The sequence below is a fragment of the Microcella putealis genome, assembly GCF_004216575.1.
GTDB classification, from domain to species: Bacteria; Actinomycetota; Actinomycetes; order Actinomycetales; family Microbacteriaceae; genus Microcella; species Microcella putealis.
On record NZ_SGWW01000002.1, the window covers coordinates 230,687 to 344,975 of the forward strand.

Here is a 114,289-nt window from a genome sequence, read left to right on the forward strand (position 1 = left end):
GAGACGGTTCCGATGACCTGGCCGCGGCGCTGCGGGGCCACCAGCGCGAACACCGTGGTGAAGAGCATGGGCATGACGATGGCGGTGCCGCTCGCCTGAATGACCCGGGCGACGATCAGCAGTTCGAACCACGGCGCGACGGCGCCGAGCAGGGTGCCTGCGGTGAACAGCGACATCGCCGTGACGAACAGCGCGCGCGTGCTGAAGCGTTGCAGCAGCCACCCGGTGATCGGAATCACGACCGCGAGCGTCAGCATGAACGCCGTCGTCAGCCACTGGGCGGCTGTGGCCGTGATGCCGAAAACCGCGATGAATCGCGGGATCGCGACGCCCATCAGGGTCTCGTTCAAGATGACGACGAACGCCGAGCCGATGAGCACGCCGAGAACGATGCGGCGCTGAGCGTCGGTCACGTTCGGGGCGCTGGGCGCGGAAGAACCAGTCTGTGGTGCGGTGGCCATGGCGGGCCTAACCTCTCTGCCCCGCCCACCATTCCCGGCGGCGGGGAGTTGTCGTGCTCTGCGTACTTATTCGCCGCTGGATGCGGCGGGCGCCGCGCCGGTCGCGGAGCCGCTGCCGCCGCGGCGACGGCGGCGACGCTTCCGCGGGGCGGCCGACGGCTCGCCCGATCCGGCGGTGGCGGTGGATGCGCGGTTCGCGTCGCTCGCGGAGCTCGCGCCCTCCGCGCGGTCGCCGCCCCGTGCATCCCGAGTGTTGTCGCTGGCGGAGCCGCCGCCCGAGCCGCCGCTGCGGCGACGGGTGCGCTCACGCGGCGGGCGCGACGCCTCCTTCTCGACCTTCGGAATCGGGGTCGCCTTCAGGCGGCCCTTCGAGCCCTCGGGGATGTTGAGGTCGGCGTACAGGTGCGGCGACGACGAGTACGTCTCGACCGGCTCGGGCTGACCCATGTCGAGCGCCCGGTTGATGAGCGCCCACTTATGCATGTCTGCCCAGTCGACGAACGTCACGGCGATGCCCGTCTTGCCCGCGCGTCCGGTGCGGCCGACGCGGTGCAGGTACGCGTCGTGGTCGTCCGGAACCGTGTGGTTGATCACGTGCGTCACGTCGTTCACGTCGATGCCGCGCGCGGCCACGTCGGTCGCGATCAGGATGTCTTTCTTGCCGGCCTTGAAGGCGGCCATCGAGCGCTCGCGGGCCTCCTGCGTCATATCGCCGTGCACGGCGCCGGCGCTGTAGCCGCGATCGTTCAGCTCTTCGACAAGCTTCGCGGCGGCGCGCTTCGTGCGCGTGAACACGACCGTCTTGCCGCGGCCCTCGGCCTGCAGAATGCGGCCGATGACCTCGTCTTTGTCGAGCGCGTGCGCCCGGTAGACGATGTGCTTGATGTTCGCCTGCGTCAGCCCCTCGTCGGGGTCGGTCGCGCGAATGTGAATCGGCCGATTCATGAATCGACGGGCGAGCGCGACGATCGGGCCCGGCATGGTCGCCGAGAACAGCATCGTGTGGCGGGTCGGCTTTGTCTGGGCGAACAGCTTCTCGATGTCGGAGAGGAACCCGAGGTCGAGCATCTTGTCGGCCTCGTCGAGCACCATGACCTCGACATCGGCGAGGTTCAGCAGGCGCTGACCGGCGAGGTCGAGGAGGCGCCCGGGGGTGCCCACGACGATCTGCGCGCCGGCCTTCAGCTGGTCGATCTGACCCTCGTAGGCCTTCCCGCCGTAGATCGACACGACCGTGGTCGGGCGGTTCGACGCGGCGAGCTCGATGTCTTCGGTCACCTGCACGCACAGCTCGCGCGTGGGCACGACGATGAGGGCCTTCACGCCCGGGCCGGGGGTAGCGCCGAGCTTCTGGATGAGCGGCAGGCCGAAGCCGAAGGTCTTGCCCGTTCCGGTTTTTGCCTGGCCGATGATGTCCTGGCCCGTGAGGGCGAGGGGGATGGTCTGCTGCTGGATGGGGAAGGGCTCGGTGATGCCCTTCGCTGCGAGGGCGTCGGCGATATCGGCTTCGACGCCCAGGTCGGTGAAAGTCACGTGTTTGTGTACCTTGTCTTGTCTTCGGAAGTTCTCACTTTAGCCGCCGGGGTCGGGCCGCCCTCGCCGATCGCCTACTCTGGTGCCGTGGCTTCGTGGTTCAAACGTCCTGGTACGCGCGCCACACCCGCGCCCACGGTGCGATCGCGCGACACCGCGGTCGCCGCGCTGAAGATCGATCTGCACGAGCTCACGCCGCCCGCCGATCACTTCTTCGGCCAGTGCGCGGCCCTGCACCTGACGTTCTTCGAGCAGCTCAGCCACGCGGCCTCGAACGCTCCCCAGGTCGCCGATAAAGACGCACTCGCACGCGTGTCGGGCGTCATGCTCGAGCGCTACGAGGCGCTCGTCGCCCGCATCGACCACCACAAGCTCGACCGCACGGCGACGATCCAGCCGCACCTTGCCGGCGCGGCCGAGTTCGAGCGTCGCACGATGGGGGCCGACTGGCACGAGCAGGTCGCCGCCGCCCACGTCACGATCGGCTTCCTCACCGACTTCTGGGTGAACCTCGCCGCGGGGCTCGACCGCGACGACCGAGCCGCCGTCGAGCAGGCGTTACGGGCCGAGAACATCGAGCCGACCCTGCACGCGATCGTCGAGCGCGTGATCGCCGCGAACCCGCGGCTGTCGTCACGGCTCGCAGTCTGGTGCCGCCGACTCGTGGGCGACACGCTGCTGCAGGCACGAAGCGCCCTCGTCATGCACGACGATAATGCTCACGACGAGGCGCAGATTGACCCGGTTATGACCGAGCTGATCGGCGAGCACACGCGCCGCATGGACCGCCTGGGCCTGACGGCCTGACGGCCCGACTGTCTCGCGCTAGCGAGCGGTGGCTGCGGTTGCGACCGGAGCGCCGGGCCGCATGAGCTCGGCGAGCAGTTCTGCGTCGGCCTGCTCACGCTTCGGCGGCAGGATGCGCGCAATCGCGATCGACACGATGGTCGCGATGCTGAACGCGATCAGCCAGATCCAGACGGCCTCGTGGGTGAGGCCCGCCCAGGCGCCGATCGCCCAGGTGACGCAGACCGCGGCACCGCCGGCGGCGGGCAGCACGAGCAAGCCGTACTGCGAGCGCCCAGGCAGCAGGTAGCGCAGGCCGAGCCCGATCAGCGCGCCGATCACGGCCGCGGGAATGAGCGCGAGGCCCATCGTTAGCCCACGAAGCCGACGCGACGCGTCTGGTCCGAGCCGATCTCGACGTAGCCGATGGCCGCGGTCGGCACGATGTAGCGCTTGCCCTTGTCGTCGGTGAAGGTGACGAGCGGCGCGCCCTTCTCGATGGCGGCGCTGACGAGCGTTTCGACCTCGTCGGCGCTCTGCGTCGACTCGAAGGCGACCTCACGCGGGCTGTTCAGAATTCCGATGCGAATGTCCACGATTCGAAGCGTAGTCGGCCCGGATGCGCGCCGCCTCGCTGTTCACCGTGAGCGGAGCATCCACCTCGCCGACGGCGCGTCAGCGCGCGTCGGTGGTCGCCGTTAGCGTGATCGGTATGCCCCGCCTCATCGCCCGCGATCCGGATGCGCGACTCGCGCCGGTCGCGCTCGATGACTCCCAGCGCGCCCCCCTCGCCGCCCTGTTCGACGGGGCGGGTGCCGGGGCCGCCGTGCTGGGCGCGCCGGGCACCGGCAAGACGACACTCATTGTCGATGCCGTGGTCGAGGCGGTGCAGGCGCGCGGAGTGGGTGTCGAGCGGGTGATGGTGCTGACCCCGTCGCGACGCTCGGCGACGGCGCTGCGCGATCAGCTCGCCGAACGCCTGGCCTCGGCGGTGCCGGGCATTGCCCTGCCGGGCCCCCTCGCGCGCAGTGTGGCGGCGTTCGCGCACGCCTTGCTCTCGGCTGCGGCGCGCGCGGCGGGTGACGACGAGCCACGGCTCATCAGCGGCTCCGACCAAGACTCCGACATCGCCGAACTGCTGGCCGGGCACGAGGCCGACGGTACGGGGCCGGCGTGGCCCGCCCATCTCGGCCCCGACGTTCGGCGCCTTGAGGCGTTTCGCACCGAGCTGCGCGACGCGATTGCCCGGTTGTCAGAACACGACTGGACACCCGAGCGCCTGCGTCGCGAGGGCGACGCTCATCAGCGACCCGAATGGCCCGCGGTCGCCGACTTCGTCGACGAGTACCGCGTCGTGCTCGGGGGCTCTCGTGCCGGGCAGCTTGACCCCGCCGAACTCGTTAGGGCGGCGGCTGCGCTGGTCGCGTCCGCGCCACCCGCGACCCTGCCGGCCGTGGTGCTCGTCGACGACGCCCACGATCTCACCCCGTCAGGGATCGCCCTCGTCACCGCGCTCGCGGCGGCGGGCACGCGCGTGCTCGTCGTCGGCGACCCCGACGTTGCCACCACGGGCTTCCGGGGTGCCGAGCCCGAGGCCCTCTCGCGCCTCGCCCGTGAGCTGGGCGGGCACGGCGCTATGCCGTTTGTGCTCGAGATCGCGTATCGGCAGTCGGCTCCGCTGCGGGAGGCAACGGCGCTGTTCGCGCAGCGCATCGGTGCGGCGGGCGCGGGCCGACAGCGGCGAGCAGTGGCGGGGCGCGACGATGACGCGGGCGCGCTGGGCGGCGCGCTCATGGCGCTCACGGCATCCAGCGCGTCGCGGGAACGGGCGCTCATCGCCGACGTGCTGCGCGAACGCCACCTGATCGACGGCGTGCCGTGGTCGCAGATGGCCGTGCTCGTGCGTAGCGGGGCGCTCGTGCCGCCGATCGTGCGCGCACTCGCGGCCGCCGAGATTCCGGTGCGGGCGACGACAGCGGGGCGGCCGCTGCGCGAGCATCCGGCCGCGCGCGCCCTCGTGCGCATGGTTGATGTGGGCGTGGGGCGCTCGCCGCTCGACGCGGCGGCGGCCACCGAACTCTTGCTCGGTCCGCTCGGTGGGCTCGACCGGGTCGCCCTGCGGCGCCTGCGACGCGCCCTGCGCGCCGAAGAGGTGGCGGGTGACGGCACTCGCACGGCCGACGAGCTGCTCGTCGAAGCGCTCGCGGCCCCCGACCGGCTTGTCACGATCGACCACCGCACCGCCCGCCGAGCAGCGCGCGTGGCGCGAACGCTCGCCACCATTCGCGAGCGAGCCGAGGCGGGTGCCACGGTCGATGAGCTGCTGTGGGTCGCCTGGAGCGATGCCCGGGTCGCTGACGAGTGGGCGGCCGAGGCGCGGGGCTCGGGCACGACGGCGGCAGAAGCCGACCGCGCGCTTGACGCCATCACGGCCGTCTTTGCGACCGCCGCGACGATCGTCGACACGGTGCCCGACGCCACCGTCGACGCGTTCCTGACCCGCATGCTCGACAGCGACGTCGCCGACGACTTGCTCGCCCCGACCCGCGAGACCGAGGCCGTGCTCGTCGCGAGCCCCGCGGCAGCCGCGGGTGTCGAGGTTGAGGTGGCCATCATTGCCGGCCTCACCGACGGTCTGTGGCCGAACCAGCGACTGCGCGGCTCGCTGCTGCACGCGCCGCACATCAGCCGGGTCGACCGGGGCATCGGTTCCGAAACGCTCGATGAGCGCCGGTTGGTGCTCGACGACGAACTGCGGCTCGCGACCCTGGCCGTGTCGCGCGCGCGGCGCCAGGTGATCGCCACCTCCGTCGCCGGCGACGACGACCGGCCCAGCGCCCTCTGGGATGCGCTTGCCGACCTCGCGTCCGCGACCCCCGGCGCTGCCGCGCCGTCGCGCCGCCCGCACGCCCGATCGCTGCGTCGGCTCGTCGGCGAACTGCGGCGCCGCCTGACCGACCCCGCCAGCGGCGAGACGATGCGCCGCGAGGCTGCAGCGGCTCTGCGTCGACTCGCCGACGAGGGCGTGCCCGGCGCCGCCCCCGATACGTGGTGGGGGCTCGGCGCCCCGAGCACGCTGGCGCCCCTCTTCGCCGAGCAGACTGTTCGCCTCTCGCCCTCGAAGATCGAAGCGATCGAAGCGTCGCCGCTCGACTGGTTCCTCGACCGCGTCGCGCCCGAAGAGGGCAACTCGGCGATGGGCATCGGCACGATCGTGCACGCCGCCGTCGAGACGCTCACCGACCCGACCGTCGACGATGTCTGGGCCGTGATTGAGGCGCGCTGGAAGGAGCTCGTGTTCGAGTCGCCCTGGCTCGACGTGCAGCAGAAGCGGCTGGCGCACCGCTACGCCGAAGGCGTCGCCGACTACTTGCGTGACGCCGCCCGCGACGGGCGCATCGTTGCCGCCGCCGAGCACGAATTCACCGTCGAACTTGACGTCGCCCTGCCGCACGTTGCCGGCGCCGTTGTTGCCGGCACCGTCGACCGCATCGAACGCGACACCGAGGGGCGCGTGCGCATCATCGACGTCAAGACCGGCCGGCCGGTGACCGACGCGGCCGCGCGCGACAACGCTCAGCTCGGTGCTTACCAACTGGCCTACGCCGACGGCGCATTCGCCTCCGTGCTTGATGTACTCGGGGCACACACCGCCGACGGTGCCCGCCTGCTCTTCGTCCGGGAGGGCACGGGCGGCGAGCGCTACCGCGAGGCGAGCCAGCCGGTGCTCGATGCCGAGGGGCTCGCAGCGTTCCGCGAGCGTCTTGCGCAGGCCGTCTCCGCCATCGCCGTCGCTAGACTCACCGGCGCGCGCGTGATCGACCCGTACGGGCCGCCCGGGCAGCGGCGGCACAGCCTGCACCGCGTCCCTCCCGTCACCGGAGATCGCTGATGACGACCGCCCCCGCCGCCGTGAGCGCGAACCAGATCGCCGACGCGCTTGGCCTGCATCGGCCGACCGACGAGCAGCGCGCCGTCATCGAAGCGCCCCTCGGGCCCGCCCTCGTCGTGGCCGGCGCCGGCTCGGGCAAGACCGAGACCATGTCGGCCCGCGTACTGTGGCTCGTCGCTAATGGTCATGTTGCGCCCGACGAGATGCTCGGCCTGACCTTCACCCGCAAGGCGGCGTCAGAACTCGCCCACCGCATCCGCGAACGCCTGGGCGCGCTCGGCCGGTCGTCGCTCGCGAGCGACGCCGCGCATCCCCTACCCGCCGTCGATGCGTTCACGCAGCCGACGGTGGCGACCTACAACGCCTTCGCCTCGAGCCTGTACCGCGACAACGCGGTGCTCATCGGGCGCGACCCCGACGGTACGGTGCTCGGCGCTGCGGCGGCGTGGCAGCTCGCGCGCGGCATCGTCGCTCGCGCCACCGACGAGCGGCTCGCCGACCACGACCTCAGCGTTGACCGGGTGACGACGGCCGTTCTCGACCTGGCGCACTCCCTCACCGAACACCTCGCTGACCCGGCAGATGTGCGGGCGCTCCTCGACGAGTTCGCGGGCGTCGTCGAGCTGCCCGCGGGCGGCCGCGGCACGTACCCCGACGTCGACAAGCTTGCCGAGGCGCTCGCTCCGACAACGCCGCTGCTCGACCTCGCGGCCGAGTTCGCCGCCCGCAAACACCGCGATGGGCTCATCGAGTTCTCTGACCAGGTCGCGCTCGCGCTGGATCTCGTCGAACGGCACCCCGAGGTCGGTGAGGCCCTGCGGTCGCGCTACCGCGTCGTGCTGCTCGACGAGTATCAAGACACGAACGTCGCCCAGACGCGGCTGCTTGCCGCGCTCTTCGCAGGCACCCCGGTCATGGCGGTCGGCGACCCGCACCAGTCGATCTACGGCTGGCGCGGGGCGAGCGCGACCAACCTTGACGACTTCGCCACGCGCTTCACCGTCGACGGGCGCTCGAGCGTCGACCGCTACGCCCTCAGTACTTCGTGGCGCAACGGCACGGCGATCCTCGACGTGGCGAACGCGTTGGTCGAGCCGCTGACGGCACGCGGCGGCGTCGCCGTCGGCCGGCTTGCTCCCTCGCCGAGCGCGAGCGAGCATCCGGTCGAATCGCGCCAGTGCGAGACGGTCGACGAGGAGGCCGAGCTCGTCGCCGAATGGTTCGCCGCGCAGCTCGGAATCGACGCGCGTGGCGCGCGCCGCATCGACGGCGACGACGCGGGCCCGGGGGCGTCAGCGCCATCGACGGCGGCGCTGCTGATGCGCAGCCGCGCGACGCAGCCGATCTTCCTCGACGCTCTTCGTCGTCGAGGCGTGCCGTTTCACGTGCTGGGCATCGGCGGGCTGCTCAGTCAGCCCGAGATCGCCGACCTCGTGTCGGCCCTGCATGTCATCGACGACCCGTCGGCCGGCACCGAACTGGTGCGGCTGCTCGCCGGCCCCCGCTGGTCGATCGGTCTCGCCGACCTGGATGCGCTCCGCCGCGTCGCACACTGGTTACGTGAGCGCGATCTCGCCCACCAGCGATTCAGCGAGGAGGTGCGCGAGCGGCTGCGCGCATCCGTCGCGGGTGGTGACAGCGCCTCGCTCGTCGACGCGCTCGACTTCGTCGCGCACGCCACCGCCGGCCACGGTCAGCTCGCCGAATTTAGCGAAGCGGGGCTCGAGCGGCTGCGTGAGGCGGGCGCGCTTTTTGCCAGCCTGCGGCGGCGCACCTCGCTCGACCTGGCCGACCTGGTCGCCGTGGTCGAACACGAGCTGCTGCTCGACATCGAGGTCGCGGCGAACCCCTACCGGGTGCTCGGTGAGGCCCCGCGCGACGCCTTCCTCGACGCCCTCGACGACTACCTCGGACTCGCCGACGAGGTGAGCCTCGGCGGGTTCCTGCGATGGCTGCGCGAAGCCGAGTGGCGCGACAACCTCTCGCCCCGCACCGAAGACGCCGAACCCGGCACCGTGCAGGTGCTCACGATTCACGGCTCGAAAGGTCTCGAGTGGGACGCGGTCGCCGTGCCGCGCTTCGTCGACGACGAGCTGCCGTCGAAGCCGCGCTCGACCCGCGGCTGGCTGAGCCTCGGCGTGCTGCCGTACGAGCTCCGCGGAGACTCTGCCGAGCTGCCGGTCTTCGCCTGGCGTGGAGCAGAGAGTCGCAAAGAGCTGCTCGACCGGCAGAAGCAGTTCCAGGCTGACGTCGCCGAGCACCTCGAACGCGAAGAGCGCCGCCTCGCCTACGTCGCCGTGACGCGTGCCCGCCACCGGCTGCTCGTGACCGGCTCCTTCTGGGCCTCGGCCACGAAGCCCCGAGCCTTCAGCCGGTTCTTGACCCCGCTCATCGAGCGCGGCCTGATCCCGCCTGTCGCCGACGCCTCCCGCCACGAACACAACCCCCGCGCGAGCGACGACGACGACGCGCCCTGGTGGCCCGCCGACCCGCTCGGCACCCGACGCGAGGCCTTGGAGGCGGCCGCGGCGCGCATCCGGGCAGCGGCCTCGGGCGGGCAGGCTGGCGACGACGACGTACCGGGCGATTCCGTGAGCGACGCTCTCGGCTGGCAGCGCGACATCGACCTGCTGCTCGCCGAACGCGCCGATCGTGAGCGCCGCGGGCACGAGATTGCCGTGCCGTACCGCGTGCCAGCCTCGGCGTTCCGGCAGTACGTCACCGAGCCCGAGGCGGTCGCCGAGCGCCTGCGCCGCCCGGTGCCGCAGCGCCCCTACCGGCAGACCCGCCTTGGCACGGTCTTCCATCGCTGGGTCGAGCAGCGCTACGGCCTCACGGCGGTGCCCGATCGCATCGACGATGCACTCAACGGCGCGCTCGACGCCGCCTTCACCCACGACGCCGGGGGAGAGGGCTTCGACCCCGCCGCCCTCGACGCGCTGCGCCAACGCTTCGCGGCCTCTGAGTGGGGCGACCGCGAACCGCGTGAGGTCGAGTGCGAGATTCACCTCCCGTTCGCCGGGCACCTCATCATCTGCAAGCTCGACGCCGTGTATCCGGCGCGGCTGCGCGGTGACGACGGCCGCGTCATCGACGGCGTCGAGGTCGTCGACTGGAAGACAGGGAAGGCGCCGAGCACCGACGAGGAGCGCGCCGAAAAGCTGCTGCAGCTCGCGCTCTACCGTCTGGCGTACGCGCGCCGCACTGGCCGGCCGCTCGACGAGATCAGCGTCGCCCTCTACTTCGTCGCCGACGACCTCGTGTTGCGACCCGAGCAGCTGCCGGGCGAGGCCGAGCTCGTCGAGCTCTGGCGCACCGCGGTCACGACTCGGGGGTGAGGCTCCACTCGCGGATGAACTCTTCGACCGTGAGTCGATCGAGATCGGCGCGCACCGCGGTGAGCAGCGCTTCCGCTTCCTCCCCGCGACCGGCCGCAGTCCGGTAGACGACCGCGCCCGACCCACGACGCGTGATCAGCAGGTCGCGCGGAACGACGTCGACATCCACGTACCCGACGGCCGCAATGACGATCGACCCGAGGTATGCCGCGGAGCGCTGAAGGACGCTACGGGTGCCGGGGATCAGCGCGGCGTCGAGGTGCTCGCTGGCGCGAGATCGCCCGGGGGAGTTTTCGCGATCCGCAGTCACCGTCGAGTCCTTTCGCGTCGTCCCGAGATCGTTATCGCGACTTTCGGGAGGAATCCTTGACGACTGAGGATATCGCGGATACGTTCCCGGGTAGAACGATGCGTACGGCATCGAGCTCAGTTTTTCTCCGTGCAACTCTCGTGCAACACACCCGGAATGAACCGGGGCCGCGGCGACGTGATGACCCGAAGAAGATCCGGACTCACGGACGCCGGCCATCGCTCTTCGCTCGCACACGCGAGCGATTCGCCGCACGATCTCGGTGTAACACGCCGAAGCACGGAGTAGAGATGACCACCCCCCGTACCCTCGCCGCGCTGAGCGCGTCGGCGCTCGTCCTCACCCTCGCCGCGTGTTCGCCCGGGGGCGATGGCCCGACCGAGGACGAGTTCTATTCGCCCCTCAACGAGTACCTGTCGGCAGCCTGGGGCGGTGACCTCTCTGAAGAAGACTGGATGGCACAGGCCGAAGAAGACCAGCGCATCCGCGAAGAGATCGTCGCCGAGTGCATGGCAGAGCAGGGCTTCGAGTACATCCCCGTTGTGGACATCGGGTGGGGGTCGAGTTCGGGCGACGAATGGAATCCTGACGACCGCGAATGGGTCGCGCAGTGGGGCTATGGGGCGGTGCGCTACCCGGGCATGAACGACGTGCCTGACCCTGATGAGCAGATGGTTGATCCGAACCAAGAGTACGTCGAGAGTCTCTCTGAGTCCGAGATGACGGCGTTCTACGAGGCGTTGTACGGCCCGCAGCCGACGGAGGAGGAACTCAACGAAGACGGCTCGTACGACTACAACTGGGAGACGGCGGGCTGCCAGGGCTTCGCCGAAAACGAGATTAGCGGTGAGAATCCGATCGATTCTGACGAGCACAAGCCCCTGATGGACGCCATCAACGAGCTCTACATGCAGATGGAGACCAACCCGGCCTTCGCGGAGGTCGACGCAGAGTGGGTAACCTGCATGGCCGACGCCGGCTTCTCTGGCTTCAGCACGCAGCCCGACGCGCAGAACTCGGTCTACGACGAACTCAACAGCTACTACGAGGGCATGACCGAGTTCATCGAGGACGACCCCGCACTCGATGAGATCGCCGACCGCGAGGTTGAACTGGCCCTCGCCGACCTCGACTGCCGCGAGTCGACTGACTACCGCGAGCGACGCCAGGCCGTCTCCGTCGAGCTCGAAGAGCAGTTCATCGCCGACAACAAGGCTGCCCTCGACGCACTCGTCGCCGACGCTGAGCAGGGTCAGGGGCAGTGACGACCCCCGCTGTCAGCGGTTGGAAGCGAGTACTCGGGGCAAATCGCGCGGTGTGGGTGACGGCGGCAATCGCCGTCGTCGCCCTCGTCGCGGGTGTGCTGGTCGGGCGCTTTGTCGTTTCACCCGCCGATGCCTCAGCATCGTCTGATGCGCCCGACCCCGGGCTCGTCACCGTTCCGGTCGAGTACGGCGTGCTCTCAAACGACCTCACCCTGCGGGGAGATGTCGGCTTCGCCGACTCCGTCGAGGTCACCATCGATGCGGCGTCGTTCGGCGGTGCCCCCGTCGTGACGGGAGCCGTGCCCGAGGTCGATTCGTCGCTCGAGCCGCTCTCGGTGGCGCTGGCCGTCACCGGCCGCCCGGTCATCGTGCTGCCAGGCGAGCTTCCGGCCTACCGCACCCTCGAATTCGGGATGCGCGGCCCCGACGTCGTTCAATTCAAAGAGGCGATGGCCGCCGTCGGCATCGCTGCGGGCGACCCGGCCTCCGACCTCTTCGACGCGACCGCGGCCAACGCCTTGACGGCGCTCTACGAGCGGGTCGGTTACGCCGCACCCGACGGTGCGGAGGGCGCCGAGGAGGCGCTGCGAGCCGCACAGGACGGGGTGCGGGGCGCGCAGCAGCAGCTCGACCAGGCGCGCGCGGAACTCGCGCGAGCATCCGGAGGGCCGTCGGCCGTCGATATTCGACAGGCCGACAACGCGGTGTCGAGCGCCCAACGGGCCGTGGAGGCGGCGATCGCGGCGAAGCCGCTGCCGCCGGAAGACACGGCCGCCGCCCTCGCTCAATGGAACGCGGGAGTCGGAGACGCCCGCGACAACCTCGCTCTGGCGCAGTTGCAACGTGAGCAGCTGGGCGCGGGCGTCAACACGAGCGCCGAACGCGCCGCCGTCGACTCAGCTCAGCAGTTCGTCACCGATGCGCAGCTCGAGCTGAGCCGCGCGCAGGAGGCGACCCTGCCGCAGTTGCCGTCGGGTGAGGTGCTGTACCTCACCGACCTGCCGCGCCGCGTCGACGCCGTCAACGTGGCGCGGGGGCAGGTGTTGCAGGGCGCGGCACTCATCGTGTCGGGTGCCGCGCTCACCATCGTGGGCGGCGTTGCGCCCGCTGATGCCGAGTTGCTGTCGGTCGGTGACCGCGCCCAGTTCGATCTGTTCGACGGCACCGCTCACGAAGCGACGATCACTGAGCTGACTCCTGGCGACAGCGCGACGGAGCGCTGGTCGGTCGTGCTTGAGCCCGATCCGCTGACCAGCGAGCAATCGATGCAGTTGCAGGGCTCGAACGTCAGAGTCCTCATCGCGGTCGGTGCGACGGCGGGCGAGGTCATGCACGTACCCGTCGCGGCGCTGACCGCCGGGTCGGGCGGCGAGGCCCGCATCGAGATTGTCGACGGTGACCCCCGCGACGGCGAGCGCGCCGAAACGCGGCTCGTCGAGGTCGAGACGGGGCTTGCCGCGGGCGGCCAGGTCGAGGTGACCCCCGTTGACGGCGAGTTCAGCGAGGGCGACCTCGTGGTGGTGGGGCGGTGACGCTGATCGAGCTGCGTGATCTGACGCGCTCGTTTCCGGGCCCGCCGGAAGTGCAAGCACTGAAGGCGGTCAACCTCACCATCGGCCGCGGTGACTACCTGTCGATCGTCGGGCCGAGCGGCTCGGGCAAGTCGACAATGCTCAACATCCTCGGCCTGCTCGACCGGCCCACGGTCGGCGAGTACCGAATCGATGGGGTGCTCACGGGGGGTCTCGATGAGGATGCGCGGGCGGGCGTCCGCGCGCAGCGCATCGGATTCGTATTCCAGTCGTTTCACCTCATGCCGCGCCGCACGGTGTTCGAGAACGTGCTCATGCCGATGGCCTACAGCGGGGTGCCGCGCGCCGAACGCATCGACCGCGCCCGCCAGACGCTCGAACGCGTCGGGCTGGGGCATCGACTCGACTTCTTGCCGACGACACTCTCGGGCGGCGAGCGGCAGCGCGTCGCGGTCGCCCGCGCCGTCGTCAGCCGGCCGTCGATCGTGCTTGCTGACGAGCCGACCGGCAATCTCGACCAGGCGACGAGCGGCGAGGTGATGTCGCTGTTCGACGATCTGCGCAATGACGGATTGACTCTCGTCGTCATCACGCACGATCCCGAGGTCGCGACGCGCGCCGACCGGGTGGTGCGCATCACCGACGGCCGCCTGGAAGAGCGACGATGACGCGGCGGATGCGCATCCGCCTGCCCTGGCGACGTCGCAACGCGGCTGCGGGCGCCGGGAGGACCGGCGGCCCGAGCCTCGACGGGGGCGCTGGCACAGAGACGGGGGCGCACGACAAGACAGCGGTATCGCTCGTCACCCCGGTGCCCCGCGTCGACCGCTTCACGACGCAAGACCTCGTGGTCGAGGCGATCGCCGACGTGGGGTCTCGGCCCGGCCGGCTCGTCATGACGCTCGCTGGCACTGTTCTGGGTGTGGGTGCCCTCGTCGCGACGCTCGGCTTCGCGCAGACCGCCGAGTATCAGATCGCCCGGCAGTTCGACGCGGTGCGCTCGACGCAGGTCGTCGTCAGCCCCGGCAGCGCGCAGACGCAGTCGGGCGGCTCGGTCGCCACAGCCCGACTGCCGTGGGATTCAGTCGAGCGCGTCGAACGCCTCGCCGGGGTCGAAGCGGCCGCGACGATCAGCGAGCTCTCGCTCGATGGCGAAGAGGTCACGACCGTGCCGGTCAACGACCCGTCGGCCGCGACCATCGCCGCGCCGCGGCTCATGGCCGCCGACCCCGATCTGCTCGACGTGATCGGCTCATCCATCGTCACGGGGCGGATGTTCGACTCCGGTCACGCCGACCGCGCCGACCGCGTCGTCGTCATCGGCGAGCGCGCGGCCGAACGACTGGGGCTCAACCGCATCGACCGGCAGCCCGCGGTGTTCATCGGCGACCGACCGTACGCCGTGATCGGCATCTACGGGGAGGCGCAGGCGCGCGGCGAACTGGCCGACGCGATCATCATGCCCACGGCGACGGCGCGCGATGAGCGGGCGCTCGCGGCGCCATCCGAGCTGCAGATTCGCATCGCCCCCGGCGCGGGCGAGCTGGTGGGCGAGCAGGCATCGCTGGCGCTCTTGCCGAACACGCCCGAGAACCTCGACGTGTCGGCGCCGAGCGCGAGCTCGAATCTGCGGCAAAACGTGCAGTCTGACGTGAACGTCGTCTTCCTGATCCTCGGCGGCATCGTGCTACTCGCCGGCGCTCTGGGAATCGCGAATGTCACGATGCTGAACGTCTCCGAGCGCATCCCCGAAATCGGCCTGCGGCGGGCACTCGGTGCCACCCGCCGCCAGATCGGCGCGCAGTTCGTGATCGAGTCGGCCGTGATCGGCCTGCTGGGCGGGCTCATGGGAGCGGCGCTCGCCGTCGTGTCTCTCGTCGGTCTGTCGCTCGCGCGCGGCTGGACTCCCATCATCGACCCGTGGGTGACGGTCGGCGGCGTGCTGCTCGGCTCGCTCGTGGGGCTCGCCGCGGGCTGGCTGCCGGCGCGACGCGCGTCGCGCATCGAGCCGGTGTCGGCGCTGCGCGGCGGCACCTAGAGGTCGCGGTCAGCGGGCGGCGACTGGCGGCGCGAAGCGCGAGCGGTGCCTGCGCGAAAAGGCGGGATCACTTTAAAGACTGACTATTCGCGCTGAGGCTTCCACAAATACGCAGGTGGGGGTCCTGAATCGCTCGCCGTGAGGCAAGCTTCTGCATTATGGCGCGCATGCGATTCGACGAGCTCACATTTCACTACGGCGAATCGCTCGCTCTCGATCGTTTGTCTGCGAGTTTTTCGTCGGATCGGATCGCGGTGCTCGGGCCCAATGGCGCGGGGAAGTCGACTCTCTTGTCGATCCTCGACACCAGTGCCGTCGCAAGCGCGGGGAGTTTCGACTTTGGTGGAATGACGATCACTCGCCGCACACGGCAGGTGCTTCGAGAAACATTAGGCGTCGTTCCACAATCGCTCGCGATGATGCCCTCGTACACCTGTCACGAGGTTCTGGCCTACGTCTGTTGGTTGCGAAGTATTCCGGCGAAGTGGGCACCTCGTCGTATCGCCGAGTCGCTCGCCGCGGTTGGTCTTTCCGACTTCGAGTGGACGCGCGTACGGGCGCTTTCCGGGGGAATGCGTCAGCGACTGGCTCTCGCTCAGGCTCTTGTTAACCGCCCCAAACTGCTGCTTTTGGACGAACCGACGGTCGGCCTCGACCCTTTCCAGCGTGCAGAGTTTCGCGGATACCTTGAGGCCCTTCCCGAAACGACCGTGCTCTTTGCGACGCATCTCGTGGATGACGTGGCACACATCGCGCGTGAGGTGCTGATCATCGACAAAGGGTCTGCCGTCTGGGCTGGCGCGATTGGATCCCTGGTTGGGCCTGGTCAAGTCAGTGGGCCTGCGATCGAACAGCGCTATATCGAGCTGACAACGTCCCGATGATGTGGGCGTGGTGGGCTGAATTTCACAGGGGTGTTCCCCCCGCAGCTGGCGCGGTGACGGGCGTGGTTGGCGTACTCATCGCTATGCAGGTAGATCCCGGCGAGTTGCTGGCGGGTTGCGCGGACGTTCTGAATATCGGTCTGGTCATCGCGGTGACGACCTCGCCTATCGCGCTCGGCGCTGCCGCGATCCACGTTGCGATGCTCTCTGCTAGCGGTCTCCTTCGAATCGCAAACACGTCCATCCGTGGGAAGGACGGTGCATTACGACGGGCATGGGGAGTCATCGCAACATGGGCGTGGCTGGGGTCAGCTCTGTCGCAGGTCGTGCTCGCGGCTCGCGCCGATCTTTCCGGCTATTGCTCCGCACCCATGCTGATTCTGCCGGCGACTGCGGTCGTGTTCCCCCTTGTGATGAGTGGGCTGGGAATTCTGCTTGGTGCCGCCTATCGGCACTGGGCGGCCGGTGTCATCGGTGCCGGTGCCGCCTTCATCGTTGTCCTTGGTGTGCAGCAGCTTGAGGGTAACGCCGGAAGGTTCGTGCCCACCTCGATTTACACGACGTATCAGCCGTTCTTCGAGCCGAACGTCCCGCTTGGCGTTGGTCGAATCTTGGTCTACGGGGCGTTGATTGCTCTCGTGTGGCTCGTGCTATCAGCGACACTCCGAGCGCGAGTTGTGAGCGCGGTCACGGTTGCCATGCTCGGTGCTACGGGCATCGGTATCGGATCCACCGCCAGTCCCGAACCCGTCGCGTACCGGACTCCACCGGAAGCCGTCTGCCAAATGTCGTCGAGGGCTGAATTTTGCGTGTGGCCGGAGAGCGTGCAAGCACTCGATCGCGGACTTGACGCGATCAATCTCATCGTTGGCATCGTCGATGACCGCTTCCCGACGCCAACTCGTTTCAGTCAAGAGGGCCTTACCCCCCTGACCGAGCCGGGCGTGATGCGGTTTGATTCGCGGAGTTTCGCGCGTGACGACCTTGAGCTCGCGGCGATCCGCTCTCTCGTACCTGAACCCAACTGCTCGGCAGGCTTAGATGCGTGGTTCGACATCATCGATTGGGTCTCCGCGGTTCGCTCGCCCGAATTCGCGACTCCAGAGGTTGCTCGCGTGCGAGCACAGGAGGACGCGGTCCAGCGCGAATGGCTTGACGAGCGTTATACGATCGCCACTGAGATATGCGACTAAGAAGATGACTCATCGTCGTGTGGCTGCTCTCATCCACGGGTGGAAACTTCTCCCGGGCCTTCTCGCCTTGGGGGTGTTCGCTCCGCTCGTCGCGTCGCGGTTCCAGATCCCACTTCCGCAGTTTTTCGCGGTGGACCGCGTGAATGTGTCGGCTAGTACGCTCGCGCTGGCGGGCTTGGTTGTCGCCTTTGTCGTCACCCTCGACGAGCCAGTGGGTCATGTGTGGCGCACCAGTAGTAGGCCCGTGCGGCGGATCGCAGTGATTCGATTTGTTTGCCTTGTTGGCATTGCGGCCTTGGTTGGAGTCTTCGCCCTTCCACCTTTGCAAGCGGGACTCAATTCGGCAATCCTCGTGGTGCTCTCGGTCGAGGTCGCCGCGGCCCGCCGGTTATTCGGCACTCAACTGGCGTGGATTATTCCGCTGACGCATGTTGCATTCTCCAGCGTGTTTGGTGTCGTGGGCGAAGTCCTTCAGCCGTGGGCTTGGCCGATTGCTGAGGACCTCACTGGTGAGCGGGCTGTGGCCATGATGCTCACCATGCTGGTGGGCAGTGTGATCCTCGTCGCACCAAAACGCCTGCTTTATGCTCGCGCTCAGCGGGCGGCGACCGGGGGAGTGAAACGCGAGCGGTAGCCCTGAACGGCGCCCCGCATCCCGATGCCGCAGACGCCGACGAGCTCGTCGCCGCGGAAGAACTCGACCACGCACTCGTCCTCGAGCGTGCCCGCCACGACCTCGCTGCGGTCGGCCAGGTACGTCATGCCGAAGGCGAGGAGGTGCATGTCGTACTGGTCGGACCAGAACGAGGGCAGCGGGGCGAACGGCGCCTCGATGATTGGCGCGCAGTCGTCGCCACGCAGGTGCGCCGCGAGCACCTGGCCCGCGCGCTTGCCAGTCTCGGTCGGCAGGTTCCAGTGCTCGACCCGGCGCGCAACCTCGTCGAACAGCGGGTTCGGGTAGCGGGCCACGTCGCCCACCGCATAGACGTTCTCGAGCACGGTGCCGTCGGCGCGCACGGCCTGTAGGCCACCGTTCACGAGCACGCCGTCGCTCGCGTCAAGCCCCGAGCCCTCGAGCCACTCGGTGTTCGCGTCCGAGCCGATCGCGACGACCAGCACGTCGCACTCGAGCATGACGCCGCTCGTGAGAATCACGCGCTCAACGCTCGGGTCGCCCACCAGGCCGAAGAGCCCGTTCTCGCAGAAGAAGCGCACTCCGTGTGCCTCGTGGCGGCGGCGCACCTCCGCGCCGAGCTGCGGCCCGATCGCGCGCTCGAGCGGGATGCGCGACTGCGACACGACCGACACGGTCGCCGCGCCCGCCTTCGCCGCCGTCGCCGCAATCTCGCAGCCGATGAACCCCGAGCCCAAAATCACGACGTTCGCGCCGGGGCGCAGCGCCTGACGCAGCGCCACCGCGTCGTCGAGCGTGCGCAGCACGTGGATGCCGGTGAGGCCGTGATCGTCGATGGGCAACGGCTTCGGGCGCAGCCCCGTCGCGATCACGAGCGCCCGATACGGATGCTCGGCGCCGGTTTCGTCGACCACCACCTGCCGCTCGGTGTCGAGCGACGCAGCAGCCCTGCCGAGCACCCACTCGACGTTCTCTTCGAGCGCCGAGCGGATCGGGAAGGCCACATCCTCGTGGCCCTGCCCCTCGGTCTGCAGCAGCTCTTTCGACAGCGGCGGGCGGTTGTAGGGCGCGTGGGGTTCGGCGCCGAGAAACGTGATCGGGCCGGCGTAGCCGGCGCGGCGCAGGTTCTCGGCCGTGCGCAAGCCGGCCATCGACGCGCCGACGATCAGTACGGGGCGGTCGTCAGCATCCGTCATGGGGTCAGTCATGATCGATCGTGACGAGCGCGATTACTCGCGCATGAGCGTGATCGCCTGCATGGGGCAGACGTCGGCGGCGGCTTCGAGGTCGCCGAGCATCTCGTCGGGCGCCTCGGCCTGGTACTCGAGCTTGTCGTCGGCGTTCAGCTGAAACACCTCGGGCGCCTCGAACACGCACTGGCCGTAGTGCTGGCACTTGTTCATGTCGACGTCGATCTTGATCATCGGTTCTGCTCCTCGGGGGTCGATTCCTCGATGCGGGACGGGTACAGGTCTTTCGACGGGGTGCGAATGCCGCGGAACTCCCAGTCGCCGCCGAGCGCGGTCGACACGACCTCTTCGCTCGAGGTCGGCTGGGCTCCCACGTCGCTGCGAATGGGCGTCGGGCCCTCGACGATGGTGTTGGTGAGGCGGCCGAGGCCCTCGACCTCGACCTCGACGACGTCGCCCGGGGAGACGGGGCGCGAGTTCGCGGGCGTGCCCGAGAAGATCATGTCGCCGGGCACGAGCGTGATCGTGCGGGCGAGGTCGGCGACCAGGTAGTGCATGTCCCACTCCATGTTCGCGGTCGAGTCTTCCTGCTTGACCTCGCCGTTGACGATCGTGCGAATCGTCTTGTTGCGGAAGTCCCAGTCGGTCACGAGGCCCGGCCCGACGGGGGCGAGCGTATCGCTGCCCTTCACGCGCAGCATCGAGCCGGCGTCGGTGTCGCGGAAGTCGTGCAGCCCGTAGTCGTTGCCCACCGTGTAGCCGGCGATGTAGTCACCGGCCTCGGCAGGCGACACGTTGCGGCAGGTCGTGCCGATCACGATGACGATTTCGCCCTCGTAGTTCAGCCACTGGCAGCCGACGGGGCGCACGATGTCGCCACCGTGGCTGTTGAGCGCCGTCACCGGCTTGTGGAAGTACGTCGGCGCCGTCGGCAGCTTCGTCATGAACTCGTCGGTGCGGCTCTGATAATTCAGGTGCACCGCGATGATTTTCTGGGGCTCCGTCGGGGGCAGGTGAACCGCATCCTTGATGGCGATTTCGCGGCCATCGGATGCGCGCAGCACGTCACCGTCGCGCGTCACATGAACGGGCGCGCCGCCCAGCAGGATGCGGCGGTACTCGGTCACGCGGCACCCGCCTCGGCGAGCGGCGCGTCGTTGGCGTCGTCGCGCGAGAGCGTGACGTCTTTCGGCGGCGGGAAGCCGCCCTCGGGCTCGGGGAAGTACACGTGTACCTGGCCCGTACCGATCGAGTTTTCGTACTCGGAGTACAGGACGCCCTTCGCCGTGTTCGCCTCTTCGCCCGTGGCGCCCGCCATCTGCAGCCAGTGGCTGAAGTTCGCCTCGGGCTTGAACTTCTTGAACTCGGGCATGGTCTCAAGGATGCGCTTGTGGTCGCCCTGCTTCATCCACTCGATGCGCTCGAGGTCGGCCTCGCGGGCGCCGTCGCTGAAGATGTGGCTCGGGTCGCTCGACTCGTGGCGGCGCAGGTCACGCAGCTTGTAGAAGGTGTGCGACAGGGCGCCCGAGGCGAGCAGCAGCACCTTGCGGTCGCTGTCGCGGATCGCCTCGCCGAGTGCGCGGCCGGCGCGCAGGAAGTCTTCCGTCGTCGCCGTCTGGCAGACCGAGAGGCTCACCCAACGCTTGTCGAGGCCGCGGCCCAGGTAGTGCCAGAGGTTCACGGTCGCGTAGAAGATCGGCAGGTGCGGGTCGGAGATCGGGGTGACCCAGGTGCCGTTCTTCTCGTCGTAGTTCGCGACGGCGTTCGCGAGCTCCGGGTCGCCTCGGAAGGCGTAGGGGATCTGCGACATGCCGCGCGGCAGCTCTTCGCTCGTAAAAAGGCCTGAGCGTTCGGCCTGGGCGCTGATGACGAACTCGACGGTCGTTGCCCAGTGCGAGTCGAGCACGACGACGGTGTCGTAGTCGAGGGTCTCCATGACCTCTTCGCGTAGGCGCTTCAGGCCCGGAACGAGGCTGATCTCTTTGCCGTCATTGAGGTCGTAGCGCACGTCCTGCGGCAACATGATTGTGGGCACGTGAGCGAGCAGTGCCGCTCCGACGACTTTTCCCATGATTAGTCCTTCCATCCGGTCGGTGCGTAAACGGTGTTCTTGACGTCGGCGTAGAAGTCGAACGACCACACGCCGCCCTCGCGGCCGATGCCCGACTTCTTCGACCCGCCAAACGGCGCTGCGAGGTCGCGCACGAAGAAGCAGTTGACCCAGATCGTGCCGGCGACCAGGTTCTTGGTCAGGCGTTCGGCGCGCTCGCGCTCGCCGCAGACGACGACGGCGGCGAGCCCGTACTCGGTGTTGTTCGCAAGCTCGACGGCCTCGTCGTCGCTCGCGAAGGTCTGCATCGCGAGCACCGGCCCGAAGACTTCGGCGGTGAGGATCTCGCTGCCGGGCTTCGCGCCCGTGATGAGGGTCGGGCGGTAGTACAGCCCGCCGAGTTCGTCGTTCGGGCCGCCGCCGAATGCCACCGCGGCGCCGTCGGCCTGGGCGCGTTCGACGAAGCCGGCGACGCGCTCGAGGTGCACGCGGTGAATCTGCGGGCCGATCTGCGTCGCCTCCTCACGCGGGTCGCCCTGCACGATCTGGGCCGCGCGCTCGGCGAAGCGTTCGGCGAAGGCGTCGGCGGTGTTCTCGTGCACGAGTAGGCGCGTGCCCGAGAGGCACACCTGACCCGCGTTGTCGTACTGCTCGAGCGCCAGCTCGACCGCGAGGTCGAGGTCGGCATCGTCGGTGACGATGAACGGGCTCTTGCCGCCGAGCTCGAAACTTACGGGCGTCAGGTTGTCAGCCGCCGAGCGCATGATCGCCTTCGCGGTCGGCACCGAGCCGGTGAACGCAATGCGGGCGACGGCCGGGTGGGCAACGAGCGCCGCCCCGGCCTCGGTGCCGTAGCCCTGCACGACGTTGAAGACGCCGGGCGGCATGCCGGCCTGCTCGCACAGGTCGGCGAAGACGCTCGCGGTGAGCGGAGTCCACTCGGCGGGCTTCAGCACCACGGTGTCGCCGGCGGCCAGCGCCGGGCCGATGCGCCAGGTGGCGAGCATGAGCGGCGCGTTCCAGGGCGTGATGATGACCGCGACGCCCGACGGATCCCAGGTCACCACGTTGTCGTGACCGCGGGTCTGCCACACCGGGTGCTCGAGCTTGTTCATCGCCCAGTCGGCGAAGAAACGAATGTTCATGGCTACGCGCGGCATGACGCCGCGGCGGTGGCTGCGCAAGAGCGATCCGTTGTCGAGCGTCTCGAGCTGCGCGAGTGGCTCGATGTTCTGTTCGATGAGGTCGGCGAGGCGGTGCAGGATGGCGCCGCGGCCCTCGGGGCCCAGATCCCGCCAGGCGGGGAAGGCGTTGCGTGCGGCCCAGACCGCGGCATCGGCCTCGCCCGCGCCGCCGCGCGAGACATGCGCGAGCACGGCGCCGTCGATCGGAGAGATCGACTCGAAGGTGTCGTCGCTCGCGAATCGCTGCCCACCGATGTAGTGGCGGGTATCGACGGTGAGGCCGGCGAGTGTCACCTGGTGCACGTGGCTGCTCCCTTGCAGTCGGGTTTCATTCGTATACGAACGATTGCCACGATAGTAGACCACCCGGTCGGGGGAGCGGTAGGGGTGGTGAGTGATCAGCGCTCGGTGAGGCGCGTGATCTGCCGCAGCATCTCGGCGAGCTCGCGCCGGCGCTCGGGGTCGAGGCTCGAGGTGGCCTGCTGTTCGTGCGCATTGAAGGTGGGGAACAGGGTGAGCATGAGCTCGCGACCGGCGTCGGTCATCGACACGATGACGAGGCGGCCATCGCTCGTGCTGCGCGCGCGGGTCACGTAGCCCTTCGCCTCGAGCGTGCCGAGTACACCCGTGAGGGTTGCCTTCGAGAAGCCGCCCTCTTCGGCGATCTGCCGGGTCTCGATGGGCTCCCAGATCCAGGTGACCCAGAGCACGACGAAGGCGGTCCAGCTGAGGTCGGTCGGTGCGAGCACGGTGCGCTCGAAGAAGTTGCGCGTCGCGTTCGCCGCGCGAAACAGGTTCGAGATGACCGCCATCGCCTCAAAGTCGATCGGCAGACCACCGAGGCGCTCGGCGACCTGCTGCTCGGTCTCGGCGAGCGTGTGGGCACTGGGCATGCTGACCCCTTCGTTGGTCGTCACCCGCCATTCAACGCCATTCGGCCGCGAATGAGCGGGAAATGCGGCGCGAACGCGGCGCGCGCATTTCGCCACTCGACGGATGCGCAGAGATTCGTTAGCATCCAAACAATCGTTCCCGGAGCAAAGGCGCTGCCATGACGCACACCCTCACCCAGCCGAACCTCGCCGACCTCGACCTGTTCGAGGACGGCGCCCCCTGGTCGACGTTCGACCAGCTGCGGGCGACGCCCGGGCTGCACTGGTCAGACGAAGACGCGCCGAACCACGGCTTCTGGTCGGTCACCCGCTACCACGACGTTGTTCGCGTGCTGCGCGACACCGACACCTTCACCTCGACGAAGTTCACGAACCTCGAAGAGGTCGCCCCCGAGCTGCAAGACAAGCGCCGCTCGCTGCTCGAAACTGACGGGCTACGCCACCGGGCGCTGCGCCGCATGCTGCAGGGGCAGTTCACCCCGCAGGCGGTCGCGAAGTACGAGACCTTCCTGCGTGGCATCACCGCGAAGACGCTCGATGCGGCCATCGCGAAGGGCTCGTTTGACTTCGTCGACGAAGTGAGCGCCGACTTCCCGATCCGCGTGCTGGCGCGCCTGCTGGATGTGCCCGACAGCGACACCGGCCAGCTGATCGAGTGGGGTAACCGCATGATCGGCAACACCGACCCCGAGCACGCCGACCTGCTGATCAGCTCGGCCGAGAGTGACGAGTACAAGCACGTGCCGTTCCGCTCGCCGGCCGCGATCGAGGTGTACGAGTACGGCAAGCACATGGCGGCCGAGCGTCGCGGGAAGGGCGGCACCGATCTCGTCACCCTGCTCGCCGACGGCGTGCCGTCGGATGGCCAGCCGCTCACCGAAGACGAGTTCAACACGAACTTCCTGCTGCTGGTCGTCGCCGGAAACGAGACGACCCGGCACACCATCACACACACGATGAACAACCTGCTCGCCAACCCCGAGCAGATGGACATCCTGCGCAACGACCCCACCCTCATCCCGTGGGCGGTCGAAGAGTTTCTGCGCTACGCCTCGCCGGTGTACCACTTCCGCCGCACGGCGACGCGCGACACCGAGTTCGCCGGCACCGAGGTTGCCGAGGGCGACAAGGTCGTCGTCTGGTTCGCCTCGGGCAACCGCGACGACGCCGTGTTCGACGAGCCGTACCGCTTCGACGTCACCCGCAACCCCAACGAGCACATGTCGTTCGGCCGCGGTGGCCCGCACATGTGCCTCGGCAACGCGCTCGCCCGCATCGAGCTGCGCATCATGTTCGAAGACCTGCTCAGCCGCGACGTGAGCTTCGAGCGCACCGGCAGCGTCGACTACCTGCGCTCGAACTTCGTGCACGGCATCAAGCGCATGCCCGTGCGGGTCGTGTAGTCCGGGGCGTTTGCGCGTTCTGGCCCCGGCCGGGGTGGCTCGTGAGCCCGCGCGCCCGTCCCGAGCGCCGCGCGCGGACGCGGGTGTGAGGCGTGCCCGCAGCGACGCATTGCAGGAAAACAGACCTGGTGACTGCCGATTTGCCGCGGTTTTGCGCCATGCGCTCGGCTGATTTCCTGCAATACGTCGCGGCACGGGGCGTCACGTCTGGCCGAGAACGTGTACGCCCGGCTCGACGCACCCGTCATGCTGAGGCCATGAAAGCCGTCGTCGCGCGCCGCTACGGCGGCCCCGAAGCCCTCGAGATCGTGGATGCCCCGGTGCCAGAACCCGCGGAGGGACAGGTTCGTGTGCGCGTCGCCGCGTCGTCGGTGAACCCGCTCGACTGGCACGAAATGCGCGGCACCCCGTACCTGCTGCGGCTCGCCCGCGGGCTGGTGCGGCCGACCAAGCCGGCGCTCGGCAGCGACCTCGCCGGCACGGTCGACGCGGTCGGCCCCGGCGTCTCGAGCTTCGCGGTCGGCGACGAGGTACTCGGCTACGGCAACGGCGCCTGGGCCGAGTACACGGTCGTCGGCGAGAAGGGCCTCGCCCATCGCCCTGCCGGTCTGGCCGTCGACGAGGCCGCCGGCCTGGGCATCGCCGCCGTCACCGCGCTGCAGGCGCTGCGCCGCGGCGGCCTCGACGCCCCGCGCACGTGGAACGGCACGGGCGTCGAACCCATGCCGCCGCGCGTGATGATCATCGGAGCCACCGGGGGAGTCGGCAGCATCGCCACCCAGCTCGCCGCGCACTTCGGGGCGCACGTCACCGCCGTCACCGGCGCGGGAAACCGCGAGCTCGCCCTGCGCCTCGGCGCCGAGGAGGTGCTCGACTATCGCACCGACCGGCTCGACGACGGGCTCGCCCGGTACGACCTCGTGGTCGAGACGAACGGCGCGCGTCGCACCCGCGAGCTCGCGCGGCTGCTCACCCCCAACGGGGTGCTCGCCGTCGTCGGGGCGCCGCCCGGCGACTGGGTCGCCCCCGTCACTGCGGTCGCGGGGCGGGCCGTCGCGAACCGGTTAACGACGAAGACGATCGCGAGCATCCTGGCCCGCCGCGACGCCGACGACCTGGCGGCGCTCGCCGACCTCGCCGGCGCGGGTGCCATTCGCACTGTCGTCGGCGAGGTCTACCCGCTCGAGCGCATCGCCGACGCGGTGCGGCACAGCGAGTCGGGGCACGTGCGCGGCAAGCTGATCGTCCGCGTCGCGCCGTAGCGCGACCATGCTCGCGGAACCTTATTTCCGACGGCTCGAGTGTAGAAACCGCACCATTGCAGTTTCGAGATCCTTTGCGTGTCCCCGAAGCATCGAGTCAAGCACCGCGCGTGCTTCTGGGTTCGACACTCGGAGAACCGATTCGTGGCTTAACCAGAGGTCAGGCAGTGGGGTGTCGCTCGCCCTGACTGCCACGATTAGATCCTGTGTGACCCGAAGTGGGCCCCAGTACTCCTTACTCGCGCCGCGTTCGGTCAACACCTTCAGGTGGGATCTGTGGCGTGAAGTCAAAGCTTGCAGAGTGGTCATCTGCCCACGCAGATCTTCCTCATTGCGCACTAGTGTGGGGGCTTCTTCGAACCCGAAAATAGCGGAGGCTGAGACTCCGAACTCCCGGCACAGTATTGGGAATTCCGCGAATAGCGAGTCAACGAGTCGTGCGCGAGCTATCGCATCCGCCTCCTCCTTTGCGATGGCGGCAAGTACACGATTGCGAAGACTCATTATGCCAACGTACCAAGATTAATGCCCTGGAAAGTGTTTCGCGGGATCAATACCATGCTTGGTTACAGGTCGATCGCCCACTAGGTTGAGCTCATAAGGAAGGCGATTAGCTTGGACGGGCCCGAAGCCGGAATGAAGCATCTCCGCGGTGATGAGTTGAAGCGCGCGCAGATACTAATGCGAAAGTCGCGCGTGGGGCTCGCTAAGTTGTCCAGGAAGGGGCGCCGTCGTCAAACCCTTGCCGGCTTCGCTCTTGGAGCGCCTGGTTCACTTCTGCTTCTGATCGGCACAACTGCTGTGATTCCATCGCGAGACGGAGGTCTAGTCACTGCTTCAGTGGGAGGCGTGATCCTTTTTCTAGGGGTGGTGGTATACGCGTCCTGGATTGCTCAGCATGTCGGAATTCAGCGCAAAGAAGATTTGCTACATCGCCAAGCGGCTGGACTCGAACTCCAAGAACTCTTGACAGGCGCTGCTGCGACATCGACCGAGCGGCGAAGCCGAGAAGTTGGGCGCCGGCAAAGTTGGTATGTCGTTGGATATGACCACAGTCGTCACTCGGGAAAGTTCACCTCAGCGGACCGACAGAAGATGAACGACTACGGGATGGACGCGGACACGTATCTGACTAACTTCTTGGAGCGAGAGTAACCTAGCGCCACTTTGTGACACCAAAGCAAAGAACGCAGTCCATGCCCAGGTACGTAAAGATCTGATCATCCGCGTTGCGCGGTTGGCCGCAGATAGCGCTCTGCGCGCGGCGCCCACGCCCGGGTTGGCAGCTCGGCCACCTGGGTGAGGAACGCGTCGACAAGCGCGAAGGTGCGCTCGCGCGCGGCATCCTGCTCGGCGACGGTCTGCGCCAGCATCACCGCAGGGTCTTGCCCGTCGGCGTCGACCTTCGCGGCCCCGCCCCAGTCGAGCCAGCCCTTAAGCCCCGCGGCGTCGAGCTCGGGGTGAAACTGCACGGCCAGCGAACGGCGAATCGTGAAGGCCTGCGAGGCGACCGGGTTGCGCGCGATCTCGACGGCGCCGGGCGGCACGACCCAGCGGTCGTAGTGAAACTGAAACCACGGGCCCTGGCCGACGAGCGACGGACGGTCGCTCCAGATCGCCGTCCAGCCGATCTCGCCCTTGGGCGCCGGCGCCACCGAGCCGCCCATCGCGCGGGCGATCAGCTGACCGCCGAAGCAGATGCCGAAAACGGGGATATCCCGCGTGACGGCGTCGCGCATCCACTCGATTTCGGGCACGAGCCAAGCGCCGATGCAGGCGTCGTCCCACGCGCCCCAGGGGGCGCCGAGCGGCACGATCACGTCGTAGTCACCCGCGTCGGGGAAGGCGAAGGGCACGTTGGGCGAGCCAAACTGCGCCTCGTCGACGACTTGAACCGTGTCGATGTCGAAGCCGTGGTGAGCGAATCGTTCGCCGACGGGGCCGAGCGGCGAAACATGGTCGTGCTGGATGAACAGGGCACGCATCGCGGGAACTCCTCGCTGAGATCGCGGTCGCCGAATGCGAGCAGCGGATGCGCGAATCGGCGTGGCGGCCCATCGACGCGCCGCCATCGCTACAGTATCGTTTGTTTACGAACGAATCAGTGACGATTCGCCAGGGCGCGCCCGCGACGACCCCACCCGTTGCCGCGGCACACCGCCCAGAAACGCCACGAGTGCCACAAGGGAGTCGCACCATGACGCACAGCCTCGCCAACCTGCAGAGCGAGCTCATCGCCGCCGAGATCGACGTTCTCCGCGTGATTTACGCCGACATCATTGGCACGATCCGCTCGAAGGATCTGCTCGTGAGCGAGCTCGACAAGATCCACCACGGCGGGCCGACCTTCTGCCAGGGCGTGTGGGTGACGACTACGCAAGGCGGCGTGCTTGACGGCGCCGACGTGCTGTCGAACGGCCTCGAAGACTTCGTCACGCAGATCGTGCCCGAAACGTGGCGCGCCCTGCCGTGGGAGCCCGGTGTCGCCTACGTCGTCGCCGGCGCCAACAACCCCGACATGACCCCGAACGAGCTCGCCCCGCGCACGCTGCTCGAGCGCATGGTGAACGAGTACAAGGCGATCGGCCTGGTGCCGGTGGCCGGCCCCGAGCTCGAGTTCTACATCGCCGACGTCAACGACGACGGCACCTACCGACGCGCCATCAACCCCACGGGCCGCGTCTACACCTCGGGCGCCACGGTCGACCCGAAGGGCACCTTCCTGCACCTGCTGCGCATGCTCGACCGCCTGCGCATCGGCGTGTTCGCGGGCAACCACGAGTTCAGCCCCAGCCAGTACGAGATCAACATTTGGCACAGCGAGGCGCTCGACGCCTGTGACCGCATTTGGATGCTGAAGGCCGGCGTCAAGGACGTCATCGCCCGTCTCGGCCAGGCCGCCACCTTCGCCGGCAAACCGTGGAGCGACGAGGGCGGCAGCGGATTCCACCTGCACCTGTCGGTGGAGAGCCCCACGGGTGAGAACCTGATGCACGACGCCTCGGCCCCCGACGGCCTGAGTGCGACCGCCCGCCACATGATCGCCGGCATCATGGAGCACGCTCCCGCGCTGGTCGCGATCTGCAACCCCACGGTGAACGCCTTCCGCCGCCTCGGACCCGACACGCTCGCGCCGTACCGCGCCAACTGGGGCCTCGACAACCGCAGTGCGATGGTGCGCATCCCGCCGGAGCGCGGCGGCGGCACCCGCCTCGAGATCCGCCTCGGCGACGGGGCGGCGAACGCCTACCTGATGACCGCCGCGCTGTTGGCGGCAGGCCTCGACGGCATCCGCCGCGAGCTCGAGCCGCCGGCCGCCGCCGTTGGCTACGCCTACGAAGACGAGTCGCGCCCCGTGCTGCCGATGACCCTCGGCGACGCCCTCGACGCCCTGCGTGCCGACGAGCGTCTCATCGAGCTCATGGGTGGCCCGCTCGTCGACGTCTTCGAGGTGATGAAGCGCGACGAGATCGAGCGCTTCACCGAGGTGGTCGGCGCAGAGCTCCCCGACGAGGTCACCGAGTGGGAGGTCAAGGAGTACTTCCTGGATCTCTGATCACCGGCACTGCCGAGAACGAAAGAACGGGGATGCACGCAGTGCGTGCATCCCCGTTTCGTCTGTTCTTGGGGCGGTCGCCTACACCGCCGGGTTCGACTGGTCGTGCACGAGCGTGCCGCCGTTGAACGTCACGCCCACCTCGCGGTAGTACGCGCCGATCTTCTCGTGCACGGGCAGGATCGAGGCGAGTTCGTCCCAGGGCGAGTCGAACAGCTCGAGGTCGAAGTCGCCGCGCCAGGTCGCGCCGATCTCGGCGTCGGTGGTGCTCATGGTGATGAGCTGGTCCATCGAGTTGCCGGCACCGGGGGTGATCGACGGCATCCAGCGCGAGTGCAGCATGGGGTGGCCATTGACGAAGCCGTTCGTCTCGCTCTCGGCTTCGAGCGTGACGACGAGCGAGGCGAGCCGGTGATCGTAGGCGGCGAGCGATGCCCCGATGCGAGCGCCCGGGGCGAGGCGTGGCGCCGCGCGGCCGACGTTCATGACGCGCGTCACGGCCATCGAGCCGAGCTTCTTCGGGTAGCCCTGGAACCAACCGCGCGCGATCGCAAAGTCTTTCGTGACCCAGATCGCGACGCAGCGCGTGTACGTCGTCTCCCCGCGCTTGACGCGCACGACAGCGAAGGTCTCGAGGTACTGCGAGCGCTGCGGGTCGAGCAACTCGGCGCCCGACGCCGAGCATGACTGCCAGTCGGCCCAGATGAGCGCGACAGCGCCCGGGTCGTCGTCGGCGAGCTCGAGGCCCTCGGGGAGGAGGGCTGCGACGTTGGCGGGGTCGGTGCGGTACTCGGCGGTGAGTAGCGTCCCGGAGTAGTACCACGGCATGTCGGGCACGATCGCGCTCTTGCCGGTGGGGGTTTTCGGGGCCATGAAGCCGGTGAGGTCAGCCATTCCCTCAGCCTAGCGATTCATTCGGAAACAAACGATAGGCAATTTTCGCGGATGCGCACCCGCGATTGGGCGCCACCCGACCGCCGGCGACTTGCCGTCGCGATGCGCCCATATCGATGCGTTCGGATGCTTGACGCGGCCCCGCGCATCCGTCACGCTAATCGCACATCGTTTCGACCCAAACGATTTTCCGCTCAATGAGGAGTCAGGGAAGTTCTATGTCCGATCAATCCACCCCCACACCCACCCCGACCGCCGCTTCCGGCGGATCTCACGCTCACGCTTCCGCCGGCAGCCAGCTGAGGCGCGGCCGCATCGGCATTGCCGGCATCGTGTTCTTTGTCGTGGCCTCGGCCGCGCCGCTCATCGGCATGACCGGTGCAGTGCCGGTCGCCATGGTGCTCGGCAACGGCGCCGCCGTGCCCGGTGCCTACCTCGCCGTCGGCCTCACGCTGCTGCTCTTCACGGTCGGCTACGCCGCCATGAGCCGCACCATGACAAACACCGGCGCGTTCTTTGCCTACGTCGGCAAGGGCCTCGGGGTGAATGCCGGCGTCGCCAGCGCGTTCGCCGCCGTCGTCGCCTACGTCACCATCCAGCTCGCGATCTACGGATTCTTCGGCGCCGTCATGGGCGGCACGATGGCGAGCATCGGCCTCGATCTGCCCTGGTACGTCTGGTCGTTCATCGGCTGGGCACTCGTCACGGGGCTCTCGCTCTTGAGCGTTGACGTCGGTGCGAAGTTGCTCGGCGTGCTGCTGACCCTCGAGGTGCTCGTGCTGCTCGTCGTCGGCATCGCGTCCCTCGCGAGCGGCGGGCCCGAGGGCAGCGATTTTGCCGCCTCCTTCAGCCCGGTCGCTGTCTTCGCGGGCGGATTCGCCGGAACCGCGGGCATCGCGCTCGCCTTTGCCTTCGCCAGCTTTATCGGATTCGAGGCGACGGCGATCTACGGCGAAGAGTCGACCGATCCGAAGCGCACCGTTCCCGTCGCGACCTACGTCGCGATCGCGGTGATCAGCATCCTGTTCGCCGTCGTGTCCTTCGGCATGGTGACGGGCATGGGCGCCGGCGGTGTCATCGACGAGGTGCTCGAGCGTTCCGACGGGCTCGCGACGCCGGAGGGCGTGCTGTTTAGCCTCGCCGAGCAGTACGTCGGCGGCTGGCTCATCGCGCCCATGGCGGTGCTCGTGTTGACGAGCCTCTTCGCGGGCCTGCTCGCCTTCCAGAACGCGGCGTCGCGCTACTTCTTCGCCCTCGGCCGCGGCGGCGTGCTGCCGAAGCGCCTCGCGGCGACGAACGCGCAGGGCGCCCCCGTCGGCGGCGTCATCGTGACCTCGGCGCTCGCCGCGCTCGTCATGGTGATCTTCGCGATCGCGCAGCTCGACCCGGTGGGCAACCTGTTCTTCTGGATGAGCTCCGTCACGGTCATCGCGATCGTCACGGTCGAAATTCTCGTCTCGATCGCGGTCATCCGGCACTTCGCTTCACGCGGCGAGGGCGGCGTCTGGCAAACCAAGATTGCCCCCGCGCTCAGTGCCGTGCTGCTTGCCCTTGGCCTGTACCTGCTCATGTCGCGGTTCAACCTGCTCGCCGGAACGGCCCCGGCCGACGTCGACCCGTCGCTGCCCGAGAGCGCCTGGGCGCTGAACGGTCTCGGCTGGTTCCTGGTGCTGTTGCCGTTCATCGCGCTCGCCGTCGGGTTCATCGTCTCGGCGGTGCGCCCGAAGAACGAGCAGCTCGTGAAGGACTTCGCGAGCTAATCTGCCCGCCTATTCGCCCGTCGATGAGGAGCCCATCATGACCACCGACGCATTCGACCTCGATGTCTCACCCGAGCATCCGGTCGATGAGGCGGCGTTTGCCGCGATCGAGCGCGAGCGACTGCTCGCCGCGATCGCCGCGCTGCCCGCCGACCTCCGTGCCGGCATGACGGGCATCCTCGTCGACGGGCGCTCCTACTCCGACGTCTCGCAAGACCTGGGGGTTCGGCAGTCAGAGTTGGTCCGCGCGGTCCAGCGCGGCAAGGCGATCATTCTGCGGTCGATCGCGCCGCAGGCCAGCTGAGCGGGCGCATCGATGACGGTACTGATTGGCCTGAGCTCCTACATGGAGCAGGCCGCGATGGGTCTCTGGGACCGCCCCGCCGCCGTCCTGCCGCGCGTCTACTCCGACTGCGTTCTCGGGGCGGGCGCCGCCTTCGTCGCCTTGCCCCCACAACCGGCGAGTGAGGATGCGGTTGCGCGCGTTCTCGACGCCGTCGACGCCCTCATCATCACGGGCGGCAAAGACGTGGATGCGCGCCTCTATGGCCAAGACCCGCATCCCGACAACGACGCCCCGCGCCCCGACCGCGACGCCTGGGAGATCGCGCTCGTGCGGGCCGCGATTGCCCGCGATCTGCCCTTCCTCGGCATCTGCCGCGGCCTGCAGATCCTCAATGTGGCGCTCGGCGGGACGCTCATTCAGCACCTGCCCGACGTGATCGGCTCGAACCGCTACAGCTACGGGGGCGCGGTGTTTGCCGACAACCCGGTGCTCGTCGAGCCGGGCAGCAGACTCGCCGGCATCGTGGGCGAGCAGCTGACCGTGAAGAGCTACCACCACCAGGCGCTCGACCGCGTGGCCGACGGCCTCACGGTGAGCGCGCGCGGCGATGACGGCGTCGTTCAGGCGGTCGACATCGACGGCATGAGTTTTGGGGTGGCCGTGCAGTGGCATCCCGAAGAGTCGCCCGACGACCTGCGGCTATTCGCGGCCCTCGTCGACGCCGTCGAGCAGCGACGAGCGCGCTGACGGGGCCCCGCCCGCATCACCGCGGGGCTTTGCCGCGTCGACCGAGCGCTCGGCGAGGTCGCCGTCGGCGAGGTCGATCGCCTCGGTGAGGCTGCCCGAGCGGCGCTCCGCTCCGTCGACCGAGCGGGCGAGCGGGTGCATGACGTCGCCGCCGACGCGGTCGAGCAGCGCGTGCAGCATTTCGACGGCATCGTCGACGATCTCGGTCGACCGCTGATCGGTGCCGTGCAGCAGCCAGCGCGCCACTTCGAGCTCGGCCGCGAATGTCGCACGCGCGACCACCTGGCGGTCGTTGACGCCGCGCGCCTGCGTGTACGCGTCGAAGGCTGCTTCGGGCACGGCCGGGTCGGCCGAGCCGAGGATCCAGAACAGGTCGCGCGCGGGGTCACCCACCTGCAGGCGCGACCAGCCGAGCACGCCCGTGATGGTCTCGCCAATGGCTAGCAGCGACGCGGCGCTGAGCGAGCCGTTGATGACAGTGGGGGTGAACTGCCAGAGACTCTGGTCTTCCGCGGCAGACTCCCAGCGGGTCAGCAGCGACGCCGGAACCAGCCCGGTCGCCGCCGCGCGGTCGAGGGTCGCGACGGCCTCGCGCACGACGTCGACGGGGCGCCACTGCGGAAGCCCGACGTCGCTGACCACGCTCGTCGGCAGCGCGTGCACGGCGGCGATCGCGCGCCCGATTGAGGCTGCCTGCCCGGGGGTGATTCGTTGCAAGTGCAGCGATGTTCCGTCGAGATAGTCGGTCACCACGCCCCGCACGCCGCCGAGCAGCGTCTGCCCGATGATGCGTGGCACGGCGAAGGGCAGGCGCGCGCGTACGCCGTCGCTGAGCGCCCGCAGGGCGACGAGGTCGGCCGACTGCTGCTGCTCGGCGGCCGGCGTGCGCGGCATGCGCATCACGAGCGTGCGCCCGTCGCGGGCGGCGAGCATCGCCACATCGGCGTCGCCCCCGGTGCTGCCGAGCCGTTCGGCCTTAACGACGTCGAGGCCGGGAACGGCTGCCGTCGCGAGCGCGGCTAGAGTGAGGGGGGTCCTGGCCATGCCCACCAGGGTAGGTGCGCGGGGCCCACGAGGCGGCGCGCGCCACACGGTCCGGTTCGCACGTCCGGCTCTCGCACGTCCGATTTCCGGGAGTTTCATGCACCGCTCGCTCACCGCGTCGTTGCCGCTGTCGCGGTACCGCATCGACCGCGACCACCTCACCCGCGAGCGTCCGCACCTGTTCGACGAGCTGTGGGCCGATTCCCGCACCCGCGTGCTCGCGCTGTGGCGCGGCGAAGTCTTGCTCACTCCGGCGACTGAGCCCGCGCTCGCCTTTCTCACCCCCGATCAGCTTCCCGCGGATGCCCTGCGCATCTACCTGGGGAAAACGATCGATGACGACGACGCGGCCACGGGCATCCCCGCCGGTTCGCCGATCGTCGCGGTCGTCGTCGACGACAACGCGGGCCCCACCCTTGCCGCCGACATGGTGCGCTGGGGCAACCCCCGCACCTTCGGCCATCAGCTCTGTGACCGCGATGCAGGCCTCGCGATCGAGGCGCTCGGCATCGCCAATTGGCACGCGACCCACGAATTCTCGCCGCGCACGGGCAACCCCACCGAGCCAGGTCGGGGCGGCTGGGTGCGTGTTGACGTCGAGACGGGCCGCGAGATCTTCCCGCGCACCGACGCGGCGATCATCGTGGGCGTGACCGACGAACACGACCGCCTCGTGCTCGGCAGCAACGCCCAGTGGGAGACGAACCGCTTCTCGCTGCTCGCCGGCTTCGTCGAGCCGGGAGAGTCGCTCGAGGCCGCCGTCGTGCGCGAAGTGTTCGAAGAGTCGGGCCTCACCGTGGTCGACCCGCAGTACGTCGGCTCGCAGCCGTGGCCGTTCCCGGCCTCGCTCATGCTCGGCTTCCGGGCCACGCTCGACACCGCTCGGGCAAGCTCGCTGCGCCCCGACGGCACCGAGATTCTTGACCTGCGCTGGTTCAGCCGCGACGAGCTGGCCGCGAGCCTGAACGACATCGTGCTGCCGAGCCGTACCTCGATCGCGCGCGCCATCATCGAAGACTGGTTCGGCGAGCCCCTTCCCGCATGACCACCGTCACCGCCGACCGCCTGCTCGCCCAGCTCGACGACCGCCAGCGCGAGGTCGCCGAGGCGCTGGTCGGCCCGGTCTGCGTGCTCGCCGGCGCCGGCACGGGTAAGACCCGCGCCATCACGCACCGCATCGCCTACGGGGTGGCCACCGGCGCCTATGACCCGCGCCGCGTCATGGCGCTCACCTTCACGACCCGGGCGGCGGGCGAGTTGCTCGGCCGGCTGCGGGCCCTGGGCGCGGAGGGGGTCTCGGCCCGCACCTTCCACTCGGCGGCCCTGCGCCAATTGGCCTACTTCTGGCCCACCGTCGTGGGTGGCGCGCCGCCGCGCGTGCTCGACGGCAAGGCGCAGCTGCTCGGGCAGGCGGCGCAGACACTGAAGATCCGCGTCGACACGGCCGCGCTGCGCGACCTCGCCGCCGAGATCGAGTGGCGCAAGGTCAGCCGCCTGTCGATCGACGAGTACGCCGTGCGGGCCCCGAGCCGCGGGCTGCCCGGCGGATTGACCGTCGAGCAGGTCGTCGACCTCCAGAAGCGCTACGAAGCGGTCAAAGACGAGCGCCGGCAGATCGATTTTGAGGATGTTCTGCTCGCCACCGCGGGGATGCTCGAGAACGAAGCGCGCGTCGCCGAGCAGGTGCGCGAGCAGTACCGCTTCTTCGTCGTCGACGAGTACCAAGACGTGTCGCCCCTGCAGCACGACCTGCTGACGCTGTGGCTCGGCGGCCGCCGCGAACTGTGCGTGGTCGGCGACGCCTCGCAGACCATTTATTCGTTCGCCGGGGCGACGAGCGACTACCTCGTGCGGTTCGGCGACGAGTACCCCGAGGCTGCCCTGGTTCGGCTGGAAGACAACTACCGCTCGACGACCCAGATCGTTGACAGCGCGAACCGGCTCATGCGCGGCAGGCCCGGGGCGCTGACGCTGCGCGCGGCGCGCGACGGGGCGTCGGGGCCTGCCCCGAGCATCCGGCAATTCGGCGACGACGTGACCGAGGCCCAGTACGTCGCCGAGCAGGTCGCCCAGCGCATCGCCGACGGCGCCGCGCCCGAATCGATCGCCGTGCTGTACCGCATCAACACGCAGTCGATCGCGCTCGAGGCCGCCCTGCGCCGCCAGAACGTTCCCGTGCAGTCGCGAGCGAACAGCCGATTCTTCGACCAGCCCGAAGTGCGCCAGGCGATGCTGTTGCTGCGCGGCGCATCGGTTGCCGTCGGCGACGAACCGCTGTTCAAGAGCGTGAGCGACGTGCTGCGCGGGCTCGGCTGGCGCCAAGACCCGCCCATCGGCGGGGGCGCCGAGCGGGCGCGCTGGGACGCCATGAACGCCCTGCTGGCGCTCGCCGAAGAAGCCCCCGCGGGCACGACGCTCGGCCAGTTCGTCGACGAGCTGCGCACGCGCGCCGAGCAGCAGCACGCGCCGACGATCTCGGCGGTGACGCTCTCGACCCTGCACGCGGCGAAGGGTCTCGAGTGGGATCACGTGCACCTCGTCGGCCTGTCGGAAGGGCTCGTGCCGATTAGCTACGCCGGCACCGACCTTGCCGCGATCGACGAAGAACGCCGCCTGCTGTACGTGGGCCTGACCCGTGCCCGACGCACCCTCGCGCTGTCGTGGGCCGCCACCGGGCCCAGCAGCCGGGGCGAGCGCAGCCCCAGCCGCTTCCTCGCCGAGCTCAGCCCGCCGCGATCGGCGTCACGGCGCTGAGTTCGAGCCCCCGGCAGCCGCAGCGCGGGCTCGGGCCCCACGCGCGCTCGGATCGCTCGCCGGTCTCGGTGTCGAGTCGCACCTGTCGGGGCGAGCGCTCGGCGAGAATGCGCACGATCTCGAGCGCCGCCTCGGTCGCCGCGAGCTCGGTGTCGGCGGCCGCTTGCGTGCGCCACAACTGAGTGCCGATCGCGGGCCAGGCGGGGTCGGCGTCGGTGCGCTGCTGTTCCACGCAGGCCAGGCACGGCGTCAGCCCCGGGTCGACGAGGGGCCCCACGGTCACCGCGAGCTCACCGAAGACGACCGGCAGATGCAGCACGTCGCGGTTCAGCCAGCGCGTGTGCTCCAGCGGATCGATCACGTGGTGGCTGACGAGCACCACGGCCGCGACGTCGCGCGCGTCGAGGTCGTCGCCCCGCGCGGCCGTGACCACGCGGAAGCCCGCGCTCGCGAGCAGCCCGGCGATGCGGCCCGTCGCCCCCGTCGCCTCCCCGATGACGGCGAGCCGTGGGCGCGTCGCCTCGGTGGCGGGCGGAGCGAACGCTGGCGAGAGCCGCTCGACGAGACGCGTCACGCGCTCGGGTGAGACGCGTGCGAGTTCGGCGAGCACGTCGAGCCCATCGCGGGTGACCCCGGTCGACAGCGCCGCGATCAGTCGGGCCTCGCCATCGCCCACGTCGTCCACCACGACGACCACGGGGTCGACGCCGATCTGTACGGTGCGGGGGTCGCGCCAAACGAGCGCGCGGCGGGGGTCGAGGCGCAGGATCATGGCGCACATGATGCGCCGCGGGCGTCGCCGTGCGGGGGCGTTGTGCACACCCGCCGTCACCCGCGCCAACTACCCCCGCACGCGGCTCCGGCCGGACCTCCTGCCGGGCGCCGGATCAGGCGGTCGGTTCGGCGCTCGACGGCGGCTCGTCCGGCGCCTCGCCGGGGCCGCGCTCGACGGGGCGGTCGCCCTCGTCGGCGAGCAGATCGCTGAGCGCCTTGTCGAGCGCATCGGGCTCGGTCGTGGCCTCCGTCATTGACCGGATGCGCGCATCCGGGTCGTCGATGTCGGCCGCGGTCGGCATGATGTCGGGGTGCGCCCACAGGCCGTCGCGGGCATCCGCCCCGACGGCGTCGGTGACCGCGCGCCAGAAGGCGGCCGCCTCGCGGAGGCGCCGGGGGCGCAGCTCGAGGCCGACGAGCGTCGCGAAGGCGCGTTCGCCCGGCCCGCCCGACGCGCGGCGGCGGCGCACCATCTCGGCGACCGCGTCGGCCTTCGGGATGCGCCGGGTCGCGTCAGCCGTCACCACGTCGACCCAGCCCTCGATCAGCGCGAGCGTCGTCTCGAGCCGGCCAAGCGCCTGCTGCTGCGATTCGGACTTCGGCTCGATCAGCTCGCCGCTCGTGAGCAGCTCCCGCAGGCCGTCGAGGTTCTGGGGGTCGAAGTCGGCGGCGAGCGCCTCCAGTCGATCCGTTCTGATCCGGGTTCCGCGCGTGGCATCCGTGATGGCGCTCGTCAGGTGGGCGCGCAGCCAGCGGGCGTGCCGGAAGAGGCGCGCGTGCGCGAGCTCACGAACCGCCAGGTACAGCTGAATCTGATCGGTCGGGATGTCGAGGTCGGTGCCGAACGCCGTGACGTTCTGCGGCAGCATCGCCGCCTGCACCTCGGTCTCGTCCCGCCCGGGTAGCAGCGGAATGCCGATGTCGCCGCCCGAGACGACCTCTGCCGACAAGCGCCCGATCACCTGACCGAGCTGCAGTGCGAAGAGGGCGCCGCCGACCTGGCGCATCATCTGGGTGGCGCCCGCGAGCATCCCCTTCAGTTCTTCGGGAACCTGCTCGGCGAGCACGGTCGTCATCGAATCGGCGATCGAGTTCGCCACCGGGTCGGCGAGCTCTGTCCAGACGGGCATCGTCTGGTGCGCCCACTCGGCGCGGGTCAGCAGCGCCGGCTCGCTCGTCAGTTGCGTGATCGTGGTTGCCTCGTCGAGCCAGAGCGCGGCGACGCTGAGCGCCTGCCGCAGACGGTCGAGCTCGAGGTCGCTCGTGCGCGTCGAGCCCTCCGCGGCGATGCGGCCGGCCTCCTCGCGGGCGGTCTGCCAGTCGATGCCGTCGCCCGAGGCGTTCATCGCCTTGCGCAGCTGCCCCATGAGGCGCGCCATCATGACCGGGTCGGAGGGCAGGCCCGCGGCGCCCGCCAGCTTCGACGGGTCCATGTCGCCCTCCCCGGACAGGAATTTGCGCATCATGTCGCGGAACTCGTCGTCGTTCGCCCCGAGGGGGTTCTCAGCCATGGTTCCTACGCTAATGCGGTTGTGCCCCGCGAGCCCCGGGCGTTCGCCGTAGGCTGACCGGGCTCACAGTCGCGGTTCAGCCCCCGCACCACCCATCCCGATCACCCATTGCCCCGAAGGAGACGCGTGAGCCTGTTCAGCGACGACGACGATGCGCGCGTCTCGTCGACGGTCCGCCGCGGTGGCCGTCGCGTGGGCCTGTTGATGATGGCCGTCACCGTCTTCGGGATGCTGGGGCTCGCGATTCTGCCGTCCCCGTACGTCATCGAGCGCCCCGGCCCCGTCTTCGACACCCTGGGTTCGGTCACCGTCGACGGCGACGAGGTGCCGCTGATCGAGATCCCGAACGAGACGACGTACCCGACCGAGGGGTCGCTGAGCCTGCTCACCGTCAACGTCCTCGGCAACCGCGAGAGCTCGCCGAACTGGTTCGAGGTCATGCGTGCGTTCGTCACGCCGTCGCAGTCGGTCGTCCCCGTCGACCAGGTGTTCCCCGAGGGGGTCACGACCGAGCAGCGCCGCGAGCAGTCCCGGGTTGACATGGAGAACTCGCAGCAGGAGGCCGTCGCCGCCGCCCTGCGGGCCCTCGGCGAGCCCTACGAATCGCGCCTGATCGTCGTCGATGTCGTCGAGGGCAGCCCGGCCGAGGGAACGGTGCAGGCCGACGACGAGATCGTGGCGGTCAACGGGGTGCCGGTGCGTGACGTCACGGCTCTGCGCGACGAGATCGCCACCAACGGCGTCGGTGGCGCTGCCGAGATCACGGTGCGCCGGGGCGGCGAGCAGCAGGTTTTGTCGGTCACCCCCGAGCTCTCGGAGGGTGCTGACCGGGTGCCGGTCATCGGCGTGCTGATCGCGGGCGAGTACGAGTTCCCAATCGACGTGCGCATTCGCCTCGACAGCGTGGGCGGGCCGAGCGCCGGCATGATGTTCGCACTCGGCATCATCGACAAGCTCACGCCCGGATCGCTCGCGGGCGGGGCCGACGTCGCCGGTACCGGCACGATCGCAGCTGATGGCAGTGTCGGCCGCATTGGCGGTGTGGTGCAGAAGATGTTCGCGGCCGAGGGCGTCGGCGCCGACGTCTTTCTTGCGCCCGCCGGCAACTGTGACGAGATCACCGGCAACATTCCGGGTGATTTGGATGTCTACCCGGTCGCGACGCTGGACGAGGCGATCGCCGTGCTCCAGGCCGTAGGCGAGGGTGCGTCGACCGCGGATTTCGCTCGCTGCGGACTCTAGGTGACGCCCCGGTAGGCGTTCAGCTTGCTCCCACTAGTCTGGAAGCGAGTGCCCACCAACCCCGGGAGATCCCGACGTGACGTCCACTGCAACGCCGCCCGCCAACCGCCAGAGATCCACTCTCGCGATCTCCGCCGGAATCCTGGCGGCGCTCGTCGTTCTGTTCTTCGTCTTCGCCAACTTCTACACCGACGTTCTCTGGTACGACCAGCTCGGCTTCCTGAACGTCCTCACCACGCGCTGGATCGCGACGACGGCGATGTTCCTCGTCGGCTTCATCGCGATGTTCCTGCCCGTGTGGATCAGCCTGCAGCTCGCCTACCGCACCCGGCCGATGTACGCGAAGCTCTCGTCGCAGCTCGACCGGTACCAGGAGGTCGTTGAGCCGCTGCGCAAGGTCGCGATGCTCGGTATCCCGGGCGTGCTCGGCCTCTTCGCCGGTGTTGCCGCAGCCTCCAGCTGGCCCACCGTGCTGCAGTGGTGGAACCGCACGCCCTTCGGCATCGCCGACCCCGAGTTCGGCTTCGACGTCGGCTTCTTCGTCTTCGAGCTGCCCTTCTGGCGGGGCGTCATCGCCTTCGCCTCGGCCGCCGTGCTGCTGTCGCTGATCGCGGCTGCCGCCACGGGATACCTGTACGGGGCGATCCGCGTGAGCGGCCGCGAGGTGCGCATCAGCCGCACCGCGCGCATCCAGCTGGCGGTGACCGCCGGCGTCTACGTCGCTCTGCAGGGGGTATCGAACTGGTTCGACCAGTACGCCGCTGCCGTCGAGCCGAGTGTGGGCTTCCTGGCCGCCGGTGCCGGCTACACCGAGGTCAACGCAACGATTCCGGGTCGCGCGATTCTCGCCGGCATCGCCATCCTGGTCGCGATTCTGTTCTTCGTTACGGCCATCATTGGCCGCTGGCGGTTCCCCGTCATCGGCACCGCGCTGCTGATCGTCAGCAGCCTCATCATCGGCACCGGCTACCCGGGACTCGTGCAGCAGTTCCAGGTCGTGCCGAGCGAGCGCGAGCTCGAGGCTCAGTTCATCCAGCGGAACATCGACTTCACCCGCGATGCCTACGGTGTCGCCGACATCGTCGAGGTCCCGTACAACGCGGTGACCGAGGCGGAGGCGGGCGCCCTGCGCGAAGACGCCGAGACCACGGCGAACATCCGCATCATCGACCCCGCACTGGTTTCGCCGGCGTTCGCGCAGCTCGAGCAGTTCCGCCAGTTCTACCAGTTCCCGCCCTTCCTCGACGTGGGTCGCTACGAGATCGACGGTCAGACGCAAGACACGGTTCTCGCCGTGCGCGAGCTGAACCCCGACGGCCAGTCGGCGCAGAACTGGGTCAACCAGCGCATCGTCTTCACCCACGGCTACGGCCTCGTGGCCGCCTTCGGCAACCAGCGCTCCGACGACGGTCAGCCGGTCTTCCTCGAGCAGGGCATTCCGGTGGGTGGTGTGCTCACCGAGCAGCTCGGTGAGTACGAGCCGCGCATCTACTTCGGCGAGTTCTCTCCGACGTACTCGATCGTCGGCGCGCCGGAGGGAGCCGAGCCTCAAGAGCTCGACTTCCCCGCCGAGGGCGAGGTGGGCAGCGACGAGAACATCGACGCGTCGGGCAACGCTCGCTACACCTTCACCGGTGACGGCGGCCCTGCGCTCGACAACGTCTTCAAGCGCCTCATCTACGCCATCACGTTCCAGTCGACCGAGATCCTTCTGTCGAACCAGGTGAACGACCAGTCGCAGATCCTCTACGACCGCGACCCGTTGACCCGCGTGCAGCGTGCCGCGCCGTACCTGACGCTCGACAACGACCCCTACCCGGCGATCATCGACGGACGCATCAAGTGGATCGTCGACGGCTACACGACGACGGCGAACTACCCGTACTCGACCTCTGTTGCGCTGTCGGCGGCGATCGCCGACACGTACACACCGGCGCCGCAGTTCCCGATCGACAACATCAACTACATCCGTAACTCGGTGAAGGCGACGGTCGACGCATACGACGGCTCCGTGACGCTGTACGCGTGGGACACGGAAGACCCTGTTCTGCAGACGTGGCAGAGCATCTTCCCGAACACGCTCGAGTCGGCCGACGAGATGTCGGACGCGCTGCTCAGCCAGGTGCGGTACCCGAGCGACCTGTTCAAGGTGCAGCGCAACATCCTCGGCCGCTACCACGTGACCGAGCCGGGCTCGTTCTTCGCCACCGACGACGAGTGGCGCACCCCGAACGACCCGACGTCGAACCCGAACAACCCGACGCTGCAGCCGCCGTACTACCTGACGATGCAGGTTCCGGGCAGCGACGACCCGTCGTTCACGCTGTACTCGACGTTCATCCCGGCGGCAACCGGCGAGAACCAGCGCAACGTGCTCTTCGGCTACCTCGCCGCGAACGCCGACGCGGGCGACGACTACGGCAAGCTGACGCTGCTGCGTCTGCCGCGCCAGGCGACGATCCCCGGCCCCGGCCAGGTGCAGGCCCAGTTCGACTCCGACGCCAACGTCGGTCAGCAGCTGAACTTGCTGCGTCAGGGTCAGACCGAGGTCATCAGCGGAAACCTGCTGACGCTCCCCGTGGGTGGCGGACTGCTCTACGTGCAGCCCGTCTACGTGCAGTCGACGGGTGACACGAGCTTCCCGCTCCTGCGTCGTGTGCTCGTGGCCTTCGGTGACGACATCGCGTTCGAAGACACGCTCGACGAGGCGCTCGACGTGCTGTTTGGGGGCGACTCCGGCGCGGATGCCGGTGATACCGGTGTCGACCCGGTCGAGCCGCCGCTCGACCCCGAGGCCCCGGTCGATCCCGAGGCGCCGGAGGACCCGGAGACCCCGGCTCCGCCGACGACGGACGACCCGCTGCAGTTGGCTCTGATCGACGCGCGCAACGCGCTGCTCGATCGCGAGGAGGCCTACCGCAACAACGACCTCGTCGCCGCTGCTGAGGCGGATGCACGCCTGCAGGAGGCTCTGGAGCGCGCGATCGCGCTCAGCGAGTAGCGCCCATCCACCCCGCGTGACGGAACCCCCGGCGGGAGGCAGACCCCTTCGTCTGTCCTCCGGTCGGGGGTTCCCCATGTTGGGACTGAATGTCTTTCGCGTGAGCGATTATCGTCGTCGCAGGGGCTGGGAAAGGTAATGTCAAATGGTCACCATCGACCGTTGGACAGGAATGACTGTTGTGGACGCACAAGGCGAGTACCTCGAGCGTTTCTCGACGGTTCACGGCGCGCTCGAACAACTGACGTGTGTCGCGGCGGCATCGCTCATGGTGTCGGAAGCGCGCATCGAGGTTGAGACCGAGATTGGTCGCCTTCCCATCGCTTCGTTCGGCGACATCGTCGCGACGCCGGCCTTCGTGCTCGAGGTTCCGATCCGCGCCCTCAGCGGCGAGACGATCGCCTACTTCTCGGTGCGAGACACCCACCCGAAACCGTCGAGTCCCTTCGACGTCGAGGTGCTCTCGAAGCTTGCCGACAGTGCTCAGCGCAAGCTCATGCTCGCCTGGAGCGAGTCAGGGCCGCAGTCGATGCTGTAGCACCGGCATCGACACCGCGGTCGGCAACGAACGCACCACGCCCGATTCGACCCCGCTGTCCACCCCGTGGTAACCTGAAAGCACGCCGCGGGGTGGAGCAGTTCGGTAGCTCGCCGGGCTCATAACCCGGAGGTCGTAGGTTCAAATCCTGCCCCCGCAACTCGCTGCGAAAGCCCCTCACCCTCACGGGTGGGGGGCTTTTTTCGTGGCGCAGAGCCGCGACCCCCCCCACGCCCGGCACGGGCGCGGTTACTGCAGGCTCGCGAGCACGCCGCGCGCGATCGAGCACGTGTCGTGCCACGTGGGCAGCGCCGCTCCCGCCGTGGCCGCCGCCGTAGCGAGCGCGTGACGGCGCTCGGGTTCGGTGAGCAGGAGGCGGAGGGCGTCGGCGAGCGCACCATCGTCGCCGACGGCCACGAGCATCCCGGCGTCGGGGGGAACCGTCTCGGGCACCGCCCCGGTGGCACACGAGACGATGGGCAGCCCCCAGGCGAGGGCCTCGTCGAAGACGAGCCCGTAGCCCTCGTAGCGGGTCGCCAGCGCGAAGATGCTCGCGCGGGCATACAGCTCGTCGCGTGTGTCGTCGGAGACCGCTCCCGCAAGCTCGACGCGCCCGGCCAACCCGAGCGTGCGGTGCAGGCGCGCCAGCTCGGCGACGTGCGGCGGGTCGTACGGGGTGCCGACGATGACGGCGTGCCAGTCGAGATCGGTCAGCCGAGCCAGCGCGCGCAGCAGCACGTCGTGGCCTTTGCGGGGGTGCTGGATGCCCACCGACAGGATCACCGGCGGCTCACTGGGTGCGGGGGGTCGGTGTGGCTGCTCTGTGCCCGGCCGAGCGATCGTGACGCGCGACGGGTCGACCCCGTACTCGGCGGTGAGGATGCGCGCCGTGTGCGGGCTCGGCACGAGCACAGCGCGCGCGAGCGCCAGGTTGTCGCGCTCGGTGCGAAAGAGGTGCTCGCGGGTCGCGGCGTCGAGCCCCTCCTCGTGCGCGAGCGGGTGGTGAATCATCGCGACGATCGGGGCGGTGATCGTGGACATCAGCGTGGTCGGCAGAGAGCCGAAGACGAGGCCGTCGATGATGAGGGGCAGCTCGGAGGGGACGGACCGCATCGCTCTGCTTGCCTCCTCGGCATGCGATGCGGTGGGCCGGGGGAAGCTGTCGCCCACCCGCACGTGCGTCATGTCGACCCCGAGCGCGGTCAGCCCCTCGAGCAAGTGCTTCTCGTAGAGGTAGCCCCCCGTGACCGTCTGAAGGTCGCCGGGTATGGCAAATGCTGCGCGCATCAGCCGGACTGCTCGGGCGCGTAGCGGGCAAGCACGCGGGTCTCGATCGCACCGACCAGCGCATAACCGACGGCCGAGATGACGGTCACAATGACGACGGCGCCTGCGAGCACGTCGTAGTCCGACAGGGAGGCGCTGAGAGCCATGAGCGCACCGATGCCGGTTCCCGTGGCCAGCCACTCTGCGGCGGTGACGGCGAGCACCGCGGCAGGGACGCCCATCCGTGCCGCCGCGAAGAACGCGGGCAACATGGCCGGGATGCGCGCCTGAAGGAGGACACGCCACGCGGGCGTCGCGTAGACCTTCATGACGTCGAGCACCTGCCCGGGTGCACGCCGTAGCCCGTGTAGGCACGCGACGAGCGTGGGGAAGAACACCATCACGGCGGTGATGGCGATCGCGCCGACCGGGCCTCGCCCGAGCAGCAGCACGATGAGCGGCACCGTCGTGACGATCGGGACTGAGCGCAGAGCGATGGCGATCGGCATGACGGCGCCCGTCGTCCCGGGGACGAGGACGACGAGGATCGCGAGGGCGAGACCTGCCAGCAGGCCAGCCAGGTAGCCGGGGACGACGAAGACGGCGGTCTCGGCGAGCGCACCGAGCAGGGCGTCGCGCGTTTCGCCGCCGTCGCGGGTGCCCGTGACGATTCCGATCACGTCGATTGGGGTGCGGGCGACGAACGGTGTGATGTCGAATGCGACGATGCCGCCCCACCACAGCACGATGGCGGCGATGACGGCTGACCCCGCCCCGACGAGAGTGGCGCGAAGCCGGCCGCGGCCGGAGCCGAGGCGTGGCGCTGCGAGGATCGTGGGCGGTTCGCCCCCGGCGAGCCGACGCGCGATGATTCCGATCAGCCCGTAGGCGGCCATGGAGATGACCGCCGCGATGGTCGCCAGCGCCCACGTGAGGTCGACGTCGAGGTCGCGCGCGGCGCGAATCGTCAGCACGCCGAGCCCCCGCTCGGCGCCCGTGAACTCGCCGACCATGGCGCCGAGGAAGGCGGCGGGGGCGGCGATCTGCAGGCCGGCGGCGAGGTAGGGCAGAGATGCGCGGGCGCGGACGGTAACGAGTGCCGTCAGCGGGCCCCGCCCGGCGACCTGCACGAGGTCGAGCCACGTTGAGGGCACCGCCCGCAGACCAACGAGTAGCGGGATGAGCGTCGTGTAGTACACCGATAGCGCCGCCAGGGCGATCGAGGGCCCGTCTCCTTGGCCGAGCAGCACGCGCAGCAGGGGTGCGGTGGCAACAAGCGGCAGGCAGACCACGATGAGGGCGAGACCGGTGATCGTGCGCTCACTGCGCGGCCAGGCGGCGGCGAGGGCACCGAGCGCGACCGCGGCGCCGTTGCCGATGACAAACCCCAGAAGGGCCGTGGTGCCGGTCGCGGCGAGCGCGCGGCCGAGCAGCCCGGCGTTGTCGACGATCGAGGCAACGACGGCGGTGGGAGCGGCCAACGCAAAGCCGCCCTCCAGCGCCCGTGCGGCGAGCTCCCACACGACGAGGGCGATGACGACGCCGACGGTTCCGATCGCAGCATCGCGTCGCGCAGCCGTGATCGGACGTCGGATGCGCGCGGTCGCCCCTGCGCTCATCCGGCGTTCTGCCCTGCCGCGGTGCCGGCGCGGCCCGCTTCGAGGGCGTCACGCACGGTGCGCTCAAGCGCGGCCGCCTCGGCGCTCTCCGCGCCGCGGGGCCGGGTGAGCGTGATGGGGATGTCGGCGATCACGCGGCCGGGACGCGGTGAGAGCACGATGACGCGATCGGCGAGCCGCACTGCTTCGGCCACCGAGTGGGTGACGAGCAGCGTGGTGGTGCCGCCCCCTTCCCACAGCGCGGGAAGCTCGCGGGCGAGCTCGTGGCGCGTGAGCTCGTCGACGGCGCCGAAGGGCTCGTCGAGCAGCAGCAACCGGGGGGCCGTGACGAGCGCGCGGGCTATTGCCGCACGCTGGCGCATGCCGCCCGAGAGTTCGGCGGGCGTGGCCGTCGCAAAGCCATCGAGCCCCACCAACGCGATGAGCTCGGCGACGCGGTCGTCGTTGCGGGGCAGTCGGGCCAGGTCGAGCGCCAGCTCAATGTTTTGGGCGACGCTGCGCCACGGCAGCAGCGACGGGTCTTGAAACGCCACCGCCAGCTCGCCGCGACGCTGCAACACCTCCGGCGCCTCGCCGTCGAGGGTCACGCGTCCGGCCGTGGGGGCCTCAAGCCCCGCGATCATGCGGAGGAGCGTTGACTTGCCGCACCCCGACGGGCCGACGAGCGCTGTCGTTCGTCCCGCCTCGAGGGTGAGGCTGGTTGCCTGGAGGGCGTCGGTGCCGCCCGCGTAGACCTTGGTGGCGACCGCCACCTCGACGGCGACGCCGACGCCGACGCCGCGGTCAGCTTCCATGCACTTCTTCCAGAATTGAGGTGTCCCACAGGTCAGGGGTCACGGTCTGGCCGAGCAGCGCGAGCGTCTCGATGTTCGAGGCGATGACGTCGTCGTTCCAGAAGCCGAAGCCGATCTCGTCGGTCAGCTCCGAGAACATCAGCGGCACCTGGCGTGCGGCCTGCAGTCGCTGCGTCTCGAGGTCGAGGCCCGCGTCGGGGAACATCTCGACCGACAGCGCGGCGGCCGCATCGGTGTCGCGCCGGTACTCCTCCCACCCACGCACCTCGCCGGCCATCATGGCGACGACCTCGTCGCGGCGATCGCGGAGGCTCTCTTCTGTCGCGATGTAGGTCTGCGACTGCAGCGTGAAGCCGAAGTCGGCCATGAGCATCGTGACCGACTCGACGCCCTGCACCTCCATGGCGACGGGAAGGTCGGTTTCCCAGCAGAGCAGGCAGTCGACTTCGCCTGAGGTGAGGGGCTGCGCCGTGTACTGCGTTGGCACGATCTCAATCTCGTTCACGTCGATGTTGTTGAGCGTGCACAGCGTCTCGAGCGCGGGAACGTTCGCCAGCGCCATGCCGATGCGCTTGCCGAGCAGGTCACCCGGCTCGTTGACAGGGTTGTCGGGGAGCGACGCGATGACGGTGGGGTTGTTCTGCATCGCGGCCCCGATGATCTTGAACGTCGCGCCTTCCGCGACGGCGGCCGCGGCGAAGTCGACAGCCGAGACGCCGACGAGCGCCTGACCCGACACGACGGGCGGCTCAACCGGGGCGTTGGGACCTCCCTGCAGCAGTGAGACGTCGAGGCCGGCCTCCGACCAATAGCCGCGATCGAGGGCGATGTAGCTGCCACCGAACTGCACGGAGTGCAGCCACGACAGTTGCAGCGCCGCGGAACCGGCGCCGCCTCCGCGGTTCGCGACTCCAACGCCGACGGCTGTGGCTGCGCCGATGCCCACGGCGCCGAAGATTCCCGCACCGATCAGGGTGCGGCGGGAGAGGGTGCGGCGCTCGGCCATGTCGTCCTCCTTCGGACGGAGTCGGGTGCCGGCGCATCCGGCGCGCCGAGCCTCATTTCCACACTGTCACGTTCTGTCCGCCCCCGGGGCCCTGACGCCCCCAGAGGGGCACGATTCCCGGCAGAGTTGCGGCGAGTGCGAGGAGACCAAACAGGATGCTGGCGGCCAACGCGGCGCTCGTAGTCACCCCGGCGAGCGGCAACAGAGCGACGGCGGCGCCTTCGCGCACCCCCCAGCCACCCACGGTGATCGGCAACAGCATCGTGGTGAGCACCACGGGAACGACGGCGAGAGTGGCCGCAACGCTGAGCGGCGCGCCCACTGCGGCGGCCGCCGCGGCGAAGGCGACCAGGATGCACGCGGTCGTTCCGAGGCTGAGTGCGGCCACGCTCGTCGCTGCTCCCCGCGTGACGACGGCGGCGCGCACGGCGTCCCGGAGTGCGAGCGCCCGCGCGCCGATGCGGCCGGGCAGCGCTGCAGCGGCGCCCAGCAGTGCGGGCAGGGCGACGGCGATCGCGCTCACGGTGATGACGAGCGGCACGACCACCGGGGGCCAGTCGATGCCGCCCGGCTGAATGATGGTGACCGTGACGGCGACTCCCATGACCAGCAGCAGCGCGTACTGACCGGCGAGGCGTTCGAGTACGACGGCGAGGCCCGCCGCTCCGAGCCCGGCGGGCTGGCGCGATCGCACGGCGCGACTCGCGTCGCCGACCACGCCGCCCGGCACGACCGCGTTGACGAGCTGCGCCAGGTAGTACTCGCTGACCGCCCCGCGGCGATTGAGCTCGATGCCGAGACCGCGGGCGACGCGGCGCCAGCGCAGCGCAGCGAGCACCGTGTGCAGGGTGAGCGCGGCGACGCTGAGGGCCACCCACTCGAGGCGAGCGCCGGCGAGCAGCCGGGCCGTTTCCGGCCCGTCCACGAGACGCCACAGGGCGACGAGGAGCGCGACGGCGACCAGTGCCTGCAGGGCGACGACGAGCATCCGCCGTCGTCGAGACCGAACCGGATCGCGCGGCGCGTTCACGCGCGCTGGCGGGCCAGGTGAACGATGTCGACGATGAACGACCAGGCGACGACGGCGACGGCGGCCACCGCGATGCTCACGGCGAGCGGTGCCGGCAGCCACGGCAGCTGCAGCACGATGAGCGCGATGAGTTGAATCACGCAGACCACCTTGCGGCTGTACCGCTCGGGAAGCTCACCGCTGAGCCACGGCAGCGGCACCGCGGCGGCGCCAAACAGGTAGCGGGGCAGGCCCAGTGCGAGGGCGATCGGGCCGGCCGGGCCGAGGGCGGCGAGGGCCGCGAGCACGAGGGCGAAGAGCGAGTCGACCTCCATGTCGAAGCCCGCCCCGAAGCGCGACGAGAGCTGCTGCCGGCGGGCGAGCAGACCGTCGACCCCGTCGAGGCCGAGGGCGACGACCGCCACCGCGATCACGACCACCGGCGTCGGGTTTCCCGCGACGAGCAAGCCCACCAGTACGGCCACGATGCCGAGTCGCACGCTCGTGACGACGTTGGCGAGGCCCATGCGCTCGTGCCGGTGGTGCACCCGCAACAGCGCACCGGCGAGCCCGAAGCCGAGCCCCGCGATCATCGCGGTCGCCGCCACCGCCATGGGCCCAAGCCCCAGCAGAAGTGAGACGGCGACGAGCGCGAGCAGGGACACACCGGCGGCGGTGCCCACGAAGCGGGCGAGCGAGCCAACCGTGGCCCGCGGCGCCTCATCGGCGGGTCGAGCTCCGGTCAGTTCTGCGGTGGTCACGGCCGCAAACTAGCACTCGATCCCGGACATGTTCGTTGAACGAACACCCCGACGCGCCGGTGCTTTGCGCGCCAGGGCGGGCACGACACAGTGGAGTCGAGGCGATTCGTCGCGCAGCCCCCCTAACGCAGGTGCGGCGACGCCGGTCGGGGCGCTGATGGATTCGGGTTCTGTCAGCGCTCCGACCATCACCTCTGCTCGAGGCGGTCACAGCCCTGCGGTCAGCGCGGCGGCTGGGCTCCTCGCCACTGCACGGCGGCGGCGCCCGAGCGCACGCCGGCGCTCACCGCCTGCTGAAGCGCGGCCCCGTCGGCCAGTTCGGCCGCGAGCGCCCCGACGAAGGCGTCGCCGGCGCCGGTCGTGTCGACCACGTCGACGCGCGGCGCCGCCACGTGCCCGGCGCCGTCAGCGCCCGCCCACACGGCACCGTCGCCGCCGAGGGTGATGACGACGCTGTGGCAGCGGTCGAGCAGGCCCTGCGCTGCGCGCTGCGCGCTCGCCACGTCGGTGATGGATGCCCCGCTCACGGCCTCCGCCTCGCTCGCGTTGACGACGAGCGGGTCGGTCACCCCGAGCAGTCCCTCCGGGATCTCGCGCGCGGGGGAGAGGTTCAGCACGACCCGACCGCCGCGCTGCTCGATGGCCTCGGCCGCCGTGTGGACGACGTCGAGCGGTACTTCGAGCTGACTGAGCAGCACCGTGCCGGGGCCGGCCAGGTCCGCGATCGTGGCGACCACCGCATCCGCGTCGATGCGACCGTTCGCGCCGGGCGCGACGACGATCGTGTTTTCGCCGTCCCGCGCGACGGTGATGAGGGCAACCCCCGTCGGCGCGTCGGCGACGCGGGCGACGGTTGAGACGTCGACGCCGCCGGCGCCGAGCGCGTCGAGCAGGGCGCGTCCGCCCGCGTCGGCACCGACGGCTCCGACGAAGACGGGCAGGGCGCCGGAGCGGGCCGCGGCGAGCGCCTGGTTGGCGCCCTTGCCGCCGGTTGCGACGCTGACGTCGCCGCCGAGCAGGGTTTCGCCGGGGGTGGGGTGCCGGTCGACGACGACGGTGTAGTCGGTGTTCGCCGAGCCGAGCACGATGAGGCGTGCGGTCATCGCTCCATGCTGGCAGAGCGGGCGCGGGGCGCGCGACGGCGCTCCTGCCGGCGCTCGCGCCACCACGACCAGGCGCCCGTCGACCACAGCGCCCACGCGACGAGCAGGGGCTGAAATAGCAGGCGCACGCCGCGCGCGAGGTCGGTGTCGAGTCCGAAGCCGTCGCGGGCCTCGGTGAATTGGGCGATGTTGCCGGGGAAGATCGCGAGGAAGAACAGGGCGGTCGCCCAGCCAGCGGCGATGCGCCACGGGGTGACGAGGAGGGCGACGCCCAGCGTGATCTCGGCGACGCCCGAGCCGACCACGACGAGGTCAACGTCGAGCGGAAGCCACGGCGGCACCTGCGCCTGAAACTCGTCACGCAGCACCGTGAGGTGCCCCGTGCCGGCCCCGATCAGGGCGAGGCCGAGCAACCAGCGAATGATGTGCTGAGGCCACGAGCGTCCGTGCATCCTGCCATCGTGCCGCCCCCGCCTTTAGGCTGGCCGCATGACCAAGTCGCTGCGCGTCGCCGTCGCCCAGTTCGCGCCGGGCGCCGATCGCGCGGCGAATCTGGCGGGCATCCGTTCCCTCGCGCGCGAGGCCGCGCGCGAGGGCAGCGAACTTGTGCTGTTTCCCGAATACTCGGCGTTTTTCGGCGGTCGCATGGGCGAGCACTGGGTAGCCGCGGCCGAAGCGCTCGATGGCCCCTTCGTCGCGGGCCTCGGCGAGATCGCCCGCGAGCACGCCATCACGGTGGTCGCCGGGATGCTCGAAACGGCGACCCGAAGCGACCGCTTTCGCAACACCATCGTCGCGCTCGACCCCGAGGGCGCGCTCGTGCACGTCACCCGCAAACTGCACCTCTACGACGCGTTCGGGCAGACCGAGTCTGACTGGGCGGAGGCGGGCGAGATCGTCGACGCCGCGACCTTTGCCGTCGCTGGCGTACCCGTCAGCGTGCAGACCTGCTACGACCTGCGCTTTCCCGAGGTGACGCGCCGGCTCGCCGATGCCGGCGCCGAACTCGTGCTGGTGCCCGCGGAGTGGGTTGCCGGGCCCGACAAGCGGCACGCCTGGCGCACCCTGGCCGCCGCCCGAGCGATCGAGAACACCCTGTACCTGGCCGCCGCCGACCACCCGCCGCCCGTCGGGGTGGGGGCGAGCCTCATTGTCGACCCCCTGGGGCGCGAGATCGCCTTTATCGACGAGGGCACGACGGTGGCGGCCGCCTCGGTTGAGCGGGCCGAGATTGCGCGGGTGCGGGCGGTCAACCCGGCACTCGCGCTTCGCCGCTTCCGGGTCGAACCGGCCTAGCGGGTGGTCAGCCGGCGCACGCCCTCGTCGATCTGGGCGTCCGTTCTGCAGAACGCGAACCGCAGCGACGACCGGATGCGCGCATCCGTCGATCGCGGATCAAACGCTGCCAGCGGAATCGCCGCCACCCCGCGCTCGACCACCACCTGGCGGGCGAAGGCCGCACCATCGCTCACGCCGAGGGGGGCGGCGTCGGCGACAACGAAGTACGAGCCTCGGCTGGGTGACACGGCAAAGCCCGCCGAGGTGAGGCCCGCGCTCAGCCGATCGCGACGCGCGGCGAGAGATGCCCGCTGTTCGGCGAAGTAGCGCTCCGGCAGGCCGAGGCCCACGGCGACGGCGGGCTGAAAGGGGGCGCCGTTGACGTAGGTCAGGTACTGCTTGACCGCCATCGCCGCGTCGATGAGGGCCGCGGGGCCGGTCATCCAGCCGATCTTCCATCCCGTCACGCGGAAGGTCTTCGCCGCGCTCGAGATCGTCAGGCTGCGGTCGGCGGCCCCCGGCACGGTCGCGATCGGCGAGAACGGAGCGTCATCGAACACCAGGTGCTCGTAGACCTCGTCACTGACGATGACGGCGTCGTGGCGCGTCGCCGCGGCCACGATGTGCGCCAGCAGCTCGGGGGCGATGACCGAGCCGGTGGGGTTGTGTGGGTTGTTCAGCAGCACGACGCGCGTCTGGGGGCCGATCGCGCGCTCGATCCCGTCGACGGTCGGCTGAAAGTCGGGGCCCTCCAGGGGGATCGTGACGTGTCGTGCCCCCGCCAGCCCGATGGTGGCGGCGTACGCGTCGTAGAACGGCGACAGGGTCACGACCTCGTCCCCCGGCCCGGCGAAGGCGAGCACGGCCGCCGCAATCGCCTCGGTCGCGCCTGCGGTGACAAGCACCTCGGTCTCGGGGTCACGGTGCTCGCCGAAGAAGCGCGAGCGGTGATCGGCGATCGCCCGGCGCAGCTCAGGCGTCCCGCGCCCCGGCGGGTACTGATTGAGACCGGCCCGAATCGCGGCGATCGCCGCCTCGGTGACCTCAGCCGGCGCATCCTCATCGGGAAAGCCCTGCCCGAGGTTCACGGCGCCGTGAGCGGCGGCGAGCACGCTCATCTCGGCAAAAATCGTCGGTCGCACCGTGCCGTCGGCGTCGATGAGCCCGGCGGCGTCGATGGCGCGCAGCCACGGCGGTGGGGTCGTCACCCGCACACCCTAACCGGCGGATGCGCCCGCTCGGGCGCATCCGGCGGATGCGCCGCGCGGCTACTCGTCGTCGAAGTCGTCGTCGCGGGGGGTAGCGCGATCGTCGCGGGGCCCGGTGAGCGACGTCGCCCAGCGGTAGAAGACCTGCTTGCCCGGCTCGGTGTCGTCGACGTCCTCGTCGACGCCCCGCGCGAGGAGGTCGCTCAGCCCGCGGACGACCGTGTCGAGGTCATCGTGGGGGGCCGTCAGGGCGAGGCCTGCCGTGAACGACGAGATGACGGCCGACAGTCGGAACGGGTCGACGTCGCGGCTGACCATGCCGACCTCTTGCAGCGCCTCGATGAGCTCGCCGCGCACGCCGATCTGCGGCACGTAGCGAAAAGAGGTGTTGTTGCGCATGATCGCGTTGAGCGCGCTGCGGTCGATGAGGAAGAGGCTGCGGGCGAGGGGGCGCTCATACAGCGACGAGAGGATGTACAGGTAGACGCGCGACAGCAGCCCGCCGCGCGGGTCGCGCTCGACGTTGTCGACGATGCTCGCGTAGATGCGCGAGAACTCGCGGTTCAGCATGCTGATCAGCACGTCGCCGCTCGAATCGAACAGCACTTCCAGTTCGTCGATGGCGTAGCCCGAGCGCTCACTGATGGTGCGCATCGATACGGCGTCGTAGCCGTCGTTCACGATGAGGTCGGCTGCGACATCAAGGACGCGGTCGACGTCGGTGAGGGAGTTCGTCATACTCGGGCGTGCTCCAGGGGTGCGGGGGACTGACCTCGAGTGTATGCGGAGGATAGACCCGTGGGTCCACCCATTTGGGGGGACAGTCTGCTCGGTATGCCCCGGCGCGTTCGGCCCCCGTGGGAGCGGGACATAGCCAACAATCGGACGCCGTACAGACCGGGCAAATACGATGCCAAGGTTGACCGCGCACGCTGGACGCGGCGAAAGGACACCCCTTCATGACGACGACGCCCGAAAACCCCGAGCAGCGCGACGAGGCCACCCCCGAGGTGCCGCAGGCACTTCCGCCCGAACAGCCTGAGGCTGCGCGCCCGTCAGAGCCGGTGGCAGCGCCCGCAGCTGAGTCGGGCAGCTCGCAGCCCGTCGCGCCCGCCGAGCCCGTCGCCGCGCCGTCAGCACACCCCGCTCAGCCGGGTGAACCGGTCGCAGCGCCCGCAGCCCAGCCCGCACAGCCGGCCCAGCCCGCACAGCCGGCCCAGCCGGCCGAACCCTACGCGGCCGCCCCCGCGGGCGACATCGCCGCGCACGAGCCGCGGCACGCGGCGGCCGAGCCGTCCCGCCCGGCGAAGCGCGCATCCCTTGTCCCGGTCGTTGCGGCGCTCGCCGTGGGCGCCCTCGTCGGCGGCGCCGGCGGCGGTGCGGTCGTTGCCGCGCTGTACGGCGGCCCCGGCGGGACGCCCGGCGCGAGTGCCGGCCCGACCACCGTGACGGTCAACAACCCCGACGACGCGACCGCCGTGACGGGTGTCGTCGCCCGCGCCATGCCCTCGATCGTCACGCTGAACGTGAGCGCCCCCGGAGGGGCTGCCGGCAGCGGCTCGGGCGTGATCCTGAGCGACGACGGCTACGTACTCACCAACTCGCACGTCGCCACCCTCGACGGTGCCACGGCCGAGCCGACGATTCGTGTCACCACGAACGACGGCCGCATCTGGAACGCCACCCTCGTCGGCGCCGACCCGATCGCCGACCTCGCCGTGATCCAGCTCGAGGGTGCCAGCGGCCTACAGCCCATTGAGTTCGCCGACTCTGACGCGCTCAACGTGGGCGACCGCGCGATCGCGATCGGCGCGCCGCTGGGGCTCAGCGGCACCGTCACGAACGGCATCGTCTCAGCGCTCAACCGCTCGATCACCGTGCGCTCGTCGGCCGTGCCCGACGATTCTCCGGCCGAAATGGAGGATGAGGGCACAGAAGAAGCGCCCCCGTTCGACTTCTGGAACTTCGATATTCCGGGCAACGACCAGGGCCAGCAGCGTCCGTCGACGCCGATCTCACTCAGCGTGATCCAGACCGACGCCGCCATCAACCCGGGCAACTCGGGTGGGGCTTTGCTGGATGCTGACGGTCGCCTCATCGGCATCAACGTCGCCATCGCGACGGCCGGCGGCAGCGCGGCAGCGGGCAGCATCGGCGTGGGCTTCTCGATCCCCGCGAATTTTGCCCAGCGCATCGCTGACGAGCTCATCGCGACCGGATCGGCCAGCCACGGACTGCTCGGCGCGACCGTGACCGACGCCACCAGCGCATCCAACAGCCCCGTCGTCGGCGCGCTCATCGACCAGGTCAGTCCCGGCGGGCCCGCCGATCAGTCGGGGCTGCGCGCCGGCGACATCGTGACCGAGTTCAACGGCATCCCGATCACGAACCGCGTTGACCTGACCGCCCAGGTGCGCGTTCTCGCGGGCGGCGAGGAGGCGACCGTCGTCTACGTGCGCGGTGGCCAGGCCGGTGAGACCACCGTCACGCTCGACGAGCTGCCGTAGCCCGACACGCTAGATTCGGGCTATGGCCGAGCCCGACACCACGCCGCCCGGCGTGAGCTACGTGATGCCGGTCTACAACGAGATCCACTACATCGACGACGCGATCGACAGCGTGCTCGCGCAGGGCTATGACGGGCCGACCGAACTCGTCCTGGCGCTCGGGCCCTCGACCGACGGCACCAACGAACGGGTGCGGGCCCGGGCGGCCGACGACCCCCGCATTCGCATCGTTGAGAACCCCGACATGGCGATTCCGATCGGGCTGAATCGGGCAATCCGCGCTTCCCGGTACCCCATCGTCGTGCGCGTCGACGCGCACACCGAGCTCAGCGACAACTACACGGCGCTGGGGGTCGAAACGCTCGAGCGCACCGGAGCGGCAAGCGTCGGCGGCGTGATGGTGGCGACCGGCCGCACCGCCTTCCAGCGGGCCGTCGCGCGCGGCTACAACTCACCACTCGGCCTCGGTGGCGCCTCGTACCACGTGGGCGGCGACGAGGGCCCGGCCGAAAGCGCCTACCTCGGCATCATGCGCCGCGACGAACTGCTCGACATCGGCCTCTACGACGAGAACATCAACCGCGGCGAAGACTGGGAACTCAACAAACGTCTGCGCGACGCCGGTCACCTCGTGTGGCTGAACCCCGCGCTGCGCGTCACCTACTGGCCGCGCGACACCTGGCAGAAGCTGGCCAGACAGTTCCGCGCAACGGGCATCTGGCGGGGCGAGATCGTGCGCCGCTCGGGCGGTCGCAGCCCGCTGCGGTACTACGCCCCGCCCGCGCTGGTCGCCGCGAGCGCCCTGAGCCTTCTCGGCGTGCTTGCGCTCGCCACAGGTCTGCTCGCCCCCGACACCGGCCCGATCGCGCTCGCCGTGCTCACTGCGCCCACAGCTCTCTACCTCGCGCTGCTCGCCGCGCTGCTTCTGGTGCGCTCATCGGGCGAGACGCTGCGCGAGCGGGCCGCATTTGTCGTGGTCGTCGCGACGATGCACTTCGCGTGGGGCGCGGGCTTCATCGGCGGGGCGCTGTTCGGGGCGCGCGGCTCGGTCGACCGGTCTCGCACCGAATCCTGACCGGGGCCGCGTCAGCGACTCAGCCGAGCATCCCCGCCGCCATGAGGCGGTCGACGACGCGGGCCGACGCGCGGCCGTCGTCGAGCGGGGCGAATCGCGCCCGCCATTCGGCTCGTCGCCGCTCAAAGACCATGGCATCCGGATGCGCGCCGTCGCGACCGCGCGCCAGCTCGGTCATGAGGCCCGCGCGTTCGGCGACGACGGGGCCGGGAAAGTCGGCCGTCACATCGAAGTAGAAGCCGCGCAGCTCTTCGCGATACCGGGTGAGGTCGGGCGTGAACAAGACGAGCGGTGCGCTCGTCGTGACGGCGTCGAACATGATCGACGAGTAGTCGGTCACGATGACGTCGGCGGCGAGCAGCAAATCAGAGAAGTCGGGGTAGGTCGTCACGTCGATCAGGCCGGGCGCCCGCCGGTCGGCGCCGCCGCGCAGCGTGCGACTGTGTCCGCGCACGAGCACGACGTGGTCGACGCCGGTCGCGGCGGTCAGCTCGGGCGCCACGCTCGGCAGGTCGAGGTAGTCGACGAGGTCGTGGGCATCGTCGCGCCAGGTCGGGGCGTACAGCACGGCGCGCTGGCCGGGTGCGAGCCCGAGCCGGGCGCGCACGCTGGCGCGATCACCCGTGATGAGCGTGTCGTCGCGCGGGTAGCCCTCGACCCAGATGGGCCCCGAGAAGGCGTAGGCGCGGCGGAAGATATCGGCCGCGTAGTCGTTTTGGGCGAGCAGCGCCGACCAGCGGCGCGACTCACGACGCACAGCGATGCGCGTGCGCAGCCCGACACCGTCGCGGTCGAGCGCGAGACGCTTCAGCATCGTGCCGTGCCAGGTCTGCAGCACACTCTGGTGCGCTCGGGGCTTCCAGCGTTTGCGCATCCAGTCGTTGACGACGATGAGCCGTGCGGCGCCGCGCACGCGCCACCACTCACGCGAGCCCTCCACGACGGCGATCGCGCCCTCGGGCACCGCAACCGAGTGGTCGACGACGCTCCAGTAGCGGGTCACCTCCGGCAGTCGCTCCGCGATCGCGCGGTCGAGTGCGAGTGGGTTGCAGGCGGCGGTCTGCGCGTAGAAGCTCTCGAACATGACGGCGTTCTCGGGCTGGGGGCTCGTGCGGCGGTAGGCGGCCTCGAGTCGTCGCTGGGCGCCCCGCCCCCGCTCGTCGTCGTCGAGCGGCGGCGCGATCGTCACGACGATGCCGCCCGCGTCGGCGGCGACATCGGCACGCATCAGTGCGGTGCGGATGCCCGCCACGGCCGCCGCCGTCACGCTCGCCCGCGAGGTCGCTCGCGTTCCGTCGGCTGGGGTCACGCGCAGGCGGTAGCTCCCGCTGACGGGCGCGAGCCCCCCGTGGCCCCAGCGTTCAACCACGAGGGGGATCACGGCGCGGAACCGGCCGTCTGGCCCGTCACTCGCCACCGTGGACGGCAGCACCTGGCGTGCCCCCACGAGCTCGAGCGCCGCGATGCTCATCGCGCTCGATCCGGAGAGCGTGAGCGCGTCGGCGTCAAGGCTGATCGCGTCGATGGTGACGGCGGGGGCGATGGCGGGGCGCGGAACGGTGACGGGCCGGCCGGCCAGCAGCGCATCGATGGCGTCGAGTACACGCTCGGTGGCGCGGCCCTCGTGCCGCTCGACGTGCTCGTCGCGCAGCCACGCGGCGTGGGCGCGCGCGTCGCGGGCGACATCGCCGCCCGCTAACACCTGGCCGGCGCGCTCGAGCGCGGCGGCCCACGTCGTGACGTGGGTGCCTCCCGTGAACTCGGCATACGGCACGTACAGCCCCCGGCGGGCGAGATAGTTCGGCACATCGGGCGCGAAGAACACACTCGGAACCTCGGCGATCGCGGCGTCAAACGCGATGGACGAGTAGTCGGTGATCACGAGGTCGACGGCGGGCAAGAGCGGCGTCGCGTCGGCCACGAGCTCGCTGCCGATCAGGCGAATGCGCCCGTGGCCGAGGCTCGGGCCGGCGGCGTACGAGCCCGCGCCGAGGGGGTGCGAGCGGATCAGCAGGGTCGCCCCCGTTTCGGCGCACCACGCGGCGATCCGCGTCCACTCGTCGTCGCTCGGCACGGCAGGGTCGGTGTCGCCGTCGCGCCACGTGGGCGCGTACAGCACGACGGGGCCGTCCGCCAGCGGGCCGGTGGCCGCCTCGATGCGGGCGCGGGCATCCCGTCGCCGCGTCGCGGGGTCACCGGCGAGCAGCACGTCGTCGCGGGGCTCGCCGAGGGCGAGCACGCGGTCGGCGGGCAGCCCGAAGGCACTGCGAATGCGCGCACCGACGACGGCCGACGCGACCGGGAACAGGGCGATGTGCGCCCCCGCGCGCCGGTACAGCGCCGCCATGAGGCGCTGCGCGCCCGGCAGCGAGCCGACAAGCGGCAGGCGCAGGGCCGCCGCCGTGTCGAGGTGCAGCTTCTTCAGGGGGATGCCGTGCCACAGCTGCACGAGGCGGGTTCCGCTCACGCCGAAGCGGTTGACGTCGCCCGCACCGTGCGTCACGACCGCGACGCCCGCGCGCAGCGTGAGCCAGAGCCCGCGCGGAGAGCGCTTCAGCTCGCTTACCATCCCGCGGTCTCGTGCAGCGTCGCGCTCGGCGGCCGTCGAGGCCAGCCACGTGTGCACGCGCGCGTCGCCGTCGCGCGCGACGGCCGCGTCGTACAGGGCGAGCGCTCCCTCGCCGAGCCCGATGCCCGAGCCGTACACCCACCGATCGGGCGAGCGCGGCACGACGCGGGCCAGCAGCGCCCCGGCCGCGTAGAGGGGAGCGCGGGCGAGCACGCGGGCGTTTCCGGCGCTGAACGTGAAGCGTGCCATCGGCCCCGATTCTTGCACGCGCGGGCCGCTACGACTCGGTAACAGTGTCGCCGTGTGGTCGGGCGCGCCGGTGGGCCCGGAGGACAATAGAGGGGTGAAACTGGGGGAGCAGCTGAGCACGGCGCGACGTGTCTTGACGCGCTTGGTCCGGCAGCGGCGCAACCGCCTGCTCATGGACAAGCGCATGGCCGAGGCCGATCTGTCGTTGCCGAGCGACGTCGAGGTCGCCGTCTACTACGCCGACGCGAGCGTGAACCTGTACCAGGTGCGCCAGTGGTTTGCGCCGCTCGCCACGCTCGCCGAGCACCGGCGGGTCGCGATCATTACCCGCAGCCCGGGGGCGACGCTCGCTCTGCTCGATGAGAGCCCCGTGCCGATCGCGTACTGCCGCACGGTGCTCGACCTCGAACGGTTCGTGGCGACGAACCCCCTGAAGGTCGTGCTCTACGTCAACCAAAACGCCAAGAACTTCCAGATGTTCCGCTACGGCCGCATGTGGCACACCTTCGTGAACCACGGCGAGTCCGACAAGATGTACATGACGACGAACCAGTACAAGGCGTACGACGTCGCGCTTATCGCCGGGCAGGCAGCCCGCGACCGTCTGAGTCGCGTGCTGTGGGGCTACGACCTCGACGAGCGCACGATCGCCATCGGGCGCCCGCAGGCCGACCATTTCGCGGGCGAGCTGCCGTACACGCCGGATGACCGCACGGTCGTGCTGTACGCCCCCACGTGGGAGGGCGATCGCCCGGCCGCCGCGTACGGCTCGATCGCCTCTCACGGCGAGCAGCTGGTCGCCGCGCTGCTGGCGACCGGTCGCCATCGCGTGCTGTACCGGCCGCACCCGCGCAGCGGTGTGGTCGACGCCGCGTACGGGCAGGCCCATCGTCGCATCGTCGCCGCCATCGAGCGGGCGAACGCGGCCGACCCGTCGGCGCAACACGTGTACGACAACGGGCCGACTCTTGGCTGGCAGATCGCCGCCGCCGATGTCGCCATCTGCGACATCTCGGCGATGATCTACGACCGGCTGGCGACCGGCAGACCGCTGCTCGTCACGCGCCCCCAATCGCCGGATGCGCTGGTCGACACGGGCGGTTATCTCTCGGCCTGCGAATGGCTGGCCGCCGACGACGCTGCCGAGGTAGTTCCCGAGGTGGATCGCGTGCTCACCGATGCGGCAGCCCACGCGGCGCTGCAGCACTGGGCAACGCACTATTTCGGCGACACGACGCCCGGTGCCGCGACGGCGCGCTTCCACGCCGCGATCGACACGCTGGTCGAGCGGTGGCACGAGGCCGCACGCGAGCACGCGGCCGACCCCGTGGTGCGCGGCACCGAGCACGATGCCGACGACCCGCTCGACGACGAGGCGCTCAGCGACCGCGTGACGGTGTAGCTCAGCGGCCGAAGCGTCGCTTCACGGCGTCAATAGCGCGCGGCCCCGCGCCCCGTTCCGGGCTCGATGGCCGGGGTGTGCGCGGCGCTTTGGGTGCGCGCGGAGCCTTGGGCTCGCGGGGCTCGCGCGGCGCCTTGGGCGGTCGCAGCACGGGTTCGAGGCCGGCCGGAAAGTCTGCGGGTGCGGGGCCGAATGCCTGGCGCGCGGCGTCGACGACGCGGCCCCCGAGGGTGCGGTTGGCACTACCGCCGATGATGGCGCCGATGCCAAACGGGATCAGCCGCCCGAGCATGCTGCCGCCCTGGGCCAGGGCGAAGCGCTTCACGAACATGTCGCGCAGCTGCGAGTTCAGGGCGCCCGTCAGAGCCTTAGGCAACGACGCCGACACTGTCTCGCCCCAGTACTGCTGGCGGTCGGGCCCCGTGCCTGACGCCTGCCGCAAGAATTGTTGAACGAGATCTTTGCCCGGTCCGCCGAGCAGCAGCGCCATCACGAGGGTGTGCGCGTGTTCCTCATCCGTGACGGCGATGCCGTGCACTTCGGCGACCGACTGGGCGTACAAGGCGGTCATCTCAAAGAACGTCACCGTCTCCACGCCGATGACGGTGAGCCCGACGGCGGTGCCGACGCCCGGAATCATGGTGGCGGCGCCGCTGCCCGCCCCCGTCGCTGTCACGCCGGCGAGGTAGCGCTTTTCCAGGATGCGCACCACCTCATCGGTGCTCGCCCCGGGGTGGCGCTGGCGGATCGACCGAATGTGGGCGATCACGGCGGGCCGCTGGGCCGACATCGCGGCGCGCAGTCCGCGGATGAGCGCGGGGTCGGCCGGGCGGGTGACCGCCTTCTGCTCCGTCGGCGCGTCGCCAGCCGTTTCGTGTGTGTCACTCATCGGGGCGTCCCATAGTCGGCGTTGTATCGCTCGAGGACCTCAGTAATCGAGGCGTCGAGGGCGAGGGCGCCCTTGTCGAGGTAGAGCCCGCGGGTGCAGAAGCGCTTGAGGTCACGCTCGTTGTGCGAGACGAAGAACAGGGTGCGGCCCCCGGCGAGCAGTTCGTCGATGCGCGCGTAGCACTTGTCGCGAAACGCCTTGTCTCCGACCGCCAGTACCTCGTCGACGAGCAGAATCGGCTCGTCGAGTCGCGAGATGACGGAGAACGCCAGACGTACCTTCATCCCGCTCGAGAGGTGTTTGTACGGGGTGTCGATGACCTCGCCCAGCTCGGCGAAGTCGATGATCTCGTCGAAGCGCTCGTCGATCGTTCGGCGAGTCATGCCGTGCAAGCCGGCCGTCAGGTACACGTTCTCTCGCACGGTGAGGTCGTTCACGAAGCCGCCCGTGATTTCGATCAGGGGCGCCACGCCCTTGTGCACGGCGACGCGCCCCTCGTCGGGAAGCATAACGCCCGCGACCAGCTTTAGCAGCGTCGACTTGCCCTGCCCGTTCCGTCCGACAACGCCGATGGCCTCACCGGCGTTCACCGTCACGCTCACGTTGCGCAGGGCCCAGAACTCGCCGGGTCGCGCGCGGCGATTGCGGCCCGCGAAGAGGTCTTTGAACGAGCGGCGGCCTCCGCGGTTGCGGCGGAAGCGGATGCCGGCATCTCGCACATCGATGACGGGTTCGGCCACGGTCACACCTCCTTCAACACGGCGCGTACGGTGCGACGGAAGACGACGAGGCCGAGCCCCAGGAAGCCGAGCGACATCACGACGGCGATTCCGACGGCCCACCCGTCGAGCAGCTCGGGGAAGAACGCGGCGCGATACAGCGAGAAGATGCCGGCGAGCGGGTTGAACGCTGCCCACACGCCGAGCTCGCCGGGAAGGTCGTCGAGCGAGTAGATGATGGGCGACGCGTAGAACAAGAATCGCAGGATCAACTTCACCGCCCGCTCGAGGTCGCGGAAGAAGACGACCAGCGGCGCGATGATGAGGCCGAGTCCGACCGTGAGGATCGCCTGGAGCGCGACGGCGAGGGGGAACCACAGCACCCCCCACGTCAGGGGAGCCCCAAAAGCGATCGCGAAAACGGCGAGCACCGGAAGGCTCAGCACGAACTCGATGCCCTTGGACAACACGATGCGGTTCACCCAAATGCTGCGCGGGATGCGCGTGGAGCGCACCAGCTTCGCGTCGCGGATGAAGGCGCGCGTCGCGTCGCTCACCGCGCCCTGGAACCACATCCACGGCAGCAGACCGGCGATGAGAAAGACGATGTATGGGGTTGCCCCGACGGTGCGCTCGACGATCTGCGTGAAGACGAACCAGTAGATGGCCGCCATGACGAGCGGATCGAGCACGCTCCACAGGTAGCCGAGGAACGATGTCGAGTAGCGCACCTTCAGGTCGCGCGAGGTGAGCAACCACAGCGATTGCCGGTATGCAGCCGACGCGGATCGCGCGGGCGGCACGGGGGCAGGGGCGGTCACGCGATAACGCTAGCGCCTCGCGATGACGCGCGACGGAAAGCTGAGCGGCTCGATCGCCCGTGTGCTGATTAGACGAAGAGGTTGGCGCGCTCGAGGTCTTCGGCGAAGTCGACCTCAACGGCGTACAGGTCGCTGATGTCGACGGGTTCGATGCGCAGTCCGTCGTGTTGGATCGCGAGCTCGATGCCGCGCTCGAAGTAGTCCTGGTCGTCGACCCGCTTCAACTGCTGGATGAGTGCCTGCTTGTGAGCGCTCGAGATGTAGTTGATGCCGACAGCCTCGCCGAGGCCCCCGACGACCTGCTTCGAAATCTCGTTGATGAAGCCCTCGGCGTCAACCGTGTACTTCACCTCTTCGTCGCTCACCTTCGCGGTGTTCACGGTGACGAAGCTGCGGTCGGCGTGAACGAGCGATGCGGAGCGCACGAGGGCCTGCGGGTCGAAGACAACGTCTCCGTTCAGCCACAGCACACCCGACTTGCCCGTCGCCTTGAGGGCGCGCAGCAGGCTCTTCGAGGTGTTCGTCTGGTCGTACGCCTCGTTGTAGACGTACTCGACGTCGGGGAAGGCCTCGATGATGTGCTCGAGCTTGTAGCCCACGACGGTGGTGATGGTGACGTCGGTGCCGAAGGCGGCACGGATGTTGTCGTGCTGCTGCTGCATGATCGTGCGGCCATCGCTGAGCTCGGTCAGCGGCTTCGGAAGACTGCGGCCGAGGCGGCTACCCATGCCAGCGGCGAGAATGACGACGTTGACGGTCATGACGGTTCTCCTCAAGATGTGTCGGGCCCGGCGAAGACAATCGCGAGTCGCTCTCGATCAGTGATGCGGTCGAGGCGCCTGGGCGCAGGAAAGTGGGGTGACACTCCGTCGTGTGCCCCCGAGTTTAGCCGTTTCGCCCCGAAAAGTTCAGATTTTGTTCATCTCGCCTTCGTAACGAGACGGATCGACCGGCTGCACTCTCGCACAGAGACGCTAGAGACGCTTGGGTGACGAGTATTTCTCCGCAGCGGCCACGCGCGCCCCAAGCGAGTCCTGACCGTTCGGTACGGTGGGTGCGTGACAGCCGCCAAACCCCGCCGAAAGAAATCGGCGACCCCGAAGCGGCCCACTCCGCCGCCGCCAGCACAACCCGTCGTCCTCGAGGTCTCCGGGCTCACGAAGCGTTTCGGCGGTGTCGTCGCGGTGGACGGCGTCTCGTTCACGGTTCGCCGCGGAACAATCTTTGGCTTCGTCGGCCCGAACGGCGCCGGCAAGACCACGACCCTGAGCATAGCGACCGGCCTCATGCGCCCGGACGCCGGCACCGTGACGGTCAGGGGTGCAGACGTCTGGGCTGATCCCATCGCCGCCAAGCGCATGATTGGCGTGTTGCCCGATCGCATGAGGCTCTTCGATCTGCTCACCGGCGCTCAGCTGCTGTACTACTGCGGGGTGCTGCACGGCCTTGACCGCGAAACCGCCCGCAGCCGCACGACCGACCTGGCCCGTTCGCTCGGTTTGGACGACGCGCTCGATCGGCCGGTGCGCGATTACTCGATCGGCATGATCAAGAAGATCTCACTGGCGGCGGCCCTCATTCACTCGCCGGCGCTGCTCGTGCTCGACGAGCCGTTCGAGGCGGTCGACCCCGTGTCCACGCAGCTCGCCTCCGATGTGCTGCGGCGCTACGCCGATGCGGGGGGCACCGTCGTGCTGTCGAGTCACAACATGGACTTCGTTGAGCGCATGTGCGACCACGTCGGTGTCATCGTGGGCGGGCGCATGCTGACGGCGGGCTCCATGGACGAAGTGCGCGATGGCCTGCGCCTCGAGGAGCGTTTCGTCGAACTCGCGGGCGGTCGCCAGGCGGTGGAGGGCCTGGAATGGTTGACAACCTTCTCCGACTGAAGCTCGCTCTGCTCGCGTCGTCCTTCCGACCCGGTTCTCGTCGTCTCGGTCGGAGCATCGCCGTGTCGCTTCTCGTCGTGGCGATTATTGTCGGGATGCTCGGTGCCGGCGCGCTCGCCGACGTCACGAATCCGGCACACCGCGCCGCCGTGGTCATCGGTGCCGGAGCGCTCTCGCTCGGCATCCTCGTGGCGCCCCTCGCGGCCGGGCTCGGATCCGCGCTCGAGCCACGACGCTTCGCCAGCTACCCCATCCCGTCTGGCCAGTTGGCCCTGGGTCTCGGGCTCGCTGGCGCCGTGGGGGCGCCGGGCGCGCTCGCGGTCGCGCTCGCCGTCGCGGTCGAGAGCGCCTGGCTTGACCTACCCGAGCGGGGAGTCGCGATCGCGGCGGGCGTCCTGACCGCGATCACGATCATCCTGTCGTCGCAGCTGCTGGTGACGGTAGCCGCCCGACTAGCCGTTTCTGAGCCAGCGGCGCGCGCCGTCGCGGCGACCGCCCGCGTGACGGTCGTCGTCGCCATTGCCGCAGCGGGCATAGCGGCGATCGTCGCCGCCCGCGGCACGGACGGCGCCGCGCTCGAGCGATTCGCCGAGGTCGTCGGCCGCAGCCCCGGTGGCCTCACGTGGGCCGCGATCGGTGCGCCAGCGGGGGAGGCCGTCGCCCGACTGGCGATCGCCGCGCTCGCGGTCGGCGCTCTTGCCGCGCTCTGGTGGTGGGTGGTGGCGCGCGTCGTCGTGTCGCCCGAGCGACGCTCGGCTCCGGCTGACCGCGCCGCCGACCGAGGCCTCGGCTGGTTCGACATGACGCCCGCCACGCCCGGTGGGGTCATCGCGGCGCGCTCGCTGCTGTACTGGACCCGCGACCCGCGCTACCGCGTCGTGCTCCTCGGCCTTCCGCTGGCGCCGCCGTTGATCATGCTTGCCCTGCTCATCGCGGGAGTGCCCCTGCCTCTGCTGTGGCTCATTCCCCTGCCGTTCCTGGCGCTCTTTCTCGGCTGGTTCAGCCACAACGACACCGCGTACGACCACACGGCCATCTGGCTCCACGTCGCCGCGCCCCTGCGGGGAACGGCCGACCGCTTCGGGCGTCTCGTGCCGCCGCTCCTGCTGGGCGTTCCGCTCATCCTGATCACGGCGCCGCTGTTCGCCCTCTGGTCGGGCATTGCGAACGGCTTCGAACTCGTGGCGGGCGTCAGCCTCGGTCTGCTCCTGACGGGTCTCGGTGTCGCCAGCGTGGTGTCGGCGCTCGCACCGTACCCCGCGGCACGTCCCGGTGCCGGGCCATTCGACCAGCCGCCGTTGACGGGGTCGCGCGCGTCGTGGGCGCAGGCGGGCGCGCTCGTGGCGACCGTCGGGTTCATGTCACCGACGCTGATTCTCGCCTGGTGGGGCGTCACGAGCGACGCCATGTGGTCGCCGCTCGCGGGGCTTGCCGGCGTCGCGACCGGTGTTGGCATGCTCATGCTCGGGGTCGCGGTCGGCGGCCAGATCTACCGCCGACGCGCACCCGACATCCTCACGCTCGCCCAGCGCACCTAGCGCCCGCGCCTTTACAATCGGCGCATGGCGACAACGGACGATGCAGGTCAGGGTGGCGGGGTCGACGTTCTCGACCGCGAACTCGAAAAGCTGCTCGAGGGCGAACAGCTCGAAGACGGCGACCACGAACGCTTTTCGCACTACGTGCCCAAAGACAAGATCCTCGAGTCGGCCCTGACGGGCAAGCCGGTGCGGGCGCTCTGCGGCAAAAAGTGGACTCCGGGCCGCGACCCAGAGAAGTTTCCCGTGTGCCCCGACTGCAAGAGGATCTACGAGCGCATGAAGGCGTAGTCCGCAGGCCGCCTCGGCCGGTGCGGCGGCGCACTCCCCACTAGCCTGGACCGCATGGCAGAGCGCAGCTGGAGTCTCGGGGGCGCCCTTCGCGGGCTGTTCACCACACCCGTCGTCGACGACGAGATGTGGGACGACCTCGAAGCCGCGCTCATCGGTGCTGACTTCGGGCCCGACCTGAGCGACGAGATTCTCGATCACCTGCGCAGCGAGGTCGAGCGTCTGCGCATCACCGATCCGCGCGACGTGAAGCGCCTCTTGCGCGAGACGATCGAAGAACGCCTCGCGGCCTACGACCCGACCCTTCGCCTGAGCGAGCGCCCCGCGGTGGTACTGGTGGTCGGCGTGAACGGCGTCGGCAAGACGACGACGATCGGCAAGTTCGCCAAGTTCTTGACCGGCTACCAGCGCACGGTGGTCGTCGGCGCGGCTGACACCTTCCGCGCGGCAGCCGTCGACCAGCTCGCGACGTGGGCCGAGCGTGCCGGCGCGAGCGTGGTGCGCCCGCAGCAGCAGGGCCAAGACCCCGCGAGTGTCGCGTACCAAACGGTCGAGCGTGCCATCGCCGACGGCACCGACATCGCGATCATCGACACGGCGGGTCGGCTGCAGACGAAGGCCGGGCTCATGGACGAGCTGGCGAAGGTGCGCCGCGTCGTCGAAAAGCTCGCGCCGATCGCCGAGGTGCTCTTGGTGCTCGACGGCACGACGGGGCAAAACGGCGTGGCGCAGGCCGAGGCATTCATCGAGCACGCCGGGGTCACCGGCCTTGTCGTCACGAAGCTCGACGGCAGCGCCAAGGGCGGCTTCGTGCTGCGGGTGCAGCAGCAGACGGGCATCCCCATCAAGCTGATCGGGCAGGGCGAGGGCATCGGCGACCTCACCGGCTTCACGCCCCACGTCTTCGCGCAAAGTCTCGTTCCGTAACGCGCGTTTCCTGCATTCGCGCGCACGGCGCTTAGGATGCGCTCCACGAGCACCGAGAACGGCGCACCTAGAATGGGCGGCACTATGGCGACTTTCGGCACGCTCTCCGACCGGCTTACTCAGACTTTCAGCGCGCTGCGCACGAAGGGCAAGCTCAGCCCCGCCGACGTCGACGGCACGGTGCGCGAGATTCGGCGCGCGCTCCTCGACGCCGACGTGGCGCTTCCGGTCGTCAAAGACTTCACGGGTCGGGTGCGTGAGCGCGCGCTGAGTGACGAGGTCAACAAGGCTCTCAACCCCGCCCAGCAGGTCGTGAAGATCGTCAACGACGAGCTCGTCACGATCCTCGGCGGCGAGCAGCGTCGCCTGCAGTTCGCGAAGTCGGGCCCGACCGTCATCATGCTCGCCGGCCTGCAGGGTGCCGGTAAGACGACGCTCGCGGGCAAGCTCGCCAAGTGGCTGAAGAACGATGGGCACACCCCGATGCTCGTCGCCGCCGACCTGCAGCGCCCGAACGCCGTCCAGCAGCTGCAGGTGGTCGGCGAGCAGGCGGGCGCCGCCGTCTACGCGCCCGAGCCGGGCAACGGCGTGGGCGACCCGGTCCGCGTCGCGAAAGACGCGATGAAGGTCGCCCGTGACCGTCAGCACGACGTGGTGATCGTCGACACGGCCGGCCGCCTCGGTGTCGATGCCGAACTCATGAAGCAGGCCGCGAGCATCCGGAAGGCCGTCGATCCCGATGAGGTCCTCTTCGTCATCGACGCGATGATCGGTCAAGACGCCGTCGCGACCGCGCAGGCGTTCCAAGAGGGCGTCGACTTCACGGGCGTGGTGCTGTCGAAGCTGGATGGCGACGCGCGCGGCGGTGCCGCGCTCAGCGTCGCGAGCGTCACGGGCCGCCCCATCATGTTCGCGTCGACCGGCGAGGGGCTCGACGACTTCGAGCCCTTCTACCCCGACCGCATGGCGAGCCGCATCCTCGACCTGGGTGACATCCTCACGCTCATCGAGCAGGCGCAAAAGGCCTTCGACGACGACCAGGCCCGCGCGACGGCCGAGAAGTTCGCGACCGACAGCTTCACGCTCGAGGACTTCCTCGAGCAGATGCAGCAGCTGAAGAACATGGGCTCGATCAAGGGAATGCTCGGCATGCTGCCCGGCGCCCGCGGCATGAAAGAGCAGCTCGACAACTTCGACGAGTCCGAGTTGACGCGCACCGAGGCGATCATCCGCTCGATGACGCCCGCCGAGCGGCGCCTGCCGAAGCTCCTCAACGGCTCGCGGCGCCTGCGCATTGCGAAGGGTTCGGGCACGACAGTCACCGAGGTCAACCAGCTCGTGATCCGCTTCGAGCAGGCCGCCAAGATGATGAAGACCGTTGCCAAGGGCGGCATGCCGCAGATCCCGGGCATGGGCCCCCTCGGCATGGGCGGCGGGCCCGGTGCCCGCAGCGCCCGCAAGGCGGCGAAGAAGAAGGGCAAGGCGGGCTCGCGCTCGGGCAACCCGGCCAAGCGCGCCGCCGAGGAGGCCGCGAAGGCGCAGGGCGGCGCCTCCGGCGCGACGTCGACGGGCTCCGGCTTCGGTCTCGGAGGGGGCGGGGCAGCGGCGGGCGGCACGCAGGCCCCGAGCCCCGAAGAGCTTGAGGCCCTGCAGAAATTCCTCGGCCGTTAGCGGCCATCCGAATACCGCGCGACCGAGGTGACGCACATGGGCAATGACGCCCCGAGCATCCCGAGCCCGCCCCGCGACGCAGGGCGTCCGGCGACGGCGACGGAGATCGCCGCGGCCGTTCGTGCCGGGCGTTCCTCGGCGGTCGAACAGACCCGGGCGGCGCTCGCCCGCATCGACGCCGCCGACGGCGCGATCGGTGCGTTCCAGCTCGTCCGCGCCGAGAAGGCGCTCGCCGAGGCGGCGGGCGTGGATGCGCGCATTGCGGCGGGCGAGCAGCTCCCGCTCGCGGGCGTCCCCCTCGCGATCAAAGACAACATCCCCGTCGCCGGTGAGCCCATGCGGGTCGGCAGCCAGGCAACGGACGCGGCCCCTCAGCCGCACGACCATCCCGTCGTCGCCCGGCTTCGGGCCGCCGGCGCCGTCGTTGTGGGGCTCACGCGCGTGCCCGAGCTGTGCGTGTTCGGCACGACCGACTCGCGCTTCGGAACAACGCGCAACCCCTGGAACCCGGAGCGCACGGCGGGCGGCTCATCCGGCGGCTCTGCGGCGGCCGTCGCCGCGGGCCTCGTGCCCATCGCCCACGCCGCCGACGGTATGGGGTCGATCCGCATTCCGGCGGCCAACTGCGGCGTCGTGGGGCTGAAGCCCGGCGCGGGGCTCGTACCCGCCGAGATGGGCGCCCACAGCTGGTTCGGCATGAGCGAGAACGGGCCGCTCGCGACCACGGTCGCCGACGCCGCCGTAATGCTCTCGGTGATGGCCGATCGCCCGGCCCTCGCCGAGCTCGCGCCACCGACGCGCCGCCTGCGCATCGCGCTCGCGCCGGCCGTTCCCACGCCGCTTGCCCACCTTGACGACGGGTGGCGAGAGGCGGCAACACGCACGGCCGCGGTGCTGGCGGCCGCCGGTCACGAGGTCGTCGAGGTGCGCCTGCCGTACCCGGCGAACCCGCTCCCCGTGCTCGCCCGCTGGTTCGCCGGAACCGCCGACGATGCCCGGGCCGCGGGCATCCCGTTGCGGGCGCTCGAACGGCGTGTTCGGGCCCACGCCCGCGCGGGCCTCGTGCTTCGCCGATTCGGGATGCTCGGCGAGCGCCCCGTAGATCGCCTGCGTTCGCGCATTCTCCGCGCCACCGACGGTGTTGACGTCATCATCACGCCGGCTCTCGCCCAGCCCGGCCCCATCGCCGAGGGGTGGCACCGCCGGGGCTGGATCGCGAACCTGCGCGCCAACATCGGCTACGCGCCGTACGCGGCGCTGTGGAACCTGCTCGGCTGGCCGGCGGCCGTGATCCCGGCCCATCGCCCCGAAGGCGCCTCGGTGCCGTATGCCGCGCAGCTCATTGCGCGGCCCGCCGAGCGCGGCGCGGGCGAGGCGCTGCTGCTGTCGGTGGCCGCCCTCATCGAGCGTGACGCCCCGTGGGTGCGCGTGGCCCCAGAAAATCTGCCAGAATAGGCGGTCGAGTGTTCGCGCGCCCGACCCTCTATCAGGCGCGCCGAGCATCCCTTTAGAGCTTTCGCGCCGAGTGTGCCCCACACAATTGGCGGCGAGCCACCCATCATCAACATTTTCCGGAGAAACGTGGCTGTCAAGATTCGCCTCAAGCGCATGGGCAAGATCCGTGCACCCTACTACCGCATCGTCGTCGCCGACTCGCGCACCAAGCGCGACGGCCGCGTGATCGAAGAGATCGGCAAGTACCACCCCACCGAAGAGCCCTCGTTCATCGAGGTGCAGTCCGAGCGTGCGCAGTACTGGCTGAGCGTCGGCGCGCAGCCGAGCCCGCAGGTTCTCGCGATCCTCAAGCTCACGGGCGACTGGGGCACCTTCAAGGGCGAGAAGGGTGCCAAGAGCACCGTCAAGACCGCCGAGCCGAAGCCCGAGTTCGTCGTCGACGAGAAGAAGAAGCCGGTGCTGAAGCCCAAGGCCGAGAAGAAGGCTGAGGAGGCCCCGGCCGTCGAGGCTCCCGCCGCTGAGGACGCCCCGGAGGCCGCTGAGGCTACCGAGGCGCCCGCCGCGGACGCCGCCGCCGACGAGGCTGACAAGGCCTAATCGACGTGCTTGCAGACACGCTGGAGCATCTCGTCAAGGGGATCGTTGATCACCCCGACGACGTCGTCGTCGCGTCGCAGAACTCCGGCCGCGGCGAGGTCCTCGAGGTGCGCGTGCACCCCGAGGACCTCGGCCGCGTCATCGGCCGAGGCGGGCGCACCGCCAAGGCCCTGCGCCAGGTCATCTCGTCGCTCGCCGATGGTCGACGCGTGCGCGTCGACGTCGTCGACACCGACGCCTGATCGTGGCGACCGCGAAAGCTGATCCCCCCGGTTCGCCGTCCACCCGACTCCGGGTGGGGCGACTGACCAAGGCGCACGGTCTCAAGGGCGCCCTCAAGCTCGAGTTGTTCACCGACGACCCCGAGCGACGTTTCGTGCCCGGTGCGACCTTCTCGCTGCAGGTCCCCGCGACCTCCCCGTGGCACGGCCAGAGCCTGACCCTCACCGAGTTGCGCTGGTACAACGGCCAGCCCGTTGGCTTCTTCGAGAACGTCGCCGATCGCTCGGCGGCCGAGTCGCTGGCAAAGGCGATCCTCTGGATCGAACAACCGACCGACGAAGAGCCCGAAGACGATGCCTGGTACGACTTCCAGCTCGTTGGCCTGCGGGTCATCCGCGACGGAGCCGAGGTCGGCGAGGTCGTGCGCGTCGACCACTTCCCGGCGCAAGACCTCCTTGTCGTCCGCTCGGCAGAGCGCGACGTTCTCGTTCCGTTCGTCTCCGCGATCGTGCCGACCGTCGACATTGCAGCCGGAACCGTCACGGTGACGCCCCCCGCTGGCCTGTTCGACGACGAGGACGCCATCGACGCCTCCGCCCCCGTCGACTCACCCACTCCCGACGCGGAGTAGTCGATGCGGGTCGACGTCGTCACGATCTTCCCGGAGTTCTTCGGCGTTCTCGATGTCTCGCTGCTCGGTAAGGCGCGCGCGGCCGGCGTCATCGAGTTCGGTGTGCACGACCTGCGTTCCTTTACGCACGATCGGCACCGCACAGTCGACGACACCCCGTACGGCGGGGGAGCGGGCATGGTCATGCGCCCCGAGCCGTGGGGGGAGGCGCTCGACTCGCTCGTCACCGACGAAACGGTGCTCGTTGTGCCGAGCCCGGCCGGCCATCGCTTCACGCAGGCGGCGGCTCGCGAGCTCGCCACCGTGCCGCACCTCGTCTTTGCCTGCGGTCGCTACGAAGGCATCGACCAGCGGGTCATCGACCACTACTCTGAGCGCATCGAGGTGCGCGAACTCAGCCTCGGCGACTACGTGCTGAACGGTGGGGAGGTGGCGGCCATGGCGATGATCGAAGCGGTGGGTCGTCTCGTGCCCGGCGTCGTCGGCAATCCCGTGTCCCTCGATGAGGAGAGCCACGAAGACGGGCTGCTCGAGTATCCGAGTTACACGAAGCCCGCGTCGTGGCGGGGCCACGATGTTCCGCCCGTCCTGCTGAGCGGCAATCACGGGGCGATCGCCGCGTGGCGACGCGAGCAGCAGCTCGAGCGCACCGCGCGCATCCGACCCGATCTGATCGGCGAGCAGTGAACTCCGGCGAGCGCATGTGGCTGTGGGCTCAGCCGCTGCTCGCTGTCGTGGCCGGAGTCGCCGGTATCGCGGCGATCGTCGTGCGCGCGCTCGGCGAGTTCTCGTATCTTCCCTCCGTGCAGGCCGTGGTGACGGGCGTGCTGGTGCTGCCCGGATTGGCGCTGTCGCTCGGCATCAATCACCTCATCGTGCGCGCGCGACGCCCTGCCCGCCTGACGAGCGGCGAGAAGATCCTGCTCATCGTGCAGGTGCTCATCGTGATCGTCACCGTGCTGACGTCGCTTGATCAGGCCGCCCTGATCGGGGGTTACCTGCTCTGGCCACTGCTGATCGCGGCTTCGGTCACCGCCTGCGTCACCATGGCGCGAACGACGCTTGCCCTGCGTCGAGCGGCGACCGCCGAGCCCGTCGGTATGGCGCCCGAGGTCAGTACGCCGTAGACCGGCGCTGGGCGACCCGCCTTAGGCCTCGTCGCGTGCCGTCAACACGATCGGCCCGTCGGCCGTGATCGCGACCGTGTGCTCAGCGTGTGCGGCGCGGGTTCCGGTGCGGCTGCGCAGTGTCCAGCCGTCCGCGTCCGTCACGATCTCATCGGTATCCGGAATGAACCAGGGCTCAATGGCGATCACGAGGCCCGCCTTGAGCTTGAGCCCGCGCCCGCGGCGCCCGTCGTTCGGCACGTGCGGCTCACCGTGCATGGTGCGCCCCACCCCGTGGCCACCGAAGTCGAGGTTGACGGGGTAGCCCGCGTCGTCGGCGACGTCACCGATGGCGCCTGAGATGTCGCCCATGCGCCGCCCCGGATGCGCCTGCTCGATGCCCGCCGCGAGCGCCCGTTCGACGGTCGCGATGAGGGCGAGGTCTTCCTCACGGGGGTCTCCGACGACGATGCTGATCGCCGAGTCGCACACCCAGCCGTCGACCGACGCGGCGAAGTCGAGCGACAGCAGGTCGCCGTCACGCAGCACGTAGTCGTGCGGCAGGCCGTGGAGCGCGGCGTCGTTCACGGACGTGCAGATGACCTTGCCGAACGGCGAACCGCCGAAGGAGGGGTGGTAGTCGATGTAGCAGCTTTCGGCACCCTCGGCGCGAATCATGTCGTGGGCGAGAGCGTCGAGGTCGAGCAGATTCACGCCGACGTCGGCGGCGCGCGAGGTGGCAGTGAGAACGCTCGCCACGAAACGACCAGCGGGCCGCATCGCCTCGATCTCGGCGGGGGTGCGCAGTTCGATCATGCGGGGGCGGTGAGGGGGATATGGGCGCGGAGGTAGTCGCCGCACAGTTGACGGGTGGTCTCGATGAACCGGGCGTCGCCCTGCGGGTCGAGTTGGAACGCGCGGGTCAGCAGGCCCGAGGCGATCTCGACGGCGACCTCCATGTGGAAGACGAGTTCCGCATCCGGTTCGAAGCTGTAGGTCGCGCCGGTCTGCTCCGCGAACTTGCGGGCGAGAATCGCGTTGTTGCTGAGTTCGGGGTTCATGAATCGCTGGTCGATGACGTCGCCAAAGCGCAGTGCGCGGAAGCCCGGCTCATGTCGGGTCATGTCCACGAAGGCGTCGAGGGTCGAGTCGAACGACGACCAGGGCTCAGGGCCTGACGCCGCGACACCATCGGCGACCCGATCGAGGTAGCGCTCCATATTGCGAACGGCGAGGGCGCGCAGAAGCGACTGAATGTTCGGGAAGTAGCGGTACACGACGCCGACGGACGACTCCGATCGCTTCGCGACCGCGCTGGTCGTCACGCCGTCGATGCCGCCTTCGTCAATGAGCGTGGCGGCCGCGTCGAGCAGGAGTTCGATGCGCTCGGCGCTGCGCTGCTGGACAGGTTCGGTGCGCATGACGACCCGGTCGGTCGCGAGCGCGGGCTCGTCGATGGTGTCGTGGACCAATTGCGGCCCTCCCCCCGGAGGTGTGATTCGTGAAACGGATGCGCGATACAGCCTGGCAGGTCACCCTCGCCGATTGGCTGGAATCGGCTCAGTATGGCATCATTTCCCCTTGTGCTCCGGCTGAGTCCTGCCTCAGGGGGACCAGCATCTACCGGAAACGGCACACCCCTCGAATCCGAAACCCGCGACCGACCTGTGGCGGCGCAGAGAGCGAACTGACATGCACATCCTCGACCACGTCGACGCAGCCTCGCTGCGGTCCGACATCCCCGACTTCCGTCCCGGCGACACCGTCAAGGTGCACGTGAACATCGTCGAGGGCAACCGCTCCCGAATCCAGGTTTTCCAGGGCGTCGTCATCGGCCGCTCGAACGAGGGAATCCGCGAGACCTTCACGGTTCGCAAGGTCAGCTTCCAGGTGGGCGTCGAGCGCACCTTCCCGGTGCACTCCCCGGTGATCGACCACATCGAGGTCGTCACCCGCGGTGACGTGCGCCGCGCGAAGCTGTACTACCTCCGCGGTCTGCGCGGCAAGAAGGCCAAGATCAAGGAGAAGCGCGACAGCTAATCGCGCTGACGATCTCCGTCACGAAGGCCCCGTTCGATCCGTCGAACGGGGCCTTCGTCGTCGCCGGATGACTCGGTGCTCCCGGCGAGTGGCCACCCGGCCGGGGCCTAGACTTGACCGGCACGACACCTGGGGAGACATGACCGACGAGACCGCGCCGCCCACCTCGGCCGCCGACGAGACGCCGAGCGCGCACGGCACCGACGCAGAGCGTCCGTCCCCCCGAAACCACGTTCTCGGCTTCCTCCGCGATGTCGTCGTGATTGTGGCCGCCGCTCTTGTCATCTCGTTCCTGATCAAGACGTTTCTCATCCGCTCCTTCTTCATCCCGTCCGTCTCCATGGAGCCGACGCTGGAGGTCGATGACCGCATCATCGTCAATCAGCTCGCCCCCGATCTCGTCGCGGTCGAGCGCGGCGATGTCGTGGTCTTTCGTGATCCGGGCCGGTGGCTGACGACGCCTCCCGAGCAGCCGCGCACCCCCATCGAGGCGGCAGGCGACTGGCTACTGTCGCTCGTCGGCTTGAGCGCGTCCGACAGTGACGAGCACCTGGTGAAGCGCGTCATCGGTATCGGCGGCGATCGCGTGGTGTGCTGCAACGATCTCGGCCAACTGGTGATCAACGGGGTGCCGATCGACGAGCCATACGTGAAGGTGCGCGACGGGGCGCCCGACGTCAGCGGCATCGACTTCCAGGTCACGGTCCCTGAGGGCTCCCTCTGGGTCATGGGTGACAACCGTTACGAGTCGAGCGATTCGCGGTACAACCGCACCGGATCGACCGAGGGCTTCGTGCCGCTCGACGACGTCGTCGGTCGCGCCATCGTCGTCAGCTGGCCCCTCGAGCGCTGGGCCTGGCTCGACAACTACCCGCTCACCTTCGACGGCGTCGACCCGGCCGAGTAGCGCCATGCCCGTCGACGCGACGCTGGAGGTCGAACGCGCCCTCTTCGCGGCAGGAGCTCCGGTCGTCATCGGCGTCGACGAGGTGGGGCGCGGGGCGCTGGCAGGAGTCGTGGCCGTCGGAGCGTGCGCGATCCTGCCGACGTGCGCCGAGCATCCGGTGGGGCTGCGCGATTCGAAGCTGCTCGCGCCCGCACGCCGCGCGGCACTTGTTCCCCTCGCGCACGGCTGGGCGCAGGCTATCGCGGTGGGGGAGGCGGAACCGAGTGAGGTCGATGAGCTCGGCATCATCGCCGCACTCGGTCTGGCCGGGCGCCGCGCCCTGATCGCGCTCCACGGCGCCGGGGTCGACGTCGGCCGGGCCGAGGTCCTTGTGGACGGCGTGCACGACTGGTTGACGCCCGCGCTCGTCACGGCCCCGCGCATTCGCACGCGGGCGAAGGCCGACCGCGACTGCGCGTCGGTCGCCGCCGCCTCGGTCATCGCGAAAGAGCACCGGGATGCCCTCATGCGGGATGAACACGCGCGGTTCCCTGTCTACGGCTGGGACGGCAACAAGGGCTACGGCTCGCCCGCGCACCTCGCCGCCATCGCCGAGCACGGGGCAACCGAACGTCACCGGCGCACGTGGCTGCGTGCACCGGAGGCGGCGGGGGATGCGCGGGGCGCGTCGGGCGCGGAGGTCTAGACTGACCGCAATGGACGACGAGGATTTCGAGGACTACGACCGCGAGGTCGAGCTCGCCCTGTACCGCGAGTATCGCGACGTGGCGTCGCAGTTCCAGTATGTGGTCGAGACCGAGCGCCGCTTTTACCTCGCAAACGAGGTCGAGCAGATCGTGCGCGAGGTGGGCGGCGACTTCTACTTCGAACTGACGCTGACCGACGTGTGGGTGTGGGACGTGTATCGATCCGACCGTTTCGTGAAGAGCGTCAAGGTGCTGACATTTAAAGACGTCAACGTCGAAGAGCTCGGCAAGAAAGACCTCAAGTTGCCGAAAGAACTCGCTCTCGACGAGTAGGGCGGCTCCTCCCCAGTCGGTCTGAGCGTTCGCCTGACCGCGGTCACGCAGGATGCGGGTGCCGAGGCCTCGACGCCGCACCATGCTGGCGCGCCAGGAGGCTTCCATGGCACGCAAAGACATCGTCGGCAGAACCGGCGAACAGATCGCCGTCGACCATCTCGCGTCGGCCGGCTATCGCATCATCGACCGCAACTGGCGGTGTTCGATCGGCGAGCTCGACGTCATCGTCGAGCGTGACGGCACGACCGTGTTCGTTGAGGTGAAGACCCGATCGGGGCGCGGATACGGCCATCCCCTCGAGGCGATCACGGCGGCAAAGTTGGCCAGGCTGCGCCGTCTCGCCGCCGCCTGGTGTCGCGAGAACGGCCCCGTCGGCCGCATTCGTCTCGATGCCATCGCGGTCATTACGGCGCCGGGTCAGACACTGGTCGAGCACGTCGAGCAGGTGGCCTAATGCCGGTCGTCAGCACGCGCGCCATCGCGCTGAACGGTGTCGACGGTGCGCTCGTGCACATTGAGGCCGATCTCTCGTCGGGGCTACCCGGCTTTTCGATCATCGGGCTTCCGGATGCGGCGCTTGGCGAGGCGAAAGACCGTGTGCGATCCGCCGCGCTCAATTCGGGCGTCGAGCTACCCGCTCGTCGCGTCACGGTGAACCTGTCGCCCGCCGCCGTGCCGAAACACGGCTCGGGCTTCGATCTCGGCATCGCCGTTGCCGCGCTCGCGAGCGGAGGAACCGTCCCCGCGCACTCGGTAGGCGACACCGTGCACCTGGGTGAACTCGGTCTCGATGGGCGGCTGCGGCCCGTGCACGGCGTCTTGCCCGCGGTGCTCGCGGCCAAGCGCAGCGGGGCGCGCCGCGTCATCGTGCCAACCGGCAACGTCGATGAAGCCTCGCTGGTGAGTGGTATCGACGTCGTGGGGCTTCCGTCGCTGCGCGAGGTGTTGATTCGGCACGGTGCCGAGCTCGACGCCGAGCCGTGTGAGCCGGTGATGCGCCCCGGCTCGGGCGGCGGAGCAGCCGCGGGTGATGCGACGTCGTCGGCAGACCTCGCCGACGTCGTCGGCCACCCCGACGCCATTGACGCCCTCGTCACGGCCGCAGCGGGCGGGCACCACGTGATGATGCTGGGCCCCCCTGGTGCGGGGAAAACGATGCTCGCCTCCCGCCTTCCCGCGATCCTTCCCGACCTCGACGCCGAAGCCGCAATCGAGGTGTCGTCTGTTCGGTCACTGTGCGGGGAGCCCGTCGATGCGCTCATCACGAGGCCACCGTTCGAGGCGCCGCACCACAGCGCCACGATGGCCTCATTGGTGGGCGGGGGCAGCGGCTTGGTACGCCCGGGCGCGATCTCCCGGGCCGCCCACGGGGTGCTCTTCCTCGACGAAGCGCCCGAGTTCTCGGCGACCGTTCTCGACGCCCTCCGTCAGCCGCTCGAGACCGGCTGGATCACGATTCACCGCGCGCGAACCGTGGCGCGGTTTCCCGCCCAGTGCCAGCTCGTGTTGGCAGCGAACCCGTGTCCGTGCGGCAACGCCGGCACGATCGATGGCGACTGCACCTGCACGCCGATCATGCGTCGGCGCTACCTGGGCCGGCTCTCCGGACCACTGCTCGACCGCATCGACGTTCACCTCGGTGTGCGCCGGGTGTCGACGGCCCACCTCATCGGGTCGAGCCGCGGTGAACGCACGACGGCCGACGCTCGCGCCGCCGTGGTGGCGGCTCGCGACGTGGCCGCCGAGCGCTGGGCGGCGCACGGCCACCGCCTCAATGCGCAGGTCCCGGGCGCCGTGCTGCGCGCAGCGCCGTGGCGATTGCCCGCCACAGCGAGGGCGCCCCTGGATCGCGCCCTCGAGCGCGGTGCCCTGACCATGCGCGGGTACGACCGGGTGCTCCGGCTCGCGTGGACAGTCGCCGATCTGGCAGGAGCGGCAACCCCGAGCCTCGAGCACGTCGGTGCGGCGCTCTATCTGCGGAAGGGAGTGCAGTGATGTCGTCCACCCTCTGGCGCATCCCCGCCTCCCGCCTCGACGCGACGCTCGACAGGGTGGGGCGCCCTGTGCAGAGCACTGATGAACGCGACGATCTCATCGCTCGGGCCTTCTGGCACGTGATTGCAGAACCCGGTGATGCCGCCGTCGGCTACCTCGCCGATACCGGCTCGCTCGTTGCCGCCGCGCAGGCGCTCATTGACGGATGCACCCCGGCGACGCTCGTCGCGTTATCGGCCGGTGAGCTCAGCGCTGAGGCGGCGACGAACGCTGTTCGCCGGTGGACCCCGCGCCTGAAATCAGAGGACGTAGTGCGAGCACTCGAGATCGCGGGCACCGTCGGCGCTCAGCTCTTGGCGCCCGACGACGACGGTTGGCCCGATGGGCTCGACCGCCTGGGGCCGCACCGGCCCCACCTGCTGTGGGTTCGCGGACGCACCGAGCTCGCGCCGCGACCCAGCGTGGCGCTGGTCGGAGCTCGGGCGGCCACCGGGTACGGCGAGCATGTCGCTATGGAATTCGCTGCGGGCCTCGCATCCCGCGACATGGTCGTGGTCTCGGGCGGGGCATACGGCATCGATGGCGCCGCTCATCGCGCGAGCCTCGCCGCGCAGGGAGACACCATCGCCGTGCTCGCGGGAGGCGCCGACCGCCTGTATCCGAGCGGCCACGACGCACTGCTGACGCGCGTGATCGATCAGGGCGCGGTACTGAGCGAAACGCCGTGCGGTACCGCTCCGACGCGATGGCGTTTTCTGCAGCGCAACAGGCTCATCGCCGCCATGAGTGACGCGGTGGTCGTCGTCGAAGCGGGGCACCGTTCGGGGGCTCTCAATACGGTTCACCACGCGCTCTCGGTCGGTGTTCCGGTGGGAGTTGTTCCCGGGCCGATCACCTCGGCGGCCAGCGCGGGCTGCCATCGCACTCTGCGCACCTCCGACGCCCGCTGCATTACGTCCACCACCGAGATCATGGAGCTCGCGTTCGACTCACCGAGCGGTGACGGCGCCGTGACACTCTCGGCCAGGCCCTCGGCGGGCAGTACGCGCGTGAGAGACGCACTTCGCCCGCGGCGCGCGCAAGGTGTCGACGAACTCGCCCGCGCAACGGGCATGTCGGTCGATGAGGTACGTGCTGAGCTTGGCCTCCTGCAGTTCGAAGAACTCGCCGTCGAAGAGGCGAACGGAATGTGGCGAAAATCGAACAGTCCGCGCCCCGCACCCGCGCAGTTCTGAAAACGCGTCACCCGAGCCGAGTAGCATGCGCGCATGACGCAGCTTGGCCAGTACCCCCCGCCCGTGCGCACCATCGTGCACCTTTCTGATACGCACCTGCTGGGCGACGGCCGGGCGCTCTACGGCAAGGTGCCGGTCGAAGAGCGGCTGCAACGAGCGCTGGAGCGCATCGAGGCGAGCGCGCTGTCGCCCGACGCCTTCGTCTTCACCGGCGACCTCACCGATCTCGGCGAGCCCGACGCGTACCGCCGCCTGCGCGCGACCGTCGAGCCCGTTGTTGCCCGCATGAACGCGCGCCTCATCTGGGTCATGGGCAATCACGACGAGCGAGCCGCTTACGCCTCGCTGCTCTGTGACGCCGAGCCCACCGACGCGCCACAAGACCGGGTCTACGACCTCGGAGGGCTCCGCGTCATCTCGCTCGACAGCACCGTGCCGGGGTACCACCACGGCGAGCTTGAGCCCGCCCAGCTCGAGTGGCTCGCTTCCGTGCTCGCCGAGCCAGCGCCGCTCGGCAGCATTCTCGCGCTTCATCATCCGCCGGTCCCCACACCGCTCGAGGTGATGTCCGTTCTCGAACTGCACGACCAGCCGGCGCTCGAGCGCGTCATCGCGGGCAGCGATATTCGGGCCATTCTGGGTGGGCACCTGCACTACTCGACGCACGGAACCTTCGCGGGCATCCCCGTCCACGTGGCGTCGGCAACCTGTTACACACTCGACCTCGGCGCGCCGGCGGAGCGCTTGCTCTCGGGAGTTGACGGCGCGCAGTCGTTCGACGTCATCAGCGTCTACGCCGACCGGGTCGTGTCATCGACGGTGCCGCTCGCTGCGGCCCCCGAAGTGACGGGTTTCGCGGCCACATACCGCCCGATGATCGAAGGCATGCCCGCTGACGTGCGGCTCGAGCAGTTGTCGAGCAAGTCGTCGAAGCTCAACCTGAACGAAGCGGCCGCGAGCGACGTCTAACTAATGCGCTCGGCGTGTGAGCGGTAGACCTCCACCACTCGCTGCAGATAGCTGCTGATCGCCTGCTGTTCCGCGGGTGAGAACTCGTCTAACACGGTGTCGATCGCACCGATCATCGGCATCAGCATGCCCATCGCCCGCGCGCGCGAGGCGGGGGAGGCCTCGACGATCACCCCCCGTCGGTCGGTCGGGTTCGCCGTGCGATGAACGTGGCCGAGCGCCTCGAGGCGGTCGATCGCGGTCGTGGTGGCCGCCGTCGAGAGGCCAAGGCGCTTCGCCAGTGCGCTGGGCGACAGGGGGCCCGCCATGATCAGGTGCTGCATGGCGTCGAGGTCGGTGGCATTGACCGAGAGCGATCCCGCCATGGCGCGCGAGAAGTCGTCCGTGACGTCGATGACCTCGCGCAACGAGCGCGTCGCCGGACGCGCGGTGGGCGCCTCGGGAGGCCCTCCCTGTGCATCCGATGAGCGCATTTGCATGGTTCCCAGCCTACCCGCTATCTTCTCGATTGTCTGATAGTTCGATAATCTAACTAAATCCTCCGTTCTCCCGCCCGGAAAGGCGCCCCGTGTCTGGCTTCCTGCGCTTCCTCACTGCCAAATCCACCTCATGGATCGTTCTCGTGCTCACGGCGCTGGGGGCGACCGCCCTCTTCGCCACGGCGGGATACAGCGGCAACGACGAGGCCCCGCCCGTCGGGCTCCCCGACAGCGCCGAGTCGGTGCAGGTGGAGCAGCTGCAGGACGACTTCGCGTCGTCCGACGGCACGAGCGCACTCATCGTGTTCGACGCGGGCGACGCGGCGCTCAGCGACGCTCAGCTCGCGGCGATCGCTGACAACTCGGTCGAGTTGGCCGATATCGCCGAGGCCGACTTCCTCCCGCCGCCCGTCGTGAGTGACGACGGATCGGTCGCATTCGTCGTCGTGCCGCTCGACCCGATCACCAGTGTGGGAGACCAGGCCGAGCGTGCAGACGCGCTCCGTGACGCTGCCTCGAGTGACCTCGACGAGCTCGACGTCTACTTGACCGGCGCGGAAGGTTTCGAGGTCGATATCGCATCGGTGTTCAGTGGCGCCAACTTCACGCTGCTCGGCACGACCGTGATCGTCGTCGCTGTGCTGCTGCTCATCACCTACCGCAGCCCGTGGCTGTGGCTCGTGCCGCTCGCCGTGGTCGGCCTCGGAGACGTGCTGGCCGGCATCATCGCGCGACAGGTCGCCGGTGCCGTAGGAGTGCAGCTCGACGCGAGCGTGACGGGAATCTTGTCGGTGCTGGTGTTCGGTGCGGGGACGAACTACGCCCTCCTGCTGATCGCCCGGTACCGAGACGAGTTGCGGGTTTTCGAGGATCGCCGAGCGGCCATGCGTCGCGCGGTGCGCGGCACGGCTCCCGCCATCCTCGCCTCCGGTGGAACGGTTGCGCTCGCGCTGGCGACGTTGCTCTTCGGCGAGCTCGCCGGAAACCGGGCACTGGGTCTCGCCGGCGCGATCGGCATCGTCGTCGCGATGTTCTTTGGCCTCGTCGTGCTGCCCCCGGCACTCGTGCTGTTCGGTCGCGGCCTCTTCTGGCCGTTCGTTCCCCGCTTTGGCTCGCCCGACATGGTGGCCAAAAGCCCGTGGGGCAAGCTGGGTCGGGCCGTGAGCCGTCGCCCTCTCGCTGTCGCCATCGTCGGATTCCTCGCGCTCGGAGCGTTTGCCGCAGGACTCAACGGTCTGACGGTCGGTCTGTCGCAGAACGAGCGCTTCATCGACAAACCGCAGGCGGTCATCGGCCAAGAGGTGCTCGCCGACGCGTTCTCGGCGGGAAGCACGTCGCCCGCGGCCGTCCTCGTGCCCACGGCCGATGCAGATGAGACGCTCGCTGCCATCCGCGGATTCGACGGGGTCGACGCCGCCGAGCTCGGCGACGCGAGCGACGACTGGACACAAATCGACGTCACGATCGACGCGGACCCCGAAAGCGAGGCGGCGTTCGACACCATCGCGCAACTGCGTGCCGATCTCGACGATGTCGGCGCCGGTGACGCGCTGGTTGGCGGCCTGGATGCTCGCGCCCTCGATGTCGCGGACGCTCAGGCACGCGATCAAGCGCTCGTCATCCCGCTGATTCTGGTTCTCGTGCTCATCGTGCTGATCGCGCTGCTGCGCTCGATCGTCGCACCCCTGTTGCTCCTCGGGGCCGTCGTCGCGAGCTTCTTCTCCGCCGTGGGCATCGCGTGGGTGCTGTTCCAAACGGTCTTCGGCTTCCCGGCGATCGACACGACGGTGCTGCTGTTCAGCTTCCTGTTCTTGGTCGCGCTCGGCGTTGACTACTCGATCTTCCTCGTCACGAGGGCGCAAGAGGAGGCCGAGACGCTGGGAATGCGCGAGGGCATGATTCGGGCGCTCGCCGCGACAGGCGCGGTCATCACGAGTGCGGGCATCCTGCTTGCCGCGGTCTTTGCCGTGCTGGGCGTGCTGCCCCTGATCACCCTGACCCAGATCGGCATCATCGTGTGTATCGGTGTGCTGATCGACACGTTGCTCGTGCGCACGGTCATCGTGCCCGCCTTCGCGTTCCTCGCCGGCGACCGCTTCTTCTGGCCGCGCCGGCCGCGCATGACGGTGGCCGAGGCCGATCGGCTGGGTCTGAACGCACAAGACATGGGGGCGCTCGCCGAGCCCGTCGACGCGGGTGCCGCCGAGCCGAAGCTCGCCGGGGCGGGCGCGCCGAGCGAGCGTTAGGCCGCACGGCGGGCATCCTGACGGGGTGCCCGCCGTGTCGACACCGCTCGAGTCCGCAGTAGCGGACTACCTGCGCGCGGTCACGCTCGAACGGGGGGCGTCACCACACACCGTGCGCGCGTACCGCGCCGATCTCGCATCCCTCGTCGATCACCTCGTCGCGCGGGGCGCGGAACCCGACCCGGCACTGCTTGATCTCGAAGTGCTGCGCGACTGGGCGTGGGCGCAACGCGACGCGGGGCTTGCGAGTTCAACTCTTGCACGGCGCGCATCCACCGTTCGGGGTTTCACGGCCTGGCTGGCTCGCACGGGGCGCGCGGCAGCCGATGCGGGGGCCCGCCTGCGGGCGCCACGCCCCGATCGCTCACTGCCCCGCGTGTTGACGCGGGCGCAGGTTGACGAGTTGCTTGCTCAGCTCGCCGATCACGCGAGCGGCGGAGATCCCGCCGCATTGCGTGACGTCGCCGTCATCGAGCTGCTGTACGCGAGTGCGTTGCGCGTGAGCGAGCTGGTCGGCCTCGACCGTGGCGACATCGATCACGAGCGTCGCACGCTGCGCGTCACCGGAAAGGGCGCCAAGGAGCGCGTCGTGCCGTTTGGCGTGCCGGCCGGGCGCGCCCTGCGCGCGTATCTCGACGAGGGTCGCCCCGCTCTGGTGTCGACCGTGGATGCTCGCGACGGTCAGCGACCAACCGGCGCCCCCCACGACGCGGTGTTCGTGGGCGCGCGGGGGCAGCGACTGGGGAGCCGCTCGGTGTACGCACTGGTTGCCTCTCTGTTGGCCGAGCTGCCCGGGGCAGGACCGTCTGGCCCCCACGCCTTTCGCCACACCGCGGCGACCCACCTGCTCGACGGCGGTGCCGACCTCCGTGCCGTGCAAGAGTTCCTCGGCCACGCGAGCCTCGGCACCACTCAGATCTACACCCACGTGAGCGCGGAGCGACTGGCAAGCGCCTACCGGACGGCGCATCCGCGAGCGTGAGCGCGTCGCTGTCGGCGTACTGACCGCACCTAGGGGGCCTCGAGGGGCAAGAGCACAGCGCGACGCAGCCCGCCCAGGTAGAGCAGCGGTGACACATACTCGCCCCGGAGGCGCACGCCGACATGCAGGCACTCCCGGGTGCCGCAGTGCCCGGGCTCGAGCAGGCCGATCGTGTCGCCCGCGCGCACGCTCTCGCCCTCGACAACGCCCGGGCCGACCGGTTCGAGCGTGACGAGCAGCTCTCCCGCTCGGATCGTGACGAGCGGACGGTCCACCACCATGCCGGCGAAGTGCACAACCCCGCTGACGGGCGCGACGACCGGCGCGCCGCGCGCGGGGGCCGCGAGATCCACGCCCCGGTGACCCGCGGCGTAGGGAGTGGGCGGCGCGGCGAATGGCCGCACCATCGTGCGCGGGCCGTCGACCGGCCATGCCCAGCCCGGATGCGCCTGAGAGACGCCCCCGTCGACGACGGGAGCGGCGCCGGAAACGAGCGCGAGCATCCCGACCGCCGCGACCGTGACGAGCGCGCGCCGAGCGCGCGAAGCGAAGACCCCCATAGACCGCATCGTGGCCGCATCACACGCGGCGGGGGATGCGCGCGGCACGATTCGGGGACGGGCGCGCCCCGCTGCCTCCCGTGGGGGAGGGGCGCTCACGGTGATAGAGTGTGCACAGCAGTCGCCCTGTGCGGCTGACTTCGCGTGTCCGAATTCGGCGCACACCCCATTCAGTCCCACACCGCTCGGGAAACCGGGCAACAACCGTGCGGGTCGGGGCAGCGCCCGGGCACCAGGGCCCCGGCCGACCGGCCACGGGCGACAACTGAGAACACAGAAGGAGTACGGCCATGGCCGTCGTTACCATTCGCCAGCTGCTCGACAGCGGCGTGCACTTCGGGCACCAGACCCGCCGCTGGAACCCGAAAGTCAAGCGCTTCATCCTGACCGAGCGCTCGGGCATCCACATCATCGACCTGCAGCAGTCGCTGGCCTACATCGACAAGGCCTACGACTTCGCGAAGCAGACCGTCGCCCACGGCGGCACCATCCTGTTCGTCGGCACGAAGAAGCAGGCGCAGGAATCGATCGCCGAGCAGGCGACCCGCGTCGGCCAGCCCTACGTCAACCAGCGTTGGCTCGGTGGCCTCCTGACGAACTTCCAGACCGTCTCCAAGCGCCTGCAGCGCATGAAAGAGCTGGAAGAGATCGACTTCGATGACACGACCAAGGGCTTCACCAAGAAGGAGCTCTTGATCAAGAAGCGCGAGCTCGACAAGCTGCACAAGTCGCTCGGCGGTATCCGTAACCTCACGAAGACCCCGAGCGCCATCTGGGTCGTCGACCCGAAGCGCGAGCACCTCGCGATCGACGAGGCCAAGAAGCTCGGCATCCCCGTGATCGGCATCCTCGACACGAACGCCGACCCCGACGAGCTCGCGTACCCGATTCCGGGCAACGACGACGCGATCCGATCCGTCGCGCTGCTGACGCGCATCATCGCCGACGCCGCCGCCGAGGGCCTGATCGAGCGCCACCAGGCGCCCGCCGCCGAGGGCAACGTCTCGGCCGTCGAGCCCATGGCCGAGTGGGAGCGCGAGCTGCTCGAGGCCGGCCAGGCCGAGGCTGCTGCCGAGACGCCCGCCGCCGAGGACGCCCCCGCTGCGGAAGCTTCTGCTGCCGAGGAAGCGCCCGCTGCCGAGGAAGCCCCCGCTGCTGACGAGGCCCCTGCCGCTGAGGAGGCGCCCGCCGCCGAGAAGCCGGCGAAGAAGGCTCCTGCCAAGAAGGCCCCCGCGAAGAAGGCTGCCGCGACGAAGACCGAGGCTGACGCCGAGGCCGCGGCCCCCGCATCCGAGTAACGAACCTATTGAGGGAGACACATTTCCATGGCTAACGTGAGCCTGGCCGACATCAAGGCCCTGCGCGAGCAGCTGGGCACCGGCATGGTCGACACCAAGAACGCCCTTGTGGAAGCCGACGGCGACATCGCCAAGGCCACCGAGATTCTGCGCCTGAAGGGTGCGAAGGGCAACGCGAAGCGCGCCGACCGCTCGACGAGCGAGGGCCTCATCGCCGCCCACGAGGGCGACGGCGCCGTCACGATGATTGAGCTCGCCTGCGAGACCGACTTCGTGGCCAAGGGTGAGAAGTTCGGCGCTCTCGGCGAGAAGGTGCTCACGGCGGTTGCCGCCGCCGGCGCCTCGACCGCCGAGGAGGGCGCTTCCGCTCCCGCCGACGGCGGCACGGTCGCCGAACTGATCGACGGCGAAGCCGCGATCATCGGCGAGAAGATGGAGCTGCGCCGCGTCGCGCGTCTGACCGGCGAGAAGTTCGCCGTCTACCTGCACCGCACCAACAAAGACCTGCCTCCGCAGGTCGGCGTGGTGGTTGCGTACTCGGGTGACGACGCCGAGACGGCGCGCAGCATTGCGCAGCACATCTCGTTCGCCGACCCGCAGTTCCTCACGCGGGAGGACGTTCCGGCCGAGACGGTCGACAACGAGCGACGCATCGTCGAAGAGATCTCGCGCAACGAGGGCAAGCCCGAAGCTGCTCTGCCGAAGATCGTCGAGGGTCGCGTGGGTGCCTTTTTCAAGCAGGTTGCCCTGCTCGAGCAGGACTACGCCCGCGACAACAAGCTCTCGGTGGCGCAGGTGCTGAAGGATGCCGGTCTGACCGTGACGGGCTTCGCCCGTTTCAAGGTCGGCGCCTAACTCGTGCTGACAGGGGTCCGATCCGCATCGCGGGTCGGACCCCTTCTTTCTGCCCCGCGTACCCCGCTAGCCTGAACCCGCCCGTCCGCTTGCTGTTTGCCGTCAAGGAGCCCCGTGTCTGAAACCCGCCGCCGTGTCCTGTTGAAGCTGTCCGGAGAGGCGTTCGGGGGAGGCCAGCTGGGCGTGAACCCCGACGTGGTGGGGGCCATCGCCCGCGAGATCGCGGAGGCGGCGGCGAGCGGAGTCGAGGTCGCGATCGTCGTCGGCGGCGGCAACTTCTTCCGCGGTGCCGAGCTCAGCCAGCGTGGCATGGAGCGGGGCCGGGCCGACTATATGGGCATGCTCGGCACGGTCATGAACGCCCTCGCGCTGCAAGACTTCCTCGAGCAGGCCGGCGCGAACGTGCGTGTTCAGTCGGCGATTCAGATGACGCAGGTCGCCGAGCCCTACATCCCCCTGCGCGCGGTGCGTCACCTCGAAAAAGGCCGCGTCGTCGTGTTCGGCGCCGGCGCGGGGCTGCCGTACTTCTCGACCGACACGGTTGCGGCCCAGCGTGCCCTCGAGATCAAGGCCGACGAGGTATTGGTCGCGAAGAACGGTGTCGACGGCGTGTACAGCGCCGACCCGCGCACGAACCCCGACGCGCACAAGCTCGACGCGATCACCTACCAAGACGCCCTCGTGCGCGGCCTCAAGGTCGTCGACTCGACCGCCTTCAGCCTGTGCATGGACAACGGGATGCCCATGGTCGTCTTCGGCATGGAGCCGCAGGGCAACATCGCCAAAGCGATCCGCGGCGAGTCCCTTGGCACCCGCGTCACCCGCTAGTGCGGCAGTGCCTCGCTCTGAGGCCCGCCCACTAGACTCGACACCGACCTGAACCGAGGAGTGGTGCGCGTGATCGCGGATGTACTGGCGGAAGCCGCCGAGAAGATGACCAAGGCTGTCGACGTGGCAAAGGAAGACTTCGCCACCGTGCGCACGGGCCGCGCGAACCCCCAGCTGTTCCAGAAGATCATGGTCGAGTACTACGGCACCCCGACGCCGCTCGCGCAGCTGGCCAGCCTGCAGAACCCCGAGGCGCGCGTGCTCATCATCACGCCGTACGACAAGAGCGCCCTCAAAGAGATCGAGCGCGCGATTGTTAACTTCCCGAACCTGGGCGCAACGCCGAACAACGACGGCGAGATCATCCGCGTCACGATGCCCGAGCTGACGGAAGACCGTCGCAAAGAGTACGTGAAGATCGTCAAGGGCAAGGCCGAAGACTGCAAGGTCTCGATCCGCAACGTTCGCCGCAAGGCCAAGGAAGACCTCGACAAGCTCAAGAGCGAGGTCGGCGACGACGAGGTGGCGCGCGCCGAGAAAGAGCTCGAGGCGCTCACGAAGCGTCACACCGACGCCGCCGACGAGGCGTTGAAGAAGAAGGAAGCCGAGCTGCTCGAGGTCTAATGGCCGACGGCACCGACGATCAGGCGTCGAACGCGACGCAGCGCATCCGTCGCCGGGCGCAGACCGCCCGCGAGGAGGTCGAGGGGCGCATTCACGACGTCGAGGAGCGCATCCACGATATCGAGGCGCGCGCTCGTGAAATGGATGCGCGCATTGAGAAGCGGGTCGGGCGCAACCTTCCGAAGGCGCTCTTTTTTGGGCTCGTGCTGGGCCTCTCGCTGCTGTTCAGTCTGATCTTCGTCACCGAGCTGTTCATGCTCTTTGGCGCCGCGCTCGTCGTCTTCACCTCGTACGAGTTGGCGAGCGCGCTGCGCTTTGCGGGCCGCGACGTTCCGCGGATCCCGGTGGTGGTTGCCTCGCTCGGGGTGATTGCTCCCGCGTATTACTTCGGTGCCGTCGGACTCTGGGCGGCGTTCCTTGCCGGTGTGGCACTCGTGACGGTCTGGCGCCTTGTCGAACAGCTCAGGCCGTCGCTGCGCAATGACCCTGCCGTGTCTCTGCCGACCGACCTTGCTGCGGGCATCTTTGTGCTGGCGTATGTGTCACTCCTCGGAGGCTTCGCGGTCGTGATGACGGCGACCGATGGCGGCGAGTGGTGGACGCTGGCGTACCTGATCATCGTCATCTGCATTGACATTGGCGCCTACGCCAGTGGGCTGGCCTTCGGCAAGACGCCAATGGCGCCGCGCATCAGCCCCAAGAAGACGTGGGAGGGGTTCGCGGGGGCCGTGGCCGTCGCGCTCATCGCCGGGGTGTTGCTTGCGCTGTTCATGCTCGGCCAGCCGTGGTGGGTGGGGCTGATTCTCGCCGCGGCGATGGTCGTCACCGCGACGGTCGGCGATTTGACTGAGTCGCTCGTCAAACGCGACCTCGGCATCAAGGACATCTCCACATGGTTGCCGGGCCACGGCGGCTTCCTCGATCGACTCGATTCGATCCTGCCGTCGACGGTGGCGGCCTACCTGGTCTTTCTCGCCTTCGGAGTTGCGTGAGCGCCGATTCGGCGCAGCGGAGGCGGGCGCGGCAGAATAGCGACGTGTCGTCGACGTTTCCCTACGCCGCTCGTCGCGAGCCGGCGTATGACGTGCAGCAGGTCGATCAGTTTCTCGCCGATGCACGCGAGGCCTATGCCGACGACTCGGCCACCTCGCTCACCAGCGACGAGATCCGGCGAGCGGCGTTCCGCGTCGTGCGCCGCCGGGGCTACGCGGCCGAACAGGTGGACGCAGCGCTCGAGCGTCTCGAGGAGGCCTTTGCCGCCCGCGAGCGAGAGCAGGCGATCGCCGCGCAGGGCGAGGCGGCGTTCTATGCCGAGGTGCGCGCCGCGGCGCAAGAGATCGTCGACCGCCTGGCCCGCCCCGAGGGCTCGCGGTTTCGCCGCGTCGGGCCCCTCACCCGCGGCTACCGAGTCGACGACGTCGATGCGCTGTGCGACCGACTGTCTGGCTACTTCCAGCGGGGTGAGGCCGTCGCGGTTCACACGGTTCGCTCAATCGCCTTCCGGCCCCGATTGGGCGGCTACGACGAGGCTCAGGTCGACTTCCTTCTCGACACGGTCATTCGCGTGATGCTGGCTGTTCGCTGACCCCGGATGTGACCGATTCGTAACCGTCGGCTAGACTCTCGTTCTCGTGGGTAGGCATTCTGTGACTGAGGAGCGCCCGGGGTCGACCTTCTCGTCGGCACCGAGCGGCGTTCGCCGTACCCCGCCCGCCGCGAGCCTCCGGTCGTCCGCCTCCGCCGAGCGCCACGTGCGCCGCGCGTGGACGCTTCCCGTTTTCTCGTTTATTGCCACCCTGTCGTTCGTCATGGTGTCGGTCATCGATCCCACCTCGGGCGCCGCCGCGGAGGTTGAGACGTATGCTCCGGCCGACCGCGCACCCGTGCAGCAGTTCGCCGCCGACAGCGACGCGACTGCCGTGGTCGAGACGGCGTCGTACGAGATCATCGCGCCCCCGGAGCCCGAACCTGAGCCCGAGCCCGCTCGCGGCTTTGCGCCGTCCGCCGGCACCCCTGACCCGGGCACCGCGCAGGCCATTGCCGCTGAGATGGTGGCGGCTCGCGGTTGGGGGCCGGGCGAATTCGACTGCCTCGTCGCTCTCTGGAACAAAGAGTCTGGCTGGAATGTCTACGCGATGAACCGCTCTTCCGGTGCCTACGGCATCCCGCAGTCGCTTCCCGGCGACAAGATGGCGAGCGCTGGCGCCGACTGGCAGACGAACCCCGCGACGCAGATCACCTGGGGCCTCGGCTACATTCAGGGCCGCTACGGCTCGCCGTGCGGCGCCTGGGCGCACAGCCAGCGAGTCGGCTGGTACTAGGTCGCGGCTATGCCGCGCAGCAACAAACCGAAGCGCCGTCGCGGCGGCGACGGAGACGTTCCCCCTCTCGACCTCAGTCGCATCCAGGGTGGCCTCAAGCGCACCGAGCACAAGCGCTCGGGTTCGTGGTGGGTGCAGCCGTCGGGGGCCGCATCCGCCCAGAAGTCGTACAGCTGTCCCGGGTGCACCGCGCCGATTAGCCCCGGTATGGCGCACGTCGTGGTGTGGCGTGCTGACCACATGATGGGCGATGATGCGGCGCTCGTCGACCGGCGGCACTGGCACACGCGCTGCTGGCGCATCGAACCCTAAACCTTCGCGAAGGAGCAGTCGTGACCGAGGAAATTCGCGGCAGCACGGTGCTGCCCGCCCACCGCGAGAACATCGAGTTCGTCACGGCCGATGGACTCACCCTGGTCGGCGAACTCGCCCTGCCGGAGCACGGCAATCCCGTGGCGATGCTCGTGTGTCTGCATCCGCTGCCCACGGCCGGGGGATTTATGGACTCCCACATCATTCGCAAGGCCGCCGCGCGGCTGCCCGCGCTCGCCGACGTCGCGGTGCTGCGGTTCAACTTCCGCGGTGTGTCGTCGCCGCGTGGCACCTCGCAGGGGGAGTTTGGCCACGGTGACCTCGAGCGCCTCGACCTGGCAGCCGCTGTCGCGTGGGCGGCCGAGCGTGGGCTGCCGCAGCCGTGGTTGCTCGGCTGGTCGTTCGGAACCGAGGTGGCGCTCAAACACGGGCTGAGCGAAGACGTCGTGGGCGCGATTCTGCTCTCGCCGCCCCTGCACCGCACGAGTGCCGATGAGGTCGCGGCGTGGGCAGGCAGCGGTAAGCGGCTCGTCGCGGTCATCCCCGAGCTCGACGACTACCTGCGGCCGGATGAAGCGCGTCAGCGCTTTGCCTCGGTGCCCGAGCTCGACTTCGTCGCCGTCGAGGGCGGCAAGCACCTGTGGGTGGGCGAGCAGCAGACGTATCGTGTGCTCAGCGAGATCGTCGAGCGCCTGAACCCGGCCGTGCTTCCGCTGCCGACGCAGTGGCCCGCCTAACGCGGCCGGTCAGCGCTGGGTGCGAGCGGGCGTGATTGCGCGCTAGGCAGCATCCTGACGCGGTACGACGACCTGGTCGATGATGATCAGGATTGACGCCGCGACGGGGATGGCGATGAGGGCGCCGAGCACGCCGAGCAGGGTGCCGCCGGCGAGGGCAGCGATCACGACAACCACACCGGGGACGCGCACCGCCCGGCGCATGATGTTCGGGCTCAGCAGGTACGCCTCGACCTGCATGTAGACCAGGTAGTAGATCGCCGCCGCGATCACGGTGGCGATCGATTCAGGGTTCACGAGCAGCTGCATCAGCACGATCACGGTCGAGCCCGAGAGCGTTCCGACGAGGGGCACCAGCGAGAACAAGAACGCGATGAAGGCGAACAGTGCGGGGTACTGGGCTCCGATGATCGACAGGAACGCGAAGCTCAGCACGCCGTTGCAGAGCGCGAGCGTGACCTGGCCCACCACGTAGCGGCCGACCGCCATCGACACCTGCTCGGCGATGCGGATGAAGCCCTCGCGACGCGACGCCGGCACGAGCCGGTACAGGGCCGACTTCATCGAGGTCAGCGACGAGGCAAAGAAGAGCGTGAGAATCAGGATGATCAGCCCACCGAAGACACCGGTCGCGATTCCGATTCCCACCGACAGCACCCCGCCGCCAATTTCCGCCAGGTTGGCCGGGTCGCTCAAGAAGGCGAGGGCCGACTCGGCCGCCTCGCGCACGTTGAGCACTTCGACGGGGATAAAGACCTGCACCGATTCGAAGAAGTCGTCGAGGCTCTCGATGGTCTGCAGATACCGCGCGCTTTGCCCAATCAGCCGTTGGGACTGCTCGACGATGACGGGGACCAGTGCGAAGACAAGGCCCGTGAACAGGCCCACAACGCCGGTCAAGACCGTCAGGATTGCCGACCAGCGGGGCCAGCCACGCTTCTCCAGCCACGTGATGAGTGGGTCGAGGCCGAGAGCGAGGAACAGGGCGGCGCCGATGTAGGTGAGGATCGTCGCGAGTGAGGCGAGTGCGCCGCCAATGAACAGGGCGGCAATGGCCCCGAGCCCCCCGAATAGGCCCAGGCGGAAGGCGTTTTGAATCTTCACGGCCACCTCGCGTGTGGTTGACGACCGGGGCGGCTACTCCGCTCCGGTGAGCTTCTCTGCCTGCGACAGTACTCCGCGCATGCTTTCGAAGTAGCCAGCCACGGCGTCGCGCTCCACGCGGATGCGCGCCAAGCGTTCTTCGGCGTCGGCAACGAGCGCCGCGGTGCGTTCTTCGGCATCCGCGATCATTGCGGCCGCGCGCCGTTCCGCGTTCTCCAGCACCTCCCGTGCCGTGCGGTCTGCCTCGGCGCGCAGGGCCTCGGCGTCGCTCTGCGCGCTGGCGTCCAACTCGCTCGCGATGCGTCGCGCCTCGGCGGCGCGGTTCTGCGCCTCGGCGAGCTGCGCGGTCGCCTCGTCGAGGTAGGCCTTCGTCTGGGCGACCGCCTCCTGCTGTCGCGCCAAGTACTCCTGCTCGGCTTCGTCGCGGCGGGCGGTGAGCTCAACCTCGAGGTCAACGCGCGCCTGCTCGGCGTCGCGCGCCATGCGCGTGCGCTGTTCGTCGGCCTCGTGCGTCAGTTCGGCGCGCAGCCTGGCCAGTTCGTCGGTCAAGCGAATGCGCTCGGTCTCAAGCTCGTGCAGGCGAGTTGCGCGCTCCGATTCGAGTTCCCGCTCCGCCTCGAGGCGCGCGGCGGACAGCTCACGGTCGAGCGCCTCGCGTGCTGCGGACTGCTCGATGGCGAGTTGTTCTCGGGCCGCGTCGACATCGGCGTCGAGTTGAGCGCGAGTGGCGGTGACGTAGCGGTCGGCGTCGGCTCGTGCCGTCGTCGTGTCGCGCTCGAGCTCGGCACGCGCCGCCGCGATGTCTCGCTCGAGCGCTGAGCGCGCTGCGCTCGTGTCGCGCTCGAGATCGGCGCGGGTTTCGGCAACCTCTTGCTCGAGGGCCGTGCGTCGCTCGGCCTGCTCGCGGTCGAATGCGGCTGCGGCTTCGGCCCGCAGTCGCTCGGCCTCGGCGCGGGCCTCGGCGATCTCCCGGTCTGCGCTGCTGCGCGCCTCGTCGAGTTCGCGCTCGAGGTCGGCGCGGGCCTCGGCGAGTTCGCGGGCGAGTCCGGCACGCGCTTCCGCCAGTTCGCGCTCGAGGTCGGCGCGCGCCTCGGCCAGCTCACGGTCGAGGTCGGTGCGCGTGCGCTGCACGTCGGCGGCCAACTCCGCGCGCGCTCGCGTCAGCTCCTGGTCGAGTGCGCTGCGCGCCTCGCTCTGTTCGCGCTCAAGCGCCGCGCGTGCCTCGCTCAGTTCTGCTGTCAGCGCGGCGCGTGCCTCTGCCTGCTCGTGCTCCAGGTCGGCCCGCGTCTCGGAGACCTGGCGATCCAGCTCAGCGCGGGTGGTGGTCTGCTCTCGGTCGACGTCCGCACGCGTGCGCGCGACCTCCTCGGCGAGCGCGGAGCGTGCCTCGGCGAGTTCCGCCTCGAGGCGTGCCCGCGCATCCGTGATTTCGGTCTCGAGGGCGCCGCGCGAGCGCGCCTCGAACTGCTCGACGGCGGCGCGACGGCGGTGCTCTTCGGCGTCCCACGCCTGACGGCGCCCGTCGAGCTCGGCGGTGAGCCGTTCCCGCTCGCCGACGACGTCGATCTCGAGTTCCGCGCGCTGGGCGGCAAGGTCGGCCTCCCACTGAGCGCGCTCGGCCGCCATACGACTGTCGAACTCGGCGCGTTCGCGCTCGGTCTCGCGGGCGAGGGTGGCGGCGGCGTCGCGGGCCGCGGCCGCCTCGCGGTCGGCGACCACGCGCAGTTCGGCGAGCTCGCGCTCTACCTCGGCGCGGAGCGCGGCCGATTCCCGCTTCGCCGTCGTGCGGGTTTCTGCCGCCTCCGTGGCGACGGCGCCGCGCACGGCCGCCGCCTCCCGTTCGGCCTCCTGGGCGAGCTGTGCGGCGTCGAAGCGCGCGCGTTCCAGCAGATCGGCGGCGTCTCGCTGGGCGTTCGTCATAAGACTTTCGGCCCGTGCGCTCGCGTCGGCGACGAGTCGTTCGGTGCGCTCCGCCGTTTCGGCCTGCAGACGCTCTGCCTCGGCGCGCGCGTCGGTGCGCACACGCTCGGCGTCAATGTCGGCCTGGCTGATCAGTCGCGTCGACTGCTCTTCGGCAACGCGGAGGGTCTGCTCAAGCTTCGACCCGAGACCCGAATAGGTGGGGCGGCCGACTTCGTCGAGTTCTTCCTGCAGGTCGGCGAGGGCCGCCTGCAGACGCTTGACCTCTTTGGCCGTCTCGGCGCGCTCAGTGTTCGCCTGAATGAGTTCTCGGCGAAGGTCGGTGAGGGCCCGGTCAACGTCCTCGCGCTTGTAGCCGCGCATCTCCGTGCCGAAGGTCGCATCGTTCGCTGCCACGTGTCGTCCTACTCCCGGGTGTTGACCGCCTCTGCCCTGTCGAGTGTAACGAGGGGACTATGGGGCGGCCGACGGGCGCTGGATGCGCGGAATCGGGCCCGCTCAGGGGGCGGATGCGCGCATCCGCTATTCTGGAACGTCTTTGTTCTGCTGGCCCGCCCCGACCATTCGGGGCGACCGCCCGATGACGCGCACCGCCGGAACCCCAGCTGTCTCGGTCCCGCCGCAGTGCTGACGGCCTCGGGCCGCGCAGCTCATGCGCGGCGGGCCGGCCGGAAAGGAGAAGCTCGTGCGATTCGTTCTCGCCATCGTGCTATTTGTCGCCGCCGTCGTGACCGGAGGCCTCGGCATCGCGCAGCGCACCGTGCTCGCGCCGCCCGACTCGGTCACCTCGGAACTCGAACTGACGGCGACCGCCCCCGTCACCGTCATTGACGGTGCGGCGCTCAACGCCTACGAGGGCACTCAGACGATCGCTATTCGCGGGGGCGTCGAGGCCGCCCCGGTCGAGTCGCCGAGCCCGTCGGCAAGCCCCGAACCGGCCGACGCGGAGGCGCCAGCAGAGGGCGAAGTCCCGGCCGACGGTGAGGCGCCCGCCGACGGCGAGGCGGCGGCAGATGACGCGGCGACCGAGACCGACGCCATCGCCGTGACCTACGGCCGCACCGTCGACGTGATCGGGTGGGTCGGCGAGGCAGAGCACACGCTCATCACGGTCGACGCTGAGACCGGAGAGCTCGTGGCGCAGACCGTACGCGGCAGCGAGGCGCAGGTTCCGAGCCCGCTCGGCAGCGACCTGTGGTTCGGTGAGTTTGAGGGTGCGGGCGAACTCGGCCTCACTCTGAACGTTCCGTCAGATGTGTCGCTGCTCGTCGTCTCGGACGGCACGCTGCCTGCCCCGCAGGACTACCGCGTCACCTGGCCGCTCGACAGCTCGACGCCGTACGCCGGCTGGCTGATCATCGCCGGCATCTCGCTCATGGTGCTCGGTTTCATCGCTCTGTTGTGGGCGCTCTGGCACTGGCGCCGCCAGCGCGGACCTCGCCGTAAGAACCCCCGAATGCCGACGGCCCCGCGACCCTCGCGCTACCGCCCGACGCGCCCGCGCGCCGTCGTCGCCCGACCCAAGGGTCGACGTTCCATCGGTCGCTCGATGGTCGTCCCGACCGTCGCCCTCGGTACGGTGCTTGTGCTCGGTGCCTGCTCCGCAGACGCGCCGTTCACCATCGGGCCGAGCCCTGAGCCATCGGCGAGTGATGCACCGGTCGAGCCATCGACGCCTCCGATCGCGGTGAACGAGCGCCAGCTCGAGCGCATCGTCGCCCGGGTTGCCGAGCGCATTGGTGAAGCCGACGAAACACTGGACGCCGAACTCGCGGCGACCCGCATGGCGGGCCCGGCCCTCGAGCTGCGCGCGGCGAGCTACCAAATCCGCTCCGCGAACGCCGAGCTGGGGGCCCTGCCGGCAATCCCTGTCGGCAACGTGCAGGTCGCGTTGCCCCAGCAGACCGACATTTGGCCCCGCACCGTTTTCGCCGTCGTCGAAGATGCTGACGACGAGACGGTGCCGCCGCTCGCCATGGTGCTGATCCAGGAGGATCCGCGCAGCCAGTACCAGGTGCACTACGCGGTGACCGTGGTGCCCGGCAACCCCTTCCCCGACAGCCCGCCGGCGAGTCTCGGTACGGCCCGACTGCCCGCCGATACGCCGCTGCTTTCGGTGCCGCCGAGCAACGTGGCTCCCGCCTACGCCGAGCTGTTGCTCGCCGGCCCCGAGTCGGAGGGCGCCCAACTCTTCGACCTCGAGAGCGACTCGCTCATCTCGCAGATCGGTGCCGCGGCGAAGGCTGAGCGTGCCGCGGCGCTTCCGGAGACCGCGCAGATCACCTTCGAGAACGCCGTCGGTGAGGGCGAGACCATCGTGCTCGCGACCGCCGATACGGGTGGGCTGGTGACCGGCTACATCGTCGAAACCGAGACGGTTACCCCGGTTCAGGAGGGCGCGGCGGTCAACGCCAGTGGCGCGGTGCAGGCGCTGTCAGGTGTCGAGCAGTCCACCGCCGGCGTTGTGGCTCGTTACGGCGTGCAGGTGCTCTTCTACGTTCCGCCGCTCGGCGCGGAAGCGCCCGTGCTGCTGCTCGGCTTCACCCAGGGACTCATCTCAGCATCGGAGGTATCGTGACCGACGCATCACTGAACCCCGCCGCCCTGCGCGGCGCCGTCGACCTGTCGTCGCTCGTGCGTAGCGCGCAGCAGCCGAGCCCCGGTGCCGCGCCCGCGTCGGGCAACGTCGCGGCGGCCTCCGGTTCCGCGCCGGCGGGCATTGTTTCGGAAGCCGACGATCGCAGCTTTGGCCAGGCGGTCGAGCTGTCGCGCCAGGTGCCCGTCATCGTCGAGTTTTACGGCGGCGGCGTGGCGCCGTTCTTGCCGTCGATCGTCGAGAGCTACTCGGGTCGCCTGGCGCTCGTCACGGTCGATGGCAACCGGTCGCCGCAGGTCGCGCAGGCGTTCCAGATCACGCAGGTACCGGCCGTCGTTGCGCTCATCGGCGGTCGACCCGTGCCGCTGTTCGTCGGCATGGCGGCCGACGAGGAGGTGCGCCAGGTGTTCGAGCAGGTGCTCGAACTCGCCGCGCAGAACGGCGTGACCGGCACCGTCACGGGGGTCGCCGACGACGACGCTGACACGGAGCCCGCGGAAGAACCCCTTCCGCCCCTCCACCAGGAGGCGTACGACGCGGTCGAACGCGGCGACCTGGATGCGGCGATCACCGCCTTCGAGACGGCCATCGCCCAGAATCCCCGCGACGACGACGCGGTGGCGGGCCTCGCGCAGGTGTCGCTGCTGAAGCGGCTGGCGGGAGCGGATGCGGCGACGATCCGTCAGAACGCGGCCGAGCATCCGGATGACGCTGCCGCGCAGCTCGCGATTGCTGACCTGGATGTCAGCGGTGGCCACATCGAGGATGCGTTCGCCCGCTTGCTCACGGTCTTTCCGCGCCTCGACGCTGAGGGCAAGGCGGAGGTGCGTGCGCGGATGCTCGACTTCTTCGCGCTTGTCGGAGCCGAGGACCCGCGCGTCGCCGCCGCCCGTCGGCAGCTGACGAACCTGCTCTACTGAGCCGACGACAACGACGGGGTCCGCGCGTGATGTGCGCGGGCCCCGTCGGCATTTCGGGATCTACTGGGGCTGCAGCCAGAGGCCAGCGAGCGGCGGCAAGGTGAGTTCGACCGAGGCCGGCTGACCGCCCCACGGGGTGGTGTCTCCCTCGACGGCGCCGAAGTTACCGACGCCCGAACCGCCGTACTCGGTCGCGTCGGTGTTGACGACCTCGCGCCAGCGGCCGGCGTGGGGGAGCGGCAGGCGGTAGGGCCCGACGGGGTTCCCGCTGAAGTTGAAGGCGCACACGGTCGGTGTGCCATCGTCGCCGCGGCGCACGAACGCGATGACGTTGTTGCCCGCATCGCCCCCCTCCAACCACTCGAAACCGTCGGGGGTGTTGTCGCGTTGCCAGAGCGAGGGCGAGTCGCGGTAGACGCGGTTCAGCTGACGTACGAGGCCGAGCAGGCCCTGGTGTACCGGCTGGTCGAGAATCCACCAGTCGAGGCCGCGCTCTTCGCTCCACTCGCTGGGTTGCCCGAACTCTTGGCCCATGAACAGCAGCTGCTTGCCGGGGTGCGCCCACATGAACGAGAAGTAGGCGCGCACATTGGCGAGCTTCTGCCACTGGTCGCCGGGCATCTTGTGCAGGAGGGAACCCTTGCCGTGCACGACCTCGTCGTGGCTGATCGGCAGCATGAAGTTCTCGCTAAACGCGTACAGGAAGCTGAAGGTGATCTCGCCGTGGTGGTGCGATCGCCACATGGGGTTGCGCTGGAAGTACGACAGCGTGTCGTGCATCCAGCCCATGTTCCACTTCATGCCGAAGCCGAGCCCGCCCGCGTCGGTGGGGCGGCTGACACCCGGATAGGAGGTCGACTCCTCCGCGATCATGATGATGCCGGGCACGCGCTTGTACGCGGTGGCCGTCGCCTCCTGCAGGAAGGCGATTGCCTCGAGATTCTCGCGGCCCCCGTGCTGATTCGGCAGCCACTCACCCTCGGCGCGCGAGTAGTCGAGGTACAGCATGCTCGCGACCGCGTCGACGCGCAGGCCGTCGATGTGGAACTCTTCCAGCCAGTAGAGTGCGTTCGCGACGAGGAAGTTGCGCACCTGGCTGCGGGCGAAGTCGAAGATGTACGTGCCCCAGTCGGGGTGCTCTCCACGCCGCGGGTCGGGGTGCTCGTACAGCGCCACGCCGTCGAAGCGGCCGAGAGCCCACTCGTCTTTCGGGAAATGGGCCGGAACCCAGTCCATGATCACGCCGATGCCCGCCTGGTGCAGGCGGTCAATCAGGTAACGCAGGTCGTCGGGGTGGCCGAAGCGCGAGGTCGGGGCGAAGTAGCCCGTGACCTGGTAGCCCCAGCTGGGGCCGTAAGGGTGCTCGGCCAGCGGCAGGAATTCGACGTGCGTGAAGCCCGTGTGCTCGAGGTACTCGATGAGCGGGTCGGCGATGTCGCGGTAGCCGAGGCCCGGCTTCCATGAACCCAGGTGCAGTTCGTAGACGCTCATCGGCCCGTTGTGCGGGTCGCGGGCGGCCCGGGCCGCCATCCAGTCGCCGTCGCCCCACTCGTAGCTGCTCTCGCCGACAATGCTCGCCGTCGCGGGCGGCGTCTCGGTGTAGCGCGCCATGGGGTCGGCGCGGGTGACCCACTGGCCGGCCGGCGTCAAGATCTCGAACTTGTACGTCGAGCCGGCGCCGAGGCCGGGGATAAACAGCTCCCACACACCCGTGTCGTCGAGGCGGCGCATGGCGTACAGGGCGCCGTTCCAGTTATTGAAGTCGCCGACCACCCGCACGGCCTGCGCGTTCGGCGCCCACACGGCAAAGCCGGTGCCGTCGACGTCTTCGTGGCGCTTGCGGTGGGCGCCCAACACCTGCCAGATCTGCTCGTGGCGGCCCTCGCCCCACAGGTAGAGGTCGGTTTCACCGACGCTCGGCACGAAACGGTACGGGTCGTCGGCGTGCCAGTCAGGGCCGCCGTCGTACGTGGTGTGCACCGAGTACGCCTGGCCATCAGCCGGGCCGCCGGGCAGCAGCCCGTGCCAGAGGCCGTCGGCGTCGTGGGCCAGCGCGTGGCGGGTGCCGTCCGCCCGTTCGACCGTGACGGTCGATGCGAGGGGGCGCAGCACGCGCACCACCCAGCCGCCCTCGACAGCGTGTTGCCCGAGGGCGTCGTGGGGCCGCGGGTGGTGGGCGTCGACAAGTGCCTGTCGATGCTCGGGGTGCAGGATCGGAATGGTGGTGGCCGGAAGCTTGGGCATCACACGCCCTTCGGGTAGTCGATGCGGAGAATGTGCACGGGGTTCTGGAAGGCGTCGAGTCTGACGTAGTTGTCGGCTCCCCAGCGATACCGCTCCCCGGTAATCAGGTCGGTCACATCAAACGTTGATCCGTGTTCCAGCCCGAGCCCCGCCAGGTCGAGGTGCACGGTTGTTTCGCGCACCGAGTGCGGGTCGACGTTGGCGACCACAATGACGCCGTCGGGGCGTCCGGTGCCCGTGAAGCGCGCATCCATGACCTTCGAATAGACGAGGATCGCGTCGTCGTCGCTCCAGTGCACGCGGAGGTTGCGCAGCTGGCGTAGCGCCGGATGAGCGGCGCGGATGCTGTTCAGCTGGGTGATGAACGGCGCGATCGAGCGCCCCTCGGCCTCGGCTGAGGCCCAGTCGCGCTGCTTGTATTCGTACTTCTCGTTGTCGATGTTCTCTTCGCTGCCGGGTCGCGCGACGTTTTCGATGAGTTCGTAGCCGGCGTACATGCCCCAGATCGGGCTCGAGGTCGCGGCAATCGCGGCGCGAATCTTGTAGGCGGGCACGCCACCGAACTGCAGGTACTCGGTCAAGATGTCGGGCGTGTTGACGAAGAAGTTCGGGCGGAAGTGGGTCGAGGTGACCTGTGACACCTCGGTCAGATACTCCTCTAGCTCACCCTTCGTGTTGCGCCACGTGAAGTACGTGTACGACTGATGGAACCCGGCCGCTGCGAGCGACTGCATCATCGCGGGGCGAGTGAACGCCTCGGCGAGGAAGACCACGTCGGGGTAGCGGTCGCGCACCTCGGCGAGCAGCCACTCCCAGAAGCCCAGCGGCTTCGTGTGGGGGTTGTCGACGCGGAAGATGCGCACGCCGAGCTCGATCCAGTGCACGACGATGCGCAGAATCTCGGCGCTCAGGCACTCGGGGTCGTTGTCGAAGTTCAGCGGGTAGATGTCTTGGTACTTCTTCGGCGGGTTCTCGGCGTACGCGATCGAGCCGTCGGGCAGCGTCGTGAACCACTCGGGGTGCTCGGTAACCCACGGGTGGTCGGGTGCGCACTGCAGGGCCAGGTCGATCGCGAGTTCGAGGCCGTTCTTGGTCACGGCCGCGACGAAGGCGCGGAAGTCGGCCTCGGTGCCGAGGTCGGGGTGGATCGCGTCGTGACCGCCCGCAGCTGAGCCGATCGCCCAGGGGCTACCCGGGTCATTCGGCCCCGGCGTGAGCGTGTTGTTGGGGCCCTTGCGGTTGATGGTGCCGATCGGGTGAATCGGCGGCAGGTACAGCACGTCGAAGCCCATCTTCTTCACCGCGGGCAGACGCTTCTGCGCGGTGCGGAAGGTGCCCGACGTCCACGAGCCGTCCTTCTTTTGCTTCGCGCCCTCGCTGCGCGGGAAGAATTCGTACCAGGCGCCCACGCCGGCGCGGGTGCGCTCGACGCGCAGCGGGATGGTCTCGGACAGCGTCTCGAGGCTCGTCGGTCGGTGCTCGGCGATGGCCCGCGCGACGCGGGGGTCGCTCGCGACGGCGAGGCGCTCGGCCGGCGACTTCGTGGTCTTCAGCATCGCCGTTCGGGCGCTCGAGAGCACGCGCTGCGAGGGGGTGCCCTTCGCGAGCTTTCCCGCCCGCGCGAGCAGTTCGGCGCCGGCGAGCAGCATGACCTCGACGTCGACACCGGCGGCGATTTTGACGCTCGCCGCGTGCATCCAGGTCGCCCAGTCGTCGCCGTAGGCGCGCACCTGCCAGTGCCAGTCGCCCTCCGTATCGACGAGCGCCTCGGTGTGCCAGCGGTCGGTACCCGGCGCGCCGATCGTGAGCGGGTGAGTGGTGATCTCGCCCGTGGGCGAGGTCAGCAGCAGCTCAGCGCCGAGGGCGTCGTGCCCCTCGCGGAAGATCGTGGCCGCGAAGGGCACAACCTCGCCGACGACGGCTTTTGCCGGCCAGCGGAATTCTGGTTGTTGCGGGCTCAGGTGACGAATCGGGATGCGCCCGATGCGTCCGGTAAAGGTCGTCGTCTCATTCGCCACCCCTCGACCGTACCCGTCGACCGTCGGCGTGGGGAGGGGGGTGTGCGTGACCCCCGAACGAGTGTCCGCACTTGGGCGGACAAAATGTACCCCGGCCGGGGTACGCGAATCCTTGTCATTACCCTTGCCAACGCGGCGGCGCGGAGTAACGTGATGTTCGGAAATCGAATACGGCGGAATACCCGAATCCGCAGTGTTTACCCGAACGTCACGCGGCGACCCGAGCGATCGCGTGAACCAGGACCGTGACTCGCATCCCCCCAATCGCGAGACCGGTCCTGTTCGGCGTTAACGGGGGATGCGCATCCATCGATCGCGAATCTGGAACCGGTTCCCGAAACGGCCGGGCCTCGCTTAGGCTGGGCCCTTGGGCTCACGCCCATTCGACACCGGCCGAGGAGTTACCGCGTGAAGGCGATCCGCCGTTTTACCGTCCGCACTGTCCTGCCGACCGAGCTTGCCGCCGTTGGCCAGCTCGCCGCGAACCTGCGCTGGTCGTGGCACGAGCCGACGAGGCGCCTGTTCGCCTCGATCGACCCCGTGCTCTGGAACGAGCTCGACCACGACCCCGTCGCGCTCTTAGGTGCCGTTGAGCCCAGCCGCCTCGACGCGCTGGCCCACGACGGCGCCTTCATCGCCGAGGCCGAGCGCCTCGTGGCCGACCTCGAGTCGTACCTCCGCGAGCCGCGCTGGTACCAGGGCCTCGCCGATGCCCCGGCCCGCATCGCCTACTTCTCGCCTGAGTTCGGCATCGCCAGCGCGATTCCTCAGTATTCGGGCGGACTCGGCATTCTGGCCGGTGACCACCTGAAGAGCGCGAGCGACCTGGGCGTCCCGCTGATCGGCGTTGGCCTGTTCTACCGCGCCGGTTACTTCCGCCAGGCAATCGACCGCGACGGGTGGCAGAAAGAGAGCTACCCCGTGCTCGACCCCGACGGTCTGCCCATGCAGATGCTGAAAGAGCACGACGGCACCGCGGTGCGCATCACCCTCGCGCTGCCCGAGGGGCGCGCCCTGCACGCCCGCGTCTGGAAGATGCAGGTCGGCCGCGTCGAGCTGCTGCTGCTCGACACCGATATCCCCGACAACGGCGACGATCTGCGCGGCGTCACCGACCGTCTCTACGGCGGCGGCGGCGAGCACCGCCTGCTGCAAGAGCTGCTGCTCGGCATCGGGGGCGTGCGTGCCGTCGGCCGCTACGTCGAGCTCACCGGCACCGAGGCGCCCGAAGTGTTCCACACCAACGAGGGGCACGCCGGCTTCCTGGGGCTCGAGCGCATCAGCGACCTCATCGCCGAGGGCCTGAGCTTCGCCGAGGCGCTGCAGGTCGTCCGCGCCGGCACCCTGTTCACGACCCACACGCCCGTGCCGGCGGGTATTGACCGCTTCGACATCGGCCTCATCGAGCGCTACTTCTCGACCGAGCTGCTGCCGGGCGTCGACGTGCACGACGTGCTCGCCCTCGGCGCGGAAGACTACGACTCTGGCGACAGCGGCGTCTTCAATATGGCCGTGATGGGCCTGCGCCTCGCCCAGCGCGCGAACGGCGTCTCGCAGCTGCACGGCGACGTGTCGCGCGGCATGTTCGGCCAGCTGTGGCCCGACTTCGACCAGGACGACGTGCCGATTACCTCGGTCACGAACGGCGTGCACGCCCCCACCTGGACCGACCCCATGATGATGGCGCTCGCGAAAGAGAAGCTCGGCACCTACGACACGGCCGCCGCCGACTGGGCGTCGGACGCGGTCAGCGACGCCGAACTCTGGGCGGTCCGTCGACGGATGCGCGAGCAGCTTGTTCAGGACGCTCGCCAGCGCGTCGTCGCCGCCTTCGAGGAGGAACACCCCGGCGCGACCGCCCCGGCGTGGATGCACAACGTGCTCGACCCCGACGTGCTCACCATCGGCTTCGCGCGCCGCGTGCCCACCTACAAGCGCCTGACGCTGATGCTGCACGACCAGGATCGACTGCGGGCCCTCCTCACCGACCCCGAGCGGCCCGTGCAGCTCGTCATCGCCGGCAAGTCGCACCCCGCCGACGACGCGGGGAAGGCGCTCATTCAGCGCCTCGTGAAGTTCGCGCAGCATCCAGATGTGCGCGAGCGCATCGTCTTCCTGCCGAACTACGACATCGCGATGGCGCGCCTGCTGTACCCGGGTACCGACATCTGGCTCAACAACCCGCTGCGGCCGCTCGAGGCGTGCGGCACCTCGGGGATGAAGGCGGCGCTCAACGGTTCGCTGAACCTGTCGATCCTCGACGGCTGGTGGAACGAGTACTACGACGGCGAGAACGGCTGGGCGATCCCGTCAGCCGATGCCGCCGGTGACGGCGCCGAGCGCGACGCCCTCGAAGCGCAGTCGATGTACGACCTCGTAGAGCACCAGATCGCTCCGCGCTTTTACGCGCGCGACGCCGACGGTCTGCCGCGCCGCTGGCTGCAGTCGATTCGTCACACCCTCTCGACGCTCAGCCCCGAGCTGTCCGCCGACCGCATGGTGCGCGAGTACGTCGAGCGTCTGTACGTGCCCGCTGCCCACAGCCGCCGCACGATCACGGCGCACGGCCTGCAGCTGGCCCGCGAGCTCGCCGCTTTCAAGGTGCGGGCCGCCCAGCAGTGGGGACACGTTGCCGTCACGCACGTCGAGTCGGGCGGGGTGCAGAGCCCTCAGGTGGGCGACGAGCTGAAGGTGCGGGCGCACGTACAGCTCGCCGAGCTCGACCCGAGCGAAGTGCTCGTCGAGGTCGTGTTCGGCCGCGCCGGCTCGGGTGACGACCTCGCCGAGACGCACCGCCGTGAGCTGGTGCTCGACTCGAACGAGCTCGGCCAGCCCGCGACGTTCGTCGGCACGGTGCCGCTCGAGCGCTCGGGCTCGTGGGGCTACAACGTGCAGGTCACGCCGCGCCACGCGCTGCTCGCGAACCGAGCCGAGACCGGCCTCGTGGCCGTCGCGCACTAGGCCTCGCGAACGACGATCGCTGACGGCGTGCGGTGCACACATCGGTGACGCACACGAATGCCCGTGAAACGTCAGTAATGGGGCTTTCGTACTCTCGAGAGCCCCACTACTGACGTTTCGTGACCCTCGAGAGCGGAAACATTGTGCGAGTGCACCACCCGACGCGCTCGTGGCCGTGACGCCTTTCTGGTAGTGAGCATCGGTCAGTGCTAGTCTCGCGGCATGACCCTGTCCGCCCGCACGTTGCTGGAGGGGCCGCGGGGTCGACGGCTCGTGCTCGAGTGGCTGGCCGCGCGCGGAGAAGCCGGGCCGGCATACCAACGACTGCGAGAGGTGCTGTTTCACGCTGCCCATGTGCAGGAGCGTGACCGCGGTCACTCCGTCACGGCGTTTGGCCCCGGAGCTGAACGGCTGCGGTCGTCAACGACGAACCCCGATCAGGTCGCGGCCGCGATCGACGCGATTCAGGATGCTGTGCCCCCGTCCGCGGGAGAGCTGCGGTCCGCGCTTCGCGCTTCCGTCGATGCGGCCCGCTACTGGCAGGACCGAGATGGCGACGACCACGTCGCCGCCGCCCCGAGCGTCGCTGCGGCGCTCGAACGTTTCGCCGCTCTTGTCGCCAGTAGCCCCCACACGGTGGATTGGTCAGCTCCGGTCTCCTCGTCGACCCAGCAGTCGGTGCGCTGGGAGGCTGAGCCCCATGGCCCTCGGGTTACTGCTGTGGATGACCGTCGTTCCGCCGAAAAACTGGCGGCGTGGCGCACCGGCACGATTGACAGTGATCTGCGGGCGCACCGCGAGCGACCCGCCGACCCCGCGGCGCCCTTCTCCGGAGCGTGGTGGTCGATTCCTCCACACAGCCTGCTGCGGTCAACAGGATGCCTCGTTGACGGCCGGCCCGCGGCGCTGGAGTTCGTTGAAGATCGTTTCGGGTGGAGCGCAGCCGACGTGCGCCCGGTTCGCGTGCCTCAGGGGCTTCGGGTGATCGAATTGCGAACCCCCGATGACTGGTCGGCTCTCTGTCAGGCGTATCCCCTCGACGTCAGTGGAGAGAAGCGACACGACTGGTTTGAGACCACGGGCCGCGATGAACGGTGGGTGATTCCTGATTGGGCGGCGATCGCCCGTGAGGCCGACGGCGTGCATCTGACGATAGAGGGTTACCTCCGGTGTGCCGGTGTCGCGATCGATATCGAGCTCAGTGGTTCACTCACGGGTCGCGCGGCGAGCGTTATCGCCGGGTGGAACCCGGACGAGACGTGGTGGCTCACCGACGCGGTTGAGGTCGTGGACGAACCCGAGCGCTGGGTGTGGTTCGACTCGATTGGATGGGCACGTGCCTCGGCCCCGCCCTCGCCGTAAGCCCTAGCGGGCGATGTCGGCGACCGTCGCGCTCGTCACCGCGATGAGGTCGGTGGGGGCGAGTTCGATGTCGAAACCGCGTCGGCCGCCCGATACGAGCACGGTGTCGAACAGCTCGGCGCTCTCGTCGATGACGGTCGGGTGCGCGGTTTTCTGGCCGATGGGGGAGATGCCCCCGACAACGTAACCGGTCCGGCGTTCGGCGAGGCGGGCATCCGCCATCGCCGCCTTCTTGCCGCCGACGGCGCGCGCGAGAGCCTTCAGATCGAGCGTGGTTGAGACCGGAACGATGCCCACGACGAGCTGGCCGTCGACGTCGGCAAGCAGGGTCTTGAAGACGCGCTCGGGCTCGACGCCGAGGGCCTCGGCCGCCTCGAGCCCGAAGGTGGTCGTGGCCGGGTCATGCGTATATTGCCGTGCCGTGAACGCGATGCCCGCCGCCGTCAGCGCAACGGTTGCGGGGGTGCCGGGCGCCTTAGTCATCGACCTCGTCAGCGGCGTCCGCGTCGGCAGCCGCGGCATCGGCCTCGTCAGCGCGCGCATCCGCGACAACGACCTGCTCGCCGTGCGCGACGAACAGCAGCATCGAGGTGGGGCCCACCTCGAGCCGCTCGCCGGGAACGTGATGTCGCTCGATGCCGGTGATGTCGTCGTGCGCCGAGTCCCAGACGAGGGTGTAGCCGTCGACACCGGCGTGGGTCGGCAGCGTGACGGTGACGGCTTGCTCGAGCCCGTGCACGATCAAGAGGATGCGGTTGAACGCTTCGTGCTCGGGCGTCGAGGCGGCGAGGTACTGCAGGGTGCGTTCTGACGGCGAGTCCCAGTCGTCCATCGTCATCGACTCGCCGGCCTTGTTGTACCAGTCCATCTGCGTCGCGCTCGGCACGGTCTCACCGAAGCGGCCGTACCGCGAGGGGCGCAGAGCCGGGTTGTCGCGGCGCAGCTGGATGAGCTTCCGCGTGACGCGGTACAGGTCCTCCTGCCAGCCGGCGGTGTCCCAGTCGACCCAGGTGAGCTCGCTGTCGTGGCAGTAGGCGTTGTTGTTGCCGCGTTGGGTGCGGCCGCGCTCGTCGCCCGCGGTGATCATGGGGATGCCCGCGCTGAGCAGCAGGGTTCCCATCAGGTTGCGCATGGCGCGGCGCCGATCGCGTAGCACGTCACGGTCGGCGGTCGGGCCCTCGAGACCGTGGTTGAACGAGCGGTTGTTGTCGGTTCCGTCTCGGTTGTCTTCGCCGTTGCCGAGGTTGTGCTTGTGGTCGTAGCTCGTCAGGTCGGCGAGCGTGAAGCCGTCGTGGGCGGTGACGAAGTTGAGGCTTGCGAGGGGCCCGCGCTCGGCGGCGAACACGTGGGCGCTGCCGGTGATGCGGCGGGCGAGGGGGCCGATGCCGTGCGGCGCCGAGCCGTGGGCGCGCGCGTCGCGCACGTCGGTCAGCCAGAACGCGCGGGCGCGGTCGCGGAACCCGTCGTTCCACTCGCTGTAGCCGTGCGGGAAGTTGCCGACCTGCCATCCGCCCATGCCGACATCCCACGGTTCGGCGATCATCTTCGCGTCGGCGAGCACCGGGTCATTGAGGATCGCCAGCAAGAGAGGATGCTCGGGGTCGAATTCGACGCGCTTGTCGCGCCCCAGGGTTGCCATCAGATCGAAGCGGAATCCGTCGATCTGCACCTCGTCTGCCCAGTAGCGCAGGCTGTCGAGCACGAGGCGCTGCGCGGCCGGGAGCGAAAAATCGACCGTGTTGCCGCATCCGGTCACGTCGATGTAGCGACCGTGCGCATCCTGTCGGTAGTAGTGCTGGTCGTCGAGGCCGCGCAGGCTGGTCGTGGGGCCGTCGACGCCCTCTTCCGCGGTGTGGTTGTAGACGACGTCGAGGATCACCTCGATGCCAGCCTCGTGCAAGAGCTTCACCATGCCCTTGACCTCGCGCAGCACGGCGCCCGGCCCACCATTTTGGGCCGCCGCCGTGGCGTACTGCGTGTGCGGGGTGAAGAAGTTGAGGGTGTTGTAGCCCCAGTAGTTCGTCAGGCCCTGGGCGAGCAGCCGCTGTTCGCTGAGCGACTGGTGAATCGGCAGCAGTTCGACGGCGGTCACGCCGAGGTCGTGCAGGTACGCGATCGTGGCGGGGTGCGCGAGGCCGGCGTAGGTGCCGCGCAGTTCGGGTGGCAGGTCGAGGTTCGCGGCGGTCAGGCCCTTGACGTGGGCTTCGTAGATGACGGTGCGGTCGAGGGGGGTGCGCGGCTTCTGCGCCCCGGCCCAGTCGAAGCCGCCGTCGTGCACGTAGGCGCGCCATTCGCCGTCGTGGGTGCGCACGAGCCCCTTGGCGTACGGGTCGATGAGGTGCTGCTCAGGGTCGAAGCGGTGCCGCCGGCCGTCGTGGCCGTGGGCGCGCAGCGAGTAGCGGGTGCCCGGGGTGAGCCGCTCATCGGCGACGTGCCAGACCTTGCCGGGCCCGCGGTGCATCGGCACGCGGTCGGTGATCCACGTCGGGTCGGCGGCGTCGAGCAGGCAGAGTTCCATGCGCGAGGCCGACGCGCTGTACACGCGCAGTTCGCCGCCGCGCTCGGTGGGCGTGACGCCGAGCGCTCGCAGCGGATCCCTGGCACTCATTTGCCTAGGCTATGCGGTGGGCGCGCGCCATTCTGACCACGCCGCATCACGATTCGACCCCGTGCCGGAGGGAGGCCGCCGTGACCGTCTACCTCGACCACGCCGCCACCTCACCCATGCCGCCGAGCGTGCGTGCCGCCTTCGCCGATGCGCTCGCCGTGGTCGGCAACCCGTCGTCGATCCACTCGGCCGGGCAAGGCGCCCGCGCCGTTCTAGATGACGCCCGCGCCCGCATCGCGGCGACGCTCGGCGTCGACGCGGTCGAACTGACCCTCACCGGCGGGGGCACCGAGGCGGTTAACACGGGCGTCAAGGGCCTCTACTGGCGACGCCAGCGCGACGGGGCGCGCCCCGTGATTCTCATGACGGCCGCCGAGCATCACGCCACGCTCGACGCCGTCGACTGGCTGGTGGCGCACGCGACCGCCGAGCTCGTCACGATCCCGGTCGATCCGGCGGGGCGGATGCGCATCACCGCCCTCGAGGAATCGCTCGTCGCCCACGGCGACCGCGTCGCCCTCGTCACGATGCTTGCCGCGAACAATGAGGTCGGCACGCTGCAGCCGGTGGCGGACGCTGCTCGGCTGGCGGCCGCGCGCGGCGTTCCTCTGCACGTCGACGCGATCGCCGCGTACGGCCAGGTGCCGCTCGCGCCGCTGCCGGCGGGCGTCAGCGCCCTGTCGATCTCGGCCCACAAGGTGGGCGGCCCGGTCGGCGTGGGCGCGCTCGTGATTCGCCGCGGCGTTGACGTCGAGCCGCTGTTGCACGGAGGCGGCCAGCAGCGCGGTCGCGCCGGAACGATGGATGCCGCGGGTGCTGTCGCCTTTGCGATCGCCGCCGAGGAGGCGCATGCCAGCCTCGCCGAGCGGGCGGCGCACAAGGCGAGCCTGCGCGACCGGCTGGCGGCGGGCATCCGTTCTCGTGTTCCGGAGGCCGTGCTGTCGGGGGCACTCGCCGAGGGCGCGCTGGAGGAGGCGCTGCCCGGAACGGTGCACCTGCGGGTGCCGGGCGCCGAGGGCGACTCGCTGCTGTTCCTGCTCGACCAGGCGGGGTTCGCGGTGTCGACCGGCTCGGCCTGCCAGGCAGGGGTTCCGGAGCCGTCACACGTCTTGCTCGCCATGGGGGTCAGCGCGTCGGATGCCCGGGGTGCCCTGCGCATGACCCTCGGCCCCGAGACGACGGCCGACGACATCGATGCTCTCGTGGCCGCGCTGCCGGCGGCCGTTGAGCGGGCGCTCGCCGCGGGGCTCGCGGCGCGCACTCCGCGGCTCGGCCGCTGAGCCGAGGCGACGCCGCGACCCCGGCTCGATTTGCGACCCCCGCGTACCCTGGTGGTATGCGTGTATTGGCGGCGATGAGTGGCGGGGTCGACTCGGCGGTGGCTGCCGCGCGCGCCGTCGATGCCGGGCACGAGGTCGTGGGCGTGCACCTGGCGCTGAGCCGCATGCCCGGCACGCTGCGCACCGGTAGTCGCGGCTGCTGCACGATCGAAGACTCGTTGGATGCGCGCAGAGCCGCCGAGAAGCTCGGCATTCCGTTCTACGTCTGGGACTTCTCGGAGCGCTTCGCTGACGACGTCGTTGGCGACTTCATCGACGAGTACGCGGCCGGTCGCACCCCGAACCCGTGCATGCGCTGCAACGAGCGCATCAAGTTCGCCGCCGTGCTCGAGAAGGCCCTCGCGCTCGGTTTTGACGCCGTCGTCACCGGCCACTACGCGCACATCGTCACCGACGAGCACGGAAATCGCGAACTGCACCGCGCGGGCGACGAGGCGAAAGACCAGTCGTACGTGCTGGGCGTCTTGACGAGCGAGCAGCTCGCGCACGCGATGTTCCCGCTCGGCACCACGCCGTCGAAGGCCGAGGTGCGCGCCGAGGCCGCCGCGCGGGGCCTCAGCGTGGCGCAGAAGCCGGACAGCCACGACATTTGCTTCATCCCTGACGGCGACACGCGCGCCTGGCTGGGTGAGCGCATCCCGCCCCGCGAGGGGCTCATCGTCGACCGCGACGGTGCACCCGTCGGCGAACACGACGGCGCCACGAGCTTCACGGTCGGTCAGCGCCGCGGCCTGAACCTCGGCCGCCCGGCACCTGACGGCCGGCCCCGCTTCGTACTCGAGGTGCGCCCGAAAGACAACACGGTCGTGGTCGGCCCGAAGGAGGCGCTCGCGATTCGCGAGCTCGCCGGTGCGCGCTTCACGTGGGCCGGGCTCGATCCGGTCGCGAGCGGCATTGCCGCCGCGGGGGATGCCGTCGGTCACGTCACCGAGTTCGCCTGCGAAGTGCAGGTGCGCGCGCACGCTGACCCGGTGCCGGCGACAGCCTCGGTGACGGGGGAGGGCGACGCGCTCGAGCTGGTCGTGCGGGTTGACGAGCCGCTCATGGGTGTCGCGCCCGGACAAACCGCGGTGATCTACGTCGGCACCCGCGTGCTCGGGCAGTGCACGATCGACCGCACGGTGAGCGCCGTGCCCGTCTCGGCGTAGCAGCTTCGCGGCACACGCCACCGGCGCGCCCATCGTCGGAGAGGGCTCTGTTGGCGCGTATCGGCTGAGCGCCGCCTGAACACCTCCCGGCTGAACGTCGG

At 69.5% G+C, this 114,289-nt stretch carries 102 protein-coding genes and 1 tRNA gene (1 of these 103 only partly in view); 62 read left to right on the plus strand and 41 right to left on the minus strand.

The window, feature by feature from the left end:
- Both EV141_RS06000 and EV141_RS06005 read right to left on the minus strand, forming a co-directional pair.
- On the minus strand, positions 1-413 hold the beginning of the coding sequence (locus tag EV141_RS06000; RefSeq protein ID WP_241969117.1) for a DHA2 family efflux MFS transporter permease subunit. Its footprint begins 1,045 nt before the window's first position; the window shows 413 of its 1,458 coding nt (coding positions 1-413); its start codon is at positions 411-413; the stop codon falls past the left edge of the window.
- Between the two features lie 114 nt (positions 414-527).
- Positions 528-1,994: a DEAD/DEAH box helicase gene (locus EV141_RS06005; RefSeq protein WP_130485064.1), complete on the minus strand. Its 1,467-nt coding sequence runs from the start codon at positions 1,992-1,994 to the stop codon at positions 528-530.
- Positions 1,995-2,081: 87 nt separating this feature from the next.
- On the opposite strand from EV141_RS06005, the gene EV141_RS06010 reads away from it, so the two are divergent.
- Positions 2,082-2,801 carry a ferritin-like fold-containing protein gene (locus tag EV141_RS06010; protein WP_157985518.1) on the plus strand — a complete coding sequence of 240 codons (720 nt, stop codon included), beginning with the start codon at positions 2,082-2,084 and terminating at the stop codon, positions 2,799-2,801.
- 18 nt (positions 2,802-2,819) lie between these two features.
- Here EV141_RS06010 and EV141_RS06015 read toward each other — a convergent pair whose 3' ends face one another.
- Together EV141_RS06015 and EV141_RS06020 are read right to left on the minus strand one after the other, a co-directional pair.
- On the minus strand, positions 2,820-3,149 hold the full coding sequence (locus EV141_RS06015; RefSeq protein WP_130485065.1) for a hypothetical protein: 330 nt from the start codon (positions 3,147-3,149) through the stop codon (positions 2,820-2,822).
- A 2-nt stretch (positions 3,150-3,151) separates the two neighbouring features.
- Complete coding sequence (locus tag EV141_RS06020; protein ID WP_096422572.1) at positions 3,152-3,376, minus strand: DUF3107 domain-containing protein; 225 nt, start codon at positions 3,374-3,376, stop codon at positions 3,152-3,154.
- A gap of 23 nt (positions 3,377-3,399) precedes the next feature.
- On the opposite strand from EV141_RS06020, the gene EV141_RS06025 reads away from it, so the two are divergent.
- Positions 3,400-6,672: a UrvD/REP family ATP-dependent DNA helicase gene (locus EV141_RS06025; RefSeq protein WP_130485066.1), complete on the plus strand. Its 3,273-nt coding sequence runs from the start codon at positions 3,400-3,402 to the stop codon at positions 6,670-6,672.
- Positions 6,672-10,010: an ATP-dependent DNA helicase gene (locus tag EV141_RS06030; protein WP_130485067.1), complete on the plus strand. Its 3,339-nt coding sequence runs from the start codon at positions 6,672-6,674 to the stop codon at positions 10,008-10,010. Before EV141_RS06025 ends, EV141_RS06030 begins: the two co-directional genes overlap by 1 nt.
- Here EV141_RS06030 and EV141_RS06035 read toward each other — a convergent pair.
- Positions 9,994-10,320: a hypothetical protein gene (locus EV141_RS06035; protein WP_130485068.1), complete on the minus strand. Its 327-nt coding sequence runs from the start codon at positions 10,318-10,320 to the stop codon at positions 9,994-9,996. The genes EV141_RS06030 and EV141_RS06035 overlap by 17 nt on opposite strands.
- Positions 10,321-10,610: 290 nt before the next feature.
- Here EV141_RS06035 and EV141_RS06040 point away from each other — a divergent pair, with 290 nt between their 5' ends.
- The 7 genes from EV141_RS06040 to EV141_RS06070 all read left to right on the plus strand — a co-directional run bounded on the left by EV141_RS06040 (position 10,611) and on the right by EV141_RS06070 (position 17,866).
- On the plus strand, positions 10,611-11,585 hold the full coding sequence (locus EV141_RS06040) for a hypothetical protein (RefSeq protein ID WP_130485069.1): 975 nt from the start codon (positions 10,611-10,613) through the stop codon (positions 11,583-11,585).
- Positions 11,582-13,117: a hypothetical protein gene (locus EV141_RS06045; RefSeq protein ID WP_130485070.1), complete on the plus strand. Its 1,536-nt coding sequence runs from the start codon at positions 11,582-11,584 to the stop codon at positions 13,115-13,117. Before EV141_RS06040 ends, EV141_RS06045 begins: the two co-directional genes overlap by 4 nt.
- On the plus strand, positions 13,114-13,785 hold the full coding sequence (locus EV141_RS06050; protein ID WP_130485071.1) for an ABC transporter ATP-binding protein: 672 nt from the start codon (positions 13,114-13,116) through the stop codon (positions 13,783-13,785). The genes EV141_RS06045 and EV141_RS06050 overlap by 4 nt, the downstream gene beginning before the upstream one ends.
- Entirely contained in the window at positions 13,782-15,155 is a 1,374-nt protein-coding gene (locus tag EV141_RS06055; RefSeq protein ID WP_241969119.1) for an ABC transporter permease, read from the plus strand. The genes EV141_RS06050 and EV141_RS06055 overlap by 4 nt, the downstream gene beginning before the upstream one ends.
- Before the next feature lie 167 nt (positions 15,156-15,322).
- The gene (locus EV141_RS06060) at positions 15,323-16,039 is read left to right on the plus strand and encodes an ABC transporter ATP-binding protein (protein WP_157985519.1); all 717 of its coding nucleotides are present in this window, start codon (positions 15,323-15,325) and stop codon (positions 16,037-16,039) included.
- 62 nt (positions 16,040-16,101) lie between these two features.
- Positions 16,102-17,232 carry a hypothetical protein gene (locus EV141_RS06065; RefSeq protein ID WP_198675511.1) on the plus strand — a complete coding sequence of 377 codons (1,131 nt, stop codon included), beginning with the start codon at positions 16,102-16,104 and terminating at the stop codon, positions 17,230-17,232.
- Between the two features lie 19 nt (positions 17,233-17,251).
- On the plus strand, positions 17,252-17,866 hold the full coding sequence (locus EV141_RS06070) for a hypothetical protein (RefSeq protein ID WP_130485074.1): 615 nt from the start codon (positions 17,252-17,254) through the stop codon (positions 17,864-17,866).
- Here EV141_RS06070 and EV141_RS06075 read toward each other — a convergent pair.
- The 6 genes from EV141_RS06075 to EV141_RS06100 form a co-directional block, all read right to left on the minus strand.
- Positions 17,827-19,074, minus strand: a complete 1,248-nt coding sequence (locus EV141_RS06075; protein ID WP_198675512.1) for an NAD(P)/FAD-dependent oxidoreductase — start codon at positions 19,072-19,074, stop codon at positions 17,827-17,829. The two genes, EV141_RS06070 and EV141_RS06075, sit on opposite strands and share 40 nt — an antisense overlap.
- 21 nt (positions 19,075-19,095) lie before the next feature.
- The gene (locus tag EV141_RS06080; protein WP_130485075.1) at positions 19,096-19,290 is read right to left on the minus strand and encodes a ferredoxin; all 195 of its coding nucleotides are present in this window, start codon (positions 19,288-19,290) and stop codon (positions 19,096-19,098) included.
- Positions 19,287-20,183: a fumarylacetoacetate hydrolase family protein gene (locus tag EV141_RS06085; RefSeq protein ID WP_130485076.1), complete on the minus strand. Its 897-nt coding sequence runs from the start codon at positions 20,181-20,183 to the stop codon at positions 19,287-19,289. Before EV141_RS06085 ends, EV141_RS06080 begins: the two co-directional genes overlap by 4 nt.
- Positions 20,180-21,127 (minus strand): DODA-type extradiol aromatic ring-opening family dioxygenase, encoded by a 948-nt coding sequence (locus tag EV141_RS06090; protein WP_130485077.1) that lies wholly within the window; start codon positions 21,125-21,127, stop codon positions 20,180-20,182. Before EV141_RS06090 ends, EV141_RS06085 begins: the two co-directional genes overlap by 4 nt.
- Positions 21,128-21,129: 2 nt before the next feature.
- Positions 21,130-22,593, minus strand: a complete 1,464-nt coding sequence (locus EV141_RS06095) for an aldehyde dehydrogenase (RefSeq protein ID WP_130485078.1) — start codon at positions 22,591-22,593, stop codon at positions 21,130-21,132.
- A gap of 95 nt (positions 22,594-22,688) precedes the next feature.
- The gene (locus EV141_RS06100; protein WP_130485079.1) at positions 22,689-23,183 is read right to left on the minus strand and encodes a MarR family winged helix-turn-helix transcriptional regulator; all 495 of its coding nucleotides are present in this window, start codon (positions 23,181-23,183) and stop codon (positions 22,689-22,691) included.
- A gap of 158 nt (positions 23,184-23,341) precedes the next feature.
- Here EV141_RS06100 and EV141_RS06105 point away from each other — a divergent pair, with 158 nt between their 5' ends.
- A complete protein-coding gene (locus EV141_RS06105) occupies positions 23,342-24,586 on the plus strand; it encodes a cytochrome P450 (RefSeq protein ID WP_130485080.1) in 1,245 nt (414 codons plus the stop codon).
- Positions 24,587-24,843: 257 nt separating this feature from the next.
- Positions 24,844-25,848, plus strand: coding sequence for an NAD(P)-dependent alcohol dehydrogenase (locus EV141_RS06110; RefSeq protein ID WP_185740118.1), 1,005 nt, complete (start codon positions 24,844-24,846; stop codon positions 25,846-25,848).
- 1,220 nt (positions 25,849-27,068) lie between these two features.
- On the opposite strand, the gene EV141_RS06115 is transcribed toward EV141_RS06110, so the two are convergent.
- On the minus strand, positions 27,069-27,833 hold the full coding sequence (locus tag EV141_RS06115) for a type 1 glutamine amidotransferase (protein WP_130485082.1): 765 nt from the start codon (positions 27,831-27,833) through the stop codon (positions 27,069-27,071).
- A 212-nt stretch (positions 27,834-28,045) separates the two neighbouring features.
- Between EV141_RS06115 and EV141_RS06120 the strand changes: the two genes are divergently transcribed.
- The gene (locus EV141_RS06120; protein WP_130485083.1) at positions 28,046-29,404 is read left to right on the plus strand and encodes a glutamine synthetase family protein; all 1,359 of its coding nucleotides are present in this window, start codon (positions 28,046-28,048) and stop codon (positions 29,402-29,404) included.
- A gap of 81 nt (positions 29,405-29,485) precedes the next feature.
- On the opposite strand, the gene EV141_RS06125 is transcribed toward EV141_RS06120, so the two are convergent.
- Entirely contained in the window at positions 29,486-30,298 is an 813-nt protein-coding gene (locus EV141_RS06125) for an acetoacetate decarboxylase family protein (RefSeq protein ID WP_130485084.1), read from the minus strand.
- A 218-nt stretch (positions 30,299-30,516) separates the two neighbouring features.
- Here EV141_RS06125 and EV141_RS06130 point away from each other — a divergent pair, with 218 nt between their 5' ends.
- From EV141_RS06130 to EV141_RS06140, 3 genes are read left to right on the plus strand one after another with little or no spacing between them, the layout of a single operon-like run.
- The gene (locus EV141_RS06130; protein WP_130485085.1) at positions 30,517-32,058 is read left to right on the plus strand and encodes an APC family permease; all 1,542 of its coding nucleotides are present in this window, start codon (positions 30,517-30,519) and stop codon (positions 32,056-32,058) included.
- 37 nt (positions 32,059-32,095) lie between these two features.
- Entirely contained in the window at positions 32,096-32,362 is a 267-nt protein-coding gene (locus EV141_RS06135) for a hypothetical protein (protein ID WP_130485086.1), read from the plus strand.
- 12 nt (positions 32,363-32,374) lie between these two features.
- Entirely contained in the window at positions 32,375-33,091 is a 717-nt protein-coding gene (locus EV141_RS06140; protein ID WP_130485087.1) for a gamma-glutamyl-gamma-aminobutyrate hydrolase family protein, read from the plus strand.
- On the opposite strand, the gene EV141_RS06145 is transcribed toward EV141_RS06140, so the two are convergent.
- Entirely contained in the window at positions 33,044-34,135 is a 1,092-nt protein-coding gene (locus EV141_RS06145; RefSeq protein ID WP_157985520.1) for a phosphotransferase, read from the minus strand. The two genes, EV141_RS06140 and EV141_RS06145, sit on opposite strands and share 48 nt — an antisense overlap.
- A 97-nt stretch (positions 34,136-34,232) precedes the next feature.
- Between EV141_RS06145 and nudC the strand changes: the two genes are divergently transcribed.
- Positions 34,233-35,180 (plus strand): NAD(+) diphosphatase, encoded by a 948-nt coding sequence (gene nudC, locus EV141_RS06150; RefSeq protein WP_130485089.1) that lies wholly within the window; start codon positions 34,233-34,235, stop codon positions 35,178-35,180.
- Positions 35,177-36,889, plus strand: a complete 1,713-nt coding sequence (locus EV141_RS06155; RefSeq protein ID WP_130485090.1) for an ATP-dependent helicase — start codon at positions 35,177-35,179, stop codon at positions 36,887-36,889. The genes nudC and EV141_RS06155 overlap by 4 nt, the downstream gene beginning before the upstream one ends.
- Here EV141_RS06155 and EV141_RS06160 read toward each other — a convergent pair.
- Together EV141_RS06160 and EV141_RS06165 are read right to left on the minus strand one after the other, a co-directional pair.
- Positions 36,858-37,661: a hypothetical protein gene (locus EV141_RS06160; RefSeq protein ID WP_130485091.1), complete on the minus strand. Its 804-nt coding sequence runs from the start codon at positions 37,659-37,661 to the stop codon at positions 36,858-36,860. The genes EV141_RS06155 and EV141_RS06160 overlap by 32 nt on opposite strands.
- 115 nt (positions 37,662-37,776) lie before the next feature.
- A complete protein-coding gene (locus tag EV141_RS06165; protein ID WP_130485092.1) occupies positions 37,777-39,174 on the minus strand; it encodes a zinc-dependent metalloprotease in 1,398 nt (465 codons plus the stop codon).
- A 126-nt stretch (positions 39,175-39,300) separates the two neighbouring features.
- On the opposite strand from EV141_RS06165, the gene EV141_RS06170 reads away from it, so the two are divergent.
- The 4 genes from EV141_RS06170 (at position 39,301) to EV141_RS06185 (ending at position 44,115) form a co-directional block, all read left to right on the plus strand.
- Positions 39,301-40,416 (plus strand): YlbL family protein, encoded by a 1,116-nt coding sequence (locus EV141_RS06170; protein WP_241969121.1) that lies wholly within the window; start codon positions 39,301-39,303, stop codon positions 40,414-40,416.
- 76 nt (positions 40,417-40,492) lie between these two features.
- Entirely contained in the window at positions 40,493-43,417 is a 2,925-nt protein-coding gene (locus tag EV141_RS06175; protein ID WP_185740119.1) for a UPF0182 family membrane protein, read from the plus strand.
- A gap of 172 nt (positions 43,418-43,589) precedes the next feature.
- On the plus strand, positions 43,590-43,955 hold the full coding sequence (locus tag EV141_RS06180) for a hypothetical protein (protein ID WP_141914287.1): 366 nt from the start codon (positions 43,590-43,592) through the stop codon (positions 43,953-43,955).
- Positions 43,956-44,041: 86 nt separating this feature from the next.
- Positions 44,042-44,115: transfer RNA gene (locus EV141_RS06185), tRNA-Met, on the plus strand.
- Positions 44,116-44,204: 89 nt separating this feature from the next.
- On the opposite strand, the gene EV141_RS06190 is transcribed toward EV141_RS06185, so the two are convergent.
- The 8 genes from EV141_RS06190 to EV141_RS06225 all read right to left on the minus strand — a co-directional run bounded on the left by EV141_RS06190 (position 44,205) and on the right by EV141_RS06225 (position 51,965).
- On the minus strand, positions 44,205-45,242 hold the full coding sequence (locus tag EV141_RS06190) for a glycosyltransferase family 4 protein (protein WP_130485094.1): 1,038 nt from the start codon (positions 45,240-45,242) through the stop codon (positions 44,205-44,207).
- Positions 45,242-46,840 (minus strand): ABC transporter permease, encoded by a 1,599-nt coding sequence (locus EV141_RS06195; protein WP_130485095.1) that lies wholly within the window; start codon positions 46,838-46,840, stop codon positions 45,242-45,244. The genes EV141_RS06190 and EV141_RS06195 overlap by 1 nt, the downstream gene beginning before the upstream one ends.
- Positions 46,837-47,634: an ABC transporter ATP-binding protein gene (locus tag EV141_RS06200; protein WP_130485096.1), complete on the minus strand. Its 798-nt coding sequence runs from the start codon at positions 47,632-47,634 to the stop codon at positions 46,837-46,839. The genes EV141_RS06195 and EV141_RS06200 overlap by 4 nt, the downstream gene beginning before the upstream one ends.
- Positions 47,624-48,640 (minus strand): ABC transporter substrate-binding protein, encoded by a 1,017-nt coding sequence (locus EV141_RS06205; RefSeq protein WP_130485097.1) that lies wholly within the window; start codon positions 48,638-48,640, stop codon positions 47,624-47,626. The genes EV141_RS06200 and EV141_RS06205 overlap by 11 nt, the downstream gene beginning before the upstream one ends.
- A gap of 52 nt (positions 48,641-48,692) precedes the next feature.
- A complete protein-coding gene (locus EV141_RS06210) occupies positions 48,693-49,628 on the minus strand; it encodes a lysylphosphatidylglycerol synthase transmembrane domain-containing protein (RefSeq protein WP_130485098.1) in 936 nt (311 codons plus the stop codon).
- A 38-nt stretch (positions 49,629-49,666) separates the two neighbouring features.
- The gene (locus EV141_RS06215) at positions 49,667-50,410 is read right to left on the minus strand and encodes a CDP-alcohol phosphatidyltransferase family protein (RefSeq protein ID WP_130485099.1); all 744 of its coding nucleotides are present in this window, start codon (positions 50,408-50,410) and stop codon (positions 49,667-49,669) included.
- Between the two features lie 221 nt (positions 50,411-50,631).
- Positions 50,632-51,513 (minus strand): ribokinase, encoded by an 882-nt coding sequence (locus EV141_RS06220; RefSeq protein ID WP_130485100.1) that lies wholly within the window; start codon positions 51,511-51,513, stop codon positions 50,632-50,634.
- Positions 51,510-51,965, minus strand: coding sequence for a DoxX family protein (locus EV141_RS06225; protein WP_130485101.1), 456 nt, complete (start codon positions 51,963-51,965; stop codon positions 51,510-51,512). Before EV141_RS06225 ends, EV141_RS06220 begins: the two co-directional genes overlap by 4 nt.
- Before the next feature lie 37 nt (positions 51,966-52,002).
- On the opposite strand from EV141_RS06225, the gene EV141_RS06230 reads away from it, so the two are divergent.
- Positions 52,003-52,809 (plus strand): carbon-nitrogen hydrolase family protein, encoded by an 807-nt coding sequence (locus tag EV141_RS06230; RefSeq protein WP_130485102.1) that lies wholly within the window; start codon positions 52,003-52,005, stop codon positions 52,807-52,809.
- On the opposite strand, the gene EV141_RS06235 is transcribed toward EV141_RS06230, so the two are convergent.
- On the minus strand, positions 52,806-53,999 hold the full coding sequence (locus EV141_RS06235; RefSeq protein WP_241969123.1) for an aminotransferase class I/II-fold pyridoxal phosphate-dependent enzyme: 1,194 nt from the start codon (positions 53,997-53,999) through the stop codon (positions 52,806-52,808). The genes EV141_RS06230 and EV141_RS06235 overlap by 4 nt on opposite strands.
- Before the next feature lie 60 nt (positions 54,000-54,059).
- Positions 54,060-54,737 (minus strand): TetR/AcrR family transcriptional regulator, encoded by a 678-nt coding sequence (locus EV141_RS06240; protein WP_130485103.1) that lies wholly within the window; start codon positions 54,735-54,737, stop codon positions 54,060-54,062.
- Positions 54,738-54,958: 221 nt separating this feature from the next.
- Here EV141_RS06240 and EV141_RS06245 point away from each other — a divergent pair, with 221 nt between their 5' ends.
- Together EV141_RS06245 and EV141_RS06250 are read left to right on the plus strand one after the other, a co-directional pair.
- On the plus strand, positions 54,959-56,506 hold the full coding sequence (locus tag EV141_RS06245; protein ID WP_130485104.1) for a S1C family serine protease: 1,548 nt from the start codon (positions 54,959-54,961) through the stop codon (positions 56,504-56,506).
- Between the two features lie 22 nt (positions 56,507-56,528).
- Positions 56,529-57,581 carry a glycosyltransferase family 2 protein gene (locus EV141_RS06250; RefSeq protein WP_130485105.1) on the plus strand — a complete coding sequence of 351 codons (1,053 nt, stop codon included), beginning with the start codon at positions 56,529-56,531 and terminating at the stop codon, positions 57,579-57,581.
- Positions 57,582-57,600: 19 nt separating this feature from the next.
- Here EV141_RS06250 and EV141_RS06255 read toward each other — a convergent pair whose 3' ends face one another.
- Positions 57,601-60,399: a CDP-glycerol glycerophosphotransferase family protein gene (locus tag EV141_RS06255; protein WP_185740120.1), complete on the minus strand. Its 2,799-nt coding sequence runs from the start codon at positions 60,397-60,399 to the stop codon at positions 57,601-57,603.
- Between the two features lie 94 nt (positions 60,400-60,493).
- Here EV141_RS06255 and EV141_RS06260 point away from each other — a divergent pair, with 94 nt between their 5' ends.
- Positions 60,494-61,801 (plus strand): CDP-glycerol glycerophosphotransferase family protein, encoded by a 1,308-nt coding sequence (locus EV141_RS06260; RefSeq protein WP_375880247.1) that lies wholly within the window; start codon positions 60,494-60,496, stop codon positions 61,799-61,801.
- A gap of 1 nt (position 61,802) precedes the next feature.
- On the opposite strand, the gene EV141_RS06265 is transcribed toward EV141_RS06260, so the two are convergent.
- The 4 genes from EV141_RS06265 to EV141_RS06280 form a co-directional block, all read right to left on the minus strand.
- Positions 61,803-62,690: a hypothetical protein gene (locus EV141_RS06265; RefSeq protein ID WP_130485108.1), complete on the minus strand. Its 888-nt coding sequence runs from the start codon at positions 62,688-62,690 to the stop codon at positions 61,803-61,805.
- Positions 62,687-63,430, minus strand: a complete 744-nt coding sequence (locus EV141_RS06270) for an ABC transporter ATP-binding protein (RefSeq protein ID WP_130485109.1) — start codon at positions 63,428-63,430, stop codon at positions 62,687-62,689. Before EV141_RS06270 ends, EV141_RS06265 begins: the two co-directional genes overlap by 4 nt.
- A gap of 2 nt (positions 63,431-63,432) precedes the next feature.
- Positions 63,433-64,230: an ABC transporter permease gene (locus EV141_RS06275; protein WP_241969125.1), complete on the minus strand. Its 798-nt coding sequence runs from the start codon at positions 64,228-64,230 to the stop codon at positions 63,433-63,435.
- A gap of 68 nt (positions 64,231-64,298) precedes the next feature.
- Entirely contained in the window at positions 64,299-64,991 is a 693-nt protein-coding gene (locus EV141_RS06280) for a phosphocholine cytidylyltransferase family protein (protein ID WP_130485110.1), read from the minus strand.
- Positions 64,992-65,288: 297 nt separating this feature from the next.
- Here EV141_RS06280 and EV141_RS06285 point away from each other — a divergent pair, with 297 nt between their 5' ends.
- The 11 genes from EV141_RS06285 (at position 65,289) to EV141_RS06335 (ending at position 74,578) form a co-directional block, all read left to right on the plus strand.
- Positions 65,289-66,119 (plus strand): ABC transporter ATP-binding protein, encoded by an 831-nt coding sequence (locus EV141_RS06285; protein WP_198675513.1) that lies wholly within the window; start codon positions 65,289-65,291, stop codon positions 66,117-66,119.
- A complete protein-coding gene (locus EV141_RS06290) occupies positions 66,095-67,657 on the plus strand; it encodes an ABC transporter permease (RefSeq protein WP_130485112.1) in 1,563 nt (520 codons plus the stop codon). The genes EV141_RS06285 and EV141_RS06290 overlap by 25 nt, the downstream gene beginning before the upstream one ends.
- A gap of 24 nt (positions 67,658-67,681) precedes the next feature.
- Positions 67,682-67,948 carry a DUF3039 domain-containing protein gene (locus tag EV141_RS06295; protein ID WP_130485113.1) on the plus strand — a complete coding sequence of 89 codons (267 nt, stop codon included), beginning with the start codon at positions 67,682-67,684 and terminating at the stop codon, positions 67,946-67,948.
- Positions 67,949-68,002: 54 nt separating this feature from the next.
- Positions 68,003-68,875 (plus strand): signal recognition particle-docking protein FtsY, encoded by an 873-nt coding sequence (gene ftsY / locus EV141_RS06300; protein ID WP_130485114.1) that lies wholly within the window; start codon positions 68,003-68,005, stop codon positions 68,873-68,875.
- 84 nt (positions 68,876-68,959) lie between these two features.
- The gene (gene ffh, locus EV141_RS06305) at positions 68,960-70,546 is read left to right on the plus strand and encodes a signal recognition particle protein (protein ID WP_130485115.1); all 1,587 of its coding nucleotides are present in this window, start codon (positions 68,960-68,962) and stop codon (positions 70,544-70,546) included.
- Positions 70,547-70,582: 36 nt separating this feature from the next.
- A complete protein-coding gene (locus EV141_RS06310) occupies positions 70,583-72,001 on the plus strand; it encodes an amidase (protein ID WP_130485116.1) in 1,419 nt (472 codons plus the stop codon).
- Positions 72,002-72,127: 126 nt separating this feature from the next.
- Positions 72,128-72,598: a 30S ribosomal protein S16 gene (gene rpsP, locus EV141_RS06315; RefSeq protein WP_130485117.1), complete on the plus strand. Its 471-nt coding sequence runs from the start codon at positions 72,128-72,130 to the stop codon at positions 72,596-72,598.
- Between the two features lie 5 nt (positions 72,599-72,603).
- Positions 72,604-72,840 carry an RNA-binding protein gene (locus tag EV141_RS06320; RefSeq protein ID WP_096422373.1) on the plus strand — a complete coding sequence of 79 codons (237 nt, stop codon included), beginning with the start codon at positions 72,604-72,606 and terminating at the stop codon, positions 72,838-72,840.
- 53 nt (positions 72,841-72,893) lie between these two features.
- Positions 72,894-73,451 carry a ribosome maturation factor RimM gene (gene rimM / locus EV141_RS06325; RefSeq protein WP_130485118.1) on the plus strand — a complete coding sequence of 186 codons (558 nt, stop codon included), beginning with the start codon at positions 72,894-72,896 and terminating at the stop codon, positions 73,449-73,451.
- Positions 73,452-73,454: 3 nt separating this feature from the next.
- Positions 73,455-74,138, plus strand: coding sequence for a tRNA (guanosine(37)-N1)-methyltransferase TrmD (gene trmD, locus EV141_RS06330; RefSeq protein WP_130485119.1), 684 nt, complete (start codon positions 73,455-73,457; stop codon positions 74,136-74,138).
- Positions 74,135-74,578 carry a hypothetical protein gene (locus EV141_RS06335; protein ID WP_130485120.1) on the plus strand — a complete coding sequence of 148 codons (444 nt, stop codon included), beginning with the start codon at positions 74,135-74,137 and terminating at the stop codon, positions 74,576-74,578. Before trmD ends, EV141_RS06335 begins: the two co-directional genes overlap by 4 nt.
- A 21-nt stretch (positions 74,579-74,599) precedes the next feature.
- Here EV141_RS06335 and map read toward each other — a convergent pair whose 3' ends face one another.
- Both map and EV141_RS06345 read right to left on the minus strand, forming a co-directional pair.
- Positions 74,600-75,373: a type I methionyl aminopeptidase gene (gene map, locus EV141_RS06340; protein ID WP_130485121.1), complete on the minus strand. Its 774-nt coding sequence runs from the start codon at positions 75,371-75,373 to the stop codon at positions 74,600-74,602.
- Complete coding sequence (locus EV141_RS06345; RefSeq protein ID WP_241969127.1) at positions 75,370-76,029, minus strand: TetR/AcrR family transcriptional regulator; 660 nt, start codon at positions 76,027-76,029, stop codon at positions 75,370-75,372. Before EV141_RS06345 ends, map begins: the two co-directional genes overlap by 4 nt.
- Before the next feature lie 220 nt (positions 76,030-76,249).
- On the opposite strand from EV141_RS06345, the gene rplS reads away from it, so the two are divergent.
- From rplS to EV141_RS06385, 8 genes are all read left to right on the plus strand, one after another.
- Complete coding sequence (gene rplS / locus EV141_RS06350; RefSeq protein WP_130485122.1) at positions 76,250-76,597, plus strand: 50S ribosomal protein L19; 348 nt, start codon at positions 76,250-76,252, stop codon at positions 76,595-76,597.
- A 139-nt stretch (positions 76,598-76,736) separates the two neighbouring features.
- Entirely contained in the window at positions 76,737-77,504 is a 768-nt protein-coding gene (lepB, locus tag EV141_RS06355; RefSeq protein ID WP_130485123.1) for a signal peptidase I, read from the plus strand.
- A gap of 4 nt (positions 77,505-77,508) precedes the next feature.
- A complete protein-coding gene (locus EV141_RS06360; protein WP_130485124.1) occupies positions 77,509-78,189 on the plus strand; it encodes a ribonuclease HII in 681 nt (226 codons plus the stop codon).
- 10 nt (positions 78,190-78,199) lie between these two features.
- Complete coding sequence (locus tag EV141_RS06365) at positions 78,200-78,523, plus strand: DUF2469 domain-containing protein (RefSeq protein WP_130485125.1); 324 nt, start codon at positions 78,200-78,202, stop codon at positions 78,521-78,523.
- 106 nt (positions 78,524-78,629) lie between these two features.
- Positions 78,630-78,980, plus strand: coding sequence for a YraN family protein (locus EV141_RS06370; RefSeq protein WP_130485126.1), 351 nt, complete (start codon positions 78,630-78,632; stop codon positions 78,978-78,980).
- Complete coding sequence (locus EV141_RS06375) at positions 78,980-80,521, plus strand: YifB family Mg chelatase-like AAA ATPase (RefSeq protein WP_130485127.1); 1,542 nt, start codon at positions 78,980-78,982, stop codon at positions 80,519-80,521. The genes EV141_RS06370 and EV141_RS06375 overlap by 1 nt, the downstream gene beginning before the upstream one ends.
- Positions 80,521-81,756, plus strand: coding sequence for a DNA-processing protein DprA (gene dprA / locus EV141_RS06380; RefSeq protein WP_130485128.1), 1,236 nt, complete (start codon positions 80,521-80,523; stop codon positions 81,754-81,756). The genes EV141_RS06375 and dprA overlap by 1 nt, the downstream gene beginning before the upstream one ends.
- A gap of 33 nt (positions 81,757-81,789) precedes the next feature.
- Positions 81,790-82,725: a phosphodiesterase gene (locus EV141_RS06385; protein WP_130485129.1), complete on the plus strand. Its 936-nt coding sequence runs from the start codon at positions 81,790-81,792 to the stop codon at positions 82,723-82,725.
- Here EV141_RS06385 and EV141_RS06390 read toward each other — a convergent pair.
- On the minus strand, positions 82,722-83,204 hold the full coding sequence (locus tag EV141_RS06390; RefSeq protein WP_241969129.1) for a MarR family winged helix-turn-helix transcriptional regulator: 483 nt from the start codon (positions 83,202-83,204) through the stop codon (positions 82,722-82,724). The two genes, EV141_RS06385 and EV141_RS06390, sit on opposite strands and share 4 nt — an antisense overlap.
- Before the next feature lie 89 nt (positions 83,205-83,293).
- On the opposite strand from EV141_RS06390, the gene EV141_RS06395 reads away from it, so the two are divergent.
- Positions 83,294-85,450, plus strand: coding sequence for an MMPL family transporter (locus EV141_RS06395; protein WP_130485130.1), 2,157 nt, complete (start codon positions 83,294-83,296; stop codon positions 85,448-85,450).
- 25 nt (positions 85,451-85,475) lie between these two features.
- Positions 85,476-86,432 (plus strand): tyrosine recombinase XerC, encoded by a 957-nt coding sequence (locus tag EV141_RS06400; protein ID WP_198675514.1) that lies wholly within the window; start codon positions 85,476-85,478, stop codon positions 86,430-86,432.
- Positions 86,433-86,461: 29 nt separating this feature from the next.
- Here EV141_RS06400 and EV141_RS06405 read toward each other — a convergent pair whose 3' ends face one another.
- The gene (locus tag EV141_RS06405) at positions 86,462-86,992 is read right to left on the minus strand and encodes a murein hydrolase activator EnvC family protein (RefSeq protein WP_130485132.1); all 531 of its coding nucleotides are present in this window, start codon (positions 86,990-86,992) and stop codon (positions 86,462-86,464) included.
- A gap of 290 nt (positions 86,993-87,282) precedes the next feature.
- On the opposite strand from EV141_RS06405, the gene rpsB reads away from it, so the two are divergent.
- The 9 genes from rpsB (at position 87,283) to EV141_RS06450 (ending at position 93,967) form a co-directional block, all read left to right on the plus strand.
- Positions 87,283-88,290 (plus strand): 30S ribosomal protein S2, encoded by a 1,008-nt coding sequence (rpsB, locus tag EV141_RS06410; protein ID WP_130485133.1) that lies wholly within the window; start codon positions 87,283-87,285, stop codon positions 88,288-88,290.
- 27 nt (positions 88,291-88,317) lie between these two features.
- Entirely contained in the window at positions 88,318-89,145 is an 828-nt protein-coding gene (gene tsf / locus EV141_RS06415) for a translation elongation factor Ts (protein WP_130485134.1), read from the plus strand.
- Between the two features lie 114 nt (positions 89,146-89,259).
- Positions 89,260-89,973, plus strand: a complete 714-nt coding sequence (pyrH, locus tag EV141_RS06420) for a UMP kinase (protein WP_130485135.1) — start codon at positions 89,260-89,262, stop codon at positions 89,971-89,973.
- Positions 89,974-90,042: 69 nt separating this feature from the next.
- The gene (gene frr / locus EV141_RS06425; protein ID WP_130485136.1) at positions 90,043-90,597 is read left to right on the plus strand and encodes a ribosome recycling factor; all 555 of its coding nucleotides are present in this window, start codon (positions 90,043-90,045) and stop codon (positions 90,595-90,597) included.
- On the plus strand, positions 90,597-91,589 hold the full coding sequence (locus EV141_RS06430) for a phosphatidate cytidylyltransferase (RefSeq protein ID WP_130485137.1): 993 nt from the start codon (positions 90,597-90,599) through the stop codon (positions 91,587-91,589). The genes frr and EV141_RS06430 overlap by 1 nt, the downstream gene beginning before the upstream one ends.
- A 44-nt stretch (positions 91,590-91,633) precedes the next feature.
- On the plus strand, positions 91,634-92,182 hold the full coding sequence (locus tag EV141_RS06435) for a DivIVA domain-containing protein (protein ID WP_185740121.1): 549 nt from the start codon (positions 91,634-91,636) through the stop codon (positions 92,180-92,182).
- Between the two features lie 61 nt (positions 92,183-92,243).
- A complete protein-coding gene (locus tag EV141_RS12430; RefSeq protein WP_241969131.1) occupies positions 92,244-92,918 on the plus strand; it encodes an aggregation-promoting factor C-terminal-like domain-containing protein in 675 nt (224 codons plus the stop codon).
- A gap of 9 nt (positions 92,919-92,927) precedes the next feature.
- Positions 92,928-93,230 (plus strand): hypothetical protein, encoded by a 303-nt coding sequence (locus tag EV141_RS06445; RefSeq protein WP_130485139.1) that lies wholly within the window; start codon positions 92,928-92,930, stop codon positions 93,228-93,230.
- A 20-nt stretch (positions 93,231-93,250) separates the two neighbouring features.
- Positions 93,251-93,967, plus strand: coding sequence for an alpha/beta hydrolase (locus EV141_RS06450; RefSeq protein ID WP_130485140.1), 717 nt, complete (start codon positions 93,251-93,253; stop codon positions 93,965-93,967).
- 42 nt (positions 93,968-94,009) lie between these two features.
- Here the strand turns inward: EV141_RS06450 and EV141_RS06455 are convergent, their stop codons facing one another.
- On the minus strand, positions 94,010-95,071 hold the full coding sequence (locus EV141_RS06455; RefSeq protein WP_130485141.1) for an AI-2E family transporter: 1,062 nt from the start codon (positions 95,069-95,071) through the stop codon (positions 94,010-94,012).
- 33 nt (positions 95,072-95,104) lie between these two features.
- Complete coding sequence (locus tag EV141_RS06460; protein ID WP_130485142.1) at positions 95,105-97,387, minus strand: DivIVA domain-containing protein; 2,283 nt, start codon at positions 97,385-97,387, stop codon at positions 95,105-95,107.
- A 289-nt stretch (positions 97,388-97,676) separates the two neighbouring features.
- On the opposite strand from EV141_RS06460, the gene EV141_RS06465 reads away from it, so the two are divergent.
- Both EV141_RS06465 and EV141_RS06470 read left to right on the plus strand, forming a co-directional pair.
- Entirely contained in the window at positions 97,677-99,569 is a 1,893-nt protein-coding gene (locus tag EV141_RS06465) for a DUF8094 domain-containing protein (RefSeq protein WP_130485143.1), read from the plus strand.
- A complete protein-coding gene (locus EV141_RS06470) occupies positions 99,566-100,507 on the plus strand; it encodes a tetratricopeptide repeat protein (protein ID WP_130485144.1) in 942 nt (313 codons plus the stop codon). The genes EV141_RS06465 and EV141_RS06470 overlap by 4 nt, the downstream gene beginning before the upstream one ends.
- 60 nt (positions 100,508-100,567) lie before the next feature.
- On the opposite strand, the gene glgB is transcribed toward EV141_RS06470, so the two are convergent.
- A complete protein-coding gene (gene glgB / locus EV141_RS06475) occupies positions 100,568-102,751 on the minus strand; it encodes a 1,4-alpha-glucan branching protein GlgB (protein WP_130485145.1) in 2,184 nt (727 codons plus the stop codon).
- Positions 102,751-104,769, minus strand: a complete 2,019-nt coding sequence (locus EV141_RS06480; protein ID WP_185740122.1) for an alpha-1,4-glucan--maltose-1-phosphate maltosyltransferase — start codon at positions 104,767-104,769, stop codon at positions 102,751-102,753. The genes glgB and EV141_RS06480 overlap by 1 nt, the downstream gene beginning before the upstream one ends.
- 408 nt (positions 104,770-105,177) lie before the next feature.
- Here EV141_RS06480 and glgP point away from each other — a divergent pair, with 408 nt between their 5' ends.
- A complete protein-coding gene (gene glgP, locus EV141_RS06485) occupies positions 105,178-107,730 on the plus strand; it encodes an alpha-glucan family phosphorylase (RefSeq protein ID WP_130485146.1) in 2,553 nt (850 codons plus the stop codon).
- A 222-nt stretch (positions 107,731-107,952) separates the two neighbouring features.
- Positions 107,953-109,092, plus strand: a complete 1,140-nt coding sequence (locus tag EV141_RS06490) for a hypothetical protein (protein WP_130485147.1) — start codon at positions 107,953-107,955, stop codon at positions 109,090-109,092.
- Between the two features lie 3 nt (positions 109,093-109,095).
- Here the strand turns inward: EV141_RS06490 and ybaK are convergent, their stop codons facing one another.
- Positions 109,096-109,575 carry a Cys-tRNA(Pro) deacylase gene (gene ybaK, locus EV141_RS06495; RefSeq protein WP_130485148.1) on the minus strand — a complete coding sequence of 160 codons (480 nt, stop codon included), beginning with the start codon at positions 109,573-109,575 and terminating at the stop codon, positions 109,096-109,098.
- Positions 109,568-111,700 carry a glycogen debranching protein GlgX gene (gene glgX / locus EV141_RS06500; protein WP_130485149.1) on the minus strand — a complete coding sequence of 711 codons (2,133 nt, stop codon included), beginning with the start codon at positions 111,698-111,700 and terminating at the stop codon, positions 109,568-109,570. Before glgX ends, ybaK begins: the two co-directional genes overlap by 8 nt.
- 80 nt (positions 111,701-111,780) lie before the next feature.
- Between glgX and EV141_RS06505 the strand changes: the two genes are divergently transcribed.
- On the plus strand, positions 111,781-112,980 hold the full coding sequence (locus EV141_RS06505; RefSeq protein WP_130485150.1) for a cysteine desulfurase family protein: 1,200 nt from the start codon (positions 111,781-111,783) through the stop codon (positions 112,978-112,980).
- A gap of 56 nt (positions 112,981-113,036) precedes the next feature.
- On the plus strand, positions 113,037-114,188 hold the full coding sequence (mnmA, locus tag EV141_RS06510; RefSeq protein WP_130485151.1) for a tRNA 2-thiouridine(34) synthase MnmA: 1,152 nt from the start codon (positions 113,037-113,039) through the stop codon (positions 114,186-114,188).
- The last annotated feature ends 101 nt before the right edge of the window (positions 114,189-114,289 follow it).

Excerpts from the sequence above, each read along its gene's own strand:
- EV141_RS06405 (WP_130485132.1), bottom strand. The coding sequence starts at position 86,992 with ATGGGGGTCTTCGCTTCGCGCGCTCGGCGCGCGCTCGTCACGGTCGCG.
- EV141_RS06230 (WP_130485102.1), top strand. The coding sequence starts at position 52,003 with ATGACCAAGTCGCTGCGCGTCGCCGTCGCCCAGTTCGCGCCGGGCGCC.
- EV141_RS06220 (WP_130485100.1), bottom strand. The coding sequence starts at position 51,513 with ATGACCGCACGCCTCATCGTGCTCGGCTCGGCGAACACCGACTACACC.
- EV141_RS06120 (WP_130485083.1), top strand. The coding sequence starts at position 28,046 with ATGACGCACAGCCTCGCCAACCTGCAGAGCGAGCTCATCGCCGCCGAG.
- EV141_RS06190 (WP_130485094.1), bottom strand. The coding sequence starts at position 45,242 with ATGCGCGCAGCATTTGCCATACCCGGCGACCTTCAGACGGTCACGGGG.
- dprA (WP_130485128.1), top strand. The coding sequence starts at position 80,521 with ATGTCGTCCACCCTCTGGCGCATCCCCGCCTCCCGCCTCGACGCGACG.
- nudC (WP_130485089.1), top strand. The coding sequence starts at position 34,233 with ATGCACCGCTCGCTCACCGCGTCGTTGCCGCTGTCGCGGTACCGCATC.
- EV141_RS06145 (WP_157985520.1), bottom strand. The coding sequence starts at position 34,135 with ATGGCCAGGACCCCCCTCACTCTAGCCGCGCTCGCGACGGCAGCCGTT.
- EV141_RS06025 (WP_130485066.1), top strand. The coding sequence starts at position 3,400 with ATGCGCGCCGCCTCGCTGTTCACCGTGAGCGGAGCATCCACCTCGCCG.
- EV141_RS06360 (WP_130485124.1), top strand. The coding sequence starts at position 77,509 with ATGCCCGTCGACGCGACGCTGGAGGTCGAACGCGCCCTCTTCGCGGCA.
- ybaK (WP_130485148.1), bottom strand. The coding sequence starts at position 109,575 with ATGACTAAGGCGCCCGGCACCCCCGCAACCGTTGCGCTGACGGCGGCG.
- EV141_RS06105 (WP_130485080.1), top strand. The coding sequence starts at position 23,342 with ATGACGCACACCCTCACCCAGCCGAACCTCGCCGACCTCGACCTGTTC.
- EV141_RS06245 (WP_130485104.1), top strand. The coding sequence starts at position 54,959 with ATGACGACGACGCCCGAAAACCCCGAGCAGCGCGACGAGGCCACCCCC.
- EV141_RS06055 (WP_241969119.1), top strand. The coding sequence starts at position 13,782 with ATGACGCGGCGGATGCGCATCCGCCTGCCCTGGCGACGTCGCAACGCG.
- EV141_RS06255 (WP_185740120.1), bottom strand. The coding sequence starts at position 60,399 with ATGGCACGCTTCACGTTCAGCGCCGGAAACGCCCGCGTGCTCGCCCGC.
- EV141_RS06430 (WP_130485137.1), top strand. The coding sequence starts at position 90,597 with ATGGCCGACGGCACCGACGATCAGGCGTCGAACGCGACGCAGCGCATC.
- mnmA (WP_130485151.1), top strand. The coding sequence starts at position 113,037 with ATGCGTGTATTGGCGGCGATGAGTGGCGGGGTCGACTCGGCGGTGGCT.
- EV141_RS06155 (WP_130485090.1), top strand. The coding sequence starts at position 35,177 with ATGACCACCGTCACCGCCGACCGCCTGCTCGCCCAGCTCGACGACCGC.
- EV141_RS06100 (WP_130485079.1), bottom strand. The coding sequence starts at position 23,183 with ATGCCCAGTGCCCACACGCTCGCCGAGACCGAGCAGCAGGTCGCCGAG.
- EV141_RS06110 (WP_185740118.1), top strand. The coding sequence starts at position 24,844 with ATGAAAGCCGTCGTCGCGCGCCGCTACGGCGGCCCCGAAGCCCTCGAG.
- ftsY (WP_130485114.1), top strand. The coding sequence starts at position 68,003 with ATGGCAGAGCGCAGCTGGAGTCTCGGGGGCGCCCTTCGCGGGCTGTTC.
- EV141_RS06040 (WP_130485069.1), top strand. The coding sequence starts at position 10,611 with ATGACCACCCCCCGTACCCTCGCCGCGCTGAGCGCGTCGGCGCTCGTC.
- EV141_RS06180 (WP_141914287.1), top strand. The coding sequence starts at position 43,590 with ATGACTGTTGTGGACGCACAAGGCGAGTACCTCGAGCGTTTCTCGACG.
- EV141_RS06125 (WP_130485084.1), bottom strand. The coding sequence starts at position 30,298 with ATGGCTGACCTCACCGGCTTCATGGCCCCGAAAACCCCCACCGGCAAG.
- EV141_RS06310 (WP_130485116.1), top strand. The coding sequence starts at position 70,583 with ATGGGCAATGACGCCCCGAGCATCCCGAGCCCGCCCCGCGACGCAGGG.
- EV141_RS06135 (WP_130485086.1), top strand. The coding sequence starts at position 32,096 with ATGACCACCGACGCATTCGACCTCGATGTCTCACCCGAGCATCCGGTC.
- EV141_RS06290 (WP_130485112.1), top strand. The coding sequence starts at position 66,095 with ATGGTTGACAACCTTCTCCGACTGAAGCTCGCTCTGCTCGCGTCGTCC.
- EV141_RS06200 (WP_130485096.1), bottom strand. The coding sequence starts at position 47,634 with ATGGAAGCTGACCGCGGCGTCGGCGTCGGCGTCGCCGTCGAGGTGGCG.
- EV141_RS06370 (WP_130485126.1), top strand. The coding sequence starts at position 78,630 with ATGGCACGCAAAGACATCGTCGGCAGAACCGGCGAACAGATCGCCGTC.
- EV141_RS06060 (WP_157985519.1), top strand. The coding sequence starts at position 15,323 with ATGCGATTCGACGAGCTCACATTTCACTACGGCGAATCGCTCGCTCTC.
- EV141_RS06385 (WP_130485129.1), top strand. The coding sequence starts at position 81,790 with ATGACGCAGCTTGGCCAGTACCCCCCGCCCGTGCGCACCATCGTGCAC.
- EV141_RS06445 (WP_130485139.1), top strand. The coding sequence starts at position 92,928 with ATGCCGCGCAGCAACAAACCGAAGCGCCGTCGCGGCGGCGACGGAGAC.
- EV141_RS06375 (WP_130485127.1), top strand. The coding sequence starts at position 78,980 with ATGCCGGTCGTCAGCACGCGCGCCATCGCGCTGAACGGTGTCGACGGT.
- EV141_RS06030 (WP_130485067.1), top strand. The coding sequence starts at position 6,672 with ATGACGACCGCCCCCGCCGCCGTGAGCGCGAACCAGATCGCCGACGCG.
- EV141_RS06080 (WP_130485075.1), bottom strand. The coding sequence starts at position 19,290 with ATGATCAAGATCGACGTCGACATGAACAAGTGCCAGCACTACGGCCAG.
- EV141_RS06130 (WP_130485085.1), top strand. The coding sequence starts at position 30,517 with ATGTCCGATCAATCCACCCCCACACCCACCCCGACCGCCGCTTCCGGC.
- EV141_RS06225 (WP_130485101.1), bottom strand. The coding sequence starts at position 51,965 with ATGCACGGACGCTCGTGGCCTCAGCACATCATTCGCTGGTTGCTCGGC.
- EV141_RS06280 (WP_130485110.1), bottom strand. The coding sequence starts at position 64,991 with ATGACCGTCAACGTCGTCATTCTCGCCGCTGGCATGGGTAGCCGCCTC.
- EV141_RS06115 (WP_130485082.1), bottom strand. The coding sequence starts at position 27,833 with ATGCGTGCCCTGTTCATCCAGCACGACCATGTTTCGCCGCTCGGCCCC.
- EV141_RS06140 (WP_130485087.1), top strand. The coding sequence starts at position 32,375 with ATGACGGTACTGATTGGCCTGAGCTCCTACATGGAGCAGGCCGCGATG.
- ffh (WP_130485115.1), top strand. The coding sequence starts at position 68,960 with ATGGCGACTTTCGGCACGCTCTCCGACCGGCTTACTCAGACTTTCAGC.
- EV141_RS06240 (WP_130485103.1), bottom strand. The coding sequence starts at position 54,737 with ATGACGAACTCCCTCACCGACGTCGACCGCGTCCTTGATGTCGCAGCC.
- EV141_RS06210 (WP_130485098.1), bottom strand. The coding sequence starts at position 49,628 with ATGCTCGTCGTCGCCCTGCAGGCACTGGTCGCCGTCGCGCTCCTCGTC.
- EV141_RS06165 (WP_130485092.1), bottom strand. The coding sequence starts at position 39,174 with ATGGCTGAGAACCCCCTCGGGGCGAACGACGACGAGTTCCGCGACATG.
- glgB (WP_130485145.1), bottom strand. The coding sequence starts at position 102,751 with ATGCCCAAGCTTCCGGCCACCACCATTCCGATCCTGCACCCCGAGCAT.
- EV141_RS06205 (WP_130485097.1), bottom strand. The coding sequence starts at position 48,640 with ATGGCCGAGCGCCGCACCCTCTCCCGCCGCACCCTGATCGGTGCGGGA.
- EV141_RS06265 (WP_130485108.1), bottom strand. The coding sequence starts at position 62,690 with ATGAGTGACACACACGAAACGGCTGGCGACGCGCCGACGGAGCAGAAG.
- EV141_RS06365 (WP_130485125.1), top strand. The coding sequence starts at position 78,200 with ATGGACGACGAGGATTTCGAGGACTACGACCGCGAGGTCGAGCTCGCC.
- map (WP_130485121.1), bottom strand. The coding sequence starts at position 75,373 with ATGATCGAACTGCGCACCCCCGCCGAGATCGAGGCGATGCGGCCCGCT.
- EV141_RS06090 (WP_130485077.1), bottom strand. The coding sequence starts at position 21,127 with ATGGGAAAAGTCGTCGGAGCGGCACTGCTCGCTCACGTGCCCACAATC.
- EV141_RS06075 (WP_198675512.1), bottom strand. The coding sequence starts at position 19,074 with ATGACTGACCCCATGACGGATGCTGACGACCGCCCCGTACTGATCGTC.
- EV141_RS06295 (WP_130485113.1), top strand. The coding sequence starts at position 67,682 with ATGGCGACAACGGACGATGCAGGTCAGGGTGGCGGGGTCGACGTTCTC.
- EV141_RS06390 (WP_241969129.1), bottom strand. The coding sequence starts at position 83,204 with ATGCAAATGCGCTCATCGGATGCACAGGGAGGGCCTCCCGAGGCGCCC.
- tsf (WP_130485134.1), top strand. The coding sequence starts at position 88,318 with ATGGCTAACGTGAGCCTGGCCGACATCAAGGCCCTGCGCGAGCAGCTG.
- EV141_RS06160 (WP_130485091.1), bottom strand. The coding sequence starts at position 37,661 with ATGATCCTGCGCCTCGACCCCCGCCGCGCGCTCGTTTGGCGCGACCCC.
- glgX (WP_130485149.1), bottom strand. The coding sequence starts at position 111,700 with ATGAGTGCCAGGGATCCGCTGCGAGCGCTCGGCGTCACGCCCACCGAG.
- lepB (WP_130485123.1), top strand. The coding sequence starts at position 76,737 with ATGACCGACGAGACCGCGCCGCCCACCTCGGCCGCCGACGAGACGCCG.
- rpsB (WP_130485133.1), top strand. The coding sequence starts at position 87,283 with ATGGCCGTCGTTACCATTCGCCAGCTGCTCGACAGCGGCGTGCACTTC.
- trmD (WP_130485119.1), top strand. The coding sequence starts at position 73,455 with ATGCGGGTCGACGTCGTCACGATCTTCCCGGAGTTCTTCGGCGTTCTC.
- rplS (WP_130485122.1), top strand. The coding sequence starts at position 76,250 with ATGCACATCCTCGACCACGTCGACGCAGCCTCGCTGCGGTCCGACATC.
- EV141_RS06250 (WP_130485105.1), top strand. The coding sequence starts at position 56,529 with ATGGCCGAGCCCGACACCACGCCGCCCGGCGTGAGCTACGTGATGCCG.
- EV141_RS06195 (WP_130485095.1), bottom strand. The coding sequence starts at position 46,840 with ATGAGCGCAGGGGCGACCGCGCGCATCCGACGTCCGATCACGGCTGCG.
- EV141_RS06490 (WP_130485147.1), top strand. The coding sequence starts at position 107,953 with ATGACCCTGTCCGCCCGCACGTTGCTGGAGGGGCCGCGGGGTCGACGG.
- EV141_RS06015 (WP_130485065.1), bottom strand. The coding sequence starts at position 3,149 with ATGGGCCTCGCGCTCATTCCCGCGGCCGTGATCGGCGCGCTGATCGGG.